Genomic DNA, 115,343 nt, shown 5'->3' on the forward strand with positions numbered 1-115,343 from the left:
CGACGTCGCCCTGGTCGTCATCGAACGAGCCCATGTTGTTGACGTGCATGTCGCCGCCAAGCCACGTCCGGGTGGAGCTCGCGCCGCCGTACGTGAGGAGCTGGGACGAGCTGCCGAGGTCCTTCCAGTAGAGGTGGTTCGAGCCGCGGAAGAACGTGAACGGGGACGCCTTCATCTCCGCGTATTTCTCGGATCGAGCGCTCGAGGACAGGCCTGCGTTGGCGCTCGTGATCTCGGCGACGACATGACTCGTGCGGCTCGAGGCCGCCGAGCCGGGCGTGGCCGTGAGGGCGATGGCGGAAAAGGCGGCGGCGGCGCAGCAACGGCGGGTGACGAGCGCTGGAATCGACGGTGTGGACATGGGCTTGCTCCCTCGGGCGATCGCGGTGTCGTACGTGGACCGCCGCTCGCACAGCAAGCGCCAGCGCCTTCTGACACGAGAACGATGCCGTGTCGTCATCCGATCGCCGAGGGACGATGCGCACCCCGAAGGACGCGAGCCGCCTCTTCTCGACGACCGGCCCAGCCCGCTAGCTCGGCGGGCGCGTCACATCGGCTCTTGAAGGTCCTTGTAGCTCGGCAGCGCGCCGAAGTTGAACCCGATGCCGAAGTTGTAGACGACCCCGGGCCCCTCGAGGCGCTTCATCATCGTGAGCTCCGGGTGGATAGCGAAGCTCTCGGAGGTCCGGAACTGGAACCCGAGGCTGCCTCGGAGGAGGAGGCCATCCGCGGTCGAAGCGGCCTCGTTGTCGTCCGTGATATCACCCGAGGCGAGGCCGTAGGTGACGCCGGGGGTCACCACGATCGAGAACCAGTCCGTGGGGTTCACGCCGAGCATCACCGGCGCGTGAAGATAGACGATGTGTACCGATGCGTCGTTGGACGAGAGGTAGAAGTACTGCACCCCCGGATCGACGGCGAGATCGAAGACGCCGCGAACCGGGTTCACCTTGAGATCGACGCCGAACGAGCTGAGGTTATGGACGTGGGCCCCGATGTCGAGGATGTCCGTCAAACCGGCTCGGAGCTGATACGAGGGCAGCGTCGGCAGGAACCCGCTGATCGTCCTCGTCCTCGGCTCCGCCTGTCCGGTGTTCGGATTCTCCACGAGCTCGGCGGTCTCGCCGATGTAGCCGAAGCTTTCGAGCGACACCGAATGCGCGATCTTGCCGGGCGCCACGGTCCGCGGGGTTCCGTAGGAGTTCGGGTTGGGGCAGCCCGAGAGCAGAGCGCCGAAGAGCAGGACGGCCGGAAGCGCAAGGAGACGAGCAGATGGCTTTCGCATAGCCGACCATCCTATCCATTCCACACTTGCAATGTCCAGGCGCCTCGCGGAGAGAGCAGCATTACCGCGGCATGGCCTCACGCGTGGTTCACGCAGGCCGGGGCCGCCCGCTCGACGCTGTTGGGAGTGTCCTCGTGCAGCGTGGGAGCGCTGTTGTCTCGTCGCGCAACGGTCGTGATGGGTCGATTCGCCACTCCCTTGTCGGGATCGGGCCATGGAGCGTATACGCCGGCGGCATCGCGCTCCTTCCTTCGCCCAGCATCGAGACAGGGCTCGAGCTTTTTTCGCGACAAACGGGTTGAAAACTCCTGGATAGGGCAGAGTTCGACCGCCGAGAACGCCGAAATCTTGTCATCTTCTTGGCGTCCTTGGGGCGCTTGGCGGTTTGTTTCTCCGTGGATCGATGTGATCGGCGCCTCAGCCGTCGCTCATCCGATGTTGCGCGACACCGAGGCGGCAGGCCGCAACGTCGACGCCGGGTGCTTTACCACCACGACGGCGTGACCCTGCGGTACCTCGAAGCTGGCAGAGGCAGGCCCCTGGTCGCGATCCCGGGATGGTCACGGACGGCGATCGTGGTGGCGCAGCAAGTCGAGGTATTCTCGCGTCACCACCACGCCATCGCGCTGGAGTTGCGAGGGCACGGAGGCTCGGACAACCCGTGGTACGGCTACCGGGCAGGGGCCTCACCGAGCAGGCGGGCAGGCATGTCGGACATGGGCGGGGGCCTCACCGAGCAGGCGGGCAGGCATGTCGGACATGGGCGGGGGCCTCGCCGAGCAGGCGGGCAGGCATGTCGGACATGGGCGGGGGCCTCGCCGAGCAGGCGGGCAGCCATGTCGGACATCGGCGGGGGCCTCGCCGAGCAGGCGGGCAGGCATGTCGGACATGGGCAGGGGGCTCACCGAGCAGGCGGGCAGGCATGTCGGACATCGGCGGGGGCCTCGCCGAGCAGGCAGGCAGACAAATCGGACATGGGCGGGCCTCGCCGCCGGCCGCACGGAGACGTGGATCACCGATCGGACGGCTACACCTCGAGCGACCAGAGCCCTCGCGCTACGTGAGCGCAGGGCGGGCGTCGTGGGGGCCCGCCTCGCCGGCAGGCGCCGGCTGGTTGCGCTCCAGCGCCTCGATGCGCCCGAGGAACGCGCGCCCTTTGGCCGGATCCGTCATGTACACGAACGCCGCGAGCCCCTTGAGCTGCGCGAGCGTCTCGCCCTTGCCTGGCCTCCCGAGCTCCCGGTTGCGGATCGCCGCGCGCAGCGCGCGCACCCGCTCGCGCGGGACGCGCGCCGCAGGCGCCGCCTCGCCCGCCTGGTTGACGACGAGGCCTGTCACCTTCTGCCGGCTGCCCTTGCGCATCACCACGGTCTTGCTCGGGTGCAGCCGGAAGCCCTCCGAGCTCAGGATCTCTCGGAGCCCGCGGAGCAGCGCGCCCACCGGCGCGCGCGGCCGCGCGGCGCCGGCGAGGGCGGGCGCCTCGGGCGCGCGGAAGGAGAACGTGAGATCGTCGGCATACCGCGTGTAACGAAGCCCCAGCTTGCGCGCGAGGCCAGACGCGCGCCGATCGAGCCGCAGGCAGATGGCGTTCGTGATCGCCGGGGAGGTGGGCGCGCCCTGCGGGAGCACGCGCGGGCCCGTGGCCACATAGAGCGTCTGCCCCCGGAACTGCACGACGTCCCGCGGCGCCTCGGTCGAGAGGAGCGCCACGAGCGTCGCGGGACCCTCGGCCACGCCCGCCTTGCGGAGCAGGCCGCGCACGCGCCGCCACGTGATCGTCGGGAAGAAGTCCTTGATATCCACCTTGACGATCGTGTCGGCGCCGGCGTGCGCGGCGGCGTTCGTGACGATGGATCGGCTCGCCAGGAAGCCGTGCGCCGCGGCGTGGACCGGCAGCTTCTCGAACAGGTTGCGGAGCGCCCAGCGCTGCGCGCGCTTCAGATCCCGCTTGGGCGACGAGATGGTGCGCGCGCTGCCGTCGCGCTTCGGGATGTGCCACCGCCGGTAATGGGTGCCCGTGTCGACCTCGCGGTGATACGCGAGCCAGCGGAGCCGCGGGATCGACAGCCCCAGCGCGGTCGCGAGCTCGGCCGCGCCCGGCAGGTCGGGGAGGCCGTGCGCCCGCGCGCGCTCGCTCAGCCCAGGCACGTCGAGCCTGTCCGGCCCGACGCGGTCGCTCCAGTGCACGCCCGCGCCAAGGTGGTTGACGTGCGTGGCGACGTAGGCCTCCCACGCCAGGCGGCGCAGCGAGCGGCGCTCCCTGGCCTCGACCTTCTTGCGCTCCTTCCATTGCGCGCGCTCCCGGTCGGACATCGCCTTGGGATCGCCGGTCGCGAGGGCGCCCTTCGCCGTGAGCTCCGCGCTCACCCACGCGTCGATCCCGCCCGCCTCGTCGATCGCCTTCCAGCGGGCGACGCGCTCCTCGTGGGCCAGCCGGCGCGCTTCCACGCCGCCGGCGGCGTTGAAGCGCGCCGCCGCGCCGCCGGGGGCAGGCGGCGTCGTGATGGGGAGAACGACGGGGGCTCGGGCTTGAACGGTCGCGTCGATCTTCGCGGTCATGTCTCTACGGGAGCGTGGTGGTGAGTCACGATGGGAGCGATCTGTCCTGAGGACGCCGGACCGTCGATCGCTGTCTCATGTCGCCAAGAGAGGCTCCAAGCGCATCACCTTCATCGCTTGGTGCACGGTAGCCTCACCGGTTCTCTTCGGCTAGACGAGCCCTACGGCGTCGGGAGAAACGGCGTTTGCGAGGTTGTCTCAGCTCTCCCGACGCCGTAGGGCTCGTCTAGCCGAAGAGAACCAAGAACAGGCTACCTTGCGGAGAGTGACTGGCGGTTCCTCCAGAGCGGCGCGACGCCGCTCCTACGCTCGAGGCGTGGAGGCTGGTGCGTTCAGAACCTCTCCTGGCAACACGAACAGTCTCTTTTCCTTGCCCTCCTTCCCATTCTCATGCTGACGACGCGTCGGCGTCCACGAACCCAGAGGACGTCAACGCATCCAGTCTCTTGAAATACGCGTCGCGCGCTTCGCCGTCCGTGTCAAACCAAATGCGCTGGTGTCGAGGCGCTTCGGCGCGCGCCCCCCACGACAGGTGTACTACGCGCTCGTCCAGGGAGACACGGTAGACGACCTCCGCGCCCGAGGCCTCGCGGCGCACGTACGTGCGCGTCTCCGCGCGGATGAGCGACCGCCCCTCGGCCGTCTGGCGCAAGGCGTCCCGCTCGGCGCGCTCGCGGGCGTAGGCGACGCGGAGCGCGATCATGTGCTCGCACGGCCCTTCGCGGAGGCCGCTCCGGCGGAACGTGGGGCAGCTGCACCACGCGTCGGAGACGCGGCCCTCGAGATCCATCGTGAACCGCGGCGCGAAGTCGCGGTGCGCCTCCCGGTCCGCGACCTCCCCGTGGATCTCGGTGCCCTCGCCGGCGATCTCGTGCACCTTGGTCGGCCTCACCGCGCCGGGCGCGCCGAGCAGGCGGTGGGCCGCGGCCTCGCGGGGCGAGCTGTAGCGGATGTCGCGCTCGTCCACCGGATCGGCGAACAGCTCGCGCGGGCGGTAGACGCGGCGCGCGACGTCGTAGAGCACCCGGCCGCGCAGGCACTCGAGCTGGAGCGCCGCGCGGGCGTCCTCGGCGCCTCCGCCGGCCGCGAGCGACGCGAGCGGGAGCGGCCCCCGCTCGCGGAGGAGGGCGAGCTGCCTGCCCGCGAGCGCGTCGAGCGCCGCGCGCGCCTTGTCGCCGCCTTTCCCCTCGCGAGGCATCAGGGCGTCGAACGAGGCGGCGCTGGCCCAGCTGCTGTCGGTCCAGCCCGTGAGCGCGATCGTCAGCGTCGCGCGGCCCAGATCGAGCACCCAGAAGACAGGCAGCCCGGGGCCCCGGAGCTCGGCGCGCACGCGCTGCACGTGCGGCAGGAGCCGCGACAGCGCGAGCAGCCGCTGCCGGCCGAAGGTCCGGACCACGCGCGGCGGACCCTCGTACGGAGGGCCGTGGCCCTCGATCAAGATCTCCCAGGGCTCCAGGATGAGGCGCGGCGGCTTGCCGGGGACGAGCTCGAAGCGCAGGCCGCGGGGCGGCTTCTTCGCCTTGCGGGTGCGGAGCACGAACAGCGCGTTGTAGAGATCGATCGGCGCGAGCTCGCAGGAGACGGCGGGGAGCGTCGCCGCCGACTGCACCTGCAGGAAGCCGCGGAGCCAGGTCGTCGGGACCTCCAGCGAGCGCTCGATCGGCCCTGCAGCGGCGTCTCCGCGCGAAGCGCCTGCGTCGAGCTCCACCTTCGCGTAGGCGCGGAGGCGATCGATCTGCTCGACGATGCGCGGCGAGAGATCGACGAAGGCGGTGCCGTGGGCCGCCTCGCGGCCCTCGAAGAGGTCGCTGGAGAAGGCGAGCCGGGCGTAGGCGCTCTCGTCGCGCGAGAAGACCTCGATCGAGACCTCGTCCGGGTGCACCGTGAGCACGGGATCGAGCGCGCCCGAGACCCTCGGCCTCGCGGCGGAGCCGTCGCCCTGGCCCGCCGCGTCGTCGGGGAAGGCGCCCTCCAGGAACGCCTTCTGGGCCTCCCAGATGGCCGCCGTCGCCTTCTTGCCCTGCTTCATCAGGTAGGCGAGGTACGCGGTCCGATCCCGGCCCTTGTACCGGAGATCGCTCTCCAGGATGGTCGCCAGGGCGGCCATCGCGTCGCGGAAGAGCGCCGCGTCGCGGACGGTGCCGCGCACGCCGACGGGGCCGCGGGCGCCATCGAGGGAGAGGCGCACGCTCGAGTGGAGCGGGGCTGCGGCGAGCTCGCTCGGCGCGGCGTACCGGAGGAGGATCGGGCGGGCGAGTGCGGCCGTCATGCGTTGACTCCTTCGGGGGTCTCGGGCTCTCTGGGGGAGCGCGCGGCCGCGAGCCGCGCCGCGCGAGGATCCGCCGCCTTGCGCTTCGCGCGGCGGTACGCTCGGTACGCGGCCTTGCGGACGGCGACGTCGGCCTTCTCCTTGGCCTTCTCCTTGCCGAACGCGAGCGCGGCCAGCGCCTCGAGCGCGCGCTCGCCGCCGGCGCGGCCGAGCGCCGCGATCGCGTCGAGGCGCGCGGAGGCGTCCCCGCCGCTGCCCTGCGCGAGCGAGATCAGCGGGGCGAGCGCGGCGACGTCGCGGCGCGCGAGCATCGACGGCAGCGCGAGGCGCCGGCCCGGCTCGGTCGCGGCGAGCGCCGCGAGCGCCTCGGGCGAGGCGACGCGCGCGGTCGGCCCGAAGGCGACAGGGTCGAACGGCCTCACCGCCGCCGCGATCGCGGCCGAGCCGTCCGGCGCGAGCGCGGCGAGCGCGGCGGACGCCGAGGCCCGGACGCCGGCGTCCATGTCTTTGAGAGCCGCCGTGAGCGCCTCCACGGCGCCCGCGGGCGGCGCGGCCCCCGCGGACCTCGCTGCCGACTCGAGCGCGCCGAGGGCGCGCGCGGCCTCGCGGCGGACCTCGCCGGGAGCGCTGTCGTTCGAGAGGAGCGCGCGCAGCGCGGGCGCCATCGCGGTCGCGCCGGCGCGCCCCGTGGCCCAGAGGAGCTCGCGCCACGCGGCGGCCTCGGCGCTGCGCTCGTCGCCGTGCGCGGCCGACCAGCGCTCCGCGGTGCGCTGCGCCGCCGCGGCGAGCGCGCCCGCGAGGGCCCCGCGATCGCCGGCCACGGTGCCGGCGGCGATGAGCCGCGCGGCCTCCTGCCGCGCCGGGGCGCGGTCGTCCTCGAGCATGCGCTGGAGCGCGGCCACCGGCAGCGCGCCGCGGCGGAGCAGGCCCATGGCGAGGCGCTGCCGCAGGTTCCCGTCCTTGAGGGCCGCGAGCCGGGGCAAGAGCTCGGCCGGGTCGGCCTCCGCGGCGAGGTAGCTCGCCGCCGGGCCGGCGATGTCGTCGTGCTGGCTCCCGACCGCGAGGAGCTCGACGCGCGTCCGCTCGCCAGGGAAGAGCTTCTCCAGCGCCTTGCGCGCGTTCTTGCGGACCTCGCTGTTCCGCGCGTCGAGCGCGCGGGCGAGCGCGGGCTCGGCCGCGCCGTCGCCGAGCAGGCCGAGCTCGTTCACCGCGACGACGCGGAGCCTGTCGGGCGTGTCGCCGGCGCGCACCAGCTCCTCGAGCAGCACCCGGGCGCGCTCGCCGCCGAGCCAGCGCACGCCCTTCGCCGCCGACTCGCGGAGATCGACGGAGTCCGCGTTGAGCGCCTGCTCGACGCGCTCCGAGGCGCGCTTGCGGAGCTCGGCGCTCCCCAGCTTCGGGGCGATGCGGCCGAGCGCCTCCGTGGCGGCGGCCTGCATGCTCGGCTCGATGGGCGCCTCCTTGGTGCCGCCGGCGGCCACCGCCTCGAGCTCCTCCAGCGCGCGGGCGTCGCCGAGCGTGCCGAGCGCGAGCAGCGCGCGCTCGCGCTCCCCCGGCTCGCCCGCGCGCACGACGAGGAGGAGCGGCCGGAGCGCTGACGCGAGGCCCCGCTCGGCCACACCCTCCGCGGCGGGCAGCACGAGCTCGCGCGCGCCGGCGCGCAGCACGGCCTCGAGCGGCCCCGAGGGCGCGCCCTTGTCCTTGACGCGCTTCGCGTACGACGTCACGGCCGCGACGCGCGTGGGGAGGTCGCGATCCGCGAAGAGCGCGACCAGGAGGTCGTTCTGCGCGGCATCGTCGCCGAGATCGAGCTCGCGCGCCGCGGCGAGGCGGAGCGCCGGGTCCTTCGCGCGCGTGGCGGCGGCGAGGAACGCGAGCGCGAGCCCCGTCTCGCGCTTCTCGCGCTCGCGCCCCTTGTCGACGATCTCGAGGCACGCCTTGAGCGCGGCGCTCCGGACCTCGGCCGCCTCGTCGTCGAAGCGCGCCGCGAGCGGGCCGGTGGCCGCGGGGTTCCGCGTGCTCCCGAGCGCGCCGGCCAGCGCGGCGCGGTCCGCGGGCGTGGCGGCCTCATCCATGCGCGCCGCGAGCGCCTGCACCGCCGCGTCGCTGGCGAGCGCGACGAGCGCCTTGCGCGCGCGCGCCGCGGACGCGGTCGCGCTCTCGCGCAGGAACGCCGAGAGCACGTCGACCGCGCGATCGTCGCGGCTGCGGGCGAGGAGCTCCGCGGCGCGCAGGCGGAGGTCGTCGTGATCGCTCTCCATCGCGCGGCACAGGGCGGGCACGATGCGCGGATCGCTCGACGACGCGAGGCGCTCGAGCACGCCGAGGCGGAGGTCGGCGTGCTCGCTGCCGAGCGCCGCGAGGAGCGGATCGAGGCTGCCCTTCGGCGAGAGCCGCTCCAGGAGCTCGAAGGCGTAGCGGCGCACGTCGGGCAGCGCGGAGCTCAGCGCGCGCACGATCTCGGGGCGGGCGTCGCCGCCCCGCGCGGCGATCTCGTCGAGCGCGGTCCGCGCCACGTCGGCCGACGCCGACGCGAGCCCGAGCGCGAGCGGCTCGCCCGCCCCCGCGGGGAAGAGCGCCTTGAGCCCGGCGAACGCCGCCTTGCGCACGAGGTGGTGCGGGTCGTCGAGCGCCCGGACGAGCGGCGGGACCGCCGCCGTGCTGCTGACGTGCCCCTTGGCGCAGACGTCGACGATGCGGTCGATGGCGTCGCGGCGCGTGCGGTGCGCCTCGTCGTCGCCCGCCGAGACCTGCCGGAGGAGGCCCATGTACGCGCCGAACGCGAGCCAGCGCAGCCGCCGCTGCTCGCCCTCCGGGACCGCGTCGCCGGCCGGCTTGTCGCTCTGCTTCTGCTCGGGCTGCGCGAAGAGGCGGCGGAGCCACCCCTTCGCGGGCTTCGTGTCGCTCTCCTCCGCGGCGCGCGGGGTCGTGTCCGCCACGACGTGGGCGCCCGCGGGGCGCAGCGCGGCCACGCGCTTCGCCTCGCGGAAGTAGTCGACCGGCTTGCGCCGGATGCGGAGCACCTGCGCGGCCGCGTAGCGCTGCTGCGGGTCGTCGCTGGCGAGCGCCTCGGCGAGGCCGACGAGGATGCGCCCGCGCGCGACCTCGGGCGGCCAGTCCTTCATGCCGGCGGGCTTCTCGCCGTCGGCCGCGCGGCCCTGCTCCGCCGTGTCGGGGCGCGGGGGCATCAGCGCCTCGATGAGGTGGGCGAGGTACGCCTCCGGATCGGTGCGGAGCTCCAGCGCGCGCGCCGCGGCGAAGCGCACATCCGAGCGCTGCGACGAGAGCGCGCTCGTCAGGAGGTCCGGCGGGTCGCCGCGGCGGAACGCCCTGAGGTCGCGCGCGAGCACGATCGCGAAGACGATCTCCTGGACCTCGCGCGAGCTGTCCTCGAGGCCCTGCAGCATGCCGCCGTAGCCCTCGGGCCCGAGCGCCGCGAACGACATGATCGTCGCGACGCGGATGGGCGGGTGCTCGTGGCGCAGCGTGCCCGTGAGCACCGGCAGCGCCCGCACGTCGCCGAGCCGCGCGAGCCCGTCGGCGGCCCACGACCGCACCGCGACGTCGGCGTGGCCCATGGCGTCGAGCAGGTAACCCTCCTCGCCGCGGCGGGCGGCCATCGCGAGCCCGCGCGCGGCCTGCTCGCGCACGTCGGGGTACTCGTCCTTGAGGAGCTCGGTGGCGAAGTACTTGACGAGGCGCGGCGAGCCGAGCGTCGCCAGCGCGGTCGCGGCGCGGGCGCGCAGGGGGCCGAGGACCTGGATCGGCAGCTGCGCGGAGGGGACCGCGAACGCGGATCCCCGACCCGCGTTCAAGAGGGATTGATCGGCGAGGAGCGCCCGCATCGGGTTGATCAGCTGCTCGTCGCGCCGGACGGCGCAGAGCTCGGCCGCGCGCACCCGGAGATCGAGGTGGCTCGACTGGAGGCCGACGTGGAGCGGCCCCGCCTCGCCTGGCAGCAGCTTGTCGAGCGCCTCGATCGCGGCGATGCGCGGCCCCGCGTGCTCGTCCTCGAGCAGCTTGCTCAGGGCGCTGCGCGCGGCCTCGCCCACCGGCACGCGCGTGGCGAGCAGGCGGAGCAGGGCGTTGCGCGCGTCGTCGCCCGCCGGCATGTGCGCGGCCCCGCGCGCGCCGCTCTCCCGGACCGAGGGGTGGATCGACGCCATGGCGGCGAGGTGCGGCTCCGCGGCCTCCTTGCCGCGCAGCTTGACGACGGCGTCGTACGCGGCCTGGGCCACGCCCGCGTCGCGGTCGCCGATGGCCGCGTGCAGCCGCTCCGCGGCCCACGGCTGCTCGCCGTGCGCCTTGAGCTCCTCGACGGCGCGCAGGCGCAGGTCGGGGAAGCGCGCGAGCTGCGCGCGGTCGAGCGCCGTCTGCGGATCCGAGGTGTGCCACGACCAGAGCGTCCGGAACGCCTCGCGGCGGACCTTGGGCGACTCGTCCTCGATCGCGTCGGCGAGCAGCGCCTCGGCCTCGGGCGGCCTCGGCCCCTTGCCCTCGCCGGCGAGCGCCACGAGCCGGTCGAGCCCGCGGACGCGGATGTCCTCCTGCGACGAGCGCAGCGACGCCTCGGCCACGACGAGCGGGGCCGACGACTCCAGCCGCGCGTAGGCGTCGAGCGCCGCGGCGCGCACCGCGCCGTCCGCGTCGTCGAGCATCCAGATGAGCCGCTTCTCGGCGCGGGTGTCCCGGAGCTCGGCGAGCGCGGTCGCCGCCTGCCGTCGCAGCGACGGGTCCTGCTCGCGCGTGAGCTGCAGCAGCGCGCCGAGGGCGCGCGTGTCGCCGATCTGCGCGAGGCCGCGCGCGCCCCGCACCGCCGTGTCCGGCGTGCGGCAGGCCATCGCGGTGAGCAGCGGCTCGAGGTCGGCCTCGGCGGGCTCGGCCCCCGGGCTGCCCACGCCGGGGATCCGGGCGCGCGCCGCCTTGATGGCCGCCTCGTCCGCGGCCTTCGCGCCGTCCTTCGCTCCATCCTTCGCGTTCGCCGCGGGCTTCTCCGCGCCGCCGGCGCCGGCGCGCCGCAGGACCTCGGCCGCGCGCCGCGCGATGTCGATCGCCGCGCGGCCGAGATCCTCGTCGCGCGCCTCGAGCGCGTGGGCGAGCGCGCGCCGCTCGATCACCTTCGCCGCGAACGCGATGCGGCGCACCTCGGCGTCCTCATCGTCGAGCGCGCGCGCCGCGATCGGCGCGAACTCCGGCGCCGAGAGCCAGCCGGCGAGCGCGGCCCGGATGAGCGCCTCGACCCGGAGGTCGGCCGGGCCGCGCTCGAAGGCGGCGCGGAGCGGCTGCGGGCCGTCCGGGTGGATCTTCTGGAGCTGATCGAGCGCCGTGAGCCGCACCGACGCGTCGCGGCCGGCGAGCTTCTCGGCGATGAGCCCCGGGATGAGCGGCGAGCTGCCGTAGAGCCTCCCGAGCTCGAGGAGCGCCCTGCGCTGGACGTCCGCGGCGCGGGCGCCGAGCGCTGCCCGGAGCGGGGCGAGCGGCGTGTCGCGCTCGATCGCGCGGAGCGCCTCGAGCGCGGCCATGCGGACGTTCGGGCTCTCGTCGTCGAGCGCCTCGCGCAGCTTCGCGCGCGCGCCGCGGCGCCCTCTCTCCCCGAGCTCGCGGGCGGCGAGCGCGCGCACCTCGGCGTCGCGGTCCGATCGGAGCACGGGGAGCGCGGCCTCGAGCGCCTCGGGCTCGTCGAGCGAGGCGAGCGTCTTGACGGCGCTCTCGCGGGCCGGTCGCGCGCCCGAGAGCGCCTGGGCGAGGACATCGAAGCCGTGCGCGAGCTCTGCGGTGCCGTCCGCGGGCGCGCCGGCGGCGTCGATCGGGAAGCGCCATACCGTGCGCCGGTCCCCTGCGGCGAAGACGGCGCCGAGCCCGTCCTTCGCGTCCGCCCCGCCGCGGGCGGCCTGCCCGCGCGCGCCTTTGCGCGCGGCGGCCGGCGCGAGCGCGAGCGCGTGGAGCGGCAGCGCGCTCGTCTCCAGCGTGCGCGGCTTGCGCTTGTCCTCGAGCCGGTGGATGCGGATCGCGCCGTCCGCGCCTGCGGACAGCAGGCGGTCGCCGCTCTCCTTGCCGTCCTCCTGCGGCGGCGGGGTGGGCAGGCACAGGAGCGCGCGGACGCCGCCCGCGTGGCCGCTCCCGTCCGCGCCGCGCACCTCGCACTCGACGTCTCCGACGAGGTACCAGAGGCGCACGGTGCCGTCGTCGCCGCCCGAAGCCAGCCGCCCGTCGCGCGGCGTGAACGCGAGCGCCGTGACCGGCCCGTCGTGGCCGGGCATGGCGCGGACCGCGCCCGTCGACAGCGTGACCACGCGGACGACGCCGTCGTCGCCTGCCGCCGCGCAGAGCTCGCCGGCAGGATCGAAGGCGACGGCGCGGAGCGGCGCCGCCGAGAGCGCGAACGACGAGATCTCGACCGCGGCGCCGGGCTGCGGGGCAGGGGATCCGGCGGCCTCGCCGACGCGGAACACCCGCAGCGCGCCGTCGACCCCCACGGTCGCGAGGCGCGCGCCGCCGGGCGCCGCGGCGATCGCCGTGGCGCCGCCCGGGTGCGCGTCGATCGCCCGCCCGTCGGCCCCGCCGCCCGCGAGGAGGCGCAGCGCGCCGTCGGAGCACGCCGCCGCGAGCAGGTCGCCCGCGAACGCGAGGCCCAGCACGTGCGCGGGCACGTCGATCGAGCGAACCGGCTTGTTCGCAACGTGATCGAACAGCGTCACCTGGCTCGCGCCGGCGGGCGATCGCGTGGTCTGCGTCTCGCGCGTCTCGCGCGTCCCGCCCGCATCGCTCGGCGCCGGCGCGCGCACGCCGCCGACCGCGAGGAGCCGCGGGCCGATCGCGAGCGCGCGGACCTTCTCGTAATGGCCGATCGCGTGGCTCATGCGCTCTCCTGTCCGACGCTGGGGAGCGCCCGGCCATCGCCGGCCGCTTGTCCGACGCTCGGAAGCGCCCGGCCATCGCCGGCCGCTTCGAGGCCTTCGATCTCGAGCCCCGGGTGCGCGTGCTTGAGCCGCAGGAGCGCCGCCAGGCAGGCCTGCCACTCGCCCTTCGCGATCGACCCGGTGAACTCCGCGATGACGGGGGCGACGAGCGCCGCGAACGCCGCGTCCTCGACCGCGAGATCGCGCACGACCTCGATCACGTGCCGCTTGGCCTCGCTCGCCGAGAGGCGCCTGCGCGAGCCCGCGTCGTCGCCCGGCTCCGGCGACCTCCCTGCGGGGATCCCGGACAGCACGTACCGCAGGAAGCGCCGGAGCGCCTCGACGTCCGCGAACCGCCCCGCGTCCTCGGGCAGCTCCGCCGCGGGGCGGGCATCGTCTCCCCGCGCCCCGCGCGGCCGCCAGCCCGGCGGCAGATCGCGCGGCCGGTGCTTCTCCCAGAGCATCCGCACGGCGAAGAGGCGCACCTCGCGGTCGGCGCTCTGCATCAGCCAGCCGAGGCGCTCGGGGCCGCCGAGCCGCGCGTAGTGCTTCAGGATGAGCGAGAGGCCGAGCTCGCGCGCGCTCTTCTTCAGGCTCTCCGTGAGCGCGAAGACCTGCGCCGGATCGAGCTCCTCCGGCGTGAGCGCGATCGCCGGATCGGCCGACGGATCGCCGACCTTGCGGAGCGCGTCGAAGGCGATGTTGCGCACCTCCTTCGCGTCGCTGTGCGCGAGCTCGTAGACGCGGGTCTGGTAGCCCCACGCCCGGAGCTCGGCGCGCGTGATGAGCGCGGCGAAGCGCCGGACGTCGTCCCGCTTGTCGGAGAGCGCGGGCCAGATCCGCTCGGCGGTGAACGCGCCTCGCTTGAGCGCCGGCTTCAGCTCGAGCTCCTTGGCCTCGCTCTGCTCGGGCCCGAGGACGGGGTGGTGGCAGCGCAGGTACGTCTGCGCGAACGCGCGCATCGGCTCGGGCTCCTTCTCGCCGAGCGCGAGCGCGAACAGCCTCGCGGTGCCCGCCTCGCGGTCGCCGCGGCCGCTCGCGTCCTGCCCCGCGTCGAAGTCCTGCGGCTTCATGTGCGACAGGAGGTAGCGGCGCGCGAAGCCGTTCAGCGTCGGATCGGCGCGCCGCGCGAGCGCGAGCAGCCAGGGCAGGGTGAGCTGCCGCGGCGACACGATCTTCGGGTTGCCGAGCACCTCCAGCGCGACCGCGCGCGTCTCGGCGCTGAAGACGAGCCCCTTCAGCCGCTCGACCCCCTCGGCGGTCAGGTCGGGCAGGGCGTCCGCCTTCTGGAGCCAGGTCGCGACCGTGGACCCGATGCGCTTGCGCGTGAGCGCGCCGAGCAGCCACGGCGTCCCGATCGCCGCGATCGGGTACTTGCCGAGCGCGTCGAGCGCGGACCTCGTCGCCTGGTAGTCGTCCTCGTGGCGCGGGTCGTCGAGCACGCGCACCCAGAAGCCCGCCCCGGGCTCGCCGGGCCGGTACTTGGCCTTGAAGTACGCGGCGGCCCACTTCTTCTGCTCGGACTCGCCGTAGAGCATGTCGACGAGGAAGCCCTCGGGCAGCTCGGCGCGGTCGAAGCTCTCGCTCAGCGCCTTGCCGGCCCACGCCTCGGTCTCGCTGTGCGTGAGCAGCCGCCCCAGGAACGCGTGGCCGAGCGCGCGCGGGCTCTTGCCCTGGAGCGCCGACGCCGCGAAGGCGCGCGTGTCCTTGTGCTCGGAGTCGAGCAGCGCGGCGAGGCGCTCCGGGTCGAGGTCCGTCGCGTGCGCGCGGGCGTACTCGATCGCGAACGTGCGCGCCTTCGCGCTCGGGGAGGCGAGCAGCGCGAGCGCCGCGTCGTGCAGCCCGAGGCCCCGCAGCTTGCTCTGGTGGAGCTCCGGCGAGCCGAGCAGCGTCTCGATCAGGAACTCGTGCGCGCTCGCCAGCGGCCGGTACGCGAGGCGGGCCAGCCACGCGGGCGTGACGCTCCGCAGGGTGTCGGCGAAGTCCTTCTTGAGCCCCTGGATCGCGAACTTGGCCGGCGGATCGGACTGGCAGGTCGAGAGCAGGAGCATCAGCGGATCGGGCGATCGCTTCCACGCCTCGTCGAAGGCGCGGTGCTTCACCATGTCGTTCGGCGGGACGTTGCCGTGGAACGAGCGCCCGTCGTACTTGCCCGTGCCGTGCGCCCAGACGTGGTTCGCGACCCAGAGGTCGCCGAAGCTCGTGCCCGGCGCGTAGTGGCGGAGGACCTCGACCGCGAACTGCGGGTAGAGCTCCGGCGTGCTCCGGCCGAGCTCGCGCAGGAAGCGCCACGCGCGGCGGCGCATGTAGATCAACGTCCCCTTGGAGACCTCGCGCCGCCGGGTGCGGGAGAGCTCGACGTCGAAGCGGAAGGCGAGCGCGCCGAAGAGCTCCGCGTCGAGCCGCGCCTCGGCCAGCTTGTAGATGCGCTTGAGCCCGCCCCACGCGCCGAAGACCAGCGGCGCGCTCGTGGCGATGTCGCGCAGCGCGCCGCGCCCCGCGTCCGTGCCCTCCTCGTAGATGCGCACGAGCAGGTCCGCGAGCTCGAGCCGCGGCGGCGGCGCGGCGTCGACCTGGGCGAGGAAGCGCTTCCACGCGTCGGTCGACTGCTCTCGCCGCTGCTCGGGGGAGCGCATGCCCTGCGCGCGCGAGAGCGCCTGCAGGAACGCCGTGAAGGTGAGCGCCCCCTCGCGCGGCGGCGCGTCCGGTTTGGGATCCGGCTGGCCGAGGTACGCCTCGACGACCTCGGCCAGGGTGGGCGAGCCGCTCGTGGCGAGCTGCTTGACGTTCGCGATGTCGATCGGGTTCGGTGAGCTCGTCAAGGCGCCCTCCCCTTGCGGGATGGCCTGGGAGAATCGCGAGCCCCGTGGTGCAGGTCAAGCCAGAGTCGATCTGACGTTGACGGAAGCGTCATCGCCTCCGCGTGGTGTGCGCCTGTGGGTGGGGCGTGTTCGCGGATGCCGGGGTGCCCCGCGGGGCCCGGAGCCGCCCGGCGCATCGCCTCGAGGCGCGCGCCGGGCGCGCAGCTCAGGCCGCGCAGCTCACGCCGCGCGCATCCGCGCGACCCGCTCCTCGACGTGCGGGTCGCCGCCCGCGTCGATGCCCGCGAGGAGCTCTTTCAGCGAGCGCCCGCGGTGGGCGAGGTGCGCCTCGAGGTGCGGCGAGAGCGCCTTCCAGCGCCGCGCCCACCCCGCCTCGGCGCTCATCGCGCCGTGGTGCGGCCGATCGACCAGCAGGGCGCCGAGCCGGAGGCCGAGCTCGGGATCGTCGAGCTCCTCGAGCTGCCGCTTCAGGAGGGCGAGCGCTCCGGCGGCCGGAGAGGTCGCTGGCGGGGCCTTCCAGGTGTCGCGCACCGCGCGCGCGAACGCCGCTGCGTCGAGCTCCGAGAGCAGCTCGATCGCGCGCACGAGCGGCAGGCGATCGCGCGCGCTCGGCGCGACCACGCGGGCGAGGAGCGCGTCCAGCGCGGCGGACAGCGCCCCGTCGGTCGCGGGATCGAGCCCGCCCAGCGACTCGAGCGCGCGGCGGGCGCGTCGGACGGCGCGCCCGAGCACCCAGCTCCGCCGGCCGCGCGCGGCCGAGACCGCGTCGAGCGCGTGGACGGCGGCCTTGCGCCGCGCCTCGGTGGCCTCGCCGGGCTGGACGCGCGGCGGCAGATCGAGCTTCGGCGGCGGCGGGGGCGCGGCCGCTCCGGCGGTGGCAGCGGGGGCGCCGCCGGCAGGCGCGCCGCCCCCGGCGGCGGCCACTTCCTGGTAGCCCTCCCTGAGCTTCTCCGCGACCTTCTTGTCGCACTCGCGCTGCGCGGCCTCCGCCGTGGGGAACGCCTTCTCCTTGCGTTGCCCGGCGGTCCCCAGCCGCCCGTAGACGACGATGAACGTCGTGTCGTCCACGTCGGCCATCCAGAACTTGGCGCTCGTCCCCTGCACGAACTCGAACCGGCGCATGCGGGCGAAGATATCACGCCGCGCCGGCGGCGCGCCTCACGACGGCAGCGGCGAGGCCGGCTGGCGGACCAGCACGAACGGCGCGACCACGAGCGACAGGAAGCGCAGATCGTGCTGCTGCGGCCAGCGCACGAGATCGGCGGCCGTCGGCTTGGTCAGCTTGCCGGCCGCGATCCAGGCCTCCACCGCGGCCGTGTCGTTCGCGGCCATGGCCTCGCCGACGTCCAGGAGATCGAGATCGGCGGCGACGACGATGACCGCATCGCGCACTGTGTGGGCGCGGAGATCGGTCCAGAAGACCTCCCCGAGCGTCTTGGCGAGCTGTTCGCGCATGGGGGCAGCATAGATCCCGGGCAGCGGCCGCCAAGCCGGCGATCCGCTGCCCGGGCGAGGGAGGGCGGCGGCTGCCGGCCGCGGCGCTCCGGGCAGGCGGCGCGGCCGGAGGCTCCGATCGAGCCCTACCAGCCCATGTTATGGTGAACCCAGCAGTCGATCTGCTCCCAGCCGACCCGCGCCTTGCGATGGCCGTTCAGGATGTGGCCCGTGTCGGGGACGATCGCGGTCGTGACGAACTCGGCGCTGGCATAGAGCGCCGCGTCGGAGTCCGCGTACGACGCCGGCTGCAGCGCGTCCGTCTCCCCGAACTGGATCAGCACCGGGCTCGTCACCTCGTCGATGCCGGCGAGCGTGGGGTCCTCGGAGACGGCGAGGAGGCTCAGGAACTGCCCGCGCGTGAACGTGTCGGCGATGGTGGTGTTGTCAAAATCGATGAGCGCCGGGTTCGCGTTCGTGGTGTCGTAGAAGATGGCGGTGCGCATCTCCGGCGGGATCCCGATATAGGGCGTCTGCAGCAGCGCGGAGATCGCCTCCGACGGGACCGGGATCGGGTGCGGCGTGAAGGCCAGGCCGGTGTTCACGAGGACGTCCGCGTCATTGTAGGTGCTCTGAACGAACGTGTTGATGATGGCGCCGTTCGAGTGGCCGACGAGCGCGACGCGCGTGAAAGGCGTTTTGTAGACGCCGCCCGGCGTGCGCATCTCGGTGATGATCTGATGGACGCTGTCGGCGGTCTCGGCCAGGTCGACGAAGTCGCCGTCGGGCCGGCTGCTCTCTCCGGCCCCGAGCATGTCGAGCGCCAGGACGGCGTATCCCTCCTTCGCCATGTGCTGGGCATAGGAGTAATCGTGTCCGCCGAACGACGGGAGATCCCAGTACTCGTGCGTGTAGGTCAGGCCGTGGACGAGCACCTGGAGGGGGCGGTACTTGGCGTGACCCTGATAGTAGAGGTAGCCGACGACGTCGTACGTGTTGCCGTCGGAGAGGGTCACCGGGAACACGAGGCGCTCCACCTTGGTGGGCTGCCTCGACGACGACGCCTCGGCATTGCCCGAAGAGAGCCCGGCGACCGCGAGCGCCGCCGAGAAGAGTGCCGTGCTGAGTGCGCGATAGTACAAGTTCATGAATTGACCCTCATGGTTGCGGCAGGTGATTGGAGGTGAGGCAACGTCTATCGCGGTGCGATATCCCGTGGTCTCTCAGCTCCAGCGCCGCCACGCCGTGTTCGCAAACATTGAACCAGAAAGCACCTCTGTCAACAGGATAGCGCACGATCTCCGCCCGCGCCGCCGCTCGGCAGCATTTCGGAGCGTTGTTGGTCTCCGGCGCGACGCCCGCGGGCTCGCCGGACCCTCGCGGTCTGTCGTGAGGAGTGGACGCTGCACGGGTCTTTGCGTGATACCGCAATGATTTGCATGGGTGGGTGGGTGACGCCGGCTGCCGGTCCCGGCACATGTGCCAGGGAAGGCCTCATCACGACGGCTTCTGTGCTGGCGAACAAATCTCCTCAGGCTTTACGGCTCCTGCCGGACGTCATGGCCAGAAGACGCCATCGCGGCACGGACATCGTTTGATGAACCGATGTGCGATTTTTGTGGCTCCGCTGCATTGTGTTCACGGGTCCACGGGTGATGGATCCCCCGCGGACGATTCCCGGCGATCCTCGGCGCGGCGCGCGCGAGCAGCCGCGGCGCTCCTGGTGAGCGCTGCCCGCGGCGCTGTGACGTCAACGCCGCTCAGAAGGTCGCTTCGGCGCCGATGCTCGGTAGGGTATGATGATGGATCCGAGCGTCTCCGGCTCGCATCCGCGCAGCAGCGAGCGCTCGTCAAGCAAAACCTACCGGCGCGCCTGGCGGGCCGAGCGCCGCGCGCCTCGCCGAGGTCGCGCTGGACGCCTGCGCCGTCCCTGCCGTAGATAGCTGGCAGCGCTGACGTGGGCTCGAACAGGAAGCGACAACAGAAGTCCTCGGGGTTGCGCGTGCTCGTCGCGCTCCTCGTGACCGGGCTCAGCGCGGTGGGGGTCAAGTGTGGCCTCGAGCGCGGGCTCGACGAGCTCGGCCTCGACCTCGGCGGTGGCCGCACCTCCAGGCCGTCGCCGACGCCCGGCCGATCCGGCAGCGCCTCGCCGCCGAAGGCCGCTCCGCCGAAAGGGTCGCCGCCGAAGGACGCGCCGTCCTCGCGCCCGCCCGCGCCGAGCCCCCACCTCGAGCTCGGCGTCCCGGCCCGCACGGGAGGGCGCGCCGCGCGGGCCGACGCGTCCGACGATCACCTGATGATCAAGCCCCAGTACGCCCTCTCCTACAACCGCTCCAGGAACGTGGCGAACTGGGTCAGCTGGAGGCTCGACGCCGCCTCGTTCGGGGACGCGCCCCGCTATCGGGGCAAGTTCCTGGCCGATACCGCGCTGCCGGACGGCTGGTACCGCGTGCAGCACGACGATTACACCGGCTCCGGCTTCGATCGAGGCCACATGGTCCGCTCCGAGGAGCGGACGCGGAACCCCGACGACAACAAGGCGACGTTCCTCCTCACGAACATCCTGCCGCAGCGGCACGAGCTCAACGCCGGTCCGTGGCTGAGGCTCGAGGAGGCGTGCCAGGAGCTCGCGCAAAAGGAGCGCCGGGTGCTGTTCCTGACAGCCGGCGGCCTCTTCGACGAGCGCGAGCGCCCGGCCGCCACCATCGGCAAGGACGTCGCCGTGCCCGACGCGTTCTTCAAGGTCGCCGTGGTCCTCGAGCCGGGGCAGGGGCCCGGCGACATCGGCCCGGCGACGCGGGTCATCGCGGTGGTGATGCCGAACGAGACGGGCATCCTCGATCAAGGCTGGGGGCAGTACCGGACGACGGTGGACGAGATCGAGCGGCGCGCGGGCTACGACCTCATGACCGCCCTCCCCGAGGCCGTGCAGCGGACGCTGGAGGCGCGCGTCGACGACGGGCCCGCCGGCGCCCGCTGAGCGGCGCGCTCAGGTCTCGACGACCTTCGTCACGAGGCCGAGCCACGCGCCCGACGGATGGCGGCCGACGACGTAGACGTCGATCGCGACGCGCCCGACGCGGTAGACCCGGACGTCGGTGAGGTGGCGCTCGAGCAGGTCCATGAGCCGCCGGTATCGCCCCGCCTCGGCCAGCGCCGCGTCGCCGGCGTTCCCCGGCACGTCGATCACCGGCGCGAAGAGGTCGCCCGCCGTCGTGACCTCGACCGGCGTCGCCGCGCCGAGGCCCTCGGCCGCGAGCAGCGCGGCCGGCGAGGACGCGTCCCCGCGCGCCCGGAACGGGCGCAGCTCGTGATCGGACTCGCTGGGGAACAGCAGGCCCTGCGCGGCCTCCGCGAGGGATGCGAGGAGCTCTTCGGGCGAGATGGATGAGGCCTGCATGTGGATCTCCGGGCGGCTGCTCGGCGAGCGCGGGCTCGCCGTGGGGTGATCATTCCACCGAGAAGCCAGCGGAGAATCCGCTTGCTCCCTGGGCTTTGGCGATGGTACCGGGACCGCGCCCGCCCTGCGGATCCGATCCACCCTTCCGCTTTCCTTCGCCGCGTTGCATGCTCGGGCGAGACCCGAGCAAGGAACAAGGATTCAAGGTGCCATGTCCAAGATGAAGCTCAAGCCCGGCGTGATCACTGGCTCCGCTCTTCAGGAGCTGTTCGAGTACATGAAGAGCGTCGAGTGTGCGCTGCCGGCCGTGAACGTGATCGGCTCGCACAGCACGACCGCCGCGCTCCAGGCGGCTCGAGAGGCCAAGTGCCCCATCATCATCCAGTTCTCGAACGGCGGCGCCCACTTCTTCGGCGGCAAGTTCCTGGACAACAAGGGTGAGAAGGCCGCCATCGCGGGCGCCGTCGCGGGCGCGCACTACGTGCGGAACCTGGCCGAGGCCTACGGCGTGCCGGTCATCCTGCACACCGATCACGCCGCGAAGAAGCTCCTGCCGTGGATCGACGGCCTGCTGGAGCACGGCAAGAAGTTCTTCGAGAAGAACGGAGAGCCCCTGTTCTCCTCTCACATGCTCGATCTGTCCGAGGAGCCGCTCCACGAGAACCTCGAGATCTGCCAGAAGTACCTGCGGCAGATGGCGGCGCTCAACATGACGCTCGAGATCGAGCTCGGCGTCACGGGCGGCGAGGAAGACGGCGTCGACAACAGCGGCATCGACAACGCCAAGCTGTACACCCAGCCCGCGGAGGTGCTCGCCGCGTACGACGCGCTGAAGCCGATCGGCAACTTCACGGTCGCCGCGTCGTTCGGCAACACGCACGGCGTCTACAAGCCGGGCAACGTGCAGCTCCGGCCGCCCATCCTGAAGAACTCCCAGGACGCGATCCAGAAGGAGCGCAAGACGGGCGCGAAGCCGGTCGACTTCGTGTTCCACGGCGGCTCCGGCTCGTCGCGCGAGGAGATCCGCGAGGCGGTGTCCTACGGCGTCATCAAGATGAACATCGACACGGACACGCAGTGGGCCTTCACGCAGCCCATCAAGAAGTACATGGACGACAAGGGCGCCTACCTGAAGTCGCAGCTCGGCAACCCCGAGGGCGAGGACAAGCCCAACAAGAAGTACATCGACCCGCGCGGCTGGCTCCACCTCGGCGAGAAGGGCGTGGCGGCGCGCCTCGTCGATGCGTGCAAGGACCTGAACTCGTTCGACAAGTTCGAGTTCTGATCCGCGGCGAAAGCGAAGGCCCCGCTCGCGCGGGGCCGGAGCGACGCCTGTCGAACCTCGCCGCCGCGACACCCTGGCGCGTCGATCGACCCACGGGCTGGCTGCTCACGAGGGCGACGGGTGCGCCGCGGTCAGCGAGCGCGCCGGCGCCGCCACAGCAGGGCGGCGGCGAGGCAGCCGGGAGAGCGGCAGGCCGAAGATGCCGAGCACGGTGAGCTCGATCCCGAGCACGGGCAGGAAAGCGGGCCCCGAGAGCCCCGCGGCGAGGAGCTGGACGAGGGCGAGCGGCGCCGCCACCGCCAGGAGCGCTGTCGGGTAGGCGACGCCGTGCAGCAGCGCGAGCAGCACGCCGACGATCCCCACGGTCAGGCCGCCGTCGACGCTGGGGGTCATGTCCAGCGCGCCCGGCGCGCGCAGCGCGGCGCGGATCCACAGCAGGGAGCCAGTCCCCAGGAGGACCATCGCGATCGGCAGGTTGGCCGAGGAGCGGGTCGTGATCTTCGGTGTCTGGAAAGCCATGGTTCCGGCCATGACAGCACGCGATGTGCCATCACGGCTCCCGGGCGGCGGCGGGCCGGCCGTCGCGCTGCGCGATGCAGGGAGTGCGGGGCGGCGCACGCCTTGCGCGCCACGATCCGCCGGACGCGTCATGGCGAGGGCGGGCCGGGCTCCTCGCCGGCGCCGGGCTCGCCTGCGTCAGGGCGCTCGTGCGTTCGTGGTGGACGCGCTGGCTCGACGGGCGCGAGCCGGATGCCCAGGTTCATGAGCTTCACACAGTCCTGCTCGCACGTGGGCCGCCCGCCGGGGAGAAGCGAGCAGTGTGCGACCTCGACGGGCTCCTCGGAGCGGCCGTCGACGACAAGCCGACACCGCACGGGAGCCCCGGTCCGTGGACAGACCAGGGTGGCCTCCGAGGTGTGGTAATGCCGCCGGGCGAGCAGGCGTCTCGCCCCGACGATCAACGCCACGACGCCGCCCGCAGCCGCCAGCAGCACGACGAGCCAGTCTGCCATCGCGACCCCCTGTGAAGAGCGCTGCGGCGTCCACCGCAGCACAGACGACGCAGCAAGGGGCGCGCCAGGCGCTGCGCCGAGGCGTGGGCCCAGCCGGCGCGGAAGGGCCCACGCCTCGTTTCATCGCAGATGCATTCGGCGCGCCTCTCGGCGCAGGGCGTGCGCCCAGGAACCCGGGGCGCGGAGCAGCAGCCCGCTCCGCCGCTGAGAGATGACGTGCGGAGCCGTGAAGAAGCATGGGAGTCGACGGCAACAGGCGCGATCCGGGTGCGGTCCTGGCGGCTCGCCATGGCGGCGCCGCGGGTCGACGTCTTCCGGCTCGATGATTGCAAACCGCCTTTCATCGGCAGATGGCCGCGGGAGGAGGTCGCCATGGCCTGTCATCTGGAGGAATCGGACAAGCTGGTGTGGATCGAGGTCGAGGGGGGTGGCACCGAGCCACGGACGGTGCGCTGCCCGCGGCGGGCGGCGACGGTGGACGCGCGGGAGTGCTTCGCCTGCCCGCGCTACGCGACGCTCGCGATCCATCCGAGCGGGAAGAAGGTCTATCTCGTGTGCGAGCCGTTCGACGAGGAGCCGAGCGAGCGCGCGTAGCGGCACGTGAACCCGGAGAGCGTCCGGCCTGGGCGGCGCTACGATAGGTGGCACTCGAGCAATACCACTTCGACCTCGCGGGCCAGCGCACGCCCGGGCAGCGCTAGGGCGAGCTGATGCTCGAGGCCTTCGGCAAAAGAAGTGATCGCGACCGGGGGAGCCCGACGCCCCGGCGTGGCGCTCGCGCCCGGGAGCGCCTCTCACGATCTCCTGACCCCGATGGCTGCGCTCGCGCGGCGCGGGCGCCTCAGATCGCGCAGCTTCTCCAGCTCGAAGAACCCCGCGAATGCCACGCCGAGCAGCGGGTACGGGAACAGGATCGCCATCGTGAGCAGCACGCCGAGGTGGAAGAGCCAGGCGGCGCTGCAGAAGACGAGCGCGACGCGCCGGCTGAACAGGGCGAGCGGCGCGCCGAGCTCCATCGCCAGGCTGGCGAGCGCGAGGGGCGGGAACAGGAACCGGTAGCGGACGAGCGCGCCGCCGAGCGGAGAGTGCGTGTCGCCGAGCGCGATCTTCCGGACGTTGTCGTAAGCGATGTAGTTGCGGAGGATATCGCTCGTCGCCCAGTCGAGGCCGCTGTTCCGGAGCTTCGTGATCCCGGCGATGAAATACGACATCACCGTGATCGCGCAGAGCAGCCGGATCGGCCAGCCATAGCGGCCGTCCGGCGCCGGCGCGGGGGCGCCGGCGCGGCGCGCCGCGCGCGCGTCGAGCGAGTGCGCGTCCGCCGCGGCCCCGAGGCCGAGCGCGATGACGTGGAGCGCGAGGAGGTTCTCGGTGTGGAACACCATGCCCCAGGAGTTCCGGTAGCTCAGCACCCAGAGCAGGAGCGCGCCGAAGACCGGCCCGGCGACGCGGAACCGGTAGCCCGCCACGAACGCCGCGCCGGCGGCGATCGCCGCGCCAAGCAGGCTGCGCACCGCCCAGAGGGGGAGCGGCGCGGAGAGCACCGAGACCACGCCGACGGGCCTGAAGCTCTCCGCAGGCAGGTGGCCCACCCGCTGGAAGTGCACCGCGCGGACGCAGAGGTACACGAGGGCGAAGCCGCCGACCAGGAGCCGCAAGAGCGCGAGCCGCTCGGCGGGCGCCTCCGCGAAGAAGGCGCGGTCGAACCGCGCAAAGAGCCGCCTCATCGCGCGCCCACCTTGCACGTCGCGTGGAGCTTCGAGTCGACAGGGGCCTCCTGCCCCTCGAAGAACGCGACGGCATCGAAGGTGTCTGTCCGGATCTCGACCGCGACGACATCCGCGTAGCCGTCCTGCGCCGCGACGCGCGACGCGATGCCGCGGCAGAGCGCGCGGGCCGCGCGGGCGCCCTGCCGGATGCTCTGCGCCAGCGTGGCCTTGGCCTGCAGCACCTCCTCGCTGCCCACGAGGCGCGGCGGGATCGGCCGCCGCCCGCCCCGGGAATCCACGCCCACGGCGCGCTCCACGGCGGTCTGTGCGTCGTGGCGGCCCCACGAGAACATCGGGTAGGTCGACAGCGGAAAGCTGTCCACCGGAGGGCGGCGGAACAGCGGGGCGAGCATGAGGAGCAGGAGCGCGGCGGTCACGCCGTACGCATACGCCCGGCGCTCGCTGAGGCGAGCGGTCCCGCGCGGGCTCGATCCACCGCCGGCGCCGGCGCTCACGGCGCCGCCCTGCGAGCTCGGTCCACCGCCGGCGCCGGCGCTCACGGCGCCGCCCTGCGAGCTCGGTCCACCGTCGGCGCCGGCGCTCACGACGGCCTCTCCGTCGCCGGCCGCGCTCACAGAGGCCCCGCCGCCGGCGCGCTTCGCCCAGGCACGAGCCCGAGCATTCGGCCCCCGTGGCCGAGCGCGGCCCAGGCGTGCTGCACGTAGTCGATGCGGATCCGAGGAGACGCCATGCTCTCGCCGAAGCCACCCTCGATGATCACGTCGCGGCTGCACGCGAAGCAGGTCGCTGGCGACCACTGCTGCCGCACGAGGAACTCGAGCACCCGTCGCATCAACGCCCGGTCCTTCGCGAGGTCCTCGCCGCGCGCCTCCTTGACCGCCATCGCCGCGGCCAGCGCCTCGCCGAACCCCGCCGTCGCCGTGTTGTGCGGCGGCAGCACGTTGCCGAACCCGTACCCGCCCACGAGGTCGGGCGTCACCCCGCTGTCCTCGTCGAGCACGAGCCGCGACTTGAACGCCACGTAATCGAGGCAGAACCGCTCGTAGTCGTCGCGGCGGTGGTGCCCGAGCGCCGCGCGCGCCGCGAGGCAGTGCCAGTTCTCCTCCATGTACACGAAATCACTGGCAAAATGATCCCAGTAACGGTTCGCGTAGTAGTCCATGGCGCGATCGACGGCGGCGCGCACGGCGGCCGCGGGCGGGAGCTCGGGGCTCGGCTCGCGGGCGGCGAGCGCCTCGAGCAGCGTCAGCGCGAGCACCGACTGGCCGCCCTCGTAGAGCTGCGTCGGGCCGAGGACGGGCGCGACGCGCGCGAGGTCGAGCTGCGGCGCGAAGCCGCCGTCGTCGCGCTGCGTCGCGAGCACCATGCGGGCGAGCCGCCCGACGAGCGCGTCGTGCGTTCCGTGCGCGTCGCGGCACGTGAGAAACGTGACCAGGCTCAACGCCGTGGGGTTGAGGCCCGCGATCGTCCCGGGGCTGTCCTTGGGGTAGAAGAGCGCGCCGACGGAGTTGCCTTCGCCGGCCCTGCGCTCGAGCTTCGCGAGCAGCCCGAGCGAGCGCTGCACCACCTTCGCGAGCTCCGGCGACATGGGCACGCCCTCGGCGCCGACCCCGAGCTCGCACAGGGCGAGCGTCGTGCCGGCCTGCCGCGCGATCGAGAACCCGTCGAACGAGGCGCGCCCGGTGAACGGGTCGACGATGTAGCGGAACATGCCGTCCTTCCGCTGCGCCCCGAGGATGTAGCGCTGGGCAGCGGCCGCCGCCTGCTGCGCGGTCGCCTCGGTGAGCGGGACCGACGGCTCTCCGAGCCGCGACAGGAGGTGGAGCGCGCCCTCGTCGTCGACGGCGTAGCTGAGCGTCTCGATCCGCACGAGGCCGTCCCGCGGCGCGGCGCCGCCGGCGCCGTGGCCGCCGGGCGGCTCGGGCTCGCCGAGGGCGCGGCGCAGGACCGCGAGATCCACGCCGAAGCGGAAGTCGGGGACGCCGGCCAGCGGCGCGTTCGTGTTGAACGCGTCGAGCGCGATGAGCTGCCACGGCATGAGGCACCGCTCCGCGAGGCAGAGGCCGTCCAGCCCGGGGCGCAGCGACAGCCCGTCGAGGCCCGGCCCGGGGGAGGCGAGCGGCTGCGCGGCGGAGACCACGTCGATCTTGAGCGGGCCGCGCAGGGCCTCGGCGAGCGCACCGCGCAGCGCCGCCGCCGCGTCCTCGCCGGGGGCGGGCTGGAGGCAGCGGGTCGCGACGGCGGCGCGCTCGGGGTCGCGGCCGGGGGCGAGGTGGGTGACGACGAGGGTGGGGCGGCCCGGCTCCGGGGGCGCGGCGCACGCGGCCGGCGCCGCGGTCATGAGCGAGGGCGCCTTGGCCGGCGGCGGAGGGAGCGCGTCGAAGGAAGCGAGCGCCTCGCGCAGCGCCGCCCCGGTGCGCGACGGCGCGCCGCCCGGCACCGGCACGACGTCGGCCTTGGCGACCCGGTGACGGAAGAGCAGCGAGAGCGCGGCCAGGACCACCAGCGCGGCGAGCGCGGCGAGCGCGGGCGAGGGCCGGCGCTTCGGGCGCAGCAGGCGGAGGCCGCCGGTCGAGGCGACGCCCCAGCACGCGAACGGCAGCGTGAGGAGCGCGACGACCGCCCAGACCGCGAGCAGCGCCGTCGCGATGCCGGTGCCGAGGCCGCGGTTCAGCGAGGCGACGTAGACGGCGGAGGACAGGAGCTCGAAGCTCAGGAAGGCGAGGTAGCCGAGCGAGCAGAACGACGTCACGCGGAAGGCGCGCGGCGCGAGCGGGTGGGGGAGGAGCGAGAGGACGGCGGTCGCGGCGTGGAGCAGGGCGAGCGCGGCGGTGACCACGGCGAAGAGCGTCCACGGCCGGAAGGGGAGGGAGAGCGCGGCCCAGGCGAAGACGGGGGCGTGCAGGGCGCTGAGCAGCCCGACGGCCCAGCGGCGCGTGGGCGGGCGCGGGGAGGCAGCGCCGCGGCTGGCGAGCGTGGGGGATTCGGGGATCGGGGGGGCGCTGTCCTCGAGCGGCTCCGAGGGCGCGGGGGGATCGGTGTCGGGCGCCTGCATGGTGCGGCGACGCTTAACACGGCGCCTGGCGCGCACGATCGCCGCCGTCGCCTGACCGCGGTTCGGAGGCGGCCGGCCTCGCGGCGCTCGACACTCGGGCCCTTCGCCTGGAGCGACAGGGCTCGACCTGGAGCATCTCCTCGAATTTTTCGGGAGAATTCACATGGAGGCGGGGAAACGGGGAGTGAATTCCCACCGATCTCCCCGTCTCCCTGTTCAATTCCGCTAAAATGACAAAAAGAGTGGATCTGTCAGCGGCGCGACAGGACTTCGTTCGACTCAATTGCTGGCGCAGCGGATGAGGTCGCCGGCGTCCGCGCAGATCGCGGACATCTCTGTTCCTCCGTTCCGGCAGTTGAACCACTCCACGTCGGCGAGGTGGTGGAGGCCGACCACGTTGCCCGACACGGCATCGATGATCGGTGACCCGCTAGAGCCCCCTTCGCTGTCGCACGAATAGCCGATCTGCGATCCCACGACCGTGCCGGAGTAGGTCTGATCGATCGTGTCGATCTGGCAGCGGAGGGAATGCGCCGCATCCCTCCAGTAGCCGACCTGCTTCGGCCTCCCGCCCGGGTGCTGAATGAAATTGATGAAGGCGCCGACGCTGGGCGCCGCCGTCGTCGGGGTGAGCTTGCGCCAGGTCGCCTGGGGGTTGCCGGCGGAGTCGCCCGTCAGCTGGATCAGCGTGTAATCGAGGCCACCTTTGGAACGGCTGCGGGTCCGGCTGTTCGTCTTGAGGAGGGTACTGCCAGCGAAGGGCTGGCCGGCGGCAATGTTCATGCCAGGGCAGTCCGTGGACTGGTAACCAAAGCGGGCCTCGAGGCTGGTCACCTCCGTCTGGGTGCTGATGCAATGGTTGTTGGTGATGAGCGTGTTGTCGTACGGCCCCTCGATCAGCCAGCCCGTGCACAGGTACATGCCCGCGTCGCGCCGGAAGAGCAGCCGCGCCACAGGTCCCTGCTGGGCGTCGAGGTCGTGACACGCGACGTTCTCGCGACCCTCCGTGGCACACACGATATCCGGCGTGCCTCCGCTGGGCTTCCTCGCGATGGAGATGCTGCCCGGCGTCGCCTCGCCCGATGTCAAAGGCTCCGGGGCGAGCGCGAGCGTCCCGTGGCCGATGTCCGCGATCGAGAACCCGTGGCCACCGCCGCTGGTGCTGTGAAGCTCGACGATCGCCGTCTCGCCGTCGACGGCGAACGCCCAGACGTCGCCGTCTCCGTTCGGACCGCGGTCCTCGTACCGGAACGACTGCGTGCCGTCGGGGCTCGAGACGGTGACGTAATCGCCCTTCGCGAGCGAGAAGTCGTTGAAGTGCACGCGCACGAACGTGGCGCCCGGCGAGGTGATCGCCTGTTTCCAGCCACCCGCGTACGGGTGGGACGTCTCGGCCGCATACGCGATGACGTCACCCGCCCGGAGCGGCCCGGGCGCCGTCTCGAACCCGTCTGCGTCGTCGGTTCCGCCTGCGCCGGGAGCGTCCACGTTCCCAGCGCACCCCGTGAGCGCGAGGAGCGACCCGGCGACCAGCATCATTCTGTTCATTACAACCCCCCTTCGTCCCGGCTCGCCGCATGGAAGCGGCGCAAGCGGACGAACCGCATAGGATAAGAGAGGTTGGCGAGCCTGGCAAACACGCCTGCCCGCCGACCGCCGGGGGCGTGGGGGCGCGGTTGTGGCGCTAGGCCTCGAAGATCTCGCGCACGCGGCCGAGCTCTGCCGGCTCCACGAGCACTTCGAGCCTGTCGCCGGCCTCGAGGATCGTCTGGCCCCGGGGCACGACCGTCCCGCCCTCCCGGTGAATGGCGCGAATGAGCACGCCGGCGGGCAGGCCGAGCTCGGCGATACGCTTGCCGACGACGGCGGCCCCGGGCACGAGCTCGAACGTGCGGGTCCTCGGCTCTGTGCCGGCGAGGGTGTGGGTCGCCGGATCGTAATGCGCCGCGAGCTCGTTCACCACGGTCTCCGGCGAGAGGGGCGTGTTGGTCGTGTAACCGGCGCGAGCGAGCAAGTGCGTCGCCACGGGCATCGTCAGCGCCACGAACGCGATGATGACGATGGCCCGGGTGGTGACGGCCGGATCGTAGAAGTGAAGGGCGGAGGCCGAGATGATGCACGTCATCCCCAACACCGAGGCCTTCGATGTCACCTGGAGGCGCGTGAACAGGTCCGGCATGCGCAGGATGCCCACGGCCGCGAGCAGCATGAAGACGCATCCGATGACGAGGAGCGCGCCCTCGACGAACTCGAGGATCACGACGCCTCCCCCTGTCGCTCGAGGTAGTACGCGAACGCGATGGTGCCGAGGAAAAAGATGAGCGACAGCACCATCACCGCGTCGAGGAGGACGCCGCGGTCGGTCACCATCGCGTAGAGGGCGATGCCCCCGCTGCCGACCGTCGCCATGAGGTCCATGGCGACAACGCGGTCGGGGAGGCTCGGCCCGAGCAGGAGGCGGATGAACGCGACGACGAACGCCACCGTGACGAGGGCGATCGCGAGGAGCAAGAGCGGGGTCACCGGAAGAGCTCCTTCACGCGGCGCTCGAGGTCGCTCTTGATGGTCGCCCGCAGCGCGTCGGCGCTGTCCACGAACATCGCGTGGACGAAGAGGACCGTGCGGTCGCCCGAGACGTCGAGGCCAAAGGTGCCGGGCGTCAGGGCGAGGAGGATCGTCAGCACGGTGATCTCGAGATCGGTCGTCAGATCCAGGGGGACCGCGACGATGCCGGGGCGGCTCTTTCGCCTGATCGAAATGACGTCGCGGGCGACCCTGAGGTTCGCCCGCACCATCTCTCTCGCATAGAAGAGCATGAACGACAGCACCCCTGGCAGCTTCTCGAAATAGGTCGTGGGGCCGATCAGGCGCCGGAGCCAGAGGAGCAAGAGGTACCCGAGGAGGAAGCCGAAGACGAGGCCCCCCGCGGTGGCGCGGCCGGTCAGGCCCACCCAGACGATCGCCAGGAACAGGTTGAGAACGAGGGCTCTCATGGGCGACCCTCCCCCAGCACGGCGCGCACGTAGTCGGTCGGATCGGCGAGCTGCGCGGCGGCCCGCCGGACGACGGCGAGGAGCGGCTCGGGCGCCATTCCGAGCGTGACGCCCAGCGCGGTCAAGAGGACGACCGGCAGGTACAGGAGCGCGCTACGCCGCGCCCCGCTCTCGCGCGGGGCGAGGTCGGCCCCGGCGGGCGCGGGCTTCCAGAAGGCCTCGTTCCATATCTTCGTCATCGAAATGAGGGTGACGAGGCCGACGGCGAGGCTCGTGGCGACGACGGCCGCGGCCCCTCGCGAGCCGACCTCGAGCCCCGATCGCACCAGGATGAGCTTGGCCCAGAACCCCGACAACGGCGGCATGCCGGCGAGGGAGAGGGCCGTGACGAGGAAGCAGGCGGAGAGCCCGGGGCTCCGCGCGAGGAGCCCGCCCTGAAGGTCGAGGCGGGCGTCTTTCCCCCCGGATTGCATGATCCCGCTGATGAGGAAGAGGTTCGACTTGATGATGGCGTGGTGCAGGACGAAGAAGATCGCCCCCGAGAGGGACGACAGCGTGAACAGGCCGAGGCCCATGACCATGTAGCCGACCTGGCTCACGCTGTGGAACGCGAGGATCCGCCGCACCTCCCGGTGGGACACCGCGCCGAGCACGCCGACGGCCATGGTGAAGGCCGCGATCCCGAGGAGGAGCGCGTGCGTGGTCTCCCCGTCGCTCACGAAAAGGAGGGTGAAGCTGCGCACGAGGGCGTAGACACCCACCTTCGTCAAGAGCCCCGCGAACAGCGCGGTGACCGTCACGGGGGGCGTGTGATACGAGTCCGGCAGCCAGAAGAAGAGGGGGAAGACAGCGGCCTTGATGCCGAACGCGACGAGGAAGATCATCGCGAGGGTGAACCGGATCGGCGGCGCGAGGCTCGGCAGCTTGAGGGAGAGATCGGCCATGTTGAGGGCGTGCACGGATCCGTAGAGGATGCCGAGGCCGGTGAGGAACAGGGCGCTCGAGATCAGGTTCATCGCGACGTACTTGATCGCTCCCTGCATCTGCGGCCGCTCGTTGCCGAGCACCAGGAGCACGAAGGACGCGATCAGCGTCACCTCGAACCAGACGTACAGATTGAAGAGGTCGCCTGTGACGAAGACCCCGTTCGTCCCCATGAGGAGCGCGTGCATGAGCGGGTAGAACCCGTGCTCCCGCCGTTCGCCGTCGATGTCCGATAGGGAGTAGATCGACGTGACGACCGCGATGACGCCCGAGAGCAGGACCATCAGCGCCGAGAAGAGGTCGACCACGAAGGTGATGCCGTACGGCGCGGGCCAGCCTCCGAGCTGGGTCGATTGAATGCCTCCCCGGTGCACGGCGCGGAGCAAGGCGACACCGACGGCGAGCTGAAAAACGCTCCCGACGAGCCCGAGCGCGCGCTGCCTCCCCGCGCGCCGGAAGGAGAGGAGCGAGAGGGCCGCCGTGGTCAGGGGGACGAGGACGGGCAGGACGAGGAGCACCTTCATGGGCGGGTCGATTCGAGAGAGTCGATATCGTCGCTGCCCATGGTCCGATGAACGCGGTGAAGGAGGACGACGGTGAACGCGACGACCGCGAAGCTGATGACGATCGCCGTCAGGATCAGCGCCTGGGCCACGGGATCGGCCGGCGGCGCGTGGAAGGCCCCTTCCCCCTTGGGAATCAGCGGGGGACGGCCGCGGACGACGCCGGCTGCCGTGAGGATGAGGAGGTTCGTGCCGTGACCGAGCAGCACGAGGCCGAAGGCGAGCTTCACGATGCTGCGCCGGAGCATGAGAAACAGCCCCGACGCATAGAGCCCGCCGACGACGATCGCGAGGAGGACCGTCATGAGCTCATCTCCGCGGCCATGAGGAGGATCATGAGCACCATGCCCATCACGGCGGCATACACGCCGACGTCGAACAGGACCGGCGTCCCCACCGCGACGTCGCCGAGCCCCGGCACGGGGACGGTCGCCCACACGCCTTGCAGGAAGGAGCCGCCGGCGACGAGCCCGACGACGCCCGAGAGCACGATCGTCGAGAGACCGAGCCCCATGAGCGTCTGGGGCGCGACGCGGAGCAGCTGCCGCGTCGAGGGGACGTCGTACGCGAGGATGTGGAGCGAGAACGCCGATGCAATGAGGAGCCCGCCGAGGAACCCGCCCCCTGGCTCGTCGTGGCCGCGGAGGAGCGCGTAGATCGAGACGATGATCAGGAGCACCATCAAGACCGGCGTGGCGGCGCGCAGGACGAAGGAGGGCATGGCTCAGGCTCCCTTCCGCGCGCGGGTCGCGAGCAGCGCATAGACCCCGATCCCCGCCACGCAGAGGACCGTGGACTCGCCCAGCGTGTCCATCGCCCGGAAATCCACGAGGATCACGTTGACGATGTCCCGCCCGTGGGCCTCCGGGTATCCCTTCGCCACGAAGAACTCGCGCAGGATCGGCTCCGGGGAGAGCGTCGACGACATGAGGATCAACAGGGTCACCGTGACCCCGAAGATCGCGGAGACGATCGCGTCCGGGATCCACACGCGCGCGGGGGATCGGGGCACGAAGCGCGGCAGGTGGTGCAGGACGAGGACGAAGATGACGACCGTCAGCACCTCGACCATGATCTGCGTCAGCGCGAGATCGAGCGCGCTGAAGATCACGTAGACGAGCATGACGCAGAGGCCGATCGCGCCGAGCGCGGCGACGACGGCGAGGCGCGATTGCGTGCGCGTCGCCATGGCCGCGGACGCGAGGATCACGCCCGCGAGCACGAGCTCCGGGAGCGCCACCGTGAGCGACGGGATCGTGAAAGGGAGGCTCCGGAGCAGGGGCGTCCCGACGAGCACGACCGTCGTCAGGACCGTGACGAGCAGATATCGGCGCAAATGCCCCGTCTGGAGCCGCCCGGTCAGCCACTCCGCGAACCGGAGGAGCCCCGCGAAGGCTGCGTCGTACACGCGCCCGGGGCCCCAGGCTCCGAGGCGCTCGGCGGCGTGGAAGAGGCGCCCTTCGCGGCCGGAGAGGACGCGGAAGAGCCCGAGGCCGGCGACGAGGGTCGCGGCGCTGAGCCCGAGCACGGGGGTCAGGCCGTGCCACAGGTGCAATTCGAGCGGCGCGGGCCGGCCGAGGATCGCGGTCGCCGCCGCGCTCGGGAGGTCGCCGAGGAGCCGCGGCGCCACCCCGAAGACGAGGCTCGCCGCCGCGAGCGTGGCAGGCCCGAGCCACAAGGACGGCGGCGCTTCGTGGGGGAGCGTGGGCGCCGCCGGGGAACTCCCGAAGAAGGGACGATAAGCGACGACCAGGCTCACCACGACCAGGAGGGCGCTCGATACGACCGCGGCCCCGGCGAGGGCCGCCGTCATCGAGGGCGGCGCGAGGACGGCCTCATAGAAGAGCTCTTTCGACAGGAAACCGAGGAGGGGCGGCGCCCCCGCGCTCGAGATCGCCGCCAGCACGGCCGCCGTCGCGGTGATCGGCATCCGCCGCGCGAGGCCCCGCAGACGGGTGACGTCGCGGGTCCCGGTCTCGTGGTCCAGGGTCCCCGCGGTCATGAAGAGCGCGCCCTTGTACAGCGAATGCGCGACCAGATAGACCACCGCCGCGGAGACGGCCGCCCGGGTCCCGATGCCGAGGAGCATCGTGAGGAGGCCGAGCACGCTCACCGTCGAATAGGCGAGGATCCGCTTGAGATCCTCCTGGGTGACCGAGAGCGCCGCGCCCACCACCATCGTGGCGGCGCCGAAGCCCGTCACGACGATGTACCATTCGCGCGTCGCGCCCAGCGTGGGATGCAGGCGCGCGAGCAGATAGACGCCGGCCTTCACCATCGTGGCAGAATGCAGGTAGGCGCTGACCGGCGTGGGCGCCTCCATCGCCCGAGGGAGCCAGAAATGAAAGGGCACCTGCGCTGATTTCGTGAACGCTCCCGCGAGCACGAGGAGCAGGATCGGCAGGTAGAGGGGGCCTCCGCGGACGACATCCCCCGAGAACCGCGAGATCTGCGTCTCTCCCGTGACCACGACGAGGAGGACGAGGCCCGCGAGCATGGCGAGCCCGCCGCCGCCCGTCACGAGGAGCGCCGTCAAGGCGGCTTTGCGCGCCTCCGGCCGCTCGTGGTCCCACCCGATGAGGAGATACGAGCTCACGCTCGTGAGCTCCCAGCACACGAAGAGGAGAATGACGTCGTCGGCGAGCACGAGGCCCGCCATGGACCCCGTGAACAGGAGCAGATAGGCGTAAAACCGCCCGAGCCGCGGGTGCGAACGCAGGTATCCGCTCGCGTACACGAAGATCAGCGCCCCGATGCCGCAGATGAGCCCGAGGAACACGAGCGAGAGCCCATCCAGCCTCACCGCGAGCTCCACGCCGAGCGAGGGGATCCACGGCAGCGACGTTTGATGGGCCTCGGCGACGAACGCAGTCGCGAACACGAGCACCTGGAGCGGGAGCGCCGCGAAGAGCCAGCCGGCCGGGCGCCCGAGCCCGCGGTAGAGGGCCGGCGCCAGCAGCGCTCCGACGAACACGCTCAGGACAGCCCACAGCATCGCGGCAGGTTCCCCTTCGATGCCGGCGAGGGTCCGAGGCGTTCGAGCCTACGGCCTACCGAGCGAGCTCGACGCGCTGTTTGTCCTCGCTCCCGCGGCGCCGGCGAGCGCGACCGGGCGAGCGCGCCGCGCCGAGCAGCCCGCCTCGTTGCGGCCGCGCGCTCGATGGCTGTGCCGCGATGCGCGGCGGGCGCAGAGCATCGGATGCGGCATGGATGCGCAGCGCGCAAAGGCGAGGCCCGCCGCCCGCCGCCCGCTCGCGGCGCTGCTCCTCGCAGCGCTGCTCCTCCTGGCGAGCTGCGGCCGGGCGCCCGCCGCCCGCCGGGTGGAGCCGCGCGTGCGGGCCGTCCTGGAGGCGCGCGGCGCGCCTGCGCTCCCGGCGCCGCCGGCCGCGGAATCGGTTCCGCTGCTGCTCGTCGCCGACGGCGCTTCGAGCGCGCCTGCGCCCGCGCCCGCGAAGCGCCCGCCGGGAGCGGCGCCGCCGGCGCCGGAGGCCGTCGTGTCGGCGGCCGTGCCGTTCGCGCCGGGCGCGCTGCGCGACGTCCGGTTCATCCGGCTGCGCGACGCGCGCGGCGCGGCGGTCCCGCTCCGCGCGAAGCCGCTCGCGGTCTGGCCGAGGGGCGGCTCGATCCGCAGCGCGCTCCTCGTCTTCCGCGCCGCGCTCGCGCCCGGAGAACGAGCGATCTACACGCTGGATTTCGGCGTCCCTTCGCCATCATCCCCCTCGCAGCGCGCCGACCACCCACCCACCCAGGCGCCCCCGGCCCCCCGGCTCACCCAGGTCCCGCAGCCCTTCCAGGTCCCTCGGGCGGCCGTGCTCGACGAGGCGCTCCTGCCGAACCCGGACGGGCCCATCGCGGCCGTGCTGCCGCCGTCGTGGTACGCGGCGAGCCTGGTGTCCGGGCCGCAGCTGCCGGCGATGGACGATCGCCGCTTCCCCGGGTTCGAGGCCGGCATCGAGGGCGCGCTCGCCCGCATGACGCCCGCTTACGACACCTACGGCGTCACCTGCTCGGCCCCGTACCGCACGTACTACGACGGCCCGCACGCGCTCTACCAGCGCTTCCTCCGCAACGGCGATGCCGCCCGCTACCGGCGCGCGCGCGCCGAGGCCGTCTGGTACCGGCAGCACGAGCTCAGGTTCTCGCCCGATCGCCGCCTCGCGGTCCACGTCTGCGAGCGGGAGGACTGGACCCCGGCGGCGCCCCTCTCCTGGCAAGTCCTCCGGCGCATGCTCGGTCAGGGCATGGTCGACGACTACCTGCTCACCGGTGATCCCGCGGCCCGGGAGGCGGTCCTCGCCATGGGCGAGGCCCTCCGGCAGAACCAGGCCGCGCTCACGGGCGGAAGGGAAGACGTGCTGCGCGTGACCGAGCGCAACATGGCCTGGGTGATGATGACCCTGTCGAGCTATTACGCGCTCGACCCGCGGCCGGAGCTCCTGTCGGCGCTGCGCGGGCTCGCGGATCGCACGGTCGCGTGGCAGCAGCAGGGCGCGTCGGGCGCGTTCGAGCACGACCTGACCCGCGCCGACCCGTCGGAGTGCGAGCGCGGCCCGCGCGGCGGCTCCCCGTTCATGACCGCGCTGCTCGTCGACGCGCTCATGGACTACCACGCGCTCACGGGCGACCCGCGGGTCCGCGACGTGGTCGCGCGCGCTGCAGATTGGCTCGCCGAGCGCGCCATCACCTCGGACGGGCGCGCGTTCCGGTACCTGTGGGGCTGCGAGACCGACGCGTACGACGACAGCGGGACCGCCGACCTCAACCTGCTGATCGTGCCCGTGTTCGGCGCCGCCTACGCGCTGACGCGCGATCCGCGGTGGATCGAGGTGGGCGACGCGCTGGCCGACGTCGGCGTGAAGGAGATGCTGGTGAAGGAGCCCAAGCACTGGAACCAGGCGATGCGCGCGTTCGGGCGCTACCTGGGCTACCGGGCGGCGCTCCCCGGCGCGGCCAGCGAATGGCAGCAATCAGCCGGTCGCTAGAGCGGCGGTCTCCCGCACAGGAGACGGGCCCAGATCGGCGTTTTCGGCGCGCAAGCGCACTCCGGTGCGCTGAGCACCGAAAACGCCGAGGTGGGCCCGTATCCGAAGCGGGTGACCGTCGCTCTAATGGCCGTTTCTGCGGCCGGGCGCGGGGCCGTTGCGGGCGTGCTTGCCGTTGACGTGCAGGCCCGCCCCGCCGTCGCCGGCTTGCTGGAGCGCATAGCCGATGCCGCTCTGGAGCGTCCCTTTGGTGACCACGGCGCCGAGATCGACGCCCAGATCGATGAGCGTCTGCGCCAGCTCAGCGCGGATGCCGGTGATCACCGTCTTCGACCCGAGCAGCCGCAGCGCCGTCGCCGTGCTCATCAGCGTGCTCGCGACCGCCGAGTCGAGCACCGTCACCCCGGTGACGTCGATGATGACGACCTTCGCCCGGTTCGCCTGGACGCCGTTCAGCGCCACCTCGAGCGCCTGCTGCGCTCGCGTGGAGTCGATCGTCCCGATGAGCGGCATCACCATGATGTGATCGGTGATCGGGATGAGCGGCGTCGAGAGCTCCGCGAGCCGGGCGCTCTGCGCCTCGATGACCTCGGCCTGAAGCGCGGCGCGCTCCTCCTCGGCCCGGGCGCGCTCCCCCTCGGCCCGGGCGCGCTCCACGAGCTCCAGCTGCAGGCGCTCGTTCGTCTGGCGGAGCTCCTCCGTCTGGCGCGCGACCTCGGTCTCCAGGCGCTCGTTCGAGCGGCGGAGCTCGGACGTCATCTCCGCCAGGTGCCCATAAAGCAGGGCGTTCTTCACGGCCACCGCCGCCTGGGAGGCCAGGAGCCCGAGCGTCTCCAGCTGCGCCGCGAGCAGCGGCTCCGGCGCCGCGTCGCCCTCGATGTAGAGGACGCCGATCAGCTCGCCCTGGCACATCATGGCCAGGCAGAGGATCGACCTCGGCCCCTTCTCCGCGAGGTACCGCGCGTCCGCCGGGCGAGCGTCGCGGCTCGTGTCCCAGACGAAGATCGATTGCCGGGCCCTCGCGACCTCCTCCACGAGCGACACAGCGAGATCGACCCCCGGGCCCACCGGCGTCGAGAGCCCGAGCACCACCGTGTCCGGATCGCTCGTGATCGACGCCTCGATCACCAGCCCGGACTCGCGCGAGAGGACGAGGACGCACTTCCGCGCGCCGGCGTGCTCCAGCGTGAGCCGCATCAGCCGATCGAGCACGTCGTCGAGGACGATCTCGCCCGAGACCGCCTGCGCCGCGCGGATGACCGTCGCCATCTGCGCCTGCGCCTGCGTGAGCCCCGCGAGCGCGCTCTCCAGCGCGACCGTGCGCTCTCCCACGCGCCTCTCCAGCTCCTGCGTGAGCCGCTGCAGGGCCGCCTCCGCCGCGATCCGCTCGTCCACCTGCGCGGCCAGGTGCATCGTCAGCCTCCTGAGCTTCGTGTGCACCCGGACGCGCGCGAGCAGCTCCTCGTCCAGGAACGGCTTGGCGAGGTAATCGACGGCCCCGAGGTTCAGGCCCTTCACCCGGTCCTCGGACAGGTCCGTGCTCGCCGTCATGAAGATGACGGGGATCGCGGCCGTGGCCGGGTCGACCTTCAGCCGGCGGCACGTCTCGAATCCATCCATCCCATCCATCTTCACGTCGAGCAGGATGAGATCCGGCATCCCCTCCCTCGCGAGCCGCAGGGCGCGCGCGCCGTCCACCGCCACCGCGACCTCGAAGCCTGAGCCCGTCAGGGTATCGGACAAGAGACCGAGGTTCCTCGGGTTGTCGTCCACGATGAGTATCGTCCCGGCTTCACTGGCATCCATCGTTCTACCCTCCAGGAACAGGAAGCGCGCGCTCCCATCGCCACAACCAAGGCGCGCGCCGTCCAAGCAACGTCAATCGCGTAGGTGCATCTTGATGAAATCTTCAACGGCTTCCATCTTGAAATCCTGCATCAGTCGTCGCAGGTGCCTGCAAAACGGCGCGAGCTTCGGATCGGCGCGATCGAGCCTGTCGAGGTGCTTCTGGAGCTGGTTGAAGAGCCCTCTGTGCGCGAGATCGAAGAGGCTCCGCAGCTCCTCGGCGGCGGGGGCGGTCACCTGCGGATCTGCGCCGTCGGCGAGCTCGGGTGAGCTCGGGTCGCGGTGGGCGCCGGCGGGCGCCTCGCCCACTGCGCCGGGATCGCCCTGCTGCTCGTAGATCCACGAGAGCCCGAGGTGCCGCTGGATCTTGTCGAAGAGCTCCTCCAGCTGCAGCGGCTTCGGGAGGAAATCGTCGGCGCCCGCGGCCAGGCTCTTGTCCTGATCGGACAGGAAGACGCTCGCGGACGACGCGAAGATCTTCAATCCTGCTCGATCCGGCGCCTTCCGGAGCAGACGGATCATCTCCCAGCCGTCGAGCTCCGGCATCGCGAGGTCCGTGACCACAAGGTCGAACTCGCGCTCGGACGCCGCCGCGAGGCCCTCCTTGCCGTCCGTGGCCTCGGACGTCTCGAACCCGACGGACTGCAGCATCTTCACGAGCACCGCGCGGTTCTCGGGCTTGTCGTCGACCACGAGGACCTGGCGCCGCCTGCCCTCGTAATCGACGATCGCCGACGCGGGCCGGAGCGCCGTGGGCTGGGTTCGCCGGGGCGACTCGGCCAGGATCACGTCCATCCAGAACACGCTCCCCTTGCCGGGCTCGCTCCTCACCTCGATCGAGCTGCCGAGCAGCTTCATGATGCGCTGGCTGATCGCGAGCCCGAGCCCCGTCCCGTCGACGCGGCGCTTGCCGTCGCTGGCTTGCTTGAACGGCAGGAAGATCTGGTCGAGCTGATCCGGGCTGATGCCCGTCCCTGTGTCCTCGATCTCGAAGCGCACCCGGTGCGTCCTGCGCGGCGCGCTCTGGATCGCGGCGGAGTCCGGCGCGGAGGGGTGCGGCGGGCGCGGCCCGTCGCCCAGCCGCTTGATCGTGAAGGAGACGCGGCCCTTCTCGGTGAACTTCACGGCGTTGCCGAGCAGGTTGATCAGCACCTGCCGCAGCCGCCGCTCGTCGGCGACCACGTCGGTTGGGAGCTCGGGATCGGGCGTATACACGAGCGCGATGCCCTTCTCCTCGGCGCGGATGCGGCAGATCTCGGCCGTCGATCGCAGGAACGAGGGCAGGTGGAAATCGTTCGCGTGGGCCTCCATCGCCTGCGCCTCGATCTTCGCCAAATCCAGGACGTCGTTGATCAGCGTGAGCAGGTGGGCGCCGGAGCGATGGATGATGTCGATGCCGCGCAGGTCCTGCTCGCCCAGCCCCCGCGAGCGCCGGAGGATCTGCGCGTAGCCGAGGATGCCGTTGAGCGGCGTCCTGAGCTCGTGGCTCATGTTGGCGAGGAAGTCGCTCTTTGCCTTGTTGGCGGAGTCCGCGGCGATCTTCGCCTCCTTCAGCTCGGCCGTGCGCTGCTCGACGCGGTGCTCGAGCTCCTCGAACGACCCCTGGATCTGGCGCGCCATCTGGTTGAAGGCCTCCGCCAGCGTGCCCATCTCGTCGTGGGATCGCACCTCGACCGCGGTGTCGAGCCTCCCGCTCGCCAGCTGCGACGCCGCCTGGGCGAGGCGGGTGATCGGCCTCGTCAGGACCTGCGCCATCAGGACGGCGACCGCCGTGACGATCGCGGCGATCAGCGAGGCGAGCAGCAGCGCGTCGCGCGTCGTCTTTTCCTCGATGGGCTCGAGGAACGCCGCCTCCGGCCGCACGAACGCCACGGTCCACGGCGGCTTCTTCATGCCGTCGAAGGCGCTCACGCGCGCGAAGGCCACCGCGCTCATGGGGGCGTCCCTCGCGGCCATGCGGGCCCGCAGGAAGCGGCTCGCCGCCGAGGTCGGGTCCTGCTCGAGCTCGAACCGGCGCAGCCCCTCGTCGAAGGCGTGCACGTCGGTCGACAGCTCCGCGGCCGGCTTGTCCGGCAGCCGCCGCTCCGCCTTGAGCCGGCCTTCGAGGTCCGGGGCCAGCGGCACGAGCGACTTGAACACGAGCTCCGGCGAGCGGCCGTGCGCCAGTCGGACGTGGTGCTCGTCGAGGAGGATCGCGAACGCGTCCGACGCCTTCAGGAGCTGCGTCTGGGAGAGGATGATCCGCTGGACGGCGGACAGGTTGTAGGTGCACCGGAGCACGCCGATCGTCTTCTTCTTGTTCAGCGCGTCGCGGACTGGGCTGCTGAAGACGAGCTGGGGCACCTCGCCGGCGAACACGACCGACGACGCGTAGGGCAGGCCCGTCTCCATCGCACGGACGAAGTAGTCCCTCCTGGATTCGTCCCTCTCCGCGGGCGTCTGCACCGTGTCGAGGACGTTGTGCCCGCGCTGGTCGAGCAGCGCATAGGAGAGGATGTTGATCGTGTCCTTCCGGATGAGCCCGTGCAGCGTCCTCGACGCGAACGCATGCGCCTCGCTCCCGCTCCGCCGGGCCTCGTCGTCGAGGCTCAGGTAGCTGGTCAGGCCGGGCAGGCGGGCCTCGACGCGGACCGCGTCCAGGTTGCGCTCGACGAAATCGTCGACGCTCGTCGCGGCCTGCGACGCGGCCGCGGCGAGCGCCTGGTTGGCGCTCTCGGTCAGCACCGTCTCGTTGGTCCGCTTGTTCAGGAGCGTGAGGATCGAGAGCGGCGCGAGCGCGACCGCCAAGAGCGCCACGATCAGCTTCATGCGGAGGGTGATGAGCGGGGCCTGCTGCTGCATTGCGCGACTCATGGCGTTCGTCGAACCTCCGTGGCGATGCTGTCCAGGTGCTCCGCGGCGATCACTCCCGGTTCGTGGCGGGCGGCAGGAACGACGAATCGAAGATGTTGTCGAGATCCGGGCGGCGCCCCAGCTGCCCGTCCTGAACGAGGAAATCGATGTGCTTGTTGACGAGGGGGGCCAGCGACGTGGGGTCGTTGTTCGGGGCGAACCTCCGTCGGACCTCCTCCAGCGAGAAGAGCTCGTATCCGTCCGTGCTGATGTCCGAGGCCGGGATCTTGAGCGCCTTCGCGATGATCTCGTTGCCCTCCTGCGGGTGGGCCTTCCAGAACTCGACGGCCTGGAACCAGGCCCGGATGAAGGCGCGGACATCCTCGGGCCGGTCGCGCAGCACCGTGCTGCGGAAGAGCGTGAAGTCGGCGAACAGCCCGGGCGTCTCCCTGCTCGAGAAGATCGCCTTGGCGCCGGACTTCGCCGCCTGCGTGACATAGGGCTCCCAGGTGTGCCCAGCCTGGATTGTATTGTTCGCCAGGAACGGAGCGACGTCCGTCTCGCTCACGTTGACCAGCGTCACGTCGTCGATGGCGAGCCCGTTCCTCTCGAGCATCTCGCTGACCAGCATCTCGCCCATGGCGCCGGTCTTGGCCGCGATCTTCTTCCCCTTGAGATCGGAGATCGCCTGGATCTCCGGCCGCGCCATGATGACGTCGGCGCCCGCCGTCTGGCCGGAGTAGAGGACGACCCGCGCATCGGGCTCTCTCGCGAGGATGCGCACGACGACCTCCATGGTCCACGGCAAGCCGTCGACCTTGCCCGCGGTGAAATCGGAGATCATGCCGTAGAGATCCGGGTTGAAGACGAGCTCCACGTCGACGCCCTGCTGGTCGAAGAAGCCCTTCTCCTCGGCGATGGACAGCGGGAAGTACCCGAGCCAGTAGCCGTGGCTGAAGCGGAGCGGCGGCCGCGCCTCCTTGCCCCGCTCGCCGGGCGAGGGATCCGGCTGGCACGCCGAGGCGAGGACGGACAGCGCGGTGACCGTGAGCCAGCCGATGGTGCGTCGCACAGCCGATGTCTTCATGGTCGGGGCTCCTTCCCGGGGCGTGCCGAGCGCGTGTCGAACGGGCGCGCGACGGGCTCCCGCCGCGCGCCGTGATCCCGGCGCCGAGACGACGGCCCGACTGCGAGGCCCCCCTGCATGTTGCGCAGCCTACCATGAACCGCCGCGGCGCCGCGATGCCCGGCGACCGGATCACGGCGATCCCCGGGCTGTCTCGAGGAGCGCCGACGCCGTCTGCCCGACAGGACTGCCTCGCACCGTCGCGGCCCCTCGGTAGGTAGCTCGGTGCAGGTGTGCCGAAGGGATCGATTGCTGAAGCAAAACCATTGCGATATTGCAATGCGAGCCGGCCACGACTACCTTTCAATAACCTTCGCGACTTATCGTCTGCTTGCCATTCGAAATCATGTGAGGAGAACCCCACTCATCGGAGGTGACTCATGTCCTCGTACTTTGTCGTGCGCGACGTCCTCTCGCGTCTCGTCGCGGCGTCGGCGCTGCTCGTGGGCCTCGCGGCCGGCCGATCCGCCGAAGCGGCGTCGTCTTTCACCCTCTTCGAGAGCGGCCATGTGCGTCCGCTCGCGCTCTCGCCCGACGGAAAGCTGCTATTCGCCGTGAACACACCCGACAACCACCTCGAGGTGTATCGGGTCAAGGATCAGGGTATCGAGCACCGCGCCTCCATCCCCGTCGGCCTCGAGCCGGTGGCGGTGGCGGCGCGGAGCGATACCGAGGTCTGGGTCGTCAACCACCTGTCGGACAGCGTGAGCGTCGTCGAGCTGTCCCAGGGGGCGCGCTCGGGCCGGGTCGTGCGGACGCTGCTCGTGGGCGACGAGCCGCGGGACATCGTGTTCGCAGGCCCAGGAAAGCGCCGCGCGTTCATCACGACGGCGCACCGCGGACAGAACATCCCGTTCGACCCCCAGCTCACGACCCCCGGCGTGGGCCGGGCGGACGTATGGGTCTTCGACGCCAATCACCTCGGCACGACGCTCGCCGGCACGCCGCTCACGATCGTCACGCTGTTCAGCGATACCCCGCGGGCGCTGGCGGTGACGCCGGACGGCAGCAAGGTGTATGCGGCGGCCTTCCACTCCGGGAACCGCACGACCTCGCTCCACGAGGGCCTGATCCCGAACGGCGGAGAGGCGGCGGGGGGCGTGCCCGGGCCGGCCACCAACGCGGAGGGGATCCCGCACCCGGAGACGGGGCTCATCCTCAAGTTCAATGGTGTCCACTGGGTCGATGAGCTGAACCGCGTCTGGGACAGCTCCGTCCGGCTCTCGCTGCCCGACAAGGACGTGTTCGTCATCGACGCGAACGCGAGCCCGCCGAGGCAGCTGCCCGGCGCCGCGGGGTTCTACACCGGCGTCGGCACCATCCTCTACAACATGGTGGTCAACCCGGTCAGCGGGAAGGTGTACGTGTCGAACACCGAGGCGGGGAACGAGAAGCGCTTCGAGGGGCCCGGGATCTTCGCCGGCCACACGATACGAGGCCACCTGCACGAGAGCAGGATCACCGTCCTCGGCCCGGCGGGCAGCGTCACGCCGAGGCACCTCAACAAACACATCGATTACGACGCTTGCTGCGCCCCGGTGCCGAACGCCGAGAACCAGAAGAGCCTCGCGCTCCCGCAGCAGATGGCCGTCACGGGCGACGGCAAGACGCTGTACGTGGCGACGATCGGGTCATCCAAGATCGGGGTGTTCAGCACCGCCGCCCTGGAGAACAACACCTTCACGCCGAGCACCTCCAAGCAGATCCCGGTGCCCGGCGGCGGCCCGACGGGGCTCCTGCTCGACGAGGCACGGCGGCGCCTGTACACGATCACGCGGTTCGACAACGCGATCTCGATCCTCAGCACGACGACCAGGGCCGAGATCGCGCACGTGCCGATGCACAACCCGGAGCCGCCGAGCGTGGTCGCCGGCCGCCGGTTCCTCTACGACACGTCGTTCGCGTCGAGCCACGGCGACTCGTCGTGCGCGAGCTGCCATGTCTACGGTGACTTCGACAGCCTGGCGTGGGACCTCGGGAATCCGGACGAGGTGGTCCTGGACATCCCGGGGCCGTTCGAGTCACACCCGCTGGACTTCGGGATACCCGACACCCACCACCCGATGAAGGGGCCGATGACGACGCAGAGCCTCCGCGGCATGGCGAACCACGGGCCGATGCACTGGCGCGGCGATCGCACCGGGGGCCGCGACGAGCCGAGCGCGCATCCGGACAGCGGGACGTTCGACGAGGTGGCGGCGTTCCTGGAGTTCCAGGCCGGGTTCACGGATCTCGTGGGGAGGAGCGAGTTCATCCCCGAGGCCGACATGCAGGCGTTCGCCGATTTCATCCTGCAGGTCACGTATCCGCCCAACCCGATCCGGGCGCTGGACAACTCGCTCACGCCGGCGCAGCAGGCCGGGCGCAGCTTCTTCTTCAACAACGTGTCCGATTTCAGCGAGGAGGGCACCTGCGTCTCGTGCCATGTGCTCGACCGCCACGCGAACGAGGAGCTCGGCGTCGATGCGCCGGGCTTCTTCGGCGGGGATGGCCGGTACACGTTCGACCTGGAGACCGAGGCCTTCAAGTCGCCGCACTTCCGCAATCTGTACCAGAAGGTCGGCATGTTCGGGATGGCGAACAACGATCTCTTCCCGGGCAGCGACGCGTTCGTGGGCGACCAGGTCCGCGGCTTCGGCTTCAACAACGAAGGGGGCGTCCCGACGCTCTTCCGCTTCGTGAGCTCGGCGACCCCCGACATGGGGTTCAATCAGTCGCCGCTCACCCCGGGCGGGTTCCCGCCGGGGCCGGAGGGCGACGTGATGCGGCGCGAGGTGGAGCAGTTCCTGCTCGCGTTCGACAGCAACCTGGCGCCGATCGTCGGGCAGCAGGTGACGCTCACCCGGAACAACGCGGCCGTGGTCGGGCCGAGGATCGATCTGCTCCGCGCGCGGGCCGATGCAGGGGAGTGCGATCTCGTGGTCAAGGGATCGGACGACCACGAGACGGCGGGGTTCCTCTACGTCGGCGCGGGCCTGTTCATCGGCGACCGGCTCTGCGACGCGCCGGTCCGCGACGCGGCGCTGCGGCACCGGGCCTCTCGCAACCGGGGCGAGCTGACGTACACGTGCGCGCCGCCTGGCTCGGGGGAGCGGATCGGGCTGGATCGCGACGGCGACGGATTCCGCGACGGCGACGAGGAAGACGAGGGCAGCGACCCGGCAGACCCGTCGAGCACGCCCTGAGCGTCGCGCCACGCCTATCGCTCGCGCGACTGCCATCATGATGGAGGCGCTGCTCGTCCCTTGGCGCGGCCTGGCGACGAGCAGCGCGAGGGCGGCGCTACCCCGCCGGCCGGAGCCGGAACGCGCCGCAGTCGGGGTGCTCGATGCGCCCGGCGAAGAGCGAGCCGTCGAACGCGAGATCACCCTTCATGCCCACGGTGACGTAGTTGGGCGGGCGCTCGAGCCAGGCGCCGGGCGAGAACGATGCGGTCCGCGTCTCGGCGTCGTAGCGGCCGCTCATGAGGTATTTGCCGGCGGCGCCGGACTCGGCATGATGAAAGCCGAACACGGCCTTGATCCTGTCGCCCTTGACCTCCAGGATCCGGAACGTCATCTCGGTCGTGCCCTGCGGGCAGTCGTAATCGCCGATCCAGGTCCGCGTCCGCTCGAACGGGTTCTCGCCGGGGAATTCGTCCGGCACCCAGCCGTCGGCCGCCGTCATCGCCGGCGCCGGGGGCGGATCCTGGAGGACGATGTAGATCGTCTCGGCGGCGGGCGGCGGCTCCGGCGCGCGCGGCTCGGCCAGCGTCGGCGCGGGGCCACACCCGGCCAGCAGGAGGGCCGCGCATGCGGCGCAGCGCAGGGCCGAGCGCCGTCGGGGAGCGGGGGCGTTCGCGGTACCCATGCGCGGGAGAGTACCACGGGGAGGGCGCGAGGCGCGCGCTTCAGCGACGGCAGCCGATGCGCTCGGTCGCCACGACGACGTCGTCGTACAGGATGGTGTGTGCGTCGGAGACGGTCATGCCGAGCTCTTCCATCTCCGCCCGCCGGCGAGCGTCGGAGTCGCGCTCGTAATAGGCGTCGAGCATGAAGCTCTTGAAGCGCACGTCATCGCTCGATCGGAAGTCGAAGCCACCGAACGGCTCGGGGGGCGTGCACGCGCTGAAGTCGCACCCTCCCGTGTGGAACTGGTCGCGGAGCCAGGTGCCGTCGGGGTAACCAGGGCGGTAGTCGCCGATCGGCACGCCGTCGATCCAGAACGCCAGCGCGCCGTCGCTCCGGCCGACCGTGTTGGCGCGCGCGTGCATCTCGACGCAGAACCAGCGGTCCCGCGGGAAGGGCGCCTGCCCCGGCGGCTGGAAGCCGTTTCCGTAGTGGTACGTCGTGCCTTGATCGCCCGCGCAGCCAGGCGTCGCTGTCCCGTCGTTGCAGCGGCCGGAGCGCATCTTGTACCAGTAGACGTAGAAGTTGAAGACGTCGTCTGTGTTCGTGTCGAAGTCGAACCAGAAGCCCCCGTCTCCGGGCGGCACCGTGTTCGCGAGACCGCTGCTGTCCCAGCTCTCGGTGCCTGCCGCCATGCGCACCCAGTGGTGCGGGTTCGGGGCGAGCTCGGGGAAGCGCACGTGGAAGCGCCAGTAGATCTCGTCGACGCGCTCGTGGGTGACCCACGTGGACGAAGAGATGTACGTCTCCTCCGCCAGATCGGCGGTCGTCACGGTCGAGCGCAGGTAGCCCTGCCCGGCGTGGGCGGTCGCCGCGTCGGCCTCGATGTGCAGATAGCGCGTGTCGGCGGTGGGCCCGTCCCAGCGCCCCCAGCCCTGCTCGAAGTCGTCGTGGAAGAGCACGGCGGGGTCCTCAGCGATCCCCACGTCGTCCGGGTAGCGCTCGCTCAGCGTGCCGGACGGCGACGTGTCGCCGCCGCCCTCGCCGCCATCGTTCGTTCCGCCGCCTCCTCCGCCATGGCTCGTCCCGCCGCCGCCGGCGTGGGGCGAGGGCACGTCAGGCCCTGAGCCGCCGTCGCCGCCCGAACCCGACGTGGAGTCGCAGGCGGCGAGGAACAGCGCGATCGTCAGGGGAAGTTGCAGATGGTTCTTCATCCTTCCACGCTATCCGCAGCTCCGTCGCCTGCGCGAGCGCCCGAGGAAAAAATGCGGAAGACCCGGTGGCGGGCGGTGTAGGTTCGCTGTCCGGCGAGCCGCGCTCAGGATCAGGCCGTCCTTACCGCGATCGGAGAACCTCCGGATCTCGCAGGCCTGTGTTCGCATTGAAAGCGCTTGACAGAACGATGGCGGGTTGGTTGACCTTCCGCCAGGAATCGCGGCCCTGAAGCCAGCGCCAGCGGCGCTCTTCATCGAGTCGCCGAGCCGCCGCCCGATGTTCGCGTGAGCTCTTTGAACAGCTTCGCTCAGTAGCAGACGCCGCTCGTCGAACAGCACAGCTGACCGCAATAGCCGTTCTTGCAGGTCGGGCAACAGACCGGATCGTCGCCGGTGCACGAGCCGCCGCACTGGCTGTCCGTCGTGCACTGGCCACCGCCGGTGTGGGGATCGCTCGTGCATCCGTTGGCCGATGACTGCCCCGCGGGGCAACCCGTGAACCTCGTGAACCCGAGCGCGGCGTCGCTGGCGCAGTTCGCGACCTCGGTCTCGTGCGCGCCGCACGCGGCCCCGCGGGCTCTGCAGTTGCAGCCGCCATAGTCGCTCAGGCAGCACCGCCAAGGCGTTCCGTCGGGCTCGGGCACGTTGTCGCAGACCCTGGTCGTGTACTCGATGGCGTCAGCGTCCCAGTAGTAGCTGCAGTAGCAGACGTCGGTGAACGCGAGGCATCGCCATGCTTGCGTCAGATAACAGTCGCAGGTGCCCGTCGCGGGGTACCCGTTGCTCTTGCAGCAGGCCATGGGCGCGAACGTCGGGTCCTTCTCGCAGTAGCCGACGAACTCGGTCTCCCCGGGGTTCGTGTCCGCGGAGGCGCAAGAGCACCACTTGGGATCGGTGACCGTACTTGTGCAATTGACGACGTGATCCGCCTGGATACAGCGACGATCGTGGGCAGCGCCCGTTTGCCACTCGTACCCGGGCTCGCACATGCAGCCGCCCAGGGGATTCGATGTGGCGTGGTTGGCTGCCGAGCAGCAGTTGCTCCCCGAACAGCACAGGTAGGTGAGGTCGAGCTGTCCGGAACAGCACTCGGCGTCCGAATTCGCGCTGCTCCCATCGGGTATGCAGCCCGCGGACGCGGCTCCTCCGCCGCTCGCCGGCCCAGCCTCCTCGTGGATGGAACTGCCAGCGCCGGACCCTCCGGAGCTGGGGCCGCCGCCGCCGGAGCCTCCAGTGCTGGAGCCGCCGCCCGAGCCTCCGGAGCTGGGGCCGCCGCCACCCGAGCTACCGACGTCGGCGCTGGATCCGCCGCCTCCGCCGCGCGCCGTTCCGCTCTGGTCGTCGCCGCTCGACGCGGTCCAGCCGCTGCTGATGGAACCACCGGAGCGAGCGTCCGGTTCGTCGTCATTCCCTTGGCAAGACATGGTGAGGAGCGCCAAAAGAGCGACGCCCAGGAGCGGATTCTTCATTGAGACCCTCCGACGTTCGAGGTTGCGCAGTGACATCGCTGTTCGAAGGCTCGCCACGGTCGAGTCGTCGCCCTTCGCGCCGCTGATCACGAGACGTCGTCGTCGAAGCGCTCGAGGGCCGACGCCTGTCCCTGGGAGCGGGGAGCTCGGACCGGTGGCCGCGAACACTGGAGCCCCGCAGGTCGCCTCCAGCCTGGATCAGGAGCGTCGGATCAAGCGAAAGGCGCTCGCGTTCCGCGCCGCCCGGGCGCTGCCGAGCCGCTGTGTCACAATGCTCAATACGCCGTCTGTGATGTACGGTGACATGATTTTATATCCTCACCTTCGGGATCTCAGGCCCGCGATGCAGCCTCTCAAGGCCGCACGAAGGCGGGCGCCACGAGCACCCCGAGGACGGTGAACACCGCGATGGGGGCGACGTGACTGGCCAGGACGTGCAGCAGCGCCGAGGCGGGGCAGTGGATGACCAGGGCGAGGCCCGCCCACGCGCCGCTCGCGGCGCCCAGCGCGGCTCCGCGGAGCCGCGCCGACACGGGGACGGCATGGCGCAGCGCCCTGGAGAGCGCTCCGAGCGCGAAGGTGCCGACGATCGCGGCGACGGCCATGCACGGCAGCCCGAAGGGATGCAGCCGCGCGGACGCCAGAACGGCCTCGGGGTCGGCGGATTGCAGCGGAAAGAGGAGGGCGAACACGAGAAATGTGGGTGCTGTCGCGAGGCTGGTCGCGCCGAGCAGTCGCGCGGCGGATCCAAACCCGGCCGGGCCAGGACGGACGGCGACCGCCGTGGTGCCAGCGGTGAGGAGCGCGATCAGGGCGAGCTCGAGCGCCAGCTGCTCGGGTGGGAGAGAGCGGAGATCCGCGCGCAGCACGGATCGGCCGAACAGCGCGTGGCGCCCGAGCAACGTGATGGCAACGGCGCACGGAAGCGCGCAGGCGACCAGCGCCAGGCGATGTCGGAGCGGCCATTGTGGCGCCGGCGTCTCCGCGATCGCCGTGGCCAGGCGGGCGTGGAGCTCATCCGGCGGACCCGGCGCCGATTCGAAGCGACGGGGGATCTCGTGTGCAAAATCCTTCTCGATCATGGCTTGCCTTGGTCCCACCCTGCGTGGCGTAGCGCAGTTCTGATCTGCTCGTAGGCGCGATGGGCGCGCTGCTTGACGACGTCGCCGGTCGTACCGAGTACGCTCGCCGCCTCGGCGACGCTGAGCCCCTCTTCCCGCAGGAGGACGTAGGCGCTCCGGTTCTTCTCGGACATTCGCCCGATCTCGCGATCGACGACAAGCAGCATGTGGCGCGTGCATACGTCGTCCTCCGGCGAGCCGTCGCGGCTCGGCAACGAGCGGCACGTGATGGGCCCGCCATCGGCGTCGTGCAGGTCCTCCCGACGTCGCTGGCGGTGACGGACGCGATCCAGATGCGCGGAGCGCGCGATCGCGAATGCCCAGTGGAGGGCCGGCGCGCCGGGTATGTAGGAGGCGCGTGCGCGGTGGAGCCGGAGGAACGCGTCCTGGAAGAGATCGTCCGCGTCGCTGCGATTTCGTGCGAGGCGCACACAGAAACAGTGCAGGCGCGGCGCAAGCGCCTCGTACAGCTCGCCGAAGGCGGTCGCCTCACCCGCAGCGTAACGCTGCATGACGCCGTTGAGCAGCGCGGCAGCGCGGACCTGCGACGGTTCAGTCGCGGTAACCGTGCGAGGGTCGGCAGGACAAATGGCGAGCGGGCGCTCAACCAGCCCTGCGCCGCCCATGGTCACGTTGGAGGTCATGTCCTCTCCCGACGGATGTACGCCGCGTCCGTGCGCCGGTGACATTTTCTGCGACCTCGACGCTACGACGTCGTGCTGCGGCGACCCGGCGCAGGTCGGGAGACCGCGACGAGAAGGCCGCGCCCGCAAGCGCGGGGCCGAGCGCCTCAGCGATGGTTCCTAAGGTGCAGCCGGACGAGCGTGCGGATTATCCCGGTAAACGACCGTTCTGTCCTTCGCCTGCTCCCAGCCGCCCCAGGGGAAACCGGACGCCGACGGCGTGGTCGTGCTGCGGTGGGTCGGTCGTGTGAGTCATGGGTCTGCGTCGTGGCAGTCGGCTAGCGTTGCCACTCGATCTCGGTGACCGGAATGCCGTGATCGCTCCGCCGTGAGGGCCCGCGTCCCGGGTTGACCGCGCGGCGTTCATCCTGGAGGTGGTCGTTGAAGATGCGGGTGTTGCGCACGGTGGCGATGCGATCGGGATTGCGATGGAAGAACTCCTGGCTGACGAATATGTGATCGAGGAGCTCGTAGCGGCCGTTGAAGATGTGCGTGTAGCTGACGTCGCGATAGCTCTCCTGCTCCTCGAGATCGTGAACGCTGTAAAGAAGACGGTCCCACTCGACCTTCTTGTCCTCGAGGCGCGCGAAGCGGAAGGGCTCCTCGCCGGCGATGATCTGCGTTGTGACAGCCGAGAGGTCGTCGTTGAGGTCGCCGAACAAGATCACTGGCTTCTGGTTGTCCTGGGTGGCGTCCACGATCAGCTTTCGGAGCGCGATGGATTCCGCGGCACGAACGATGAGGGAGCGAGCGCTGCCCGCGGCGGTCACGATCGGGTTCTTCTCGTCGCCCGTCTCGCGCTCGAGGAGCAGCGGGCGCTTCGATTTCAGGTGGGCGACGAAGACCGTGGCCGTGACGTCGTCCCGTAGCCGGACGTCGGCCTGGATCACAGGGCGCTGAAAGCGGGTGACGGGAAGGCGTTTGAGGTCGGTGGCTGCCTCTCCGCTCTGAATTTCGATTCCCTTGACCTCGTCGGGGAACTCGACGACGGTTCGCGCGGCGATGATCGGATATTTGGAGATCAGCCCCACGAAGGGGCCCGCTGCTTCCTTTCGATCGTTTGCGTCGCTCGTGATGTTCTTTCCGTCTTTGATGTCCGGGGCATAGGTGTGGTCAAACCCGGCGAGCGTCGTGACCTTGTTGAGCGCCGTGGCGCTGAAGAGCTCTTGAAGCCCCGCCAGGCTGACGTTGCCCTCCTTGAGGACGCGGGCGATCCATTCGACCTTGTCCTCGTATACTCCGGTCGAATACGGTTTGTCGTTCGGGCGTCCAGCGAAGAACACGCCGGGGTGCAGGAGATTCAGGGTGTTGAACGTCGCGATGGCGAAACTCTTGGCCATGGGGCCCTCCCTCGAAGGTGACGATTTCCTGGTGCAATGGTACAGCGCGACGACATCGACTGGGAGAGTGGTGCGATCGATCTCCGCCCTGCCCACGGCAAGGGTAGGGAGCGCGCGCACTCCCGATGAGTGTACGCCGCTGCGCGGCGCCGGTGACATTTTCCTCTGCGAGCCCCTGGCGATCACACCACGCCGCGGATCGACCGGGGTGGTGACCCGGCCCAGATTGGACGCCCGATCGAGGCCGGGGTGGCCCGCGTCCGGCGAGGCGCGACGCACGCGCCTCCGCGGCTGGACCATTCCTGGTCGATCGACGACCCGATGCAGCGCACGCCCGTGGACGACGAGCAACCCGCGCGGCTGCCGCTCGGAATGCCGCCCCTGGCATATTGACCGCGTCTGCCCGACTGGGTACGACTGGTTCGTGCCGGGTGAACCTGATCAACGAACGCTATCCGCCACGGGCGGACAGCGGTATCTGGACAAATCAGGCAACGGCAGCTTTTTGTTTCTGGTCGCGGACAGCCATCGGCCGCTCGCGTCGTCGGCGCGCATCGCCCTCGACGACGTCGAGGAGGTCGTTATCGGCCGCGGCAATGCCCGGAGGCTGGAGGTCGCGGACAGCGGCACACGCCGGCGCGTCGAGATCCAGCTCGACGACCCCTGGCTCTCGTCGAGGCATGCGCGGATCATGCGGGTCCTCGGCCGGTGGTGCTTCGAGGATTGCGGCTCCAAGAACGGCAGCATCCTCAATGGGGCGCCGCGGAAGCACGCCGAGCTCGGGGAGGGCGACGTGCTCGAGCTGGGCCGCACGTTCTTCCTCTACCGCTCGGCGATCCCCCGCGGCGCCGAGCAGGTCACTCTGCTGGAAGCGTCGAGCCTCGCCGCGCACGTCCCTGGGCTGCTCTCCCTCGTCCCGTCGCAGCTCGAGATGTTCGAGCAGCTCAGGGTGGTGGCGGCCTCCACCATCCCCGTGCTGATCCAGGGCGAAACGGGCACCGGCAAGGAGGTCGTGGCGCGCGCCATCCATTCGCTCTCGGGCAGGCCGGGCGCGTTCGTGGCGATCAACTGCGGTGCGCTGCCGCGGGATCTGGTCGAAGGCGAGCTCTTTGGGCACAGGAAGGGCGCCTTTTCCGGGGCCACCGAGGATCGCCCCGGGCTCGTGCGCAGCGCCGATCGCGGGACGCTCTTCCTCGACGAGATCGGCGACCTGCCCCTGTCCGCCCAGGTGGCCTTGCTCCGCGTGCTCCAGGAGCGCGAGGTGCGCCCCGTGGGCGGCACGCGCTCGATCTCCGTGGACCTCCGCGTCGTGGCGGCCACACACCGGCCGATCGAGCGCATGGCGACATCGGGCGACTTCCGCTCCGACCTGCTCGCGCGGCTCTCCGGCCACGCCGTCGAGCTCTCGCCGCTCCGGGCTCGCCGGGAGGACCTCGGCCTCATCCTCGGCGCGATCCTGCGGCGCGTCGACGGAGAGCGCGCCGAGCACATCCAGCTGCACCCTCGCGCGGCGCGCGCCCTCGTCACGTACGGCTGGCCGCTCAACGTGCGCGAGCTCGAGCAGTGCATCACGACCGCGGTGGTGCTGGCGCAGCGGGGTACCATCGAGCTCGATCACCTGAACAGCGCGCTGAGGCGCAGCGCCGCCGACGCCACGGAGCAGGGAGACGATCCTACCCGGCCCGAGGAGCTCAAGGCGCTCCTGCGCGCGCACAGCGGCAACATCGCCGGCGTGGCGCGCGCCATGGGCAAAGCCAGGATGCAGATCCATCGCTGGTTGAAGCGCTACGAGATCGACCCGGATGACTTCCGCCACTGAGGTGCTGCGCCGCGGCCGTGGGATGAGGCGGGCATGACGCCGGACACGGTCGTCGCGGCTCGCTACCGCGTCCTGCGTCGCCTGGCCGCGGGCGCGATGGGCGCTGTCTACGAGGTGATCGACCTCCAGACGGAGCGCCGACGGGCGCTCAAGGTGATGCACGCTCATACGGTCGAGCGCGCCGACCTGAGGGAGCGATTCGCGCTGGAGGCCCGCGTGTCCGGCCAGGTCGACAGCCCCGCGCTCGTCGACGTCGTCGACGCGGGCGTCGATGACGCAACGGGGACTCCGTTCCTCGTGATGGAGCTGCTCCGGGGCGAGACCTTGAGCGAGCGGCTCGCGCGCGTGGGCGGCCACGCGCCGGAGGAGGTGCTCGTCTATCTCGGTCAAGCCGCGCCGGCCATCGACAAGATGCACCAGCTCGGCATCGTCCACCGCGACCTGAAGCCGAGCAACCTGTTCCTGGAGCAGCGCGAGCACGACGCCCCGCGCATCAAGATCCTCGATTTCGGCGTGGCGAAGGTGCTGCACGAGGGCGCGACCCGCGGCTCGACCGGCGCGGCCGGGACGCCGATCTATATGGCGCCGGAGCAGTTCCAGAGCGGCAGGATCACACCTTCCGCCGATATCTACGCGCTCGGGTTGATCGCGTACTCGCTCCTCGTCGGCAGACCCTACTGGGAAGAAGAAGTCGGCATCGGCGAAAGCCCCGTCGCGTTCGCGCTCGTCGCGCTGCAGGGCCCCAAGGAGCCTGCGTGCGAGCGCGCCGCGCGGTACGGCGTGACGTTGCCGCCCGCGTTCGACGCCTGGTTCACACGCGCGACGGCGCTCGCGCCGGGCCAGCGCTTCCCGACCGCGGGCGCCGCCGTGGGGGCGCTCGCGCGAGCGCTCGGCGTGCCAGGCTACGAGCTGCCAGCACAGCAGTCCGCCGGGGCCGAAGCGCGTGAGGGGACGCCGCCCGTCGACGAGCAATCGACGTGGACCGACACGTTCCAGTCCGACGGGCACCTGGGCGGAAGCGAGGGAGTGGGACGCACGGACTCGGTGGCCGGCGCAGGGGGGCCCGGCCCCGCGCCGCCTCGCTCCGAGTCCGAGAGCGACGCAACGGAGCCGAGCTCCCCTCGGCAGCCGCAGGCCATCGTGCATCGGTCGCGCCGGTGGCGCTGGATCGCGGCCTCGAGCCTCACGCTGGCCGCCCTGGGTCTGGGCACCGTCCGGTGGGCGTTCCCTCACCGGCCAGCGCCTGGTCCTCCACCCACGGTCATGCGATCTCCGCTGGAGCCCGACAACACCGTCCTCGCTTGCCCGATCCTGGAGGCCTCCGGGGTCGAGGAGCCGGCCGGATGGCTGGGAGCGGCCGCCGCGGCGACGCTGTGCGAGCGGGCTCGGGTCCTCCTCGGAGGCCGCGCGGCGCGCACGTTGATCCCTGCGGAGCTGCTCTCGCTCCCACGGCCGCACGCGGACACGGTTCCGATCGATCCCTATGCCGGGCCGGAGGCTCGCGCGCAATCGCTGGACGCTGCGCGCAGGAGGGGAGCGGCCTATGTGGACGGGGCGATCGTCCTCGAGCCGTCCCGCGCCTTTCAGCTCACGGTCACGCTGCGAGCCGCCGACGGCAGGGAGCTCGCGTCCTCGGTCGGCAGGGCGAGCGCGCTTTATGAAGCCGTGAGGAACGCCATGGATCCCTGGGTCGATGCTGGGATGTTGCCAAAGGCCCCGAGCCTCGACGACACCGTGGCCGATTTCTCGAGGGCGCGCACGGTCGACGGGGCGCTGGATCTGCTCGACCTGACGCTGGCCATGACCCACAACGCCGGCGGGCTCCGACAGGAGTGCGCACGGTTCGAGGCGCGCGGCGGCGGCCTCGCGGAGATGGGACCAGGAGAGCGCTTCCGCTGCGCCTACACGCTCGGCGAGCCCGCTCCCGTGGTCACGCTCCCGCCGGTCGGCGCCAATGCCTCACCGGGTGAGCTCGCCGCGCGCGCCCGCGTCGATCTCATGATGCGGCGTGCCGTCGATCCGATGGCCGTGGCGGAGCTCCAGCGCCTTTATGATCGCGAGGCGTCGGCCTGGGGACGCTCGACCCTCGCAGCGACGATATCCTGCCTGCTGCCGTCGCCCGATGAGGAGCGCGCCACGGAGAGGACGACGCTCGCCAAGGACATGGCGTTCAGCGCGGTGCAGGCCGAGCCGAAGAACCCGATCGGGGAATGGTGCGCGCCCTGGGTGCAGCTGGCGACGGTGACCCACGGGACCCCGAGCGCGGCGAGCGCGTTGCAGGGCATGCGGGCCTGGATGCCCTGGGAGGCGTATGGGTGGCTGTTCGAGGACTCCGACCCTGGAGCGGCAGAGGCTCCCCATCAGCATGCTCGTACGCGCGCCCTCGGGTTCGCGCGGCGTGCCTATGTCCTCTCGCCCCTGGACATGAATGTGGCCGACACGCTGGTCGATCGGCTCCTCCAGGATGGAGCGCGCCAGGAGGCGCGCGGGATAGCGCTGGCGGTGGGCCAGGGAAGCCAGGTGCTGCACAAGGTCGGCAGCGAGCTCCTCCTCATCCGCGTCGAGGCGAGCGAGGCCGGCATCGGCGCCGCCCTCGAGCGGGCGAGGCGCGCGATGGCCATTTTCCCCGGTGATTCCGGGTTCGTTCGCGTGCAGCGCCTCCAGATCGCCTGGCGCGCGCTGGAGCTCGCGCTCGTCCTCGGGCGCGAGCGCGAGATGGCCGACCTCATCGTCGCCCGCTTCCTCGACCCGGAGCCACCCCTCCTCGAGGGCACCCATATCAGCGTCCCGCTGCGCATGGGAGCCGTCTGCGCCCGTGCCAGTCGGGCGGTGTCGCGGCGTTGCTTCGAGCGGCTTCGCAAGCTCCGGGTCAGGTTCCCGGAAGGCGAGCTGCCGAACACCGAGAGCTTCATCACGGGAGCCGAGCGTTATGCCAGCGGAGACCAGCGGGGCGCCGCGCTGGCGTGGCGCCCGCTGCTGCAGGAGCCTGAGCCGTTCGTCGAGGTGCTCGGCGACGCCATGGTCGCGACCTATGAGCGCGAGGGGGAGCACGAGCTCGTCGACCGGCTGGAGCGGGCGAGCCGGGACGACAGCGAGGCCCTGAACGGCGCGAGCCTGAAGACGGTGCGCGAGGCGGAGCGCGCGGCGAGGCGCGGGGACAAGCAGAGGGCCCTCGGGCTGGCCCAGCAGGTGATCAAGGCGTGGTCGGCGGTGGACGCCCCTGTCCCGGCGGTCGAATCGATGAGGCGGCTCGCGGCGAGGCTACTTGAGTGAACGGTCGATCAACCAGGGTTTGAACGAAGAGCACCCGGAGTCGCTCCTGAGATCGCATGGATGGTTCAAGTAGACCGTGACGGGGTATTTCCACTGCGCGCCCGCCTCATCGCACGGGGTGTAGATGGATCGCCTGGCACCGGCAGACCGAACGCAAGCGCCCGGATTCCCGTTGAAAGGAGAGCATGGCTTCGGTTCATGGACGAAGCACTGCGCTGCCGCATCGGACGCAGGGAGGGCGCAGAGCCTGTCGGCGAGGTTCGCCATGCCTTGATTCCAGTCCTCGCCATAACACGCGTATTGCTTGTCGAAGAGCACCCCGTCGGGCCGAGCCCCCCCGGGGTTCGAATCGAAGATGTTCCCGTAGAACCCGCCCTCGCGGTACCTGAACAGCTCCACCTCCTTCGCCGGATACCTCACCCCATCGGAGCTCGCGAATTTCACGTCGACCGCGAAATTTCGCTCCGACAGCATCACGCTGAAGTACCCAACCTGTTCGGGGGTGGAGCTCGCCTCGTCGACAATGCCTGTGCCAGCAGGGCCATTCGCGGGGCATGTGAAGTCAACCGTGTCGCCAGGACCGTCGAGCACATCGCTCTTGACGTGCTTGATGTACCTGCTCCGAGGATCTGCCGCGTCGTAGTCCACGTGGTTGCATCCATGTATACCCGCGCATACACGCACAAATACCGGAGATGAGCGGGCGTGGGCCGAGTCGAGCTTGAGCCTGACCGTCCTCGGTCCACTATCGCCTGACCTCTGCGCCAGGCATTGCCCGACGTAACGCGCCGTCCACCCGCAGTCGCTCGTCGCCCGACGCGGTCCGCCGGGAGGGTTGCAAGCGGCGAAGCTCTCGATCTGCGTGGCCTCGCCTGTGCTGGTGTTCCTCTCTCGAGACCTTGTCTCGGCGGGGACCTTGTCATGGAGCGCGACGAGATCCCCTGGGCCGCGCATGGATACCACGACCACCTTGTTGAGCGCGTTCACCCGGGCGAGCACGCCTGCGGAGACCGCTTGCAGGCATTCCGGGGATGGAAGGTTGTTGAACCAGTCCCCCAAGGGTCCCCCGCTGGCGCATGCCCCGATCTGCCCATTCCACTCGTAGCGCTTGTTCCCCACGCGGGCCGACACCTTCTGGCCTTCATTCAGCGCAAAAGATACGATGTAGTGCATCAGCTGAACGGCGCGAGGCTCCAGCGCCGGGTCCTGCGTGCTGAACGGCTCGACATCGTCGAGCTTCAGGCTGTTCAGCTTGCTCACCTTGAGGCGCTCGAGCAATTCACTGTTCGCGCGGAGCGCCTCCACGCTGATGCCGTTCTTGGGCATGCCGTTGTGAGGCAGCTGCCCCGGGGGAGCGACTGGCTCTGCTGGCCCAGCCGATTGCGCTGGCGTCACAGGCCCGCCGGGAGTCGTCACGATGACGCACCCGCCGCACCCCAGGAAAGAACCCACACCGATGCAGGCTAGCGCCATGTACAAACGGCCTATGGCCACAGGTATTCTCCTTCTCCTGAACTCGAGTCGCGAGGTGAGCGCCCCTCGTGAGCGCGCATCCTGGCACGGACGCGCAGCGGTTGGCCAGCTGGCCGCATCGATGCTGAATGGCTATTGCAGGCGCCGAGGCATCTTTCGTGCCACGGTGTGCGCTGCGCGCCGTTGCTCACCAGCGTGGCTGGATGCCTGCTTCTGACCGCGGGCGGCACGTTCGCCGTCCCATCGAGGCAGCGCCGAGCGCCGGCGCGGCGAGCCCGGCTCGGCGCGCCCTGCGCCCGCGATAAAACGGGGTGTTACGCCGGTGATACACCGTGTTGCGCTGCGGAAAAGCGCGCCGCGCACGTGTCCCCGTAACAGATCGGGCGCCCTGCTGTTGCACCGCGCGGCGCGGAGCCAGGGGGCGTCACAGGAGGGCGACAGTACCGATGCGCCGGGCCGGCGGTCGGTTTCGGCGTGAAGCCATGAACGATGTGCCGCCATGGAACGGCACGTCCAGCCTTTCGGCATCACCCGTCGAGGCGCGGGCGTCGGTATTGGGCACGCGCTTGAAGGGCCAGCTCTGGCCACACGCGATCGTCCGTCCGGTTGGCACCGGAGCTGCAGTACCGGCAGGCGTCTCCCCGACCGCGCGGTCAGGCGCCCGGATAGCCATCACTCGGCCCGGGATCCGCGGCCAGGGGATACGTCCAGCTCTGCGTGAGGATTGCAGACGTCTGGAGCTTCTCGTCACGCGCGGGAGCCTTTCGCGCCGCGCGCACCAACGACCAACGATGGAGAATTCCATGAAGAATCGATCGATAGGCGCGGCGTTGACCTGCGCCCTGCTGCTGACCGCCTGCGGCACCGAGCCGGAAGAGCCGGAGCTCGCCGCATCGAACAGCGAGTCGCTCATCGTGGCGCCCTCCAAGCGGGCGCCCAAGGTCGAACAACTGCACCTGCGGCTCACGTCGGATGGCGTCGGGGTGCTCTCGCTCGAGCTCGCGCCGGGCGACCGTAAGCGTGTGATCGAAGAGAACAAAGGCGCGGCGTTCCAGATGAGCCTCGATGCGCGCGAGAAGGCGGTCACCTTCAACGACTCGGGAACCAAGCCGGATCTCAAGGCGGGAGACGGCTTGTTCTCCGCCTCGATCCCCATCGATCTGGAACGGCTGAGCCAGATCAACAGCGAGATCTCGAAGCTCAAGACCCGCACGCTCCAGACGTTCGATCCGGGGTCGCGTATCGCTTCCAAGGCCATCGAGATCTCGCAAACGAACGCGATCGACATCGAGGCGCTGAAAAAGGGAGCGACCATCCGTTTGCCCAACCTCGCGGAGCTCGGCCCCTTGCGCACGCTCGGCGGCGTGACCACGGCCGCCATCAACCCGCAGAAATCGCTGTTGATCCGTTCACTGCCGGTGATCGAGGACCCGGCGCGCACCATGAACCCGTGCGACTCGAGCGCCGCGAACGCCCCGCTCAAGAAGTGGACCTTCGGCTACCTGATGGAACAGATGGCCATCGGGTCCGGGCTCACCGCGAGCCAGTTCGTCGAGCAGTGGCTGGCTTCCTGGCGCACCCAGCAGATCGTCAACGCGAGCTCGGGCAGCCTGGTCCTCGATGCTACGAGCGCGGCCGCCGCGGCGAACGTGGACAGCATGATCATCAACCCCTGGCGCCAGAGGAGCGGCGGGGGCGCGTTGAACCTCAGCATCGCGCCGTTCCGGCTGCAGGCCATCCTGTACCGCCCCGACCTCGCGCAGAGCTCGCCCTACCTCGGCGGGGCTGCCGGCAACAACGGAGGCGAGCTCCGCTTCGTGTTCGGCCTGATGGAGGTTCGCGACGGCAATCGGGACGGCGACGCCAGGGACGGCGTGGACACCTGCCAGCCGATCGAGGCCGCGGCGATCTTCGAGTACGGAGTGCCCATCACGAGCTGCGTCGACATCAAGGATTGGGCGAACAAGTGGGTCAACCTGAGCGCCTTGCTCCCCGGTGACCCCGCCTACGGCGCGGCGCTCGAGGCGTTGACAGAGCAGGTGGTGAGGAACGGCGCCGCGCCGGGCAACCCCAACCAGAACGCGCTCAACCAGCTGCGCACGAACGAGATCGATCTCACGGGGATCTGGCAGATGCGCGAGTTCGTGATCCGCCCCGGGAGCGGACCTCTGCAACAGACCACCACCAAGAACAACCCCCGCGAGCACCAGGCGAGCTTCACGTCGGTTCCGGGCACGACCCCGGCGCCGATCGATCTGAATGGCAGCGACGCGCTGCTCACGGAGATCTTGGCCTCCATGAGCCCCGGCTACACGATGCCCGAAGCCCCAGGAGGCGTGCCCTTCATGGGCGGCGCGTCGACCTACAACGCCGGGACCTTCTGGGATCACCCGGACCTGGAGACGCCGGCGGAGCTCGAAGCGCGCTTTCGGTTCTCGTCCAACACGTGCAGCGGATGCCACACGGGCGAGACGGACACGCTCTTCTACCACATCCGCCCCGCGGGCCCCGGCGGTGTTCCCAGCATCTCGGCCTTCCTGCAAGGTCCGCTGACGGTGACGGACAACCGTGGGCTCAGCCATTCGTTCGCGGAGATGGACAACCGCAAGCAGGCCCTCGCGAGCCTCGCGAACCAGTCGTGCTCGTTCCGCCTTGGAATCCCGCCCTTCCAGGTGTTGCGGCTGCCGCTGCTGAGCGTCCACTGAATCGCGATGAGCGCGGGGCCCGCGGCGACCGAACCCGCCGCCCGGGCCCCGCGCCAGCCGGGCAGGTGGAACCGGCCGCCGCCGCTTGACGGGCGGCGATGCTCGTCTATATTGGGCGCCGCTGCTGCGGTGTGCGCTTCCCTCGTGCGCGCACCGGGTCCAGATCGGGGGAGAGTGAGCCGCGGCCCCGTCGCGTGAACGCGTCGGCTGCGTGCGTCTTCGTGGATTGGACGGCAGCATGGTTGGCAAATTGCATTTCGATGCGGTGGTGCGTCGCCTGGATGGCGCGACGGCCCGCATCGACAATTCGTTCGGTATTCCGATCACCCTCGTGGCGAGGGAAGATGTCGTCGTCGAGGCCGACGGCATCGAGGAGCTCCTCCGGTTCGCCTCGCTCGAAGGCACGCTCCGCGATCTTCGGACATGGGAAAAAGCCGGCAGGATTGCCCCGTTCTGGGGCGGAACAGCCGGCGAGATCCGCTCCATCGTGCTCACGCCCGACTTTCACAAGGGCGCGGGCATCCCCGTGGGCACCGTCGTGGATGCCCGCGGGTTCGTGGTGCCGCAGGCCGTGGGCAACGATGTCTGTTGCGGCATGCGCCTGCTCGCAACAGACGTGGATCGGGACGAGCTCGAGCCGCACGTCGGCGCCCTGAAGCAGCGGCTCCGCGCGATCTTCTTCCAGGGGCAGCGCGATATCCCCATGTCGCCGCGGCAGCGCGCGGCCATGCTCCGTGACGGCCTGTCCGGGCTGCACGAGACGGCGGCGGACAACGCCCGCACCGGCCTGTGGGCGCATTACGATCCTCGCGCGCAGCGCGCGGATCTCGATCGCGTGCACTTCCACGGCGGGCTCCCCGCGCGCGGGACGTTCGCGTTCGACGCGTACATCCAGGCGTCGGGCCGGGCGGACGGGCGTGACATCCAGATCGGCACGGTCGGCGGCGGCAACCATTTCGTCGAGATACAGGCCGTCGACGAGCTGGTCGACGGCGCGACGGCGCGCTCGTTCGGGTTGACGAAGAACGCCGTCACGATCATGGCCCATGCGGGCTCCGTCGGGCTCGGACACGCGGTCGGCGGCTATTTCAACGAGCGCGCCCGCGCGCTGTACCCCGCGGGGGTGCCCCATCCGGCGCACGGCTTCTATGTGCTGCCGGCGGTGGGCCCCCACGCCCACGAGGCCTCCGTCTACCTCGACGCGATGCGGAACGCCGCGAACTTCGCGTTCGCGAACCGCCTCTTCCTGGGCCTCATGGTGGTGCGCGCGATGCGGGAGGTGCTTGGCCGCGAGGTCGCGAGCACGCTCGTGTACGATGCGCCGCACAATCTCATCTGGGAGCCCGACGGGGCCGAGCCGCGCTACCTGCACCGCAAGGGCGCGACGCCCGCAGGGGGACCGGATGGTGAGGGTGGAGCGTTCTCGTACACGGGTGATCCGGTGATCATCCCCGGGTCGATGGGCGACTCGAGCTGGGTGCTCGCGGGCGCAGGGCACGCGGCGCTGCTCGCGAGCGCGTGCCACGGCGCGGGCCGCAGCCTCACCCGCGGGCGCTCCGCGCACGCGGACGAGGACCTCTACCGGCGCGCGGTCGAGAAGCTGCATGTCGTGACGCCGCTCGACCCGGACGCGCCCCACGTGCGGCGGCGGCGCGACATCCTCGCGAAGTACCACCAGCGGATGAAGGAGGAGGCGCCCTATGCCTACAAACCCATCACGCCGGTGGTGCGCTCCGTCGAGGAGGCGGGGATCGCGCGGCGCGTGGCGCGGTTGTGGCCGCTCGTCACGGTCAAGGGATAGGGAACACGATCGGAACGATGGTTCCGATCGCGAGCCCTGAAGCCGCTTGGCGGGAGCGCAATCGAGCTTCCGCCACGCGAGGTGGTGGGGTTCTTTGGCAACGACCTCGATCGTCCCACGAAACATAAGCAAAGCCGATGCCGGAGCTGGGATAGGCGCGGGGCGCCTTTCACCTGACCTTCGCCCCGGGCGGGGCGGACTGATCTGCTGGCCAGATGACATTTGGCCGCGTCTCCGCAGGAGGCAGCGTGTCCCGTGGGGACGCGACGGCATCGACCGCCCTGAGCCTCACGCTCCTCCCCGAGGACGATCCGGGGTCGACAGAGCTCGCGACGCGCGAGCTGCCCGGGCAAGTGCATGTGTCCCGGCGAGACGCGCGAGCGTCTCTTCAAGACGCCGGCGGCTCCGGACGCGCACTCGGGTTTGCCGAATGCGCCAGCCCGGGTGCCAGAGGACCGCCATGAATTTTCGTCCGAGCCGGGGGGAGTGCGTGTACCCTGGCCTACGTCTTCATGCTCCATGACCTGCTCCCTGAGCTGATCACGAGTCTCATGGGGGCCGGCTGCTTCGAGGACGCCGCAACCACGGTGCTGAAGGACATGCTCACCGGCGTCGAAGCGGCGCTGGCCGCGAGCCCGCTCATGGGGCAGGGGCGCGTGCTCCGCGGGGTCGTGCACCTTCGCCCCGAGGGCGGCTATCAGCGCCTCTTCGGCCTCGAGCACCGGAGCGGAGCGCGCGTCGAGGGCACCGGGTATCTCACGTCGGGCAGCGTCTGGCGCTGGCTCGTCGAGCACCGCTGCTCCGTCTCCATCGACGTCCAGCTCGGCGTGCTGCGCCCCTGGCTGGCGGACGGCGCGCCCGCGCACCTCGAGCGGCGCGAGGGGGCTGGCCTGCCCGGCAGCGAGACGCGCGAGCGGATGCTCGGGCGCGACGCCACGCACGTCCACGTGGTGCCGCTGCGCGCGCCGGGCGGCGCGGTCGAGGGGATGATCGCGCTGGAGGTCAGCTGCAAGCAGGCGATCGGAGGGGAGCTCGTCTGGCGCGGGTGCTACGAGCTCCTCGAGCTCCTCGCCAGCGCCGCGGCGCCCTACCTGCGCGCGCTGCCGCCTCGGCCGGCCACCCCGGCGCGCGCGGACGAGTTCCTGCCGGTCGTCGGCCCCACCGCCGCGAGCCTCATCGACCTGCTCCGCGTCTTCGCGCGGCAGGAGGAGACCATCCTCATCAGCGGTCCGACCGGCGCCGGCAAGTCCCGGCTGGCCCGCTGGTGCCACGAGCAGTCGGCGCGCCGCGGGCAGCGGTTCGAGACGCTCGACCTGCTCAGCGTGCCCGAGGACCTGCAGATGGCCGAGCTCTTCGGCTGGAAGCGCGGCGCGTTCACCGGCGCGATCCGCGACAACCCCGGCGCGATCGCGCGCGCCGCGCAGGGGACGCTCTTCATCGACGAGGTGGACAAGCTGTCGCTGAAGGCCCAGGCGGGCCTGCTCCACGTGCTCGAGGAGCGGCGCTACCGGCCGCTCGGCGACGAGGGGAGCGAGCGCCGCGCGGACGTGCGCTTCCTCATCGGCACCAACACCGACCTGCGCGCGGCCGCGCGCGCGGGCCGTTTCCGCGAGGATCTCTACTACCGGATCAACGTCCTGCCCGTGCGGCTCCCGCCCCTGACCGAGCGGCTCGACGAGGTGCCGCTCTGGGCCGACTACATGCTGAGCCGGCGCCACCGCGAAGGGGGCGGCCAGGGCGTCGCGCGCATCGGGTCCGAGGCGGTGAAGCTCTTGCTCGACGTCCCCTGGCCAGGCAACTTGCGGCAGCTCGACAACATCGTGCGCCGCGCCTACGCGCTCGCGCTGGCCGAGCGGGGCGGCCCGGGCGGCGAGCTCGTGCTCCAGCGGGGCCACGTGGAGCGCGCGCTCGCGTACGAGGGCGCGCCGGACGAGGGCGCGCTGCTCACGCAGCTCTGGCGCGCGGCGCACGCCTTCGTGCAGGAGGCGGAGCGGCGCGCGCGCGAAGGCACGCCGCTGTCGCTCGAGCTGGTCGAGGTGTTCCGAGGGCTCGTGCTGGGCGCGGCGGTACGGCGGACGGGGAGCCGCGAGGAGGCATTCACCCTGTTCGGCCAGCAGCAGCTCATCAAGAACCGCAATCATCACCGAGCGCTGCGCCGGGAGCTCGACAGGGTCCGGGAGCTCGCCGACAAGCTGGGATACGAGATCGATCCCGATCTCGCCGCGCTGCTCAACGAGGAGGTCGAAACGCCGGCGGAGGGGCGCTGACCCACGCGCCGCCGCGCTGGACGGGAGGGGAGGAAAGGCCAGCGCGCCGAGCTCGACGCTCCTTGACACCCGAGGAGGCGCGGCGGTTTCATCGATGTGAGGCGTTGGCGGATGCGCTGCGCGCCGTGTCGCGTCGCGCGGGAATCGCGGACGACAAACCACGGAAGGGGCGGGCATGCATCCAAGCAAGTCGTTGCTCGCGGGCGGAGCTGCATTCGCCGATCGGTACGAGCTCCTGTCGGAGCTCGGGGTGGGCGGCTTCGGCGCGGTGTACAAGGCGCGTCAGCTCACCACGGGGCAGGAGGTGGCGCTCAAGATCATGCGGCTGCCCGAGCAGGACGGAGCAGCCCAGATCGAGCGGCGGATCGCGCGGTTCATCCGCGAGATGCGGCTCTGCGCGCAGCTCCACCACCCCAACATCGTCCAGCTCGTCGACTTCGGGCAGGTCGGGGAGCAGCTGCTCTACACGGTGTTCTCCTTCGTGCCGGGAGACACGCTGGCGGACGTGCTCGCCCGGGAGGGCGCGCTCGCGCCGCGGGAGGCGCGGCACCTGATGCTGCAGGTGCTCGACGCGCTCGCGTGCGCCCACGCGAGAGGCGTCATCCACCGCGATCTCAAGCCGCGCAATATCATGGTGCTCCCCTCGGGCGCGCGCCGCAACGCGGTGGTGCTCGACTTCGGCATCGGCGCGCTCGTCGGCTCCGATGCCGAGCAGATGGTCCAGCTGACCGGCACGGGCGAGGCGCTGGGCACGGTGGGTTATGCCGCGCCCGAGCAGCTCCGTGGCCTGGACCCGACGCCTCGCATGGACCTGTTCTCGTGGGGGCTCGTGTTCCTGGAGTGCCTGACCGGAAAGCCCGTGTTCACCGGGAATTCACCGGCCGACATCCTGTACGCGCAGTTCAGCCCGGACCCCGTGCCGATCCCGCTTGCCCTCGCTGGGCACTGGCTGGGCGGGCTGCTCCGCCACGTGACCGACAAGAACGTGGACGCGCGCGACGCGCGCGCCTCGGCGCTCGTCCCCGCGCTCGAAGCCTGCGAGCTCGACGATCTGTCGCGGGAGATGATGGTCGGCGGCGGCGCGCCCCTCCGTGGCAGCCTCCACGGGGGCCCGCGGCGGGCGCACGCCCTCTTCGAGGCCACCGTCGTGGCCCGGTCCAGCTCTCCGCCCAGGCCCGCGCCCGACGGGGAGCGGCGGCAGCTCACGGCGGTGTGCTGCACGATCGGGGTGCTCGCCGACGCGCCCCAGGCGCTCGACGTGGAGCGAGCCGACGAGCTGCAGCGCGCGCAGCTCGCGCGCTGCGCCGAGATCGCGTGCCGCTACCGGGGGCACGTGGCCGCCACGCTCGGCGATCAGATGCTGATCTATTTCGGCTATCCGCGGGCCGAGGAGGACGACGCGCGGCGCGCCGCCCGGGCGGCGCTGGAGATCGCGGCCGAGGCGCAGGCCGAGCGCGCGCGGCTCGCCGATCGGGGCGTGCGGCTCGACGCGCGGCTCGGGGTTCACACGGGCGTCCTCGTCGCCCGGGATCTCCGCGACGTCGGGCTCAACGTGGGCGCGACGCCGAGCACGGCCGCGCGCATCGCGGCGCTCGCGCCGCCAGGCGCCGTGGTCGTCTCTGCAGAGGCCCATCGGCTGCTGCGGAGCGCCTTCGCGTTCGACGGCGAGGGGCCGCGGCGCGCAGGCGGCGACGGCGCGTCCCGCGAGCTGTTCCTGCTGCGATCGGAGCGAGGCGCTCGGCCGACGCCGGACGAGGAGGGCCGCGGCGCGCCCCTCCTCGGCAGGGAGCAGGAGATGGCGATCCTGCTCGAGCGCTGGCGCCGGACGCGCGCAGGCGCCGGGCAATGCACCCTGATCACGGGGGAGCCCGGTATCGGCAAGAGCCGCCTCGCGCGCGAGCTGCGCGCCAGGCTGGCGAACGATCCCCACACCTTCCTGGAGCTCCGCTGCGCGCCGGAGACGCAGAGCAGCGTGCTCTTCCCCGTCGTCGAGATGCTCGGGCGCGCGCTGGGCCTCGATCAGGAGCCCTCGCCCGAGGGCCGGATCGCGCGGCTCGAAGCGCTCCTGTCGGGCCACGGCTTCACGCTGGCAGACGCGATGCCGCTCTTCTTGCCGCTCTTCTCCCTGCCCATGGCGCCGCCCTATGCCCCGCTCGACGTCTCTCCCCAGCGGCTGAAGGAGCTGACCCTGAACGCCGTGTTGCTGCTGCTCTTCGGTATGTCCGAGGAGCGCCCGCTGATGCTGGTGGCAGAGGACTTGCATTGGTCCGATACAACGACCCTCGAGCAACTCGCGCATCTCGTCCACGAGGCTCCTTCAGCGCCGGTGTCAGTGTTCATGACCGCACGACCTGAATTCTCACCCCCGTTCTCGACCTCCGGCGTTCAACAGGTCCCCTTGGCCCGCCTCGAGCGTGCGCAGGTGGCGGAGATGGTCACGGCGCTCCTCGGTGGAAAGTCGCTGCCCTCCGAGGTGATCGATCAGGTCGTGACCCGAACGGACGGGGTGCCGCTGTTCGTGGAGGAGCTGACCGAGATGCTCGTCGAGTCGGGCGTGCTGATCGAGCGGGACGAAGGGTACCAGCTGGCGCGCCCGCTCGGGCGGGAGGAGATCCCGAGCACGCTGCGAAATCTCCTGATGGCGCGCCTGGACCGGCTGGGTCGCGCCAAGAAGACCGCGCAGCTCGCCGCGGCGTTGGGGCGGGAGTTCAGCGTGGAGGTGCTGTCGGCGATAAGCCCGTTCGACGCGGCCGCGCTGCAGGAGCACCTGGATCAGCTGGTCGACGTCGGGCTCCTGATACGCAGGCGCCGGATGAAGGCCTCGGTGTGGGCCTTCAAGCATGCCCTCGTCCGGGACGCGGCGTACGAGTCGCTGCCCCGGGAGATGCGGAGGGAGGTCCACGCCCGGATCGCGGGGGTGCTGGAGTCGAGCCATCCCCAGTGGGCGACCGACCATCCGGAGCTGGTCGCTCATCACTACACCGAGGCCGAGCTCGTCGAGCAAGCGATCCCGTACTGGAGCCAAGCAGGGCAGAAGGCCCTCCAGCAATCCGCCAGCCTGGAGCCGATCCGGCATTTCGAGCGCGCGCTCGAGCTGCTCGCGACCCAGCCGGACACGCCGGCCCGCGCCGCCAAGGAGCTCGGACTGCGGCTCTCCTTGTCGGTGGCCCTCATGGGGGCCCATGGCTATGGCGCGCCAGCGGTGGGCGCGGCGTACGAGAGGGCGCGTGAGCTGTGCGACGAGCTCGGCGACTCCAGGCAAAACTTCCCGGTCATCTGGGGGCTCAGCGCGTTCAACTGCGTACGGGCGCAGCTCGAGACCGCCGTCCAGCTCTCGGTGCGCGCCCTGAGCGTCGCCGAGAAGGAGCGTGATCCGGCGCTCCTCGTGCCCGCCCACCTGCTGCACGGAGGCAATCACATGTGGCGGGGCGAGCTCCAGACCGCGCAGGAGCACCTGGAGCGAGCCATGTCGTTCTACGACGCCGCTGCGCACGGCCCCCTGACGGCCATCTACTCCTATGATCCCGGGACGGCGAGCATGGCGTACCTGGCCATGACCCTCTGGTTTCTGGGCTATCCGGAGCAGGCGATCCAGAAGGCGCGCACCGCGGTCGCCCAGACCAAAGCGCGGGGGCACGTCCACAGCTATGTACATAGCCTGTTTCGCGCCCTCCAGATCGCCGCGCTGCGCGGCGAAGGCGGCGCGGTGCTCGAGGAGATCCCGTCGCTCCTCGCGATCACCGAGGAGAAAGGGTTTCCTCTGTGGCACGCCGCGAGCATCTTCCTCCGAGGCCGGGCCCTCTGCCTGGAGGGGCAGGCGGCCCGTGGCGTCGAGGACATCCGCGCTGGGCTCCAGAGGATACGGGATACGGGCGAGCGCTGCGGCTACCCCGAGTTCGCGGTAGGGCTGGCCGAGGCGCTCGGGGAGCTCGGCCAGGTCGAAGAAGCGCTGGCGACCGTCGACGACGCCCTCGATCAAGCGGTCAAGACGCAGGGCCTCCTCTACGAAGCCGAGCTTCATCGACTCCGTGGCGACCTGAGCCTACGCGCGGACCCGACCGCGGCGGGCGCGGACCGGGCCGAGGAGTCCCTGCTCAAGGCCGTCGAGAGCGCTCGCCGCCATCACTCCAGATCGCTCGAGCTGCGCGCCGCGCTCAGCCTGGCGCGCCTCTGGCATCGGCAGGGGAGAGGCGCGGCCGCTCGACAGCTGTTGGTCGAACCTTACAGCTGGTTCACGGAGGGGTTCGACACCTCGCACCTGAGGTCGGCCAAGGCGATGCTCGATGAGCTCTCCGGAGAGCTCGTCTCTCCGATGGAATGATTCTGACAGGATGGAGGTCTATCGTGAGCGATTCGAATCATGGTGATGCCAGGCGCGAAGAGATGGTTGTTGGCGCTGGCAGGAAGCCGAAAGGGCTGCTCTCCCTGATGTACTGGGTGAAGAACGACGCCAGGATACGCGCGCGTTTCCACGAAGACATGCTGGCCACGATGGAGAGCCAGTTCGGTATCCCGAGGGGGAGCGCCGTGGCCACCGAGGTGGTGAAGGTCGCCAAGGTGAGCACGAGCCCCGCGGATTACGAGCGCGCGCTCAAGGCGCTCTGCCAGAAGCTCCTGGTCGAGGAGCTCGTATCGCCGACCCCGCCGATCTGGTGACCCTCGCCGCAGCGTGCATCTCTCGAGCGCCGTGACACCTCACCATGGGACGGATTCGGAGCCAATATGTGGTCCAGTCATGACATCAGCGAGCTGGTCGCGCCGAGGATCCCCAGCGCGTGTGTCGACCACGCCGTGAAGTCCAGCATCGGCGCGCTCACGGCGCGGCTCCCCGACCTGTTCTCTTCGTACTACATCGAGTGCCGCCTCGCGGCGGGGCAGGAACAGGTCGATTTCCTGGCCTGCGTGGCCCCTTCCCGCGACGACGACGCCCTGCGGAGCATCCGCGCCGCGGCCGACCAGCCGCCGGACGAGCTCACGCGCGACCCGGCCTGGCAGTTCACCTGGGACGTCATCCGCCGCTGGTCGACGCTCGCCCACGGAGGGCTCAGTAGGATGCCCTTCCTGTGGCTCGAGTTCGACCACGTGAATACGCACCCGGCGGCGCGGCAGTCCCCGTCGCTCTGCGTCTGCGTCGACCCTGGGTACCTGACCACGGAGCCCTCTTCGGCTGCCTGGGACCCTCAGGATTCCTACGAGAGCTGCCTGGATCTCCTGGCGCCTGCGCTCCCCCGAGCCTTCGAGGGGGTGCTGTCCGCGAGCAACCGGAGCGCGATGAAGGCTTGCTTCAGGGGCCTCCCGCTCTCCGGTCGCATCATTCACGTATCGTTCATGCTGGCCAGAGAGCCGGCGACGATCAAGCTCTACGGCGCCGTCCCCAGGGCGCAGCTGGTGGGTTATTTGAAGGATCTCGGCTGGCCCGGTCCGCTCGACTCGCTGGAGCAGCTCGTGAGCACCTTCTCGACCCAGGAGACGGCCGACGACACCGTCTACTTCGATCTCGCGCTCGACCACGCGCTCCTGCCCTACGTCGCTGTCGCCTTCTCGCAGCTTCAGCTGGACCACCCGGCGCGCCTGGACCCCGAGCGGCGCGCGCTGCTGGAGCTGCTCGAGGAGCATGGGCTCTGCGCCCCCGACAAGCGGCGTGCGCTGCAGGCCTGGCCGGGGAGCGCCCGCGAGTCGAGCCCTTCGGTCTCGACCGAGGCCCGTATTCATCGCTGGCTCGACGTCAAGATCACGCTTCATGCGGGGCAAGGCCTCGGCGCCAAGGGGTATCTTGGCTTCGCGCCGGTTCTTTCGGTGTTCTGACGATAGACGCAGAGACAGAGGTTTTACATGCGTGCGATCGCGATCGTAGGTGCACTGTTCACCCTGCTCGCCGGGAGCGCGTGCCTGACGGTGAGCGGACGTGGGGGCAGCCTCACCCCCGGCGTCAAGGGCCCCGGGGCGGCCATGGGAGGAGCACCAGGGTTCCCCTTCGTGAGCGGCTACGAGCTCATCAACCTGCCCGCCACGTGGTACTGCGTCTCGCCGTGGAGCGAGGATCCCGGCCAGGAGCGTCGAGGAATGGAGCTCTTCGCCTGGCGCCTGTTCATCGCGCTCAACTGGCCTGGACGGGTCCCCTATCCCGGCGGCTGGACGGCCGAGCGCGAGCTCAACCGGCTGAACGCTCGGGGCGTCTATCCCCGCTGGAATAGCTGGTACACGCCGGAGCAGATTTACAGGAGTCTGAACGATGATCCCGACGACGACTCGCCGGAGCTGGACGACCCGCTGGGATGGAGTTGCCATGGCGATTGCCTGACGGACTCGCTCCGGCGGGGCGCGGGCGAGGCCTCCGAGCAGCACCGGGTCGTGTACGATCAGAACGGGCAAACGGTGCTCTACGAAGTCAGGCTGGACGACAGGTGGCACGAGACGCTCATGAATGCGGTGGAGGCCGAGGCGTCTGCCCAGCCTACGGCGAATGCCGCTTATATCGACTTCAGGACGGGCCAGTGCAAGGCCCGAGGCCCAGACTCCGGAGCGGATACCTTCGACTTCGTCGGCACGATGGCGATCAAGCTCGCCTGGAAGCGGCTGTCCGAAGCGGAGAGCAAGAGCGGTCGGTTCCTCCAGCGGCTCGCCTCGCCGCGGCCGTCCGGCCCGGGAGCCGGGGAGGGCAAGATCCGCCTGGGCCTGATCGGATTTCACATCATGCAAAAATCCAAGCCTTACGGGGACTGGATCTGGTCCACGTTCGAACATGTGGACAACCTGACGCCTGCCGAGGCGCCCAGCGGGCCCTCGTTCAACGATCCCAGGTGTGACGCGTCGACGTGCCGTCCCAACACGAGCAAGCAGGTGCATGTGAACGGCTCCACGGTGTGCAGAACGCAGATCACGCGGGTCGACCCGATCCCGCCGGAAGTGCAGAAGCTCAACGCGCAGGCGCGCGATTGGTTGAAGTCGAACGATACCGTGCTCCAGCATTACCAGCTCATCGGCGTGCAGTACAAGCCGCACAGCGGGTCGAAGCCCGAGCCGGCGACGCTGAGGAATTCGGTGATCGAGACCTATATCGTGGGATCGAGCGCGCCGGGCGGGGCCGCCTCGCGAGGGCCGTGCGACATCGAGCCTGTGGCGAGGCGGTCGAGCTGCCTGGGCTGTCATCGCGCGGTGAAGGCGCAAGACTTCAGTTTTGTGCCCACCCTCTCGCTATGCAATTGCGAGGACAAAGAGAAGCGGTGGATAGGCGACAGGTATTGCGAGCTGCTCGGCGTCAGCAGCAAGTGCGGAGCCGAGGCGCCAGCGAGGCTGACAGGGGGGCGCTGAGCTGCGGGAGGAGCGCGCACGCCGGCGCCGCCCTCACCCCCGGACGATCAGGGCTCGCAGCGCCTCGGCCTCCCGCTGCGCCCGCGCGGCGATCGGCATGAGCCCCTCGGCTACCTGCGCGTCATGTTCACCGTGGACGATATCGACACGACGCCGCCGCGCCCTCCGCGAGCCGACACGGATCAAGGCCCGACCTCATCCACGCAGATGTAGGCATCCCCGTCATCGTTCAGGTTGCACGTGTTGAGGACGTACTCCTGACACAGGTCGACGTCGGGAATGCCACCGCTATAGCCGATCCAATGAAGGGTGTAGCAGATCTCGACCGTGGCGTCGTCGACGAGCGTCCAGGAGTCGAGGAGGGCGATGAAGAGGTCGCCCTCGATCGACGGGGCGATGACGCCGTGCGCGGTTCCGTCCTCTTCCAGGACGCCCCCGCCGCCGACGCTCACGGTCGAACCAGGGACCGGGTGGGAGTTTACCCTTGCGAAGGGCTGGCCCTCCGCCTTCGACGCCAGCGCGAACAGGTTGGAAGCAGCGAACACACCAGCAATGACCAACGACTTGAGATTCATCGTTCGATCCTTTCGTGATTGAAGATCAGGCCATGCGCGCGCAGGGTATTTCTCTGACGGGTGGCCAGGGATTGTCAGAGCGCGGCAACTCCCTGTCAACCCCGGGGCGAAAGGACGTTCGGATGATACCGCGGCCCTGCCTCAACGGGAGCTTTCCGCTTTGACCACACGGCGTCTTTCGACGCCTGCGGTCTGAACGAGGCGTTCAATGCGAACCGCCTCCTCGCACGCGGATCTTCGCAGTTGCCGCGCTCGTCCCGGCGCGCCCATCGGAGACGCGCAGCGTCACCAGCCGAGCCCCAGGATTCGAATACGTCCACGTGGGCGAAACTCCCGCGGCATCGCCGAACACCCCGTCGCCGTCCAGATCCCAGCTGTACGTGAGCGCGTCGCCGTCGGCATCGAAGGATCGCCCCGCCGAGAAGTTGACGGTCAACGGAGCAAGGCCCGACGTCGGGCTGGCGTCGAGGGCCGCGACAGGCGGTGTATTCGCTGGTGCCTCGGAGACGGCTACGGTCGCGGTCGCAATGGCGACCCCGACCCTTCCGTCCGTGACCCGAACGCTCGCGATGTGGGTGCCGGCAACCGAATACGTCCACGAGGCTGTGATGCCCGTCGCGTCGTCGAATTGGCCGTCGCCGTCGAGATCCCACGCGTAGCTCAGGGAATCGGAGTCCGGATCGCTCGAGCCCGCCGCCGAGAACGAGACGGTGAGCGGGATCTGCCCCGAACTTGGCGTCGCCGTCGCGACCGCGACGGGCCGACCATCGAACGTCGCGGCGAGGGTGCCCACAGCGGAGGCCGTGATCGTGTGTAACCGCGTGCCGCGGTCGGACCACGACTCGAAGTCGTACGTGGCTCCGCCGAAGGATTGCGGCGTCGGCGCTGCGATCGACGTCATGGCGTCTTCGATGAACGTTCGCGTGAAGGGCGCGTTCTTCTGCGCGCTGCCGACGACGAGGGCGAGCCCCGGAGGTTGGGTGTCGAAGAAGAGATCGATCGTGCGCGGGTAAAGCGACAGCGTCTCCGAATCGCTCAGGCCGAGCGCATCCCTCACCGTGAGGGTGAGGTCGAGGTGCGACGGATATTCATGATCGGGCGTCACGAAGCTCCCCGAGGGAACACCGACGAACTCCTGGAGCCGATGCGTGTGGCAGTCGGTCGGCTGGTCCGGCGAGCAGTGACGGAGGTCGAGCACCCACCGCATCGACGACGTCGGGAACGGGTCTTGTTGGGGATCCGTCCCCTGCCCGGAGAAGTTGATGGTGTCACCCACGCCCCACGTCGTCCCCACGGCCGGCGTGATGATCGTCGCCGACGGCGCGTCGTTGGCGACCGCGATCGTGACCGAATTCGTCGCCGTGCCGCCGCGGCCATCCGACACGCCGAGCGTGGCGACGTATGTGCCCGGCGTGCTGTACGTGAACGATGCCATCGACGTGAACGCATCGTCCAGCTGACCATCCCCGTCGAGATCCCAACTATACGAGAGTGTATCGCCATCGGGGTCGAAAGAGCTGCGCCCGTCGAAGGTGACGGCGAGCGGCGCGCTCCCCCGCGTCGGCGTGGCTTGCGCAACGGCAGTCGGGGGAGCGTTGCCGGCGCCAGCGAAGACGATCCGTCGGATGGTGCCGCCGTTGTGGTCGACGGTGAAGATGTCGCCATCGGGACCGCGCACGAGGGCGACGGCTGGTTCGTTCTTCGCGAAAAGGGAGATATTCGAAGGCGACGGAAGGCCATCGGTACCCGGGAGCATCACCCATACGCATGCGCGGGCAAAGTCGGCGAAGAACAGCCCACCCTGATAGCTGACCGGATAGTTCCCTCCCGCGTAGAACGCGAGCCCGCTGATGGCGGAGGTTGACCCGGGAGTCTCCGGGCAGCTCTCGAGCGGAACGCCGTGCTGATACGTGAAGTGCGGAGGCGTCACCGCGCCCGTGGTACTGTAGAGGTTCTCGCAAATCGGCAGGTCCGCGCTATCGTAGCTCGGGTTGCGACCCGTGCCCTCGTAGCACGGCCAGCCGAAGTTCCGGATCGGGAACGCAGTGGGATCGGGGACGCGATTGATCTCCTCCCAAGTATCCCAGCCGACGTCGCCGATCCAGAGCTCAGACGTGTCAGGCCTCGTCGTGACTCGAAACGGATTGCGCAGCCCATAGGCCACGATCCGATCGTCACGCGCATCGCCTCCGAGGAGCGGATTCCCCGGGAGCGGCTCGCCGCTGAGCGGATCGATCCGTAGGATGGCGCCGTCGAACGTCACCGGGTCGGAGGCGGACGTGGTCTGCAGATCCTGGCTTCGGAGCGCCCCACCCTCGAGAGGGGGATCGTTGCAGGGATTGAGGGGCGTCGGGCTCTTCGGATCTCCGCCGGCTTGTCCGTAGTCCGCAAAGTTGAAGCTCGCTCCATCGCCCGCGCTGACGTAGAGCGCGCCGTCCGCGCCGAATTCGAGTGAGCCGATCGAATGCGAGGGGAACTGTTGGCACCAATTTCCGCGGAGGAGATCCCTCGTCTCTAGCACCGTGTTGTCCGTGCCGACCGTGATCCGGACGAGCGCCGCGTTCGCCATGCACCCGTCGTTCGTCGCGCCGGGCGGATCGGGACACGTGTCTCCGTAGGGAACGATGTCGGTCGCGTAGAGCAGGTAGAGATAGGGCTGGGTCGGAAAGCTCGGGTGCAGCGCCATTCCGAGGAGGCCGCGATCCCAGTAGTCGTAGACTTGGGTGGACAGATCGGTGAGCAGCGTCGGGCTCGTATCCGTGAGCGAATCGAAGACCTTGACCCTGCCGCTCTTCTCGGAAACGAAAACGCGCCCGTCGGGAGAGAACCGCACCATCGTGGGCAATTCGAGTCCCGAGAGCACGGTCTGGAGCGAGAATCCGTTCGGCACCGACGTCGCCTTCAACTGGATCGACTGGACCGAGTCGGGGCGCGCGTCGCCGTCCGCGCAGGCTGAGAGCATGGCCGCCAGGAGAATCGGAACATGGGCACAAACCGCAAGAGGACGTATCGAGTTGGGAATCATGGATTCTCTGATGCCAATGCGACTCGCGCCGCTCGCTGCGTGCACGCGAGCCTCATATCGACGGAATCGACCGTCGGCCCAATAATCCCGCGTTTCGGGTGAAGCGGCCGCGAGCGCGCACGAAGGCGGGCGTGGAGGACTTGCGTCCAACCTGGGAACGCTTCAGGGGCCAGGACCCACTTATGCCCCGAGCGGTCGAGCAGGTGCTCGTCGGCGTCGCGATACCGAAGTCGCCCGATCGCTCGAGTCGGCTCCTCCAGGCGTGTACTGCTGGTGCAAGATGCGGCTGCCGAGCAGCCATCCCGCCAGCGCCATCGGTGCCATCGTGACGACAGAGTCCCAGTGGACGACACCTCCGGCCGGAAGCGTCTTTGGCGCCCAGGCCCGGTTCGATCGATCGAAGGTGTCCATTGCCGGGGAAGGCAGGGACTTCGTACGCGTCGGAGACGAAGGTACGAGGAGCACTTTCACTTTCTGCCCCGAGCGCGGCGCCACTGTCTACTACGTCATGGCCGGGCACGAGGAGAGCATCGCCATTCCGGTTGGCGCCTTCGCTGACCCAAGCTTTCCTGCGCCGACATTCTCGGTCTACGAGGAGCGAATGCACAGCTGGGTGACCATGCCGCGAGACATCGAGCACATGCGATAACGCTTGGCCGGATGTTCGTCACCGGTACGGGTTGCCCTGGGCAACTCCCACGCGCGGCTCAATCCCTTGCGGGACAAGGCCATCACGCCGCCCCGCGCGACCCCTCGCCGAAGAGCATCGCCCGCAGCGCCTCGGCCTCCCGCTGCGCCCGCGCGGCGATCGGCAAGAGTCCCACGAGGCACTCGACCGGCACCTCCCGCACCAGGATCACCCCGTTCTGGCTGCGGAAGACGCGCACGCCGCGCGCCCGGAGCCTCGCGGGGCTGATCTCGAGCATCACGTCGACCTTCGCGCGCTTGCCCACCGCGCTGCCCAGCGCGTCGGTGCAGTGGACGTGCGTGCGCGCCGCCGGCCGGATCCCCTCGCGCGCGATGCCGCGCACGGCGTCCACGCTCGTGCCGTGCCAGATCGACGCGTCGCCGTGGACCTCCTCCCACGACGCCTCGAGGCTCGCGAGCGTCACCGGCATCCCGTCGCGCGAGTGCCCTTGCGAGGCGCGAATCCGGTCGCCGTGGATCTCGAGGCGGTTCTTCGTGTTGTTCTCCACCACCTCGTCGAGCACCGACCGGGAGATCCGGAGCGCCTTGAGGACATCGTCCACGGCCACCCAGCCGGCATCGTCCATGGCGACGCCCTGCGCGGGCGCCGCGTGGCGGAGCAGCCAGGAGAGCTTCTTGCTCATGTCGGTCAAGCGATCGCGGCCCATCTCAAGCTCCATTCTCGTCTCGTGAACCGGAGCCGCGGCCCGCGATCCGCGCGGGCAGGCAGAGGCCTCCGGAAGGTCCCTGAGCGGGACCGGGACCGAAACCGTGAAGGGAATCGGCGAGAGGAAGAATAGACGCCCGGGTATCATCGGGAAGAAGTATTTCTGGAGTCGCTATCGCGTTTCGCGATAGCTTCCCGCCATGCTCAACCTCGACTGGCTCGGCGCCTTCGTGGTCTTCACCGAGCACCTCAACTTCACGCGCGCGGCGCGGGCGCTCCACGTCTCGCAGCCGGCGCTCCACGCCCAGATCGGCAAGCTGGGCGAGGCGCTCGGCGTCACGCTCTACCAGCGGCGCGGGCAGCGGCTGGAGCTCACGGCCGACGGCAAGCGCGTCGCGGCGTTCGGGCGCGAGGTCGGCGAGCGGACGCGCTCGTTCCTCGACGTGCTCCGCCACGGCGAGAGCCGGGAGCCGGTGGTGCTCTGCGCCGGGGAGGGCTCGTACCTCTACCTGCTCGGCGAGGGCATCCGCGCCTTCACCGCGCGCGCCGCGGCCCCGCTCCGGCTGCTCACGCGCGACCGCGAGGGCACGCTCGAGGCCGTCGCGGCGGGCGAGGCCCACCTCGGTGTCGCGCCGCTCGAGGGGGCGCCGGACGGGCTCGCCGCGGATCGCCTCACCGAGGTGGCGCAGGTCCTCGTCGTCCCCGACGGCCACCCGCTCGCCCGGAAGCGCCAGGTCCGGCTGCGCGACCTCGAGGGGGCGCGGCTCGTCGTCCCCGGCCCGTCGCGGCCCCACCGGGCCCTGCTCGCTCAGGCGCTGCTCTCGGCAGGTGTCCGCTGGGAGCCGGCGGTCGAGGCGAACGGCTGGGAGCTGATGGTCCACTTCGTCCAGCTCGGCGTCGGCATCGCGGTGGTCAACGCCTGCTGCCGCCTCCCTCGGGGCCTCGTCGCGCGCCCGCTGCCCGAGCTGCCGCGCAAGGTCTTCCATCTCGTCCGCAGGCGCGGCGGCGAGCTCCAGGGCGCTGCCGCGGAGCTCCGGGACGCGCTGCTCACGAACGCCTCGGCGTGGCAGAGGAACCATCCGTCGGGCGCACCGGGCATATCGGGCGCTTCGGACGTGTCCGGCGCGCCGGATGCCGCCCCGACGGCGCCCGCGCGCCGGCGCTGACCCTAAGCATCGCTCTTCCTGCCGCCCGCCGGTCTCCTTCCCGGGTCCTCGTTTCCTGGCTCAGGCCGCCTTTCTCGACCTCTGCTTGCTCTGCTTCGCCTTCTTGCCGCCGATGTCGTCCGGGCGGCTCACCAGCTTCGAGAAGTAGCTCGGCTCGCCGCTCGCCTTGGCCTCCTGGTACACGAAGGCCAGGTTCGACGCCTCGAACTTGTCGAAGAAATCATCCCACGAGATCTCCTCCAGGGTGTCTTCCCCGCTGTACCCTGGGAAATCGATCCGGAGGACGCCGGGCTCCCCCTCTTTCTCGGTCCGCGCCACCGTCGACGGGTGGCCGCCGCGCGCCTCGACCCACGCGCGGATCTCGTCGTGGTCGATGGTCATGTGGGACGCGTGCTCGCCCTCGGCGCCCCTCGGGCGGGCCTGCTTCCCGCGAGGACGCTGCTCGGCGCCGCCGGGCTCCTCGTCGAGATCGATTTGGACCTCCACCTCGACGTCGAGCTCGGCCTTCTCGCGCTTCTCTTTCGTGCTCCTGGCGCTGCTCGCCTTCTCCGTGCTGCCCTTTGCCGCGCGCGACGCCGGCTTGCCCTTCTGGACCATGTCGTCCGGGCGGCTCACCAGCTTGGAGAAGTTGCTCGGCTGCCCGTCCGCTGTCTTCTCCTGGTACACGAAGGCGAGGTTCGACTCCTCGAACTTGTCGAAGAAGTCCTCCCACGAGATCTCCTCCAGGGTGTCTTCCCCGCTGTACCCGGGGAAATCGATGCGGAGGATGCCAGGCTCACCGCCCTCCTCGGTGCTCTTCACCGTCGCCGGGCGGCCTCCGCGCGATTCGGCCCACTGGCGGATCTCGTCATGAACGATGGTCGTCTTTGATGAGCTGGCCGACATGATCTTCCCTCCTGTGTTCGTGCATTCGATGGCGCGCAGAACGGCAATCTGCGTGCCAGAGGCCGATGAGAAGATCCGCGCAGGGGATGACCGACCTCGGCCATACGGTGGCTCCCTGGAGCGAGCGTGGCGCGCCGCCGATCCCTCCCGCCGCGAGCTGTGCCGTCGCGCAGGCAACGCGCCGCGATCACCGGCCGAGACCGTGGTGAAAGGAGAGGAGCTCTGCAGTGGCCGAGGATGGGCTCGGCGATGCAATCTGCCCCGCCTGCGGCGAAATACTGCCGGTCGGCGCAGGTCCTCGCTCGAAATCGAGGACGTTGTCCTGGCTCGGATTGAAGCAGACAGGCAGGCAGACTGCCCGGCAGACAGGCTGCTTGACGGCTGACAGACAGACTGCCTGGCTGACTGAAACAGCCCGACGGGGGACGCACGGCCCCCTCGCGGAGGCACACGCGTCTCAGGATCCTACAGATCTCGCTTGATGTGTGTTGGGCGACGTGATCAAAGCTGCGGATGGGTTCACCTGCAGCAGAGCACGCAGCGGCACTCGCCGAGGAGATGAGCGACGCGCACTTCGGCGATGCGCGGCTTTCGAAGCGCCAGACCAAGCTGGTGCAGAAGCTGGCGCAGGCGCCGGACAAGAGCTTCCCCTCGCTGCTGTCCGACAGCGAGCTGGAGGCGGCGTACCGTTTTTTCGGCAACGACGCCGTCACGCCCGCGGCGATCCTGGCTCCGCATGTGCACGCCACCCTCGCGCGCATGGAGGCCGAGCCGGTCGTGCTCGCCATCCATGACACCACGACCCTCTCCTTCCGCTCGGACGGCCAGCGGCAGGGGCTCGGACGGCTGCGCTCCTCGGGGCAGACGTTCTTCGCCCACTTCACGCTGGCGGTCAGCGGCGATGGAACGCGCCGCCCGCTCGGCGTGCTCGATCTGAGCACGCACGTGCGCGACGACGGCACGATGGACAACGAGCACGACCGCTGGGGAGAGCAGGTGGAGCGAGTCGCGGTCTTGGGCGCAGCTCCGCACGACGTGGTGCATGTCATGGACCGCGAAGGCGACGACTACGGCCTGTTCGCGCAGCTGTTGAGCGCAGGGCATCGGTTCGTGATTCGGCTCGCGCACAATCGCCTCGTCGAGGCCGACGCCCTCGGAGAGGAGGCCAAGCTCGAGCAGGCGCTCGCGCATGTTCAAGCGGTGGCCGTACGCGAGGTAGAGCTTTCGCCGCGGCCGGCGGGCAATCGCAGCCCTCAACAGAAACGGCTGCATCCTCCGCGCGCAGGACGCTTGGCCAAGCTCGCCCTTGGAAGCACGCGCGTGACCCTGCGGCGACCGAGATCCCAGCCGCGCGAGCTGCCGGCGACGCTCTCGCTTCAGGTCGTGCGTGTCTGGGAGCTCGAGCCGCCGCCGGGCGAAGCGCCGGTCGAGTGGGTGCTGCTCACGAGCGAGCCGGTCGAATCCGTCGAGCAGTTGACGCAGCTGATTGACTGGTACCGGGCGCGGTGGATGGTGGAGGAGTTCTTCAAGGCCCTGAAGACCGGATGCGCCTATGAGAAGCGCCAGATCGAGGACCTGCACGGCTTGCGCAACGTGCTGGCGCTCTTCGCGCCCATCGCCTGGCAGCTATTGCTGCTGCGCAGCGAGGCTCGGCGCGCTCCGGAGCAGCCCGCGACCGCCGTGCTCACGCCCACCCAGCTCGCGGTGCTGCGGGTCTTCGCGCGCAAGCCCCTGCCCGAGAACGCCACGGCCCGCGATGCCTTCCTGGCCATCGCCGGGCTCGGCGGACACCTCCGGCGAAACGGCGAGCCCGGCTGGCAGACCTTGGGCCGTGGCTACGAGCAACTCCTCACCCTCGTCCAGGGCTGGAGCGCCGCGAGGGAGGTGGGGAAATTATGATCAATCCTGAGACACGCGTACGCTGCGACGGCGTCTCTCTCGGTGGCGCGCTCGCCACGGAACCAGGCGTCCCCATTGTAGCTCGCGCTCGACGCAGCCCACGTGGGCTGGGCCAACCCGGGTGGGCGGCGGCCGAGAGATCGAGGGAGCGCATGTCGACGCGGGTGAGCCGGTCGTGCTACCTAGAATCGAGCGCCGCGAGGCGCGCTGCCGAGGCCGAGGACGTGACCGCCGCGCACCATCTGCTCCTCCGGGTCGCTGTGATCGCCGTTGCCACGGCGACCGCCGCGACGGCGGGCGCGCGCCCGCCCCGCCCGGCGCCGACGGCCTCGCTGGCTCACCCGCCGCGCCCCGCGGCAGCCCCCTCGCCGGGGCGCCCGCCGCGCTCCGCGCCGGCCCGCCCGCCGCGCCCTGCGCCGGCCGCCCCGCAGGCCCTGTTGCCTGCGCCGGCCGCCCCGCAGGCGCCCCCGGCTTCGCCCGCCTCTCCGGCCTTGCCTGCCCCGGCTTCTCCCGAGCCCGCCGCCTGGCGCGCGCTCGTCGTGGGCGGCGGCCCGAGGCCGCCCATGAACCAGGTGGCCATCGAAGGCCACATCCGGTACTTCCAGTCGTTGCTTCCGGCCACGGCGGAGCGGCGCGTCCTCTTCGCCGACGGGCGCCGCGGCACGCGGAGCGTGCAGTTCCTCGACGGCGAGCAGACGCGCTATCGCGCGCCCAGGCTGCCGCGCATCGACGGGGCGACAACCCGCCCCGGGTTCGACGCGATCTGGCGCAGGTTCGTCCACGCGCGCCCCGCCGACCCGTTGCTGCTCTATTTCGCCGGCCACGGGAGCCCGGATCCAGGGCACGACCTCGACAACAACGGTTTCGACCTCTGGGGCGGCGGAGCGCTGTCCGTGCGCGACCTCGCCGCCCGCATGAAGGAGCTGCCCGCCGGCACCCCCGTCGTCCTCGTCATGGCCCAGTGCTACTCCGGCTCTTTCGCGAACCTCCTCTTCGAGGGCGGCCGACCCGACGGCGAGCTGGTCGAGCGCGACGTCGTCGGGTTCTTCGCGGCGACCCGGGACCGCCCCGCGTCGGGCTGCACACCCGAGATCGACGAGGCGGACTACACCGATTTCAGCAGCTTCTTCTTCGCCGCCCTCTCGGGCGTCGATCGCCTCGGGAAGCGCGTCGACGGCGCCGATTACGACCGGAACCAGCTCGTGGGGATGAACGAGGCGTTCGCGTACGCCCTCCTCCACCAGGAGACGGGCGATGTGCCGGTCGCGACGTCCGATGTGTTCCTGCGCCGCTACGTCAACAAGCCCGATCACGAGACCATGGCGACCCCCTATTCCAGGGTCCTCTCGTGGTCGACCCCGGCGGAGCGGGCCGCCCTCGAGGGGCTCTCGGACGCGCTGGGCCTCCACGGGGAGCACCGGCTCCGGGCCGCCTACCATCGCGAGTTCGGGCCCGGGGTGGGCAGGAGAGACGTCGAGGACGTGGACTCGGCCCACCGCCTGCGGTTCATCCGGCTCGCCAAGAGCGTGGTGCTCGCGCGGACGCTGCGGCAGAGCGGCAACCGCGCGCGGATCGAGCGCTTCGAGCGGCTGCGCGCCGCCGAGGCGCGCAATCCGCTCGTCGAGGTCAGGGCGGCGAGCCAGGCGCGACAGGACAGCCGGCGGCGCGCAGCCCGGTGATCCAGGGCTGGCCTCGCCCGCCTGTCCGAGGTGCTATCGAACCACCGGACAGCCGCGCTCGGCGTGGGGCGCGTGTGCGCGTGTCATGACGCGCGTTTCTCGTCCCGCAGCATCGCGATCAGATCGGTCGAGCCGGGGTCGATTCCCATCTGTGTGAGCAGGGTGGTCACCTGACCGCGGTGATGGGTCTGATGATTGAAGAGGTGCCCGACGGACCACCAGAGCGGAGAGGTGTAGACCGTCCCGCTCCGCGTGTACGTCAGGTCGCCCGCGAGCGCCCGCTCGTCGATCGCGTGCACCCAGGCGAGGATGTCCGCGTCCGTCGTGGCGCGCTCGCGGGAGAGATCGCCGAAGTCCGCATAGAGCTCCTGCGAGAGCGCGGTGATCTCGATGGCCTTCCCGCTCGGATCGCGGGAGACGAACCGCTCCGCGTCGCCGGTGAAGCGCCCCATCCACGTGCGGTCGGCGAGCAGGATATGGTTCAACGTGCCGTGGATCGACCGGAAGAAGGCCCCGCGATCGCGCTTGCGCTCCACGTCGTCGAGCTTGCCGACCAGCGCAAAGAGCTTGTCGTTCATCCACCGGTTGTAGCGAGCCAAGGCGCGGTACTGGTCGATCCAGCTCATGAGCGACTCCTCGTTGTTCCAGAGCCGGCGAACGCTACCACGCCCGCCCGCGACGGTGAAACCTGGACAGCGACGTCGCTGTCGCCCGCGGCGTCACGGCCGGCGCGCACCCCCGGGACCGCGCGCCTCGGGCGCATCGCCGCCATCGCGCGCAGCCGTCGAGATCGCGCTTGCTCGGTCCGTTATGGCGGACTATTGTCCTCGATAACAGACGTGGTGCTCGGGGAGACATTCCATTCGGAGCCGTCTTTCGCCGATCTCCACCTCCTCTCACAAGGAGCCATGATGGTCAGCCTTTCGCTCGATTCAGCTGTCCTGGCCGAGACCTACGATCGCGTCAGCGATCGGCAGTTCAACCACGGGAAGCTGCTCATCGAAGATCTCCAGGTTTCCCCGGGCGAGCGCGTCCTCGACGTCGGGTGTGGGACGGGCCGGCTCGGGGCCTATGTCGCCGATCAGGTCGGCCCCTCCGGCGCGGTGGCCGGCGTCGATCCGCTGCCGCTCCGGGTCGAGCTGGCGAACGGGAAGCGCCGGCCGAACTTCCGCGCCAGCGTCGGCCAGGCCGAAGATCTCTCGCAGTTCGCCGCCGGGAGCTTCGATGTCGTGTTCCTGAACAGCGTGCTCCACTGGCTGCCCGAGAAGCTCGGCCCGCTGCGCGAGGCGCGCCGGGTGCTCAAGCGCGGAGGGCGCCTCGGCATCAGCTCGGCCGCCAGGGAGCGCCCGCACGAGTTCGAGCGGGTGATCGAGGGGGTGCTGTCGTCTCTCGGCCTGACCGGCACCGCGGAGACGCTCGGCAGCACGACCTACAAGGTGACCTCGGACGACCTGACGAGCACCCTCCTGCTCGCCGGCTTCGAGGATCCGAGGCTCCAGATCCGGTCCTTCACCGACCATTTCGCGGACACGGACGACGTGGTCGCGTTCTACCTGGCCAGCTCGTTTGGCAACTTCCTGTCCGACCTCGATCCAGCGGGAGCCGCGCGGGTCAAGGCAGCGCTCGCGGCCGAGCTCGAGCGCCGCCGCGCGCCGGAGGGGATCCGGCTGGAACGTCATCTGATCTTCGCCGTGGCGCGCGCCGACGGCTGACCGGCCGCACCCGGTGCTCGGCCACAGCTGAGCGCGCTCAGGCCTCGGTCTATCGTCCTGGATCGGTCAGCGGCAATCGCCGGAGCCTGACGCGGGTAAGGTCCGCTGTCGCCGCCGCGCCCGCAAGGAGCTCTGAGCCACACACCGCGAGCACATCCAGGATCATCCTGGCACATGCCTCTCCGTTCAGTCGTTCTACCCGCAGCCTCAACACAGAAGGGGCGTTCGCGTCAGCAAGTGCGAGCAGTGTGTGAAAATCTGCATCGAGCGTCACGACCACCTGCTTCGATTGCCGGGCCTGTTCGAGGATCTCCTCATCGAGCGCGGCCCACATCCCGATCTCGGCTACATGGATCGCGTCGACGCCGGCCGCGCGTAACGGCTCTGCCGCCGAGCGCGGAAGCCCTTGATCCAGGAGCAATCGAAAGGTCGGCGTCATGCGCTCCGGGGCAGGTCGATGACCTCATCCCCGATCATGGCGGCGGCGAAGGCCAGGGCCTGCCGGATGTCCTCGTCGTCCAGCTCCGGGTAGTCGCGTCGCAGCTCTTCGCGGTCCGGATAGGTCGCCAGCACTTCCAGCACCCGCTTCACCGTCAGGCGAAGGTCCCTGATGCACGGCTGCCCGTTCATTCGGCCGGGGTGCGCGGTGATCCGGTCAAAATTTCGCATGGTCCGAGGATCTCCCGCGAGAGGATACACCGGCCGGGACGCGCCGTCCTCGCCTGACCCGGCGGGGGCTGGCAAGCTCGGCAACCAGCGGCCAGGGGCGACGGGCGGGCCGGCGCGAGCTTTCCAGAACCCCCGCCGAGGTAGCGCGCGTCGGTTGCGTGGCCTCGCGCCTCTGCGAGGATACGGCGCCGGCAGGGGCGGGGGAGCCCGGTGAGCGCCCGTGCGCGCTCGACGTGGATCGAGGCGCGCCGAGGAGCGCTGAGCCCGCCGCTCGGAGGGCAGGTGAGCGAACGACTCGACGTAGAGGTGCTGAGCCGCCGCGAGGAGCTCGAGGCGCTGCGGGAGCCGTGGAGCGCGCTGTGGCAGCGCTGCCCGGCGGCGACGGCGTTCCAGCGGCCGGAGTGGCTGATCCCGTGGTGCCGCGCGCTCGGGCCCGAGGAGGTGCTCGCCCTGGTCTTCCGGTCGGACGAGGGGCTCGTCGGCCTCGCGCCCCTCGCGGTTCACCGCATCGGCGACGAGCGCGTCGTCGCGCTGCTCGGCGCCGGGATCTCCGATTACAACGATGTCCTGGCCGCGTCCGGGTACGAGCGCGCGGTCGCGGACGCGGCGCTCGCTTGCCTCGAAGAGCGCGCCGACGCGTGGGACGTCGCCGATCTCCACGACCTGCGCGCATCGTCGCCGCTGCTCCTAGCCGAGGCGCCTCCCGGCTGGTCGGACGAGGTCGAGAAGCACGAGGCGTGTCCGGCGGTGACGATCCCCGAGGGCGCCGGGCTGGACGCGCTGTTCCCGCCGGGGATGCGCGCGCGCGTCGCCCGCGCGCGGAAGCGGCTCGTGCGGGCCGGGGACCTGCGCCTCGACGTGGCCGACGCGGCGAGCGTGGACGAGCTGCTCGAGGCGCTGTTCGCCAACCACAAGGCGCGCTGGCGCTCGCGCGGCGAGGGGGGCGTGCTCGACGAGGCGCTCCGGCCGTTCCACCGCGAGGCCGCGCGCGCGCTGTGCGCGCGGGGCGCACTGCGGCTCTTCGGCCTGCGGCTCGACGGGCGGATCATCGCATCGCTCTACGGGTTCGCCGAGCGCGGCGGGCTCGCGTCGTACGTCACCGGCTTCGATCCGGAGCTCGCGTGGTACAGCCCGGGGCTCGTGATGCTCGCCAGCGCGATCGAGCACGCGGCGCGCGAGGGCGCGCGGACCGTGGACTTCCTCCGCGGCTGCGAGCCGTACAAGTACGACTGGGGCGCCGTCGACCGCTGGACGTTCCGCCGGCGGCTGCGGCGCCGGGGCGCGCGCGGGCCCTGGCGGGAGGTCGGGGAGGGCGACGGCGAGGGCGCGGTGCAGGCCGTCATGTCCGGCGAGGCGTCGCCGGAGGTCGGTCTGGTGCGGCTGCTTGGCGCCGCGGGGAACCTCGAGGCCGCGGCGGGCGCGATTGACGCCGCGCACGCCGCGCGGCTGGCGGCAGGGGAGGGGGAGCGGGCGGCGCGCCTCGAGGCGCTGCGCCGCTGCCTGGACGAGCGGCGCGCCGGGTGCGCGACCGTGGCGGCGATGCTGGGCGCGCACCGGGGCGCGCGCGTCGCCGGGGAGGACGCGCGGGGAGCCTGTCGCTCCACCGCGCGGCTGTTCGACGAGCTCTGCGAGCGCTCGGAGGAGGCGAGCGTCGCTGCGTACTCGCTCGGCGATCCGGAGCTCCTCGAGCGGGCGACGCGGGAGGTGGTCGAGCTCCTCGAGCGGTGGGGCGCGATCGGCGAGGACCGCGCGATCCTGCAGATCGGCTGCGGGATCGGCCGCTTCGAGGCGGCGCTCGCGCCGAGGGTGCGCGAGGCGTGGGGGCTCGACGTCTCGCCGCGCATGATCGAGGCCGCGCGCCGCCGCTGCGGCGGGCGCTCGAACGTCGTGCTCGCGGTCTCGTCAGGCGTCGATCTGGGCGACGCGCCATCGGCCCGCTTCGATCTCGTGTACGCGGTCGACTCGTTCCCGTACATCGTCGCCGCGGGCCCGGAGGTCGTGGATCGGCTCGTCGCGGAGGCGCGCCGGGCGCTGCGGCCGGGCGGGGAGCTCGTCGTCCTGGGCTACTCGTACCGCGGCGACCCCGCGCGCGACGCGGCCGACGTCGCGCGGCTCGCGGCCCGCCACGGGTTCGACGTCCTCGCGAGCGGCGAGCGGGCGTTCTCGCTGTGGGACGCGCGGGCGTACCGGCTGCGGAAGATCGAGCACCGGTGAGGGGCGCTCGAACCGCGACGTCACGAGGGAGATCGACACGAGAGAGAGCGACGCGAGGCCGATCGTGGAGGAGGCCTGTTGGAATCCTGCCGTCCTGGAGGTTCAGCGAGGAAGAAGCGCTCGCCTGCACACGTAGCAATCGACACAAGGTGCTTGCCATGAAGACATCGATCCACAGCGCGTTCGCTCTCCTCGTGTGTTGCCTGACCCTGCCCGCGTGTGCCGCCGTCGAGCTCAACCCGGGCGCCGAGCGGGTCATCGTCACCAAGCAGCCGGCCCCGCAGGGGTGCCGGTTCCTGGGGACGGTGATCGGGGAGCAGGGCGGCTCCGTGTCTGGAGCGTTCACCAGCAACGCGAACCTGCAGGAGGGCGCGGTCAACGACATGAAGAACAAGGCCCATGGCCTGGGCGGCAACTACGTGGTCCTGGAGAACACGAACGCCGGGACCACCATCTCCGGCGACCGAGGCAACATCTCCGGCCAGCAGACCGACGTCACCCACATGGGCAACGCGTACAGCTGCCCGCCGCAGCTCGTCGGTCTGTAAGACGCCCCGATCCCGCGAGGTCGCTGCAGCGATGGTCCGCGGCGCGAGGCTCCCGGAGGCGCCGCCGGCGGGAGCCTCGTTTCCTCTGGCCGCGCGGCCCGTCCGGCCGCCTCCGGAGAGGCGCGCTCGACCGGGAGAGCCCACTCGAAACGGTCCGACCGCAACGCGGCGGGCCGGAGCTCATCCAATGTCGACGAAGGGCCGGTGGAGCGTCGCCTCGGCGGGGTGCCCGCCGGTCGACCGCGCGGCCTGCGCCAGCCGTCGGGATGGCTCCACGGTCGGGCGCGGCCGCCGCCGCGCCGCGATCCGCGCCGAGGGGGCCTGCCGCAGGGGGAGATGAAGAGATGGAGATGTCGTTGTCCAGGCGTACGGCCGCAGAGTTTCTCGGAACGTTCTGGCTCGTGCTCGGCGGCTGCGGGAGCGCCGTGCTCTCGGCCGCGTATCCCAGGCTGGGGATCGGCTTCCTGGGCGTGGCGATCGCGTTCGGGCTCTCCTTCCTGACGATGGCCTACGCGGTGGGCCACATCTCGGGCGCGCACTTCAACCCCGCCGTCACGCTCGGCCTGATCGCCGGCGGGCGCTTTCCCGCGCGAGACCTCCTGCCGTACCTCCTCGCCCAGATCGCCGGCGCCATCGTCGCCGCCGGGATCCTCTATGCGATCGCCAGCGGCGCCGCCGGGTTCACCGTGCACGCGGGGTTCGCGTCGAACGGCTATGGCGGGCGCTCGCCCGGCGGATACTCGCTCTTCGCGAGCCTCCTGGCCGAGATCGTCCTCACGTTCGGCTTCGTGACGGTGGTCCTCGGCGCGACCGAGCACGGCGCGCCGCGCGGGTTCGCGCCGATCGCCATCGGGCTCGCGCTCACGGTGGTTCACCTCATCGGGATCCCGGTCACGAACACGTCGGTCAACCCGGCGCGCTCCACCGGTCCTGCCCTGTTCGTCGGCGGAGGGGCGCTGTCTCAGCTGTGGCTGTTCTGGCTCGCCCCGCTCGCCGGCGGCGTGCTCGCGGGCGTCCTCTATCCGGTGCTCGTGGGCCCGAGGCCGAGCCGGGCCGTCGTCACGTCGCCGCCGGTCATCTGACGAGGCCGAGGAAGGGAGGAGGACGACCGCGGGGATCAGGCCGGCCCTGCGCCCGGCTCCCCGGCCTCGGCCTGCTGATCCCCGGCGGCGGCCAGCGCGTCCTTCGGCGAGATCCGCTCGACGAGCAGCGCCGCTCCCGCGCCCAGGAACGTCACCCCGATCTGCAGCACGTACAGCCAGAACACCGCGGCGGATCCGGGGCCGACCACGTCGCGCGGGGCGATGTACATCGACAGCCCTGCGTAGACCGAGATCTGGAACGCGCCGAAGAACCCGGGCGCGTTGGGCACGAGCACCCCGAGCGCGAGCACGCCCATCACCACGCACGCCTGGCCGAAGGTGAGCCCGGTGACGCCCGCGCCCCGGCACACCATCCAGATGCCGGCCGCATTGACGGCCCAGTACACCACCGTGACCGCCAGGAACGGGCCGGTGTAGCGGAAGCGGGGCAGGAAGCGCAGGCCGTCGGCCACGTGCTCCACGCGGTCGGCCAGCCAGACGCCGAGCCGCGGCGAGACAAGCCCGACGACCCGCTCGGTGGTGCGGCGGGCCCAGGCGCGCCGCCAGTAGAACACCCCCATGGTCACGAAGCCGGCGAAGAAGACGGCGAGCGCGGTGTACGCGGCGCCGGGGACCACCGCCGCCGAGACCTGCAGCTCGCCGATGCGGTCCGGCAGGGGGTCGAGGGGCCTCGCGATCTGCAGCGCGGTGAAGAGCAGCGCGCTCAGGTAGAGGCCGTCGAGCACCCGCTCGGCGCCCACGCTGCCCGTGGCCGCCCAGCCCGAGATGCCGCCCTGCTGGCGGATGAGCGCGGGGCGCACCAGCTCGCCCATGCGGAAGGGCAGGAGCAGGAGCGCGCCGTAGCCGATGAACGAGACGGTGAGCACCCGCCGCATCGACACCGGGCGCAGCGGCCGGAGCAGCCAGTACCAGCGCATCGCGCGCAGGGTCAGCACGAGCAGCCACACCGCGCCGTAGGCCACGGGGACCCACGCGGGCACGCGCGCGAGGTGCTCGGCCGCCGGCACGACCGGCAGGGTGCCGGCGCGCATCAGCCAGACGAAGCAGCCCGCGACGACGAGCGATCCGAGGAGCCCCAGCGCGCGGCGCCGGGCGAGGTTGCCGGCAGTCGGCGTGGCGCGTGCGGCGCGCGGCGCGCGCGCGTCGCCCTCGTGGACCGGGGCCGGCTCAGCCATCGGCGCCGCTGCCCGCGCGGTCCGCGTCGGCCCGGGCCGGGGCGCCGCGGTCCTCGCGCGCGCCGCCGTCCTCCCCGGGCCGCGGGCGCCGCACGAGGAACATCGGCCGGTGCTTCACCTCGTCATAGATCACCGCCACGTAGAGCGCGATGACCCCGACGCTGGTGAGCAGGAGCCCGCCGAGGATGAGCTGGAGCAGGATCACCGTGGTGAACCCGCTGAGCGCCTCGCCGTCCAGGTAGCGCCACAGGGTCTGCGCGCCGAGCCCGGCCGCGAACACCAGGGTGCCGAAGCCCATGGCCGTGACCATCTTCAGCGGCAGCGCCGAGAAGGCGATGAGGTTGCGGATGGAGTAGCGGATGAGGCCGACCAGCGACCATTTGGTGGTGCCGTGCAGGCGCTCTGCCACGGTGAAGGGGATCTCGGTGGTCCGGAAGCCCACCCAGGTCACGAGGCCCCGGAAGAAGCGGTTGCGCTCCGCGCATTGCATGAGCGCGTCGACCACCTGGCGGTCGATCAGCTTGAAATCGGAGGCGCCCCGGAAGTCGCCCCGCGCCGCGCCGGCCATGAGCGCGTTGAACACCCAGGTCATCATCCGGTAGAGGAGGCTCTCGCGCGCCCGCGTCTCCTTGACGGCGCTCACCACGTCGTAGCCCTCGGCCCAGAGCTCGACCATGCGCGCGATGAGCGAGGGCGGGTGCTGCAGGTCGGCGTCCATGAAGATGAGCGCGCGGCCCCGCGCCTCGCTCAGGCCGGCGGCCATCGCCGCCTCCTTGCCGAAGTTGCGCGCGAGCGGCACCGGGCGCACCCGCGGATCCGCCGCGGCCGCGGCCAGGAGCCGCTCCAGGGTGCGGTCGCGGGAGCCGTCGTCCACGCAGACGAGCTCGTAGCTCCGGCCGATCTTGTCGAGGTGCGCACGCACCACCTCGAGGCTGTGCTCGATGGCCGGCTCCTCGTTGTAGACGGGGATGACGACCGAGATGTCCACGCTCACCGCCGCGCCCTCCGCCGGCTAGCCGGGCCGCCGCGCGACGACCTTCATGCCGTGGCCGCGATCGGCGAGGCGGCCGGCGAAGTACACAGCCGCCAGCACCGAGTTCACCAGCGGACCCTGCCGCATCTCCGCCGAGCGGAAATTCTCCCAGAGCAGCGGGTCGGGATCGATCGCCAGCACCTCGTAACCGGTGTCCTCGAGCAGCGCGCGCATGGCCCGCTCGGTGAAAAAAAAGAAATGCTCGGCGTGGTAGATCTTGAGCACCGCGTCCTTGTAGCGGCCGCCGCTCAGCTGGTAGCTGAGGTCGGCCACCTTGTAGAACGGCGAGCGGAGCGTGGGCGTGCGCAGGAAGAGGGTCCCGCCTGGCCGGAGCATCTCGCGCATCGCCCGGAGCGGCGACACCACGTCGTCGAAATGCTCGATGACGTCCATCATGGTGATGGCGTCGAGCGAGCCGCGCAGCCTGTCGAGGAGCGACTCCACCGGCCCGCACAGCGCCCGGTCCTCGCCGAGCAGCGCCGCGGCCTTCCGGCAGGCGTCCTCGGAGATGTCGCAGCCGAGCGCGTCGTAGCCCGCCTCGCGGAGCTGGGCCGCGAACTGGCCGGTGGAGCAGCCCACGTCGAGCACCCGGCCCGACGGGGCGTAGCGCTTCAGCACGCCGACGCGCTCCTGGTTCTCCTTGCGGTACGCCTCGGCGCGCCGCGCGTCCTCCTCGCCGCCCATCCGCTCGTGGTACTCGGAGCGGTAGAACGCCGCGATCTTCTCGCGCGGCGCCGGCAGCCGGAAGCGCAGGCCCGAGGCGGGGCACTCGAAGATGCGCGCCTCGCTGGTGCGCACGCCCCACGACGACTCCACGCCCTCCTCGGCCTGCACGTCGAGGAAGACACGCGCCCGCACGCCCGAGAAGGAGGGAATGGGGCAGGTGGGCGCCTCCACGGACCCAGAGGATCCGAAGGAACGGCGGCTTCGGAGCAGCTCCGCGATCACGGCCGGAACTTGGCCGAACCCGCCGCGCGCTGTCAAGACATCACGCACGCCTCGTGTCACCTGTGCTAGGGCTCGCGCCGCGAGATGGGGACCAAGATGGGGACCGGGCCCGGTGCACCCGAGGCCGACATGGCCGGGGATGACGAGACCACCGCCGGCGCAGACGGCGGGGAGAGCTCCGGCGCGGAGGGCGCAGACGGCGAGGAGAGCTCCCCGCGCGCCGCCGGGCCCGAGGCCGCCGCGCCGGCGGTCGGGCCGGCGCGGCCCTCGCCGCGGCAGAGGCTCGCGCCGCTCCTCCCCGAGCTGCCGGCCGCGCTCATCGCGCTCGTCATCTCCGTCTGCTTCGGGCTGAGCTACGGCGTCAATTACGGCGCCAGCAACCAGACGGCGTACATGCTGGGCGCCCTCCGGCTGCTCGATCCCAGCGTGCTCACGAAGGACTGGTACGCGACCGGCCCGGCCAACTACCACCCGGCCTTCTCCTACGTGGGCTGGCTGCTGCTCGCCATCGACCGCGGCGGCGCGGCGGTGGGCTGGGGCCTCGTGGTCACCGCGACGCTCGGCGCCATGTGCGTGTACTGGCTCGCGGCCGAGCTGCTGAACGACCGGCGCCTCGCGCTGGCCACCTTCCTGCTGGTGATGGCGATCGCCTTCGTCACCCGCACCGACAGCGTCGCGTCCAGCTACATCTTCGATTTCATCCTGCAGCCCTCCACCCTGGGCAGCCTCTTCCTCCTCGCGGCGCTGCCTCCCCTCGTGGCCGGTCGCACCCTGCTCTCGGGCGTGTTCCTCGGTCTGAGCGGGCTGTTCCACGCCAATTATCTCGTCCTCGGGATCGGCACCTTCGGCCTCGCCCAGCTCCTGCTCGGCTGGAGGGACGGCTGGAAGGATCTGGCGCGGCGCATCGCCATGCAGGTCGGGCCGGCCATCGCGGTGTTCCTGCTCCTCTCCCCGCTCATCCTCCGCTCGGTGCGCTCGCCGGACGCGGCGTTCGCGCAGGAGATCCTCTTCAACATCCGCTCGCCGCACCACTACGCGCCCAGGACTTACAAGGGTAACTTCTTCCCGGTGGCGGCGTGGCAGATGTTCGGCCTCGGCGCCGGCGGGTGGCTCTTGCGCGGCCGGGAGGGGCGCGGGCGCCGCCTCGGCGCGGTGGTGCTCGCGATGGCGATCGTCATCTGGACCGGGACGCTGCTCACCACCTGGGTGCAGATCCCGCGCGTCGCGCAGCTCTTCGTGTGGCGCTTCGCGCCGTTCCTCGACCTCCTCATGCAGCTGCTCGCCTGCGCGGCCTCGGCGAGCATCGCGGCCCGCCCCTCCCTCTTCCGGCGCATCCCGCCCGCGGGCCTCGCGCTGACGCTGGGCGGCTTCGTCGCCCTGGCCATGTTCGACAAGGAGGGGGATCTGGCGCCGCCGCTCCTGCTGGCCCTCGCGCCCGGCGCCGCGGGCGCCCTCGTCGGCGCGGCGGCGTCGCTGCTCGAGCGCCGGGGCGTCGGTCTCGCCCCGGCGCGCGCATTGCTGTTGCGCTTCGGCGCTTATGCGATCGTCGCCTACGCGGCGTTCGCCTGCCTCCGCCTCGGCGTGCCCAAGGTGAGGGGCTACGAGGAGCGGTCCAACGTGATCAAGGGCATGCGCGGGCCCGAGGCCGATATGTACGCCTGGATCCGCGCCAACACCCCGAAGGACGCGGTGTTCCTCACGCCGCCGCAGCTGGAGCGCTTCCGGCTCCTCGGCGAGCGCGCCATCGTGGTCGACTGGAAGGGCAGCGCCTACGTGCCCAGCGAGCTGGTGGAATGGTACCGGCGGCTGGAGGACGTCTCCGGGCGCAAGGGCTTCCGGCGCTCGGACGACCTGGCCGACGGCTACGGGGATCTCGACGCCGCCCGGCTCGACCCGCTGCAGAAGAAATACAAGTTCGATTACGTGGTGGTGGGCCGGGGCCGGCAGAGGGACCTGCCCGGCAAGGTCGTCTATCAGAATTCGCGCTTCGTGATCCTCGACCTCGCCGGCTGAGACGTGATCGGGACTTGATCGGAACTTGATGCTCGCCGCGGGTCGCGTAGCGTCCGGGCTATGCGCCGAACCGGTCCCACGCGAGCTTGACCGTGAGCGTCAGGCCGAGCGCGACGACGAACCACCGCACCTTCCTTGGCTCGATGCGGCGGGCGACCACGGCGCCGGCGAGCGAGCCGACCACCGCCGCCGCCATCATGATCGGCGTGGCGACCGCGTCGACCGCGCCCGCGAACAGGAACGCGAGCGCCGCCACGCCGTTGATCAGGCTCGCGAGCACCGTCTTGATCCCGTTCAGCCGGTGGATGTCCACGTCGCCCGCGAACGAGGAGAGCAGCGCCAGCATCATGATGCCGATGCCCGCGCCGAAGTAGCCGCCGTAGACGCTCACGAGGAACTGGAGCAGGAACACGAGCCACGGCCGGGAGGGCAGCGCGAAGCGCTCCGCGCCGGGGTCCGCGCCGTCCTTCGCGGAGGGCTTCGCCGGGCGCAGGTTCTGCCAGAGCAGGAGCAGCGTCGCGATGAGCACGAGCCCCGGCACCGCGGCGTCGAACACGCGCTGCGGGGTTACGAGCAGGAGCGCCGAGCCCACGACCCCGCCGAGCAGCGACGGCAGGAACAGGACGCCGAGGACCCGGTAGTCCCGGGCGAGCTCGCGGCGGTACGCCCACGCCGACGCGAGCGACGCCGGCGTGAGCGCCACGGCGTTCGTCGCGTTCGCGGCGAGCGGGGGCAGCCCCGCCGCGATCGCAGCGGGGAACGACACCAGCGTGCCGCCCCCGGCCACCGCGTTGATGGCGCCGGCCACGGCGGCGCCGCCGGCGAGGAGTGCCGCTCTGGTCAGATCCACGGCGCGAGATCGCCCGAGCCCCGCCGGCCTGTCAACCGCCGCGCCGCGCCGGCCGCGCCGCGCTTGAGCGGGCGGGCGCGGCGCCCCTAGGATGGCATCGCGGCCGACACCGGCGGTCGCTCCTCCTCGAAGAGCCGAGCGACATGCCGCGATCCTTCCCGCACCTCCCCGCCGCGCTGCTCTTCGCCATGGCCTGTGGCGCGCTCGCTCCAGCGGCCGCCGGCGAGGGGCAGCCCGAGCGCGCGCGCGTCTGGGTGGCCGACGACGGCACGCGCGTCCGCCGGGAGGACGTCGGCCTGCCGCTCTCGCGCGGCGAAGGAAACGCGGTCTTCCGGCCCGGCGAGCCGATCCGGCTCGGCGCGCTCCGCGCGGAGGTCGTCGCCTTCCAGGTCGTCGTCGAGGCCGGCGCCGAGCCCGTGCGCGGCGTCACGGTCGAGCTCTCCGCGCTCGGCCCCGCGGCCGGCCCGGGCGCGCCGGCCAAGACGCCGCCGGCGCTGCAGCAGCCCGCGCACGGGCAGGGAACGGCGCCTGGACAGGGCGCGGGCGCGGCGCCCGCGGGGGCGATCTCGATTCGCCGGTTCGTCGAGCACTACGTCGAGATCACCCAGCGCTCGCGCAACGAGCAGCGCCCCCGGGAGTCGCTCGGGTGGAGCCCCGCGGCGCGGCCGCCCGACGACCTGCACCTCGGGTTCCTTCCCGACGCGCTCATCCCGGTCGAGCTCGCGCCCCCCTGGGCGCCGTACCCGCTCGAGGTCGGCGCGCGCGAGACCCGGGCGGTCTGGATCGATCTCCACGTCCCGGAGGGCGCCATCCCCGGCGCTTACGAGGGGAGGGTGGTGGTCGGATCGGCGTCGCACGGCGAGCTCGCGTCGCTCGATCTGAGGCTCGACGTCGCCCCCGCGACGCTGCCGTACGGCGCGGTCGACTTCATCGCGTTCTACGACGTCGACGAGATCGCCGCGCGGGTCGGCGACGGGCCCGCCGTGGAGCAGCAGCTCTGGCAGCTGCTCCACGAGCACCACGTCGACGGCTTCGCGTCGGTCCGGAGCCCCGCCGAGGTCGAGCGGCTGCGCGCGGCGATCGACGGCTCGCTCTTCACGGAGGCCCACGGCTACCGGGGGCCGGGCGCGGGCGTGCCGCCCGGGGCGGTGGCGCTCGGCGCCTATGGCGGCTTCGGCGATCCCGGGGAAGCGGCCCTCCGCCGCGTCGAGGCGGTCGCGGATCTCCTCCCGCCGGCGGTGGACGACGTGATGCTCTACGCGATCGACGAGCAGTGCGAGAGCCCCCGCGGGCCCGGCTGGCGCCGGCTGATCCGCGGCTCGCGCCTGTCGTCGCGCGTCCTCGTGGGGCACTCGTGCGGCGAGGTCCCTCCGGTGGAGCAGGACGTCGACCTCGTGCTCACGCCGGCGAACCGCTTCGACTCCACGTGGGCGCGGGCCGCGCGCGAGGCGGGCAAGCGGCTCTGGGTGTACAACGGCGCGCTGCCGCGGACCGGCACGTTCATGATCGACGCGCCGCTCACCGGGCTCATGGCCGACGGCTGGATCGCGGCCTCCCACGAGGTGGACCGCTGGTTCCTGTGGGAGACGGCGTTCTGGCACGACGGCAACCGCGGCGGCCGAGGGCCCATCGACCCGTTCACGGTCGCCGAGAACTTCCACAACCGCGACGGCGACGCGTGCCTCGGCGACGGCATGCTGCTCTATCCCGGGACGCAGCGGGGCGCGTTCTCCTCCCGATCCGTCGGCTTTCCCGGCGTGCTCCCCTCGATGCGCCTGAAGAGCCTTCGCCGCGGGATCCAGGACGCCGGCTACATCGCGCTCGCGAGGTCGGCGTCGCCCGGCGCGGTGGACGCGATCGTCAAGGAGGTGATCCCGGCCGCGCTCGACGAGGCGCTCGACAGCGCCCCCGCCGCGTGGAGCGCCGACGGCGCCCCGTTCTTCAGGGCGCGCGCCGCGCTGCGCGCCCTGATCCCGGCCGGCGCCTCGCTCGACGCCGCCGGCGTCCGCCGCGCGCTCGCCGAGGCGGCGGCGGCGCGCCGCGCGCTCGTCCCGCTCCCCCGCGCGGGCGGCGAGGCGGACGGCGCGGGACAGGCCAGCCCCTGGCCTCTCGGCCGGTGGAGCACGACGGCGCGGCTCATCGCCGCCGCCGCGCTGGGCGCCGCCGTGCTCGCGCTGGCCATCGGGCTCTACCGCCGTGGGAAGCCAGGGCGGGGGGCCGAGGGGCGCTGATCGGCGTACGCCTCACTCGCCTGCCTGGCGGCTGAGCCCGTATCCCACTGCGCCCCGCTAGTATGAAGAGGGTTATCGCCGGCGGGCCGAGCGGCGTTTGGGGCTCGTCGAACTCAGGATGATTGCTGGATGATGAGCTGCTGCGTCGCCCTGCGCTCGCCCACGACGGCGACCACCGTCTCGGAGGCGAGCCCCGCCGCGCCCTGCGACGTGCGGCGGATCGTGCCGAGCAGCGCGAACCAGCCGAGCTGGCTGCTCGAAAGGGCGCGCTCGCTGATTCCGTCCACGCGGGCCAGCGTCTTGCGCGCGATCCGGAACACGCTGCGATCGACCCCCTCGATCAGGTCGAGCGTGGCGCTGAGCCGCTCCTGCGTCTCGACGCGCACGTCCTCGAGGAACCCGAACCCCGCGCGCACGACCTCCTCGACGACGCCCAGGCTGCCATCAACCCAGGTGTAGATCAGGCCCTCTTGCGGAATGCTGAGCCTCGCGCGATCGGAACCATTGCTGCCGGACGCGGCCTGGCCGGAGATGCTCTCGTTCATCTCGAACCCCCTTCCTCAAAATGGCTCGCAGGCCATTCGCCTGCTGCGAACCCATTATCAACAACCGAGTTCTCGGATGGGTTATCACAGGGCAACAATGGCGTGAACTCTTTCTTTGTCATCTGGTCATCACGATCGCGCCCTCTGGCGCTCTGGTTGGTTGCGTCCGTCGCGTCCGTCGCGTCCGTTGCGTCCGTTGCCTCTTGCGTCCGTTCCCGGGGCCAGACGTGCCGCGCGGCGTGAGGCCGTGGCGACGCCCTTCCAGGCGTGCTGCCGAATCCGCTCTGCCTCGGTAAATTCGCTGAAAACACGCGATAAACGGCCAGCGCGTCGGAGACGTAAGCTGGCGGCCACCGGAAGATCCTTGGTCCTTGGCAGGCGCGCCGCGGCTGGGTACGGTCCCGCGGTGCCCACGAGGCCCGCGAAGATCGAGCGATTTCTGAAGGGAACCACCTTGTCCACGCTGCTTGCCGCCTCCTGCGTCTCCGGCGCACCGCACGGCGAGGCGCCCTCCGCGCCGCCACCTGCCGAGCTCCTGGCCTTCGATTTGCGAGAAGGCCTGATAGACAACCACTTCTTCCGTCGTGGTCATATCGCCGCCCATCTCTTGACGACCTCGGGTGGTTCGCCGCGGCTCATCGTCGCTTTTCCGGCGGGCAACATGGGAATCGCTGTGTGGTTCGATTCTCTGCCCGCGCCGGTCGATCTCTCGGTGGAGGGGGACGTCTCCGGCGTGGAGCGCATGGAGCGCATGGATCGCGCCGAGCGGCCCGGCGTCATGCGCGGCGTGTCGGCGCTCCTCGCGAGCGCGGCGCCGGCGCTGCGTGTCCATCGGGTGATCCTCGGGAGCGTCCGTACGCTCCGCGACGTCGGGCCCGACGCCGAGGTTCCGGCCTGGCTACGGAACGATGTCGAGGCGTTCGCCTCGCCGCGGGGCGCGGCGATCGCCGTGCGGCGCACCACGCTGGACGGCGAGCACCACCTCGAATTGCTCATCGAGCCGCAGGACGGCACGACGGCCGCGCTCGGGGACGACGGCCGGATCGAGCTGGCGGCGGGGCCGAGCGGCCTCCGTGTCCGGGTGACGGCGCTCTCGGACGAGGCGCCGCTCACGCCGGTGCCCCTCGAGGAGCTCGTGACGGAGCGCGCCAGCGACGATCTGCGCCACCGCCAGGCGCTCGGCTTCCTCGCGTACCGGGAGAAGCTGCTGGCCGGATCCTGGCGTTTCCTCACGTACTTCGGCCGGGACACGTTGCTCGCTGTGAGGATGCTCCTGCCCGTCCTCGAGCCGGCGGTGGTCGAGGCGGGCATCGGCTCGGTCCTCGACCGACTGAGCCTGGCCGGCGAGGTCGCGCACGAGGAGGCGATCGGCGAGTACGCCGCGCTCATGCACCTCGATTCGCGCATCCCCGGGGCGCTGCGCGAGCCCATCTACGATTACAAGATGATCGACGGCGACTTCCTCCTCGCGCCGGTCGCCGCCGAGTACCTCCTCGGCACCGCGGCCGGCCGGGAGCGCGCGGCGGAGTTCCTGTCGCGCAGGACGCCGCGGGGCGACACGTACGCGGAGGCGCTCGCGCGGAACGTGTCGCTCGTGCTCCACCTCGCCGCCCCGTTCGCCGAGACAGGGGATCCGATGAAGTTGATCGGGCTCAAGGCGGGCACGAAGGTCGGCGAGTGGCGTGACAGCGAGCAGGGCCTCGCGGGCGGCCGGATCCCCTACGACGTGAACGCCGCGCTGGTTCCGGCCGCGCTCCGCGCGTCGGCGCGGCTGCTCGCGAGCCCGCTGCTCGGCGCGGACGCGGAGCGCGCCGGCCGGGCGGAGCGGCTCGCGCGCGCGTGGAAGGACGCCGGCGTGTTCTTCCATGTGGAGCTGCCGGAGGACGAGGCCAGGCGCCGCGTGTCGTCCTATGCGGAGTCGCTGGGCCTGGACGCGGCGCCGGCGCTCGCGTCGCTCTCGGGGACGCTCTCGTTTCCTGCGGTCGCGCTCGACAGCGAGGGCAAGCCGATCCCCATCATGCACTCCGACGACAGCTTCGTCATGCTGTTCACGGACCCGCCGCCCGCTGCGCTGGAGGAGATCGCGGGCCGCCTGATCCGCCCGTTCCCGGCCGGCCTGCGGACGCCGGTGGGGATCCTCGTCGCGAACCCCGCGTTCGCGCAGGATCCGGCGCTCTGGAGGGAGTTCACGGCGGCCCACTACCACGGGACGGTCACCTGGTCGTGGCAGCAGGCGATGCTCGCCGCGGGCCTCGAGCGGCAGCTCGGCCGCGGCGATCTGCCGGCCCGCGCGCGGGGCGCGCTGGAGCGGGCGCGGAGCGCGCTCTGGGAGGTCATCGCGGCGACGCGCGAGGAGAGCACGCGGGAGCTCTGGAGCTGGGCCTTCGAGGGCGGCTGTTACAAGCTGGTGCCCTTCGGCGCGGAGCGATTGCACCACGACGAGTCGAACGCGGTGCAGCTCTGGAGCACCGTGTACCTCGCGGTACGCCCCTGAGCCGAGCGGCGCCTCGCCCTCAGGCCTTCGCGCCGGCGATCAAGTCCATCAGCGATCGCCGCTCCCCGCCGCGATCAGGCCCTTCACTCCCCCCCAGCTCGACGTCCGGCCGGATCCCCGTCCCCTGGATCGGCTCTCCGCCCGGCAGGACCATCCTCGCCGCCAGCGCGAGCACCGGCGCGCGATCCTCCGGATCCGCCGCGACCTTCAGCGCCGTCCCCTTTCCGTACGTGCGCTCGCCCGCCACGACCGCCCTCCCGTGCCACTGGAGGCAGCCGGCGAAGAGCTCCGCCGCCGACGCCGTCCCGCCGTTCACCAGGATCCACAGCGGCACACGGCACGGATCGCGGTGGCTCGACCGGTACACGATCTCGTCGCCGTCCGCGTCGATCGCCCTCCCGAGGACGCTCCCCGGCTCCAGGAAGTCGCCCGCGAGCTCGAGAAAGGCCGTGAGCTCCCCACCGGGGTTGTCCCGCAGATCGAGCACGAGCGTCTCCAGCCCTTCGGCCTCGAGCGCCTTTACCGCCGTGTGGACCCGGGCGGGCACGTCCAGCGAGAAGGTGCGGATCTTCACGTACCCGACCCCCGGCTCGAGCTGGACGCTCTCGACGGGCGACGCGCCCCCGCACGGGTGGAGCGACGCGACCAGCGCGTCCAGATCGGCCAGCATCGGGGCGCCGGCGGGCCGCGCGCCCCCGGCGGTACCCGCGTTGTACGTGATGAAGACGTTGGTCACGCTCGGCAACACCTGGACGCCGATGAAGCAGTTGTAATTGTTGCCGGCCCTCGGAGAGAGCAGCGACGTGGCGGGGGCATAGTTGACGAAGACCCGCACGTTGCCGAACGTGTACTGGCCTGTTCCCATGAAGGTCCAGTGCAGCGTTCCCAGCCAGTCGCCCATCGTGAGGATCGCGCGCGCCAGGAGGCTCAGCGCAGGCCCCATCGAGAACCACACGTTGAACGAGAACGGGAACTTCACCGCGTTCGGGTCGAAATTGGGGAACGGGAACGGGCCGAGCGCAGGCGACATGCAGACGTCGGGGAACCCGGCGCTCATGCCTGTACACTTGTTGTTCGCAGGGAGCATCGCGCCGGCCTCCTATCCCAAGAGGATCTGCTTGCCGTTCACCGTGACCGTCTCCTCGGTCAGGATCGTGGCGTTCCTCGCCTTCGTGAACGCCGTCTTCTCCACGACCGTGTGCGACTCGCTCGCTTGAACGCTCAGCAGCGCGCTCACCCGCTGGACCATCGAGGTGAACCTCTGGACCACCGCGTCGGCCACCATCCGGATCTTGCCCGCCTGCACCTCGAGCTCCGGCCCCCGGATCGCGACGCCCTTGTCCCCGGACAGCGAGAGCTCTCCGTCCCTCGCGTGCACCGCCACGTCCCCCTGGAGCGACAGCACTGTCCGACCCGCGCCGTGGAGCACGCCGATGGCGTAGTAGCGCTCCTCCCTGCCGATGACGAGCAGCGTGTCGCCCACGGCGGGCTCGTAGGGCAGCGCGAGCGCCATCTCGACGGCGACCGGCTGGCCGCCCGGCAGCTCCACCGCGATCGCGCCCCCCTCCGCCGCCGTGACCCGGCCCGGGCCCAGGTACTCCCTCGGGAGCGCCGCGACGCCCGCCTGCCCGGCGCCGTCGGCCGCCGCGGCCCCGTCCCGCGGGAGGCCGATCCGCAGCACGTCCGCGCCGCGCGGGCCGTGCGCGCCGTACGCCCGAGGCGCGTTCTCCTCGCCCGCCGGCGCATCCACCCGCACGGCCGCCGCGCGATCGCTCTCCTTCATGGCTCCCATCGACATCGCTCCTCCTTCATTGCGAGCGCCGCTCGGGCGGCATCCATGCTTCGGCCTCCAGGCGATCCACGTCCGTGCGCCTCGCCGTGGCGAGGTTGGCGTCGAGATAACGTGTCTTCTCGTCGCGGACGTGGTGCAGGTTCGCCCAGTGCAGGTCCGCGCCGGTGAAGTCGGCGCCCGAGATGTCCGCGTGCGAGAGATCGGCGTAGTGCGCCTTGACCCCCACGAACAGCGCCTCGGTCGCGCGGACCTCGTGCATCACCGTCTCCCGGATGTCGGCCCCCGCGAGGTTCGCCCCCGAGAGATCGGCCTTCACGAAGATCGCATTGCGGAGCATCGCCTGCGTCAGCCCGGCGCCGGCGAGCACGCCCTCGCCGAAGAAGGCGGCCTTCGCCATCGCGCCCGCCAGCGAGGCCTGCCGCAGGTTCGCCCCCTTGAAGTTCGCGTTCGCCAGGATGGCGCCGTCGAGGCGCGTCCGCTCCAGGTTGCACGAGGTGAAGTCGCAGTTCGACAGGTTGCACCCCGAGAGGTCCATCCCCGAGAGGTTCCCGAGCGCGAAGAAGCACCGCGAGATGGTCAGCCCGGAGAGCGACACCCGCGTCAGGTCCACGCCGGAGAAGTCCACGCAGTCGAAGATCGCCTTCTCGAAGGTGATGCCCTCCACGACCGCCGTCCGCAGCGTGGTCTGCGACACGAGCGCGCGCGTCAGGTTCGCGCCCGTCAGGTTGGCTCCCTCCAGCACGCAGCGCACGAGCCGCGACCCGGACAGGTTCGCGCCCGAGAGATCGGCCTCCTTGAAGACCACCATCTCGAGGTCCCTGCCCGAGAGATCCGCGCCCGGCAGCCGCGCCCGGTACAGCATGCACGACCTCACCGTCGCGCCCCGGAAGTCCGCGCCGGTGAGGTCGCAGCTCGCGAGCACCGTCTGGTCGAGCGTCGCGCCCCGGAAGCTCGCGCCCCGGAGGTCCGTGCCCTGGAGCGACGACAGCGTGAGGTTCGCGTTCTCGAAGCTCACCCCGGAGAAGTCCATCCCCTCCAGCGCCGCGCCAGCGAGGTCCGCCCCGGAGAGGTCGAGCCGGCCGAGGCGCGCGCCGTCGAACACAGTCTTCGTGAGCTTCTTCGGGAGCACGGCCTCCCGGAGATCCGCCTTCAGGAACACAACCGTGTCGAGCTCTGCGCCCGACATATCGGCCCGCGTCAGGTTCGCCTCGGCGAACGACGAGCCCTCGATCCGCGCCTGCGACAGCGAGGCGCCCGAGAGATCCGCCCGCGTGAACGACGACTGCGAGACGGTCGCGCCGTCGAGCGCCGCGCCCGACAGGTCGGCCAGGTCGAGCCGCGTGCCCTTCAGGGTCGCCCCGGACAGCTCCGCCCCCGCGAGCTTCGACTCGGCCAGGTTCGCCTCCTGGAGTCGCGCGCCGCGCAGGTTCGCCCCGGTCAGCTGCCCGCGGACCAGGCTCGCCCCCGTGAGGTTCGCGCCGGCGAGGTTCGCGCCCGAGAGGTCGCTCTGGGCGACGGCCGCGCCCTGGAGATCGGCGCCCGACAGGTCCGCGCCGCGGAGCGCGCACCAGGCCATCTTGATGCCGCGGAGATCGGCCCCCGAGAGGTCCGCTCCCTCCAGCTGCACCCGCCCGAGCTTCACGCCGCGCAGCCGCGCCTTGCGGAGATCGGCCCCCCGCAGATCCATGTCGCCGAGCGTCCTGCCCTCGAGCGCCTCGCCCGCCTGGAGCAGCGCCCTCAGCTCGTCCGGGGTCATCGATCTCGCTCCAGCGTCGACTTCTTCAGGTTCGCCCCCCTGAAATCACAGCCGGATCCCGAGGTCTCGTAGAATTTTGCATCGTAGAGGTTCGCGTCGACGAACTTCGCCTCCGGGACCCGCGCCTTGAGCAGGTCCGCCTCGAAGAGGTTCGCCCGCGTGAAGTCGGCGCGCGTGAGGTTTGCCCTGTCGAACCGGGCGCCCCGCACGTTGGCCCCGAAGAAGATCGCGCCGTCGGCCGTGGCCTCGCTGAAGAGGGCGCCCGTCAGCACGGCGAGGCTGAGATCCGCGCCGGTGAGGGTCGCGGCCATCCACACGCTCCCGTCGCCCCGCGCGCCCGTGAAGCTCGCGCCGGTCAGGTCGGACCCGGAGAAGCTCGATCCTGTGAGGGTGGCGCCCGCGAACGTGGCGGAGGCGCCCTTGACCTTCGACACGAAACACCGCGTGAGCGAGGCCTGCGACAGGTCCGCGCGCTCGAGCACGGTGTCCTCCAAGAAGGCCACGGCCCACGCCGCCCCGCGCGCGACGGCCCCCGTCATGTCCGCCCTCGAGAAGACGAGCTGCGACCCTTGTGTGCCCGAGAGATCGGCCTCCATGAGCCGCGCGCCGTCGAACGTGGCGCCCTCCAGCGTGGCGCCGCGGAAGACGGCGCGCTCCGCCCAGGCGCTCTGGAGGGTGGCGAGGGTCAGGTCCGCGCCCGTGAAATCCGCCTCCCTCACGTCGGCGTCGAACAGCACGGCCTGCCTGAGGGTGGCGCGCGTGAGCCTGGCGCCCCGGAGGTTGGCGCCCGTCAGGATGGCGCCCGTGAGGTTCGCGCCGGTCAGATCGCGGCCGCTCAGGTCCTGCTCGCTGAGGTCCTGGTCGCGGAGGTCGCTCCCTGGCCCGATCTGCCCGGGCGGCCGAGGCGGGGCCGTGGAGAGGCCCATCGACGCGAGCTTCGGATCGCTCGCGAGCTTGTCCCACGCCGCGAGCGCCGGGACCTGCGTCCCGCGCGCGGCCGCGAGCCCCTTCGCCTCCTCCACCGCCCGCGCGACGCGCCGGAAGGCCGTCCGGAGCGCCGCGTCCATCAGCATGGGCGACGCGGCGGAGCTCATCGGCGGCAGGGCCTGCGAGGCCTTCGGCAGGTTGCGCAGCGCCTCCGCGATGACGCTGCCGAGGACCTTCCCCCCCGGCAACGCGACGCCCGCGAGCCCCGCCATCGCCCGGCCGATCCTCTCCTGCTGCGGCTTCGCGACGTCGCCGAGCCGCGCCTTGAGCAGCGCCGACAGCGGGTCGAGCCCCGCCGCGCCGCCGCCGCCGGGCGGCGCCGCGCCGTCGCCCTTCTTCTGCAGCGCCTGAAGCGCCCCCCATTCCTCCTTGAGCTCCGGCGCGAGCTGCTCCTCGATCTCGAGCGGGTCGGCCTCGAAGCGCGCGAGGATCTCCCGGTAATGCTCCTCGGGCAGCGCCGGCCCGTCGAGCGGCTCGGAGGCGACCAGCGTGGTGACGCGCGAGAGGTCGTCGTCGGTCACCTCCGTGAGGCCGCGCCACGTGAGGAACAGGGCCCCCTCGTCCAGGTTGGCGAGCAGCGTGTCGAGGTGCATCGGCACCTCCCGGAACCCGCGCTCCGCGTCGTTCGCGAAGACGCGGATCCGGAGGCCCGGCAGCCGCGACCGGAAGACCTCCGCGTCCGGGTGGAGGTTCTGGAACAGGAGCTCCTCGTCGCCGCGCAGGTACGGGAGCCACTGGTCGGGCCGGGCCGAGTTGAAGTACGTCCAGTCGAAGTCGTCGGCGTAGTACGGCGCTCGCTTCTCGCGGTACGCCTTGCCGTAGTTCTTCCCGACCCGGGCGCGCCGATCGGGCCTGTTCGGCGACAGGGGCCCGAACCCCGCGGGCGCCGGCCGATCCGAGCGCGACAGCAGCAGATCGTCCGCGCCCTCGACGTTGGGCAGCTCGCGTGTCCCGTGGCCCCTGCCCACCGGGTTGAGCGGGTGCCCCGGCCCTCCGAAGCTGCGCCGATCGCCGAGGGGCATCCGGTCGAACGGCACGGGATCGCTCATGGCGGGCCCGAGCAGGCCATCCATCCACACGCGCTCGCCGACAACGCGCAGGATCTTCGACCAGGACCCGACGCCGAACCGCACAGGACACTCGGTCATGCGCGCCTTGCCCGGCGTGTGGCACGTGCCGATCAGGAGCACGTCGGCGTGGGGCTTGAAGTCCACCAGATCGCTCGGGTAGAGGCACTCGCCGGTCTGCTCGTGATCGTCGTCGTGGAACACGTCGCCGCGCAGCGTCTCCTGCGCGAGCGCCGGGTGGCCCTCGGGCAGGGAGAGCGGCGCTCCGGGCTCGAGGATGAACTTCGCCCGGACGATCAGGGTCATCTCCGGCTGGGGCGGCCTCCGCGAGGTGACCTTGCCGCCGAAGAGGAACGGGGTGAGATTCTTGTTCGCCATCCGTGAGGGTCGCCGCGCTTGCGCGTCACGTCATGAGGTGGACTGCCGCGATGTTCGTGCGGACGGGCGCGACCTTGCCCCGGTCCAGGGTGACCTTCAACTTCTCGGTCCCCATCGAGAGCGTGGGCCCGATGCTGGCATCGAGCGACGCGGCGACGGTGACGGACGCCTCCAGGCCGATCGTGGCGCTGGCCGAGATGCCGCCCGTGAAGCTCACCTCCGCGCCGAGCGTCGCCTCGATCATCGCCCCCAGGACGACCTCGTTGACCATGCCGAGGTTGATCGTCGTCTCGATCCCGTCGACGACGGTCTTGCTGTTGCCCTGCGTGTAGGAGTCCGCGTCGCCGTACATCTTGTCCTCGGTGTCGGCGTGGGTCTCGGAGATGATCTTGCTCGCCTTCGTAGTGCTCTTGATGGTGTCGGCCTCGGTGTGGTCATCGATGGTCCCGGTGACCGTGGTCGAGGTCGTGATCGACCCCGCCTTCATCGTCGACTTCGACGGTCCATTGACGGTCGTCTCGTCGGTCATCGACGTGGCGTGGGTCTTCGACGTCATCGTGTCCGCCCAGGTCTCGTTGGAGATCGAGGGCACCCGCAGCTTCGCCGAGCCGGTATAGGACGAGATGCTCTTGGCCCACGTCCTGTCGACGATCGTGGGGTTCTCCCCGAGGACGCCCGACGGAGGGAGGCCCCAGGGCGCCGTGAGCGCGTCCAGGTCGCGCGGCGGGCTGTCGTGTCCGGTGACGCTCTCCAGCTTGCTGCCGTAATGGAACTCGAAGGCATCGCCGTGGTAGGTGGTGTGCACCTCGCCCTTCACGGTCTTCTCGCGCAGGCGCTTCTCGCCGCGGGGGCCCTGGATGAAGTCGAACTCGCCCGACCCGTGGAAGGTGATGCTCTTCTCGTTGATCTGCCCGTCCTCCGCCTTCCAGCCGCTCTCGAACTCGCGGCGCCCGAGGACGGTCATCTTGTAGGTGCCCCCGATGACCTCGACCTTGTCGCCCCGCGTGGTGATGACCCGGTTGCCGTCGGTGTGATCTCGCCAGGAGTACTCGTCGCCCTCGGCCGCGCCGATGCGCAGGTACGACGACATGCCGTCGCCGAAATCAGGCACATGGAGGATACCGTACTTGCCATCGCCGGCCATGGGAGCTCCGTATCCGGTGGCGCGTGGAGCGTGGTGCTCGCGCCCTCAAACGAAGAGGTTGAACGCAGAGACGATCTTGTTCGCGAGCGCGATCTCCGTCTTGCTCATGTGGAGCTCCACGCCCGCCGGGCTGATCTCGAGCGTGGGGCCGGCGGAGACGTCGATGCTCCCGGTCAAGCTGAAATCCGCCTTGAGCCCGACGGTCACGTCGACGATGCCGCCGGCCGTGAAGGTCACCTCCGCGCCGAGCGTCGCCTCGATCATCCCCCCGAGGACGACCTCGTTGACCATGCCGAGGTTGATCGTCGTCTCGATCCCATCGACGACGGTCTTGCTGTTGCCCTGCGTGTAGGAGTCCGCGTCGCCGTACATCTTGTCCTCGGTGTCGGCGTGGGTCTCGGAGATGATCTTGCTCGCCTTCGTATAGCTCTTGATGGTGTCGGCCTCGGTGTGGTCATCCATGGTCCCGTCGACCTTGGTGGAGGACGTGATCGACGCGGCGTGCATGGTGGATTTCGACTCCCCCTTGACGGTCGTCTCGTCGGTCATCGAGGTGGCGTTCGTCTTCGTCACCATCACTTCCGCCCAGGTCTCGTCCGTGATCGACGGCACCGGCAGCTTCTCCGAGCCGGTATAGGACGAGATGCTCTTGGCCCACGTCCTGTCGACGATCGTGGGGTTCTCCGTCGGGATCGCCTGGGGCGAGGGCGGGTTCTTGTCATCGATGAAATCATCGGTGACATTCAGCGTGGGGAACGTGTCCGTGCCGGTCTGGCTCTCCTTGATCTTCCCGAAGTAATAGTCGTAGACGTCGCCGTGGTAGACGGTGTGCACCTCGCCCTTGATGGTCGTCTCGACCACCTTCCACGTCCCGCCGTAGTTCTGCACCCACTCGATCGTGGTGCCGCCGCCGAAGGTCTCGCTGACCTCGGTGACGTGCCCTCCCGACACGTCCCAGCCCGCCTGGTGCTCCCCGCGGCCGAGGATGAGCAGGCGGTAGTTCCCTCCGATCACCTCGACCTTGTCGCCCTTGGTGGTCGAGATGCGGTTGCCGTCGGTGTGATCGCGCCAGCCGCCCTTCGTGTGCAGCTTCGCGGTCTCGGCCTTCCGCTCGCCCACGGGCACGAAATCGGGCGAGCCGTCCCGCTTGCGGTCGTCGTCGGTGAACGTCTGAATCCGCTCGGCGAGATCGTCCCCCGCGCTCTCGCCGAGGGGCGCTGCGGCCCCGAGGCGGAGGTAGGACGGTTCCCCGCCGTTGAGATCCGGTACTTCGAGGAGCGCGAACTTGCCTCCGGACACTGGAGCCTCCGAGCGTGATGGACGACGCATGGCGTCGCCGTGTCGCGGACCGCACAATCCTATGTCAGGGTGAGCCGCCCGTCCACGCCGAACTAGAGCGACGGTCACCCGCTTCGGATACGGGCCCACCTCGGCGTTTTCGGTGCTCAGCGCACGGGAGTGCGCTTGCGCGCCGAAAACGCCGATCTGGGCCCGTCTCCTGTGCGGGAGACCGCCGCTCTGCACGTGGCAGAGGTGGGCGGAAATCGCCGTAGAGCGCGCGGCTCACGGGGCCGCGTGGCTCATGAGGCCTCGGCGGGGCGCTGAGCTGCCGATTCGGGGGCTTGGTGCGCGATGGCCCAGACGAACTCCGGGAGGAGCGCGAGGGAGTGCGGGTCCTGCGTGACGCCGATGAGGCCGCTGATGAACTCCATGGGGTGCTCGCGCCTGCTCCCGTCGATGAAGCGCAGCTGGGCGCTGGTCAGGCCGGGCGGCACCTCGGAGAGCCCTGGTCCCTGCGGGTTCCCGAGGCCCCCGAGCGCGTCGCTCCGGGCCTCCGCCGTCCGCCATCGCTCGTGCCATGTCTCGATATAGGGGTTCGGGGCGAAGTAGTCGTTGGGCCAGGCGCGCAGGTAGGGAAACAGCACGTGGATCCACCCGGTCAGCTCGTCGGCCGAGCTCTCGTACCTGAAGAACGCGCGCCAGAACATCGTGTCGGCGCGCCCCTCCGCCGAGGCGGCGATCTGGTCGAGCACAGGCAGGAGCGCGCGGGTCCAGCGATCTTGCCCGACGGAGCCGAGCATCGCCACGCGCTGGCGCACCCAGCGCCAGTCGTCGGACGTGCCGAGCAGGTACACGCGCGGGATCCCGCGCTGCGGGAACTCCATGTCGCCCGGGAACGGCGGCTCCCACGCGTAGTGCGGCGCGAGCGGTGTCGCGACCGTGAGCTCCGACGACACCCGCTCGACAGGCCCCGTGGTGGAGAAATTGGATGTCACGAGGTCCCGCAGCGAGCCGACGCGCGCCGAAATCTGCCTGGAAAAGTCCGGAAACAAAGCCGGCCACGGGTTCACCTCGCCGAGGGTGAAGTCCGGGCGATCGACGACGAGCGCGAACTCGTGATCGTCGGGGAGGAAGCGGCGTCGATGCTCGTCGTTCGCGGCCAGATGGAAGGTGAAGCCGCGCGCCAGGCAGAGCCAGACCACGTCGGGCGAGAGCACGAGGGGATAGCGCTGGGTGAAGGCGGTATAGGCGGCCTGGACGAGCGGGTGGAGGTCCGTGCGCCCCACGAGGGGCAGGCGGTGGCGGTAGGAGGCCTCGATCTGCGAGACGAGCAGGCTCTGCACCGCAGCTTCGCTATCGAATCCCGGCAACGGCGCCGTCGCGGGCTCGACGTCGGCAACGGCGATCGTCGTGACGTTCATGAAACCTCGTCCTCCCCGGGCTGCGCGGCGCGCTCGTGATCCTTCGCTGTCCTTCGTACACGAGCGTGCGGCGCGCGACAACGGGCCGCGTGCAGGCGTCCATCGCGGCTGCGCGACGTGGAGAGGAGCGCGCCCGGGCGCGGCGCGCTCCTGCTGTCCGGCGTGAGCGCTTGGGCCTGGCAAGGTGCTTGTTCCGAGGCATCGATTGTCGATGGTCGTGATCGGTCGTGCTCCGGGTCCGCTGGGAAGCGTGTGCGGTCGTTGTTCCGGAGCGCTGAGAAGCGCTCTGGACCTTTCTCGGATCCTCCCCACGGCGCGCGCAGCCAGGTCGACGGCGCTGTCGCCCGGCGCCGGCGTTGCAGCCGAGCGGGTTGTCGTCGGAAGTGAGAGGTTTTTCTGGATCCGCGCTTCTCTTCGTCGGAAGCGAGAGATTTTTCTATGGATCTTGGCTTGTTTTGGTCGTAATCGAGAGCTTGTTCTCTGGATCCGCGCTGTTGTTTGCCGGATGTGAAAGATTTTTCTCTGGATCCGGGCCAATTTTAGCCGGATCCGAGAGATTTTTCTCTGGACCCGGGCTGATTTTAGCCGGAATCGAGCACGATGTCGGCGCGCCGTTCACGCCGCGCCGGCCCCCCCATGTGCGCGCGATGCCGCTGGAACGTGATTTTTTGCGGGCAGCAGATGGCCGACGGCTGCGCCGTGCCGGTGTTGCATGTCCATGGTGAATGGTGCACGACTAGGCGCTCGTGCAGCCGCGGCGAAATGCCCTGAAGGAGGAGCGCAGCAGATGAACTCACGCCAGGCGAGTCCCCTCGGGGCGAGCGTATCGGCCAGCCCGAAGCTGGCGCTGCGGATCGACTTTCTCAAGAAGGTCTACGGGCTCTTCACGGCGAGCCTGGTCGTCTCCTCCCTGGGCGCCATGTGCGCGCTGTACATCGGGGCGCCGGACGTGGAGGAGGGGGCTCTGGGGCGCGCGATGCCGCCGGTCGTCGAGCTCTTCGCGCAACACCCCATCCTCTCGATGGGCGTCGTGTTCGGCGTGATGTTCGGCGCGCGCGCGGTGCGCAAGATCCCCGGCGTCAACGTCCTCGCGCTCTTCGGGATGGCGGCCGTCCTGGGGGTCACCACGGCGCCTGCGCTCTACATGGCCCAGGCGGCGGCGGGCCTCGGCGGCACCCTGTCGTCGGCCCCGGTGCGGGACACCTTCATCCTGACCGTCCTCACGTTCGGGAGCCTCACGCTAGGGGTCTTCCTCTCGAGGGAGGACCTGTCGTTCATGGCCAGCGGGCTGGTGATGGGCGCCATGGTCGTCCTCGGCGCGATGCTGCTGAACGCCCTGCTCGGGAGCACGCTCCTCGGCCTCGCGATCGCCAGCGTGTCCGTCCTCGTGTTCGGGGGATACGTCCTCTACAACACGTCGCGCCTGCTCCACTCGAACGAAGAGGACCCCGTCGGCGGCGCGCTCGACCTCTACCTCAACTTCATCAACCTCTTCTCGTCGATTCTGCAGATCCTCTCGGGCCGCGGTTGACGGGCTGAACCGGCCGCGTCCACGGCGCGCGCGCCCCCGCGCCCGACCGCCCTCGGGTCTCTTGCCCGGGGCGGACGGCCGGAGGGCGGCTTGACGCGCGATTTGGGCCGAGTAAGAACGCGCTGACCATGAGCCTGCAGCTCCTCGTCGCCGCGTTTGCCCTCTCCCTGTCATCCCTCGCCTGCAGCAAGCCCGCCGAGGAGGCGCCGGTGGTGGCGGCCGCCGAGCTCGCCGCGCCGGCGAACGTCAAGCGCATCGACATCGCGGTGAACGACAGCGGCTTCTCCCCGTCGACGATCGAGCTGAAGAAGGGAGAGCCCGTGGTGCTGCGCTTCACGCGGACGACGAAGAGCGAGTGTCTGAAGGCGATCGCGATTCCCGATCTGAAGATCGAGAAGGACCTGCCGCTGAACACGCAGGTCGAGGTGGCCGTCACCCCGCAGAAGGAGGGGAAGATGGTGCTTCAGTGCTGGATGGCGATGGTCAAGGCGACCCTCAACGTGGTCGGCTCGTGACGCGGCCGCGCCCGTCGCGAGGCGCGCGCGCTGTCAGAGCATGAGCCAGAGCTCGGCGTCGTAGCGCTTCGCGCCGCCGCCCGCGTCCTGCGCCGCGCGGCGCCTCCCGGAGGCGGGCTCCCCCGCGCTGCCCGGCGCGTCGTCCCGGCGCGCCCCGTCGCCTCGAACGGGCGCGCCGGCGTGGGCCACGTCGATCCCGGCCGCGGCGCAGCGGGCGACGGCGAAGCGGAGCATCTCGCGCACGTCGCCCGAGCCGAGCATGCCGCGCGTCCGGTGGCGCGCGATCGCGGCCGCGCGCTCGATGCACTCGGCGCAGGGGGCCACCTCCGATCGGAACCTGAAGAGCAGCGTCCCCTCGGGCCATCCGAGCGCCGACGCCTCGATGCTCACCACGACGAACTCGCCGTCGCGGACCACCCGGGTCCGGGCCGCGCCCGCGCTGTCCTCAGCGGCGCCGTGCGATTCGCCTCTCAGGAGGAACCAGTAACGATCCATGAGGCGCTCGACGTCGTCCGGCTCACCGTGAGCGATGATGTCTGTCATCCGTGACCTCCAATGAGGCAATGTGAGGCCCGCTCCTCGGAACTTCGATGCCAGGGAGAGACAGGAAATGTCCGCCCAGAAGGACAATGTCCGGGCGATCGTGACGCGATGCGTCTCGATGGCGATGTGGTGCGGATTACCGTTGTGGCGGTGGTTTTCGCTTCCCTTTGGGGGCTCCGTGGGTAAGCTCTGCGCCCCCCAACGTGCCCGGCGGGAAGCCGCCCCGGTTCTTCGCTCCGAACCGGCTCGTGACGAGGCGCACCGAGGGGATCGCTCTCGCGGCGCGCCGCGCGGAGCCAGTCCCAGCCACCCCAGACGGAGCGAGCAAGGCAATCCCATCATGAATCAGCATCCCGGCATCATCGGCAAGAAGATCGGCATGACGCAGATCTTCAACGAGAAGGGCGAGGTCCTGCGCTGCACGGTCGTGCAGGCGGGCTGCGTCGTCATCGGCAAGCGCACGCTCGAGAAGGACGGCTACAGCGCCCTCATCCTCGGCCTGGGCGAGCGGGCGGAGAAGCACACGACGAAGCCGGTCGCCGGCGCGTACAAGAAGTCGGGGCAGACGCCGAAGCGGATCGTGCGCGAGCTGCGCTGCAGCCCGGAGCACGCGGCGAAGTACGAGCTCGGCAGCACGCTCAAGGTCGACGAGATCTTCGAGGTGGGCCAGCGGGTGGACGCGCAGGGCCGCTCGCGCGGCCGAGGCTTCAGCGGCGTCATCCGCCGGTGGAGCTTCGCCGGCGCGGTCAGCTCGCACGGTACGCACGAGTACTTCCGCCACGGCGGGTCGATCGGTACGAACATGACCCCCGGCCGCACGCTGCCCGGCCTGAAGATGCCCGGCCACTACGGCGACGAGACGGTGAGCGCGCTCAACCTCAAGATCGCGAAGCTCCTCCCCGAGGACAACCTGATCCTCATCGAGGGTCCGGTCCCCGGCCCGAAGAACCAGCTGGTGACGATCCGCGGCGCCGTGAAGAAGCGCGGCGGCAAGGGGATCGTGCCGGTGCAGCAGCCGACCAAGAAGAAGGGCGGCTGATCCCGGCCGACGGCGGGGGCGCTCCCGTGAGCGAGCGCCCCGCCGGTCGTGCCTGCCGAGTGTCCCTCCGTGTCGCAGAAGCCGAAGAACCCGTACAAGCGGCCTGACGCCTTCACGAAGGCGGCGAAGGCGCAGGGCTATCCTGCGCGCAGCGTCTTCAAGCTCGAGGAGATCGATCGCCGGGTGCGGCTGCTCCGCCCTGGCCAGCGGGTGCTCGACCTGGGCGCAGCGCCCGGCTCGTGGTCGATGTACGCGGCGCAGCGGATCGGCGCGGGGGGCAAGCTGCTCGCGGTGGATCTGTCGCCGATCACGGCGGCGTTCGGGCCGCAGGCGACGGTGGTGCAGGGGGACGCGCTGTCGCTGACGAACGAGGCGCTCGCGCAGTTCGCGCC

The 115,343-nt window shown here is 71.0% G+C and carries 84 protein-coding genes (2 of these 84 cut by a window edge); 29 read left to right on the forward strand and 55 right to left on the reverse strand.

The window, feature by feature from the left end; genetic code table 11:
* From WMF29_RS10175 to WMF29_RS10215, 9 genes are all read right to left on the reverse strand, one after another.
* A protein-coding gene (locus WMF29_RS10175; protein ID WP_437328646.1) for a DUF2252 domain-containing protein crosses the window boundary here: on the reverse strand, window positions 1–361 show its 5' end (the start). Its footprint begins 1,034 nt before the window's first position; 361 of the gene's 1,395 nt are visible here — the first part of the coding sequence; it begins with the start codon at window positions 359–361; the stop codon falls past the left edge of the window.
* A 186-nt stretch (window positions 362–547) separates the two neighbouring features.
* A complete protein-coding gene (locus WMF29_RS10180) occupies window positions 548–1,285 on the reverse strand; it encodes a hypothetical protein (RefSeq protein WP_437328647.1) in 738 nt (245 codons plus the stop codon).
* A gap of 1,056 nt (window positions 1,286–2,341) precedes the next feature.
* A complete protein-coding gene (locus WMF29_RS10185; protein WP_437328648.1) occupies window positions 2,342–3,844 on the reverse strand; it encodes a reverse transcriptase family protein in 1,503 nt (500 codons plus the stop codon).
* A gap of 388 nt (window positions 3,845–4,232) precedes the next feature.
* A complete protein-coding gene (locus WMF29_RS10190) occupies window positions 4,233–6,113 on the reverse strand; it encodes an SWIM zinc finger family protein (RefSeq protein ID WP_437328649.1) in 1,881 nt (626 codons plus the stop codon).
* Window positions 6,110–12,973, reverse strand: coding sequence for a HEAT repeat domain-containing protein (locus WMF29_RS10195; protein ID WP_437328650.1), 6,864 nt, complete (start codon window positions 12,971–12,973; stop codon window positions 6,110–6,112). Before WMF29_RS10195 ends, WMF29_RS10190 begins: the two co-directional genes overlap by 4 nt.
* The gene (locus WMF29_RS10200; protein ID WP_437328651.1) at window positions 12,970–15,834 is read right to left on the reverse strand and encodes a hypothetical protein; all 2,865 of its coding nucleotides are present in this window, start codon (window positions 15,832–15,834) and stop codon (window positions 12,970–12,972) included. The genes WMF29_RS10195 and WMF29_RS10200 overlap by 4 nt, the downstream gene beginning before the upstream one ends.
* A gap of 219 nt (window positions 15,835–16,053) precedes the next feature.
* Window positions 16,054–16,956: a WGR domain-containing protein gene (locus tag WMF29_RS10205; RefSeq protein ID WP_437328652.1), complete on the reverse strand. Its 903-nt coding sequence runs from the start codon at window positions 16,954–16,956 to the stop codon at window positions 16,054–16,056.
* A 36-nt stretch (window positions 16,957–16,992) separates the two neighbouring features.
* Window positions 16,993–17,289: a DUF2288 domain-containing protein gene (locus WMF29_RS10210; protein ID WP_272101604.1), complete on the reverse strand. Its 297-nt coding sequence runs from the start codon at window positions 17,287–17,289 to the stop codon at window positions 16,993–16,995.
* Window positions 17,290–17,414: 125 nt separating this feature from the next.
* Window positions 17,415–18,416: an alpha/beta hydrolase gene (locus tag WMF29_RS10215; protein WP_437328653.1), complete on the reverse strand. Its 1,002-nt coding sequence runs from the start codon at window positions 18,414–18,416 to the stop codon at window positions 17,415–17,417.
* Between the two features lie 809 nt (window positions 18,417–19,225).
* On the opposite strand from WMF29_RS10215, the gene WMF29_RS10220 reads away from it, so the two are divergent.
* On the forward strand, window positions 19,226–20,248 hold the full coding sequence (locus WMF29_RS10220; RefSeq protein WP_437328654.1) for a DNA/RNA non-specific endonuclease: 1,023 nt from the start codon (window positions 19,226–19,228) through the stop codon (window positions 20,246–20,248).
* A gap of 9 nt (window positions 20,249–20,257) precedes the next feature.
* Here the strand turns inward: WMF29_RS10220 and WMF29_RS10225 are convergent, their stop codons facing one another.
* Window positions 20,258–20,668 (reverse strand): nuclease A inhibitor family protein, encoded by a 411-nt coding sequence (locus tag WMF29_RS10225; protein WP_437328655.1) that lies wholly within the window; start codon window positions 20,666–20,668, stop codon window positions 20,258–20,260.
* Between the two features lie 211 nt (window positions 20,669–20,879).
* On the opposite strand from WMF29_RS10225, the gene fbaA reads away from it, so the two are divergent.
* Window positions 20,880–21,953: a class II fructose-bisphosphate aldolase gene (gene fbaA, locus WMF29_RS10230; RefSeq protein ID WP_437328656.1), complete on the forward strand. Its 1,074-nt coding sequence runs from the start codon at window positions 20,880–20,882 to the stop codon at window positions 21,951–21,953.
* A 105-nt stretch (window positions 21,954–22,058) separates the two neighbouring features.
* Here fbaA and WMF29_RS10235 read toward each other — a convergent pair whose 3' ends face one another.
* Entirely contained in the window at window positions 22,059–22,472 is a 414-nt protein-coding gene (locus tag WMF29_RS10235) for a hypothetical protein (protein ID WP_437328657.1), read from the reverse strand.
* A gap of 128 nt (window positions 22,473–22,600) precedes the next feature.
* Complete coding sequence (locus tag WMF29_RS10240) at window positions 22,601–22,966, reverse strand: hypothetical protein (protein ID WP_437328658.1); 366 nt, start codon at window positions 22,964–22,966, stop codon at window positions 22,601–22,603.
* Between the two features lie 372 nt (window positions 22,967–23,338).
* Here WMF29_RS10240 and WMF29_RS10245 point away from each other — a divergent pair, with 372 nt between their 5' ends.
* Window positions 23,339–23,560 carry a hypothetical protein gene (locus WMF29_RS10245; RefSeq protein ID WP_437328659.1) on the forward strand — a complete coding sequence of 74 codons (222 nt, stop codon included), beginning with the start codon at window positions 23,339–23,341 and terminating at the stop codon, window positions 23,558–23,560.
* Between the two features lie 200 nt (window positions 23,561–23,760).
* Here the strand turns inward: WMF29_RS10245 and WMF29_RS10250 are convergent, their stop codons facing one another.
* The 11 genes from WMF29_RS10250 to WMF29_RS10300 all read right to left on the reverse strand — a co-directional run bounded on the left by WMF29_RS10250 (window position 23,761) and on the right by WMF29_RS10300 (window position 35,286).
* Entirely contained in the window at window positions 23,761–24,693 is a 933-nt protein-coding gene (locus WMF29_RS10250; RefSeq protein WP_437328660.1) for an HTTM domain-containing protein, read from the reverse strand.
* Entirely contained in the window at window positions 24,690–25,280 is a 591-nt protein-coding gene (locus WMF29_RS10255; RefSeq protein WP_437328661.1) for a hypothetical protein, read from the reverse strand. The genes WMF29_RS10250 and WMF29_RS10255 overlap by 4 nt, the downstream gene beginning before the upstream one ends.
* Before the next feature lie 26 nt (window positions 25,281–25,306).
* The gene (locus WMF29_RS10260) at window positions 25,307–27,751 is read right to left on the reverse strand and encodes a hypothetical protein (RefSeq protein ID WP_437328662.1); all 2,445 of its coding nucleotides are present in this window, start codon (window positions 27,749–27,751) and stop codon (window positions 25,307–25,309) included.
* A 279-nt stretch (window positions 27,752–28,030) separates the two neighbouring features.
* A complete protein-coding gene (locus WMF29_RS10265; RefSeq protein WP_437328663.1) occupies window positions 28,031–29,299 on the reverse strand; it encodes a trypsin-like serine peptidase in 1,269 nt (422 codons plus the stop codon).
* A 136-nt stretch (window positions 29,300–29,435) separates the two neighbouring features.
* Entirely contained in the window at window positions 29,436–30,011 is a 576-nt protein-coding gene (mnhG, locus tag WMF29_RS10270; RefSeq protein ID WP_437328664.1) for a monovalent cation/H(+) antiporter subunit G, read from the reverse strand.
* A complete protein-coding gene (locus tag WMF29_RS10275; RefSeq protein WP_437328665.1) occupies window positions 30,008–30,274 on the reverse strand; it encodes a monovalent cation/H+ antiporter complex subunit F in 267 nt (88 codons plus the stop codon). Before WMF29_RS10275 ends, mnhG begins: the two co-directional genes overlap by 4 nt.
* Window positions 30,271–30,744 (reverse strand): Na+/H+ antiporter subunit E, encoded by a 474-nt coding sequence (locus tag WMF29_RS10280; protein ID WP_272101617.1) that lies wholly within the window; start codon window positions 30,742–30,744, stop codon window positions 30,271–30,273. Before WMF29_RS10280 ends, WMF29_RS10275 begins: the two co-directional genes overlap by 4 nt.
* Window positions 30,741–32,252 carry a proton-conducting transporter transmembrane domain-containing protein gene (locus tag WMF29_RS10285; RefSeq protein ID WP_437328666.1) on the reverse strand — a complete coding sequence of 504 codons (1,512 nt, stop codon included), beginning with the start codon at window positions 32,250–32,252 and terminating at the stop codon, window positions 30,741–30,743. Before WMF29_RS10285 ends, WMF29_RS10280 begins: the two co-directional genes overlap by 4 nt.
* Entirely contained in the window at window positions 32,249–32,596 is a 348-nt protein-coding gene (locus tag WMF29_RS10290; RefSeq protein ID WP_437328667.1) for a Na+/H+ antiporter subunit C, read from the reverse strand. Before WMF29_RS10290 ends, WMF29_RS10285 begins: the two co-directional genes overlap by 4 nt.
* On the reverse strand, window positions 32,593–33,012 hold the full coding sequence (locus tag WMF29_RS10295) for an MnhB domain-containing protein (RefSeq protein WP_437328668.1): 420 nt from the start codon (window positions 33,010–33,012) through the stop codon (window positions 32,593–32,595). Before WMF29_RS10295 ends, WMF29_RS10290 begins: the two co-directional genes overlap by 4 nt.
* 3 nt (window positions 33,013–33,015) lie before the next feature.
* Entirely contained in the window at window positions 33,016–35,286 is a 2,271-nt protein-coding gene (locus WMF29_RS10300; RefSeq protein WP_437328669.1) for a putative monovalent cation/H+ antiporter subunit A, read from the reverse strand.
* Between the two features lie 211 nt (window positions 35,287–35,497).
* Here WMF29_RS10300 and WMF29_RS10305 point away from each other — a divergent pair, with 211 nt between their 5' ends.
* On the forward strand, window positions 35,498–37,273 hold the full coding sequence (locus WMF29_RS10305) for a hypothetical protein (RefSeq protein WP_437328670.1): 1,776 nt from the start codon (window positions 35,498–35,500) through the stop codon (window positions 37,271–37,273).
* A 123-nt stretch (window positions 37,274–37,396) separates the two neighbouring features.
* On the opposite strand, the gene WMF29_RS10310 is transcribed toward WMF29_RS10305, so the two are convergent.
* The 3 genes from WMF29_RS10310 to WMF29_RS10320 all read right to left on the reverse strand — a co-directional run bounded on the left by WMF29_RS10310 (window position 37,397) and on the right by WMF29_RS10320 (window position 43,037).
* Window positions 37,397–39,079 carry a response regulator gene (locus WMF29_RS10310; protein ID WP_437328671.1) on the reverse strand — a complete coding sequence of 561 codons (1,683 nt, stop codon included), beginning with the start codon at window positions 39,077–39,079 and terminating at the stop codon, window positions 37,397–37,399.
* 72 nt (window positions 39,080–39,151) lie between these two features.
* Window positions 39,152–41,971 (reverse strand): ATP-binding protein, encoded by a 2,820-nt coding sequence (locus WMF29_RS10315; RefSeq protein ID WP_437328672.1) that lies wholly within the window; start codon window positions 41,969–41,971, stop codon window positions 39,152–39,154.
* Between the two features lie 49 nt (window positions 41,972–42,020).
* Window positions 42,021–43,037, reverse strand: a complete 1,017-nt coding sequence (locus tag WMF29_RS10320) for an ABC transporter substrate-binding protein (RefSeq protein WP_437328673.1) — start codon at window positions 43,035–43,037, stop codon at window positions 42,021–42,023.
* 419 nt (window positions 43,038–43,456) lie between these two features.
* Between WMF29_RS10320 and WMF29_RS10325 the strand changes: the two genes are divergently transcribed.
* On the forward strand, window positions 43,457–46,261 hold the full coding sequence (locus tag WMF29_RS10325; protein WP_437328674.1) for a hypothetical protein: 2,805 nt from the start codon (window positions 43,457–43,459) through the stop codon (window positions 46,259–46,261).
* A gap of 97 nt (window positions 46,262–46,358) precedes the next feature.
* Here the strand turns inward: WMF29_RS10325 and WMF29_RS10330 are convergent, their stop codons facing one another.
* The 6 genes from WMF29_RS10330 to WMF29_RS10355 form a co-directional block, all read right to left on the reverse strand.
* Complete coding sequence (locus WMF29_RS10330) at window positions 46,359–46,925, reverse strand: hypothetical protein (protein ID WP_437328675.1); 567 nt, start codon at window positions 46,923–46,925, stop codon at window positions 46,359–46,361.
* Window positions 46,926–46,965: 40 nt separating this feature from the next.
* A complete protein-coding gene (locus WMF29_RS10335) occupies window positions 46,966–48,117 on the reverse strand; it encodes a hypothetical protein (RefSeq protein WP_437328676.1) in 1,152 nt (383 codons plus the stop codon).
* A 308-nt stretch (window positions 48,118–48,425) separates the two neighbouring features.
* Complete coding sequence (locus WMF29_RS10340) at window positions 48,426–49,586, reverse strand: hypothetical protein (RefSeq protein WP_437328677.1); 1,161 nt, start codon at window positions 49,584–49,586, stop codon at window positions 48,426–48,428.
* A 353-nt stretch (window positions 49,587–49,939) separates the two neighbouring features.
* Window positions 49,940–50,668 carry an NrsF family protein gene (locus WMF29_RS10345; protein ID WP_437328678.1) on the reverse strand — a complete coding sequence of 243 codons (729 nt, stop codon included), beginning with the start codon at window positions 50,666–50,668 and terminating at the stop codon, window positions 49,940–49,942.
* On the reverse strand, window positions 50,665–51,351 hold the full coding sequence (locus WMF29_RS10350) for an RNA polymerase sigma factor (RefSeq protein ID WP_437328679.1): 687 nt from the start codon (window positions 51,349–51,351) through the stop codon (window positions 50,665–50,667). Before WMF29_RS10350 ends, WMF29_RS10345 begins: the two co-directional genes overlap by 4 nt.
* Window positions 51,352–51,668: 317 nt before the next feature.
* Entirely contained in the window at window positions 51,669–52,730 is a 1,062-nt protein-coding gene (locus WMF29_RS10355; RefSeq protein ID WP_437328680.1) for an endonuclease/exonuclease/phosphatase family protein, read from the reverse strand.
* Between the two features lie 424 nt (window positions 52,731–53,154).
* On the opposite strand from WMF29_RS10355, the gene WMF29_RS10360 reads away from it, so the two are divergent.
* Both WMF29_RS10360 and WMF29_RS10365 read left to right on the forward strand, forming a co-directional pair.
* Complete coding sequence (locus tag WMF29_RS10360) at window positions 53,155–54,549, forward strand: sigma 54-interacting transcriptional regulator (protein WP_437328681.1); 1,395 nt, start codon at window positions 53,155–53,157, stop codon at window positions 54,547–54,549.
* A 33-nt stretch (window positions 54,550–54,582) separates the two neighbouring features.
* Window positions 54,583–57,822, forward strand: a complete 3,240-nt coding sequence (locus WMF29_RS10365; protein WP_437328682.1) for a serine/threonine-protein kinase — start codon at window positions 54,583–54,585, stop codon at window positions 57,820–57,822.
* On the opposite strand, the gene WMF29_RS10370 is transcribed toward WMF29_RS10365, so the two are convergent.
* Window positions 57,811–59,148 (reverse strand): hypothetical protein, encoded by a 1,338-nt coding sequence (locus WMF29_RS10370; RefSeq protein WP_437328683.1) that lies wholly within the window; start codon window positions 59,146–59,148, stop codon window positions 57,811–57,813. The two genes, WMF29_RS10365 and WMF29_RS10370, sit on opposite strands and share 12 nt — an antisense overlap.
* Window positions 59,149–60,098: 950 nt before the next feature.
* Between WMF29_RS10370 and WMF29_RS10375 the strand changes: the two genes are divergently transcribed.
* The 7 genes from WMF29_RS10375 to WMF29_RS10405 all read left to right on the forward strand — a co-directional run bounded on the left by WMF29_RS10375 (window position 60,099) and on the right by WMF29_RS10405 (window position 73,379).
* Window positions 60,099–62,000: a hypothetical protein gene (locus WMF29_RS10375; RefSeq protein ID WP_437328684.1), complete on the forward strand. Its 1,902-nt coding sequence runs from the start codon at window positions 60,099–60,101 to the stop codon at window positions 61,998–62,000.
* A 238-nt stretch (window positions 62,001–62,238) separates the two neighbouring features.
* A complete protein-coding gene (locus WMF29_RS10380) occupies window positions 62,239–63,801 on the forward strand; it encodes an RtcB family protein (RefSeq protein WP_437328685.1) in 1,563 nt (520 codons plus the stop codon).
* 512 nt (window positions 63,802–64,313) lie between these two features.
* The gene (locus WMF29_RS10385) at window positions 64,314–66,068 is read left to right on the forward strand and encodes a sigma-54-dependent transcriptional regulator (RefSeq protein ID WP_437328686.1); all 1,755 of its coding nucleotides are present in this window, start codon (window positions 64,314–64,316) and stop codon (window positions 66,066–66,068) included.
* 175 nt (window positions 66,069–66,243) lie between these two features.
* Window positions 66,244–70,389, forward strand: a complete 4,146-nt coding sequence (locus WMF29_RS10390) for a TOMM system kinase/cyclase fusion protein (RefSeq protein ID WP_437328687.1) — start codon at window positions 66,244–66,246, stop codon at window positions 70,387–70,389.
* A 23-nt stretch (window positions 70,390–70,412) separates the two neighbouring features.
* Window positions 70,413–70,724, forward strand: a complete 312-nt coding sequence (locus tag WMF29_RS10395) for a hypothetical protein (RefSeq protein WP_437328688.1) — start codon at window positions 70,413–70,415, stop codon at window positions 70,722–70,724.
* A gap of 66 nt (window positions 70,725–70,790) precedes the next feature.
* Window positions 70,791–71,873: a hypothetical protein gene (locus tag WMF29_RS10400; RefSeq protein WP_437328689.1), complete on the forward strand. Its 1,083-nt coding sequence runs from the start codon at window positions 70,791–70,793 to the stop codon at window positions 71,871–71,873.
* 27 nt (window positions 71,874–71,900) lie between these two features.
* Window positions 71,901–73,379, forward strand: coding sequence for a hypothetical protein (locus tag WMF29_RS10405; protein ID WP_437328690.1), 1,479 nt, complete (start codon window positions 71,901–71,903; stop codon window positions 73,377–73,379).
* 33 nt (window positions 73,380–73,412) lie between these two features.
* On the opposite strand, the gene WMF29_RS10410 is transcribed toward WMF29_RS10405, so the two are convergent.
* The 3 genes from WMF29_RS10410 to WMF29_RS10420 all read right to left on the reverse strand — a co-directional run bounded on the left by WMF29_RS10410 (window position 73,413) and on the right by WMF29_RS10420 (window position 77,024).
* Complete coding sequence (locus WMF29_RS10410; RefSeq protein WP_437328691.1) at window positions 73,413–73,565, reverse strand: hypothetical protein; 153 nt, start codon at window positions 73,563–73,565, stop codon at window positions 73,413–73,415.
* Entirely contained in the window at window positions 73,562–73,954 is a 393-nt protein-coding gene (locus tag WMF29_RS10415; protein ID WP_437328692.1) for a hypothetical protein, read from the reverse strand. The genes WMF29_RS10410 and WMF29_RS10415 overlap by 4 nt, the downstream gene beginning before the upstream one ends.
* Before the next feature lie 205 nt (window positions 73,955–74,159).
* Window positions 74,160–77,024, reverse strand: a complete 2,865-nt coding sequence (locus tag WMF29_RS10420; RefSeq protein WP_437328693.1) for a PKD domain-containing protein — start codon at window positions 77,022–77,024, stop codon at window positions 74,160–74,162.
* Window positions 77,025–77,259: 235 nt separating this feature from the next.
* Between WMF29_RS10420 and WMF29_RS10425 the strand changes: the two genes are divergently transcribed.
* Window positions 77,260–77,628, forward strand: coding sequence for a GFA family protein (locus WMF29_RS10425; RefSeq protein ID WP_437328694.1), 369 nt, complete (start codon window positions 77,260–77,262; stop codon window positions 77,626–77,628).
* A gap of 82 nt (window positions 77,629–77,710) precedes the next feature.
* Here the strand turns inward: WMF29_RS10425 and WMF29_RS10430 are convergent, their stop codons facing one another.
* A complete protein-coding gene (locus tag WMF29_RS10430; protein WP_437328695.1) occupies window positions 77,711–78,334 on the reverse strand; it encodes an RNA 2'-phosphotransferase in 624 nt (207 codons plus the stop codon).
* 199 nt (window positions 78,335–78,533) lie between these two features.
* Between WMF29_RS10430 and WMF29_RS10435 the strand changes: the two genes are divergently transcribed.
* Window positions 78,534–79,499, forward strand: a complete 966-nt coding sequence (locus WMF29_RS10435) for a LysR family transcriptional regulator (protein WP_437328696.1) — start codon at window positions 78,534–78,536, stop codon at window positions 79,497–79,499.
* 60 nt (window positions 79,500–79,559) lie between these two features.
* Here the strand turns inward: WMF29_RS10435 and WMF29_RS10440 are convergent, their stop codons facing one another.
* Window positions 79,560–80,384 (reverse strand): hypothetical protein, encoded by an 825-nt coding sequence (locus WMF29_RS10440; RefSeq protein WP_437328697.1) that lies wholly within the window; start codon window positions 80,382–80,384, stop codon window positions 79,560–79,562.
* 513 nt (window positions 80,385–80,897) lie between these two features.
* On the opposite strand from WMF29_RS10440, the gene WMF29_RS10445 reads away from it, so the two are divergent.
* Window positions 80,898–82,283, forward strand: a complete 1,386-nt coding sequence (locus WMF29_RS10445) for an IS4 family transposase (RefSeq protein ID WP_437328698.1) — start codon at window positions 80,898–80,900, stop codon at window positions 82,281–82,283.
* Window positions 82,284–82,620: 337 nt separating this feature from the next.
* Here WMF29_RS10445 and WMF29_RS10450 read toward each other — a convergent pair whose 3' ends face one another.
* On the reverse strand, window positions 82,621–82,863 hold the full coding sequence (locus WMF29_RS10450) for a hypothetical protein (protein ID WP_437328699.1): 243 nt from the start codon (window positions 82,861–82,863) through the stop codon (window positions 82,621–82,623).
* Here WMF29_RS10450 and WMF29_RS10455 point away from each other — a divergent pair.
* Window positions 82,847–83,962, forward strand: a complete 1,116-nt coding sequence (locus WMF29_RS10455; RefSeq protein WP_437328700.1) for a hypothetical protein — start codon at window positions 82,847–82,849, stop codon at window positions 83,960–83,962. The genes WMF29_RS10450 and WMF29_RS10455 overlap by 17 nt on opposite strands.
* Before the next feature lie 83 nt (window positions 83,963–84,045).
* On the opposite strand, the gene WMF29_RS10460 is transcribed toward WMF29_RS10455, so the two are convergent.
* Window positions 84,046–84,588 carry a DinB family protein gene (locus WMF29_RS10460; protein WP_437328701.1) on the reverse strand — a complete coding sequence of 181 codons (543 nt, stop codon included), beginning with the start codon at window positions 84,586–84,588 and terminating at the stop codon, window positions 84,046–84,048.
* Window positions 84,589–84,870: 282 nt separating this feature from the next.
* On the opposite strand from WMF29_RS10460, the gene WMF29_RS10465 reads away from it, so the two are divergent.
* A complete protein-coding gene (locus WMF29_RS10465) occupies window positions 84,871–85,674 on the forward strand; it encodes a class I SAM-dependent methyltransferase (RefSeq protein ID WP_437328702.1) in 804 nt (267 codons plus the stop codon).
* 49 nt (window positions 85,675–85,723) lie between these two features.
* On the opposite strand, the gene WMF29_RS10470 is transcribed toward WMF29_RS10465, so the two are convergent.
* A complete protein-coding gene (locus tag WMF29_RS10470; RefSeq protein ID WP_437328703.1) occupies window positions 85,724–86,113 on the reverse strand; it encodes a DUF5615 family PIN-like protein in 390 nt (129 codons plus the stop codon).
* Complete coding sequence (locus WMF29_RS10475; RefSeq protein WP_272101652.1) at window positions 86,110–86,343, reverse strand: DUF433 domain-containing protein; 234 nt, start codon at window positions 86,341–86,343, stop codon at window positions 86,110–86,112. The genes WMF29_RS10470 and WMF29_RS10475 overlap by 4 nt, the downstream gene beginning before the upstream one ends.
* Window positions 86,344–86,625: 282 nt before the next feature.
* On the opposite strand from WMF29_RS10475, the gene WMF29_RS10480 reads away from it, so the two are divergent.
* From WMF29_RS10480 to aqpZ, 3 genes are all read left to right on the forward strand, one after another.
* Window positions 86,626–88,557, forward strand: coding sequence for a GNAT family N-acetyltransferase (locus tag WMF29_RS10480; RefSeq protein WP_437328704.1), 1,932 nt, complete (start codon window positions 86,626–86,628; stop codon window positions 88,555–88,557).
* A 158-nt stretch (window positions 88,558–88,715) separates the two neighbouring features.
* A complete protein-coding gene (locus tag WMF29_RS10485) occupies window positions 88,716–89,105 on the forward strand; it encodes a DUF4156 domain-containing protein (protein WP_437328705.1) in 390 nt (129 codons plus the stop codon).
* 350 nt (window positions 89,106–89,455) lie between these two features.
* Window positions 89,456–90,187, forward strand: coding sequence for an aquaporin Z (aqpZ, locus tag WMF29_RS10490; protein WP_437328706.1), 732 nt, complete (start codon window positions 89,456–89,458; stop codon window positions 90,185–90,187).
* Between the two features lie 35 nt (window positions 90,188–90,222).
* On the opposite strand, the gene WMF29_RS10495 is transcribed toward aqpZ, so the two are convergent.
* From WMF29_RS10495 to WMF29_RS10505, 3 genes are read right to left on the reverse strand one after another with little or no spacing between them, the layout of a single operon-like run.
* A complete protein-coding gene (locus WMF29_RS10495; RefSeq protein WP_437328707.1) occupies window positions 90,223–91,383 on the reverse strand; it encodes a lysylphosphatidylglycerol synthase transmembrane domain-containing protein in 1,161 nt (386 codons plus the stop codon).
* Window positions 91,376–92,377, reverse strand: coding sequence for a glycosyltransferase family 2 protein (locus WMF29_RS10500; RefSeq protein WP_437328708.1), 1,002 nt, complete (start codon window positions 92,375–92,377; stop codon window positions 91,376–91,378). The genes WMF29_RS10495 and WMF29_RS10500 overlap by 8 nt, the downstream gene beginning before the upstream one ends.
* 18 nt (window positions 92,378–92,395) lie before the next feature.
* On the reverse strand, window positions 92,396–93,313 hold the full coding sequence (locus WMF29_RS10505; protein ID WP_437328709.1) for a methyltransferase domain-containing protein: 918 nt from the start codon (window positions 93,311–93,313) through the stop codon (window positions 92,396–92,398).
* Between the two features lie 135 nt (window positions 93,314–93,448).
* Between WMF29_RS10505 and WMF29_RS10510 the strand changes: the two genes are divergently transcribed.
* Window positions 93,449–95,377 (forward strand): DUF6798 domain-containing protein, encoded by a 1,929-nt coding sequence (locus WMF29_RS10510; protein WP_437328710.1) that lies wholly within the window; start codon window positions 93,449–93,451, stop codon window positions 95,375–95,377.
* A 58-nt stretch (window positions 95,378–95,435) separates the two neighbouring features.
* Here the strand turns inward: WMF29_RS10510 and WMF29_RS10515 are convergent, their stop codons facing one another.
* The gene (locus WMF29_RS10515; RefSeq protein ID WP_437328711.1) at window positions 95,436–96,227 is read right to left on the reverse strand and encodes a sulfite exporter TauE/SafE family protein; all 792 of its coding nucleotides are present in this window, start codon (window positions 96,225–96,227) and stop codon (window positions 95,436–95,438) included.
* 143 nt (window positions 96,228–96,370) lie between these two features.
* Between WMF29_RS10515 and WMF29_RS10520 the strand changes: the two genes are divergently transcribed.
* Entirely contained in the window at window positions 96,371–98,458 is a 2,088-nt protein-coding gene (locus tag WMF29_RS10520; protein WP_437328712.1) for a hypothetical protein, read from the forward strand.
* A gap of 113 nt (window positions 98,459–98,571) precedes the next feature.
* On the opposite strand, the gene WMF29_RS10525 is transcribed toward WMF29_RS10520, so the two are convergent.
* Window positions 98,572–99,003 carry a hypothetical protein gene (locus tag WMF29_RS10525; protein ID WP_437328713.1) on the reverse strand — a complete coding sequence of 144 codons (432 nt, stop codon included), beginning with the start codon at window positions 99,001–99,003 and terminating at the stop codon, window positions 98,572–98,574.
* Between the two features lie 406 nt (window positions 99,004–99,409).
* Here WMF29_RS10525 and WMF29_RS10530 point away from each other — a divergent pair, with 406 nt between their 5' ends.
* On the forward strand, window positions 99,410–101,497 hold the full coding sequence (locus tag WMF29_RS10530) for a hypothetical protein (protein WP_437328714.1): 2,088 nt from the start codon (window positions 99,410–99,412) through the stop codon (window positions 101,495–101,497).
* Between the two features lie 19 nt (window positions 101,498–101,516).
* Here the strand turns inward: WMF29_RS10530 and WMF29_RS10535 are convergent, their stop codons facing one another.
* From WMF29_RS10535 to WMF29_RS10565, 7 genes are all read right to left on the reverse strand, one after another.
* A complete protein-coding gene (locus WMF29_RS10535; protein ID WP_437328715.1) occupies window positions 101,517–102,584 on the reverse strand; it encodes a S41 family peptidase in 1,068 nt (355 codons plus the stop codon).
* A gap of 12 nt (window positions 102,585–102,596) precedes the next feature.
* Window positions 102,597–103,289, reverse strand: a complete 693-nt coding sequence (locus tag WMF29_RS10540; RefSeq protein ID WP_437328716.1) for a DUF3540 domain-containing protein — start codon at window positions 103,287–103,289, stop codon at window positions 102,597–102,599.
* Window positions 103,290–103,305: 16 nt separating this feature from the next.
* Window positions 103,306–105,045, reverse strand: coding sequence for a pentapeptide repeat-containing protein (locus WMF29_RS10545; RefSeq protein ID WP_437328717.1), 1,740 nt, complete (start codon window positions 105,043–105,045; stop codon window positions 103,306–103,308).
* Window positions 105,042–107,477: a DUF2169 family type VI secretion system accessory protein gene (locus WMF29_RS10550; RefSeq protein ID WP_437328718.1), complete on the reverse strand. Its 2,436-nt coding sequence runs from the start codon at window positions 107,475–107,477 to the stop codon at window positions 105,042–105,044. Before WMF29_RS10550 ends, WMF29_RS10545 begins: the two co-directional genes overlap by 4 nt.
* 25 nt (window positions 107,478–107,502) lie before the next feature.
* Complete coding sequence (locus WMF29_RS10555) at window positions 107,503–108,621, reverse strand: hypothetical protein (protein ID WP_437328719.1); 1,119 nt, start codon at window positions 108,619–108,621, stop codon at window positions 107,503–107,505.
* Window positions 108,622–108,666: 45 nt separating this feature from the next.
* Window positions 108,667–109,920 carry a hypothetical protein gene (locus tag WMF29_RS10560; protein ID WP_437328720.1) on the reverse strand — a complete coding sequence of 418 codons (1,254 nt, stop codon included), beginning with the start codon at window positions 109,918–109,920 and terminating at the stop codon, window positions 108,667–108,669.
* 281 nt (window positions 109,921–110,201) lie between these two features.
* Window positions 110,202–111,323 carry a DUF4419 domain-containing protein gene (locus WMF29_RS10565; protein WP_437328721.1) on the reverse strand — a complete coding sequence of 374 codons (1,122 nt, stop codon included), beginning with the start codon at window positions 111,321–111,323 and terminating at the stop codon, window positions 110,202–110,204.
* Between the two features lie 787 nt (window positions 111,324–112,110).
* On the opposite strand from WMF29_RS10565, the gene WMF29_RS10570 reads away from it, so the two are divergent.
* Together WMF29_RS10570 and WMF29_RS10575 are read left to right on the forward strand one after the other, a co-directional pair.
* A complete protein-coding gene (locus tag WMF29_RS10570) occupies window positions 112,111–112,854 on the forward strand; it encodes a Bax inhibitor-1/YccA family protein (protein ID WP_272101671.1) in 744 nt (247 codons plus the stop codon).
* A 128-nt stretch (window positions 112,855–112,982) separates the two neighbouring features.
* The gene (locus tag WMF29_RS10575) at window positions 112,983–113,369 is read left to right on the forward strand and encodes a cupredoxin domain-containing protein (protein ID WP_437328722.1); all 387 of its coding nucleotides are present in this window, start codon (window positions 112,983–112,985) and stop codon (window positions 113,367–113,369) included.
* A 33-nt stretch (window positions 113,370–113,402) separates the two neighbouring features.
* Here the strand turns inward: WMF29_RS10575 and WMF29_RS10580 are convergent, their stop codons facing one another.
* The gene (locus tag WMF29_RS10580) at window positions 113,403–113,912 is read right to left on the reverse strand and encodes a hypothetical protein (RefSeq protein ID WP_437328723.1); all 510 of its coding nucleotides are present in this window, start codon (window positions 113,910–113,912) and stop codon (window positions 113,403–113,405) included.
* A gap of 340 nt (window positions 113,913–114,252) precedes the next feature.
* On the opposite strand from WMF29_RS10580, the gene rplC reads away from it, so the two are divergent.
* Together rplC and WMF29_RS10590 are read left to right on the forward strand one after the other, a co-directional pair.
* Window positions 114,253–114,951 carry a 50S ribosomal protein L3 gene (gene rplC, locus WMF29_RS10585; RefSeq protein WP_437328724.1) on the forward strand — a complete coding sequence of 233 codons (699 nt, stop codon included), beginning with the start codon at window positions 114,253–114,255 and terminating at the stop codon, window positions 114,949–114,951.
* A gap of 69 nt (window positions 114,952–115,020) precedes the next feature.
* A protein-coding gene (locus WMF29_RS10590) for an SAM-dependent methyltransferase (RefSeq protein WP_437328725.1) crosses the window boundary here: on the forward strand, window positions 115,021–115,343 show its 5' portion. It continues 295 nt past the right edge of the window; 323 of the gene's 618 nt are visible here — the first part of the coding sequence; its start codon is at window positions 115,021–115,023; its stop codon lies beyond the right edge, outside the window.

Origin of the sequence: Sorangium sp. So ce381 (assembly GCF_051473845.1) — a bacterium.
Classification (GTDB): Bacteria; Myxococcota_A; Polyangia; order Polyangiales; family Polyangiaceae; genus Sorangium; species Sorangium atrum.

Excerpts from the sequence above, each read along its gene's own strand:
- WMF29_RS10580 (WP_437328723.1), bottom strand. The coding sequence starts at position 113,912 with ATGACAGACATCATCGCTCACGGTGAGCCGGACGACGTCGAGCGCCTC.
- WMF29_RS10450 (WP_437328699.1), bottom strand. The coding sequence starts at position 82,863 with ATGGCCACCTGGTTCATGGGCGGCCTCGGGCCGCCGCCCACGACGAGC.
- WMF29_RS10375 (WP_437328684.1), top strand. The coding sequence starts at position 60,099 with ATGAAGAATCGATCGATAGGCGCGGCGTTGACCTGCGCCCTGCTGCTG.
- WMF29_RS10460 (WP_437328701.1), bottom strand. The coding sequence starts at position 84,588 with ATGAGCTGGATCGACCAGTACCGCGCCTTGGCTCGCTACAACCGGTGG.
- WMF29_RS10260 (WP_437328662.1), bottom strand. The coding sequence starts at position 27,751 with ATGCAGGCGCCCGACACCGATCCCCCCGCGCCCTCGGAGCCGCTCGAG.
- WMF29_RS10330 (WP_437328675.1), bottom strand. The coding sequence starts at position 46,925 with ATGGGTACCGCGAACGCCCCCGCTCCCCGACGGCGCTCGGCCCTGCGC.
- rplC (WP_437328724.1), top strand. The coding sequence starts at position 114,253 with ATGAATCAGCATCCCGGCATCATCGGCAAGAAGATCGGCATGACGCAG.
- WMF29_RS10245 (WP_437328659.1), top strand. The coding sequence starts at position 23,339 with ATGGCCTGTCATCTGGAGGAATCGGACAAGCTGGTGTGGATCGAGGTC.
- WMF29_RS10210 (WP_272101604.1), bottom strand. The coding sequence starts at position 17,289 with ATGCGCGAACAGCTCGCCAAGACGCTCGGGGAGGTCTTCTGGACCGAT.
- WMF29_RS10400 (WP_437328689.1), top strand. The coding sequence starts at position 70,791 with ATGTGGTCCAGTCATGACATCAGCGAGCTGGTCGCGCCGAGGATCCCC.
- WMF29_RS10475 (WP_272101652.1), bottom strand. The coding sequence starts at position 86,343 with ATGCGAAATTTTGACCGGATCACCGCGCACCCCGGCCGAATGAACGGG.
- WMF29_RS10350 (WP_437328679.1), bottom strand. The coding sequence starts at position 51,351 with ATGACCTCCAACGTGACCATGGGCGGCGCAGGGCTGGTTGAGCGCCCG.
- WMF29_RS10240 (WP_437328658.1), bottom strand. The coding sequence starts at position 22,966 with ATGGCAGACTGGCTCGTCGTGCTGCTGGCGGCTGCGGGCGGCGTCGTG.
- WMF29_RS10485 (WP_437328705.1), top strand. The coding sequence starts at position 88,716 with ATGAAGACATCGATCCACAGCGCGTTCGCTCTCCTCGTGTGTTGCCTG.
- WMF29_RS10555 (WP_437328719.1), bottom strand. The coding sequence starts at position 108,621 with ATGGCCGGCGATGGCAAGTACGGTATCCTCCATGTGCCTGATTTCGGC.
- WMF29_RS10320 (WP_437328673.1), bottom strand. The coding sequence starts at position 43,037 with ATGAAGACATCGGCTGTGCGACGCACCATCGGCTGGCTCACGGTCACC.
- WMF29_RS10365 (WP_437328682.1), top strand. The coding sequence starts at position 54,583 with ATGACGCCGGACACGGTCGTCGCGGCTCGCTACCGCGTCCTGCGTCGC.
- WMF29_RS10520 (WP_437328712.1), top strand. The coding sequence starts at position 96,371 with ATGCCGCGATCCTTCCCGCACCTCCCCGCCGCGCTGCTCTTCGCCATG.
- WMF29_RS10545 (WP_437328717.1), bottom strand. The coding sequence starts at position 105,045 with ATGACCCCGGACGAGCTGAGGGCGCTGCTCCAGGCGGGCGAGGCGCTC.
- WMF29_RS10250 (WP_437328660.1), bottom strand. The coding sequence starts at position 24,693 with ATGAGGCGGCTCTTTGCGCGGTTCGACCGCGCCTTCTTCGCGGAGGCG.
- WMF29_RS10345 (WP_437328678.1), bottom strand. The coding sequence starts at position 50,668 with ATGATCGAGAAGGATTTTGCACACGAGATCCCCCGTCGCTTCGAATCG.
- WMF29_RS10185 (WP_437328648.1), bottom strand. The coding sequence starts at position 3,844 with ATGACCGCGAAGATCGACGCGACCGTTCAAGCCCGAGCCCCCGTCGTT.
- WMF29_RS10385 (WP_437328686.1), top strand. The coding sequence starts at position 64,314 with ATGCTCCATGACCTGCTCCCTGAGCTGATCACGAGTCTCATGGGGGCC.
- WMF29_RS10195 (WP_437328650.1), bottom strand. The coding sequence starts at position 12,973 with ATGAGCCACGCGATCGGCCATTACGAGAAGGTCCGCGCGCTCGCGATC.
- WMF29_RS10550 (WP_437328718.1), bottom strand. The coding sequence starts at position 107,477 with ATGGCGAACAAGAATCTCACCCCGTTCCTCTTCGGCGGCAAGGTCACC.
- fbaA (WP_437328656.1), top strand. The coding sequence starts at position 20,880 with ATGTCCAAGATGAAGCTCAAGCCCGGCGTGATCACTGGCTCCGCTCTT.
- WMF29_RS10430 (WP_437328695.1), bottom strand. The coding sequence starts at position 78,334 with ATGGGCCGCGATCGCTTGACCGACATGAGCAAGAAGCTCTCCTGGCTG.
- WMF29_RS10440 (WP_437328697.1), bottom strand. The coding sequence starts at position 80,384 with ATGTCGGCCAGCTCATCAAAGACGACCATCGTTCATGACGAGATCCGC.
- WMF29_RS10525 (WP_437328713.1), bottom strand. The coding sequence starts at position 99,003 with ATGAACGAGAGCATCTCCGGCCAGGCCGCGTCCGGCAGCAATGGTTCC.
- WMF29_RS10340 (WP_437328677.1), bottom strand. The coding sequence starts at position 49,586 with ATGAAGAATCCGCTCCTGGGCGTCGCTCTTTTGGCGCTCCTCACCATG.
- WMF29_RS10205 (WP_437328652.1), bottom strand. The coding sequence starts at position 16,956 with ATGCGCCGGTTCGAGTTCGTGCAGGGGACGAGCGCCAAGTTCTGGATG.
- WMF29_RS10225 (WP_437328655.1), bottom strand. The coding sequence starts at position 20,668 with ATGCAGGCCTCATCCATCTCGCCCGAAGAGCTCCTCGCATCCCTCGCG.
- WMF29_RS10315 (WP_437328672.1), bottom strand. The coding sequence starts at position 41,971 with ATGAGTCGCGCAATGCAGCAGCAGGCCCCGCTCATCACCCTCCGCATG.
- WMF29_RS10280 (WP_272101617.1), bottom strand. The coding sequence starts at position 30,744 with ATGAGAGCCCTCGTTCTCAACCTGTTCCTGGCGATCGTCTGGGTGGGC.
- WMF29_RS10445 (WP_437328698.1), top strand. The coding sequence starts at position 80,898 with ATGGGTTCACCTGCAGCAGAGCACGCAGCGGCACTCGCCGAGGAGATG.
- WMF29_RS10575 (WP_437328722.1), top strand. The coding sequence starts at position 112,983 with ATGAGCCTGCAGCTCCTCGTCGCCGCGTTTGCCCTCTCCCTGTCATCC.
- WMF29_RS10370 (WP_437328683.1), bottom strand. The coding sequence starts at position 59,148 with ATGCCCAAGAACGGCATCAGCGTGGAGGCGCTCCGCGCGAACAGTGAA.
- WMF29_RS10290 (WP_437328667.1), bottom strand. The coding sequence starts at position 32,596 with ATGACGGTCCTCCTCGCGATCGTCGTCGGCGGGCTCTATGCGTCGGGG.
- WMF29_RS10540 (WP_437328716.1), bottom strand. The coding sequence starts at position 103,289 with ATGGGAGCCATGAAGGAGAGCGATCGCGCGGCGGCCGTGCGGGTGGAT.
- WMF29_RS10215 (WP_437328653.1), bottom strand. The coding sequence starts at position 18,416 with ATGAACTTGTACTATCGCGCACTCAGCACGGCACTCTTCTCGGCGGCG.
- WMF29_RS10190 (WP_437328649.1), bottom strand. The coding sequence starts at position 6,113 with ATGACGGCCGCACTCGCCCGCCCGATCCTCCTCCGGTACGCCGCGCCG.
- aqpZ (WP_437328706.1), top strand. The coding sequence starts at position 89,456 with ATGTCGTTGTCCAGGCGTACGGCCGCAGAGTTTCTCGGAACGTTCTGG.
- WMF29_RS10435 (WP_437328696.1), top strand. The coding sequence starts at position 78,534 with ATGCTCAACCTCGACTGGCTCGGCGCCTTCGTGGTCTTCACCGAGCAC.
- WMF29_RS10570 (WP_272101671.1), top strand. The coding sequence starts at position 112,111 with ATGAACTCACGCCAGGCGAGTCCCCTCGGGGCGAGCGTATCGGCCAGC.
- WMF29_RS10425 (WP_437328694.1), top strand. The coding sequence starts at position 77,260 with ATGCGGCTGCCGAGCAGCCATCCCGCCAGCGCCATCGGTGCCATCGTG.
- WMF29_RS10265 (WP_437328663.1), bottom strand. The coding sequence starts at position 29,299 with ATGAACAGAATGATGCTGGTCGCCGGGTCGCTCCTCGCGCTCACGGGG.
- WMF29_RS10535 (WP_437328715.1), bottom strand. The coding sequence starts at position 102,584 with ATGCTCCCTGCGAACAACAAGTGTACAGGCATGAGCGCCGGGTTCCCC.
- WMF29_RS10415 (WP_437328692.1), bottom strand. The coding sequence starts at position 73,954 with ATGAATCTCAAGTCGTTGGTCATTGCTGGTGTGTTCGCTGCTTCCAAC.
- WMF29_RS10495 (WP_437328707.1), bottom strand. The coding sequence starts at position 91,383 with ATGGCTGAGCCGGCCCCGGTCCACGAGGGCGACGCGCGCGCGCCGCGC.
- WMF29_RS10380 (WP_437328685.1), top strand. The coding sequence starts at position 62,239 with ATGGTTGGCAAATTGCATTTCGATGCGGTGGTGCGTCGCCTGGATGGC.
- WMF29_RS10180 (WP_437328647.1), bottom strand. The coding sequence starts at position 1,285 with ATGCGAAAGCCATCTGCTCGTCTCCTTGCGCTTCCGGCCGTCCTGCTC.
- WMF29_RS10295 (WP_437328668.1), bottom strand. The coding sequence starts at position 33,012 with ATGCCCTCCTTCGTCCTGCGCGCCGCCACGCCGGTCTTGATGGTGCTC.
- WMF29_RS10235 (WP_437328657.1), bottom strand. The coding sequence starts at position 22,472 with ATGGCTTTCCAGACACCGAAGATCACGACCCGCTCCTCGGCCAACCTG.
- WMF29_RS10310 (WP_437328671.1), bottom strand. The coding sequence starts at position 39,079 with ATGGATGCCAGTGAAGCCGGGACGATACTCATCGTGGACGACAACCCG.
- WMF29_RS10565 (WP_437328721.1), bottom strand. The coding sequence starts at position 111,323 with ATGAACGTCACGACGATCGCCGTTGCCGACGTCGAGCCCGCGACGGCG.
- WMF29_RS10335 (WP_437328676.1), bottom strand. The coding sequence starts at position 48,117 with ATGAAGAACCATCTGCAACTTCCCCTGACGATCGCGCTGTTCCTCGCC.
- WMF29_RS10455 (WP_437328700.1), top strand. The coding sequence starts at position 82,847 with ATGAACCAGGTGGCCATCGAAGGCCACATCCGGTACTTCCAGTCGTTG.
- WMF29_RS10355 (WP_437328680.1), bottom strand. The coding sequence starts at position 52,730 with ATGGCCAAGAGTTTCGCCATCGCGACGTTCAACACCCTGAATCTCCTG.
- WMF29_RS10390 (WP_437328687.1), top strand. The coding sequence starts at position 66,244 with ATGCATCCAAGCAAGTCGTTGCTCGCGGGCGGAGCTGCATTCGCCGAT.
- WMF29_RS10300 (WP_437328669.1), bottom strand. The coding sequence starts at position 35,286 with ATGCTGTGGGCTGTCCTGAGCGTGTTCGTCGGAGCGCTGCTGGCGCCG.
- WMF29_RS10285 (WP_437328666.1), bottom strand. The coding sequence starts at position 32,252 with ATGAAGGTGCTCCTCGTCCTGCCCGTCCTCGTCCCCCTGACCACGGCG.
- WMF29_RS10405 (WP_437328690.1), top strand. The coding sequence starts at position 71,901 with ATGCGTGCGATCGCGATCGTAGGTGCACTGTTCACCCTGCTCGCCGGG.
- WMF29_RS10510 (WP_437328710.1), top strand. The coding sequence starts at position 93,449 with ATGGGGACCAAGATGGGGACCGGGCCCGGTGCACCCGAGGCCGACATG.
- WMF29_RS10465 (WP_437328702.1), top strand. The coding sequence starts at position 84,871 with ATGATGGTCAGCCTTTCGCTCGATTCAGCTGTCCTGGCCGAGACCTAC.
- WMF29_RS10325 (WP_437328674.1), top strand. The coding sequence starts at position 43,457 with ATGTCCTCGTACTTTGTCGTGCGCGACGTCCTCTCGCGTCTCGTCGCG.
- WMF29_RS10305 (WP_437328670.1), top strand. The coding sequence starts at position 35,498 with ATGGATGCGCAGCGCGCAAAGGCGAGGCCCGCCGCCCGCCGCCCGCTC.
- WMF29_RS10470 (WP_437328703.1), bottom strand. The coding sequence starts at position 86,113 with ATGACGCCGACCTTTCGATTGCTCCTGGATCAAGGGCTTCCGCGCTCG.